Source organism: Pseudomonas sp. MWU13-2105 (genome assembly GCF_023242315.1).
In the GTDB taxonomy this organism is placed as follows: Bacteria; Pseudomonadota; Gammaproteobacteria; order Pseudomonadales; family Pseudomonadaceae; genus Aquipseudomonas.
In genome coordinates, this window is sequence record NZ_JALLIY010000003.1 from 225,693 (window position 1) to 341,035 (window position 115,343).

Sequence of the window (115,343 nt, forward strand, 5' to 3'; positions counted from 1 at the left end):
CAAACGGCCCGGCGCCTCGGCCAGGGACAACTGAGCGAACGCACGAATATTCCGCCACGCTCCAATATCGGCGAACTGGCGGCGGTGTTCGATACCATGGCCGACGACATCGAATGCCTGCTCAACCAGCAACGTGACCTGCTCAACGCGGTGTCCCATGAACTGCGCACGCCCTTGACTCGACTCGACTTCGGCCTGGCCCTGGCCTTGTCCGAGGACCTGCCGCCGGCCTCCCGCGACCGTCTGCAAGGATTGGTCGCGCATATCCGCGAGCTGGACGAGCTGGTGTTGGAGTTGTTGTCCTATAGCCGTTTGCAGAACCCGGCCCGGTTGCCGGAACGGGTCATGGTCTCGCTGGACGAGTTCGTCGACAGCATCCTCGGCAGTTTCGATGAAGAGCTGGAGGCTCCGGACACCGTGCTGGATGTATTGATGCACGGTTCGCTGGATCGCTTTGTGCTGGACCCGCGCCTGACCGCACGGGCGGTACAGAACCTCTTGCGCAACGCCATGCGTTATTGCGAGCGCCGGATCCAGATTGGCGTCAGGGTCAATCCGGAAGGCTGTGAGTTGTGGGTCGATGACGATGGCATCGGCATTCCCGAGCCGGATCGGGAGCGGATCTTCGAGCCGTTCTATCGCCTGGACCGCAGTCGCGATCGCGCCACCGGCGGTTTTGGCCTGGGTTTGGCCATCAGCCGGCGGGCGCTGGAAGCCCAGGGTGGCACCCTGACCGCCGAGCCGTCGCCGCTGGGTGGCGCGCGTTTCCGCTTGTGGCTGCCGACCGTGGCCTGCTAGAGAGGCTTCGGTGCGCTGTTGACGCGGCGCCTCCCCGCGGCGATCAGCGTCGCTGCGCCAGCACCCGCTTCACCCCTTCCAGCACCAACACCGCCACCGCCAGCCAGATCGGCAGGTAGGTCAGCCATTCTCCCGGGCCGATGCTTTCCCCCAGCAACAGCGCGACGATCACCAGCAGCACCGGCTCGACATAACCGAGCAAACCGAACAGCCCGAAGGCCAGCATCTTGCTTGCCAGCAGGTAACAGATCAGCGCCGCGGCACTGATCAGTCCGAGCAACGGAATCAGCCCGTACAGCGCCGGCCGCTGGTTGACCACGGCAAAGCCCTGTTCGCCGTGTTGCACAAACCACCAGGCCACCGGCAGCAGCAAGGCCATGTCGAGCCACAGGCCGCCGAGGTTGTCGGTGCCGTTGCGGCGACGCAGCACGAAGTAGATCGGATAACCGATGGCCACCAGCAAGGTGGTCCAGGAAAAGCTGCCGACCCGATACAACTCGTTGAGCGCGCCACAGAGGGCGAGCAGGGCGGCAAGGGTCTGCAGTCGCGACAGACGTTCGCCATAGACGATGCGTCCGGTGAGGACCATGGTCAGCGGCAAGAGGAAGTAACCCAGGGACACATCCAGGCTGTGGCCGTTCAGCGGTGCCCAGAGGAACACCCACAACTGCAGGCCGAGCATCGCCGATGAGACCAGCAACTTGAGCAGCAACAGTGGCTGCTGGCGTATTCGTACAAAGATCGCGGGGACCAGCCTCCAGTCTCCGGACACCAGCATGAACACGGTCATGCAGGGCACGGTCAGGAGCATTCGCCAACCGAAGATATCTTCGCCGTTGAGGGGCGCGAGCAGAGACGTGTAGAAATACATGATGGCGAACAGGCAGGACGCCAACACCGAGAAAACGATACCTCTGGACACAACAGCCTCACGAAACGCTGGGTTCGATTTTTTCCGGGAGGATAGCACCCCGCTTGAACAACAAGGCCTTCAATCCGCTTTCCGCGTCGATATCGGGAAACTCGGGGGGATTGTCCAGCCGACGTTCGAACAGCATGCCGGGGGCCTCGCGGGTCACGCCCTCGATCAGGAAGTCCGACCCCACGGCCGGATCGTTCATGCAGGCCAGTACCTCACCCTCGGCACTGAGCAATTCCGGCAGGCGGCGCAGGACCCGCTGGTAATCCTTGCTCAACAGGAAACTGCCTTTCTGGAAGGACGGCGGGTCGATGATCACCAGGTCGAAAGGACCGCTGCCGATGACCTTGCCCCAGGACTTGAACAGGTCGTGGCCGAGAAAGCCGACCTTGCCCAGGTCATGCCCGTTCAGCCGATGATTGTCACGCCCACGGCTCAGGGCCGCGCGGGACATATCCAGGTTGAGCACATGGGCGGCACCACCGGCAATCGCCGCCACGGAAAAGCCGCAGGTGTAGGCGAACAGGTTCAATACCCGCTTGCCCCGGGCGTTGGCCCGCACCCAGTCACGGCCGTAGCGCATATCGAGAAACAGTCCGTTGTTCTGTTTTTTTCCCAGGTCGACCTGATAGCGCAGGCCGCCTTCGGTGATCACCCACTCCTCGATGGCCTGGCCGACCAGCCATTCGGCGGGACTGAGGGGCAAGTAACGATGGTGCAGCAGCAAGGTCCGGGCGCCGCTGGCCAGCCAGGCGGGTGACTGGCTGATTTCCATCAGCAGGTCCTTGAGGGCTTGCAGTTGCCCGGGCTCCGGCTCCTTGAACAGGGACACCAGCAGTACGCCTTGCAGCCAGTCGACGGTCAGTTGCTCCAGCCCCGGCCAGCAGCGGCCCCGGCCGTGGAACAGGCGCCGGGTTTCCGTGGGGGCGCTGGCCAGGGCCGTGAGCAGGTGAGTGTGGAGGAGGGACAGGGCGTCGGGGTTCATCTGGTGGGGCCGGCAAGGAAAAGGGCCGGCATTCTAACCCTATCCGTTCACTCCGCTGTGGGTTGTACCGCCACGCATTTGATTTCCACCAGCAGCCCCGGGTGGGCCAACTCTGTCACGCCGACGCAGGTCCAGGCGCACAGGCCCTTGGGGAACAGCCGGTTCTTGATCTCGCGGAACACCGCCATGTGTTGGGACATGTGCACATGGTAGGTGGTCATCTCGACCACGTCATTGAACGTGCAACCGCCGGCTGCCAGCACCTGGCGCAGATTTTCCCAGGCTGCCGCGAACTGTTGGGCGGGATCCTCGATGACTTCCAGCTGCGCCGTGCGACCCACCTGACCGGCACAGTAGAGCGTGGCGCCGACCTTCACGGCAGGTGCATAACCCGCGCGTTCGGCAATCAGGGCCATGGACTCGGGAATAATGATTTCACGGTCGGTCATTGCGTGCTCCGCCACCTGTAGAGAAGAGCGGCCGAGGTTAGCAGTATCGTTGCGCGGGTGGGCGGCGCAGCGACACTCTGCCGCACTGCCCGCAGGCGCTAGTGCTGGGCTCCCGCGCGCTTGAGCAGGCGCCTGCAGCGTTCGGACAAGTGAAACACATGCAACTGCTTGCCGGCCTTCTCGTAGCGCTCGCGCAAGGTCTTCAAGGCGGCAATGGCCGAGTAGTCGACGAAGTTCAGATGACGGCAGTCGAGGGTCACCTGGGCGGGATCGTTGGCCGGATCGAACTGATTGAGAAAGGGCGCCGTCGAGGCAAAGAACAGGGTACCGTGCAGGCGATACAGCTTGCTGCCGTCGGCCTCCACATGGCTGTCGGCGTACAGCTCGCGGGCCTGCTGCCAGGCGAAGTTGAGCGCGGCGATGATAATTCCGCAGAGCACGGCGGTGGCGAGGTCGGTGAACACGGTAATACCGGTCACTGCGACGATCACCAGCACGTCATTCAACGGCACCTTGTTCAGTACGCGCAACGAGGCCCAGGCGAAGGTCTGCTGCGCGACCACGAACATGACCCCGACCAGTGCCGCCAACGGGATGTGTTCTATAAAGGGTGAGAGGAACAAGATGAACAGCAGGATCATCACCCCGGCAACCACCCCGGACAGCCGACCGCGGCCGCCGGAACTGAGATTGATCACGGTCTGGCCGATCATGGCGCAGCCGCCCATGCCGCCGAACAGGCCGGAAACCATATTGGCCACGCCCAGTGCCGCGCATTCGCGGTCCGGGTAGCCGCGGCTTTCAGTGATTTCGTCGGTCAGGCTGAGGGTCAGCAGGGTTTCCAGCAGGCCGACCATGGCCATCAGGAACGCGTAAGGGCCGACGATCCGCAGGGTTTCCAGGTTCCATGGTAATTGCGGCCAGGCCAGCACCGGCAGGCCGCCGGCAATATGCGCCATATCACCGAGGGTGCGGGTCGGCAGGTCGAGCAGGTACACCGCCAGGCCTACGCCGAGGATCGCCACCAGTGCCGGCGGCACGTTGCGGGTCACGCACGGTAGCAGGTAGACGATGGCCATGGTCAGCAGCACCAGTCCGCTCATCAGGTAAAGCGGCGTGCCGCTCAGCCAGGTTTCGCCGTTCTTGAAGTGTTCCAGCTGGGCCAGGGCAATAATGATTGCCAGGCCGTTGACGAAACCCAGCATCACCGGATGCGGCACCATGCGCACCAGCTTGCCCAGGCGCAGCAGGCCGAAGGTGAGCATTATCAGCCCGCCCAAGAGCACGCTGGCGAGCAGGTACTGCACCCCGTGTTGCACCACAAGGGCGACGATCACCACCGCCATGGACCCGGCGGCACCGGAGATCATGCCCGGGCGGCCGCCCAGCAAGGCGGTCAGGGTGCAGATGATAAAGGCGCCGTACAGGCCCATCAGTGGATTGAGGTGGGCGACCAGGGCGAAGGCGATGCATTCGGGGAGCAAGGCAAAGGCGGTGGTCAGTCCGGCCAGGGCGTCGGCGCGCAGGCGTTGGGGGTTCATGGTGTACCTGAAAAGCAAGCCGGCAGGGCCGGCGGCGAAAAGAAGGGGGCGGATGGTACGCAATTGAATGCGTGGCGGCCAGTCAGCGCAGCTCGGCGAGGCCGGCCTGGATCAACTCGGACAGTTGCCGCACCGCCGCTGTCGGCGTCGCCACGGCCTGGTGCAGCACATAGCCGAGCATGGGCAGCGCGGGCAGGCTGTCGATCACCGCGAGCTCCGGGGGCAATCCGATACGGGTGCGTAAAGTGACGCCGAGCCCCGCCGAGACGGCGGCCCAGATGCCACTGACACTCGGGCTGGTGAGGGCCACGCGCCAGGGGATGCGCGCACGGTCCAGGGCATTGGTTGCCGCGCTGCGCAAGATGCACGGTGCGTCGAACACCACCAGGGGCAGCGGCAGATTGTCGGTTGGAGAGGGTGTCGGCAACTCGCGTGAGCCGATCCAGTACATCTGCGTTTCACCGAGGCGTGTGGCGTGTGGTGTGCTTGCAGCGGTTTCCCAGGCCAGCGCCAGATCCAGGCGGCCATTCTCGATCATCGCCAGCAGCTCGGCATTGCGGGCGATGCTGACCTCAAGGCTCACCAACGGGTGGAACCTGGAAAAACGTCGCAGCACGTCGCTGAGCAGGTGCTCGGCGAAATCGTCCTGCAAACCGATGCGCACCCTGCCTTCGATGTGGGCGCCTCGCAAGCTGCTGAAAATTTCGTCGTTCAGTTCCAGCAGGCGTCGGGCCTGACTGAGCAGGGATTCGCCCGCCGCCGACAGGATCAAACCGCGCCCCGACTTCACCAGCACGGCGCTGCCGACCTGGCTTTCGAGCTTCTTCAGTTGAGCGCTGACCGCCGAGGTCGAACGGCCAAGACGCTCGGCGGCCTTGGCAAAGCTACCGAGCTCGACACCGGCGACAAAGGTGCGCAGTACATCAAGGTCGAAAGTGGGGTGGCGCATGGTGGATCATCCACTTATTCGGGATTGTGGGTTCGATCTAATCTGATATTCGGAACTATCGTGGCTGGTTAACCTCCCGCCGTCAAATCAACGGTTTTGTTGGAGGTTACATGCCTTTCGCCCGTATTTCCCTGCATCGGGGCAAGTCCCCCGAGTACCTTCGGCAGTTGTCCGAAGAATTGCATGAGGCTCTGGTGGAGACCTTCGAGGTGCCGGCTAGCGATCGCTTTCAGGTGATCCATCAGCACGAGGTGGGTGAGCTGATCTTCGATCGCGACTACCTGGGCGGGCCGCGCAGCGAGGACTTTGTGCTGATTGCGATTACGGCCGGTCGCATCCGGGATACCGAGACCAAACAGCGCTTTTATCGGCGGCTGGTGGAGCGGCTGAGCGTGGCGCCGGGGATTGATCCGGAGGATGTGATGGTGGTGATCACCACCACCCAGGCGCAGGAGTGGTCCTTTGCCGGGGGGCGGGGCAACTGACGCGGCGACCGGCGCCAACCCCACCTTGTGGGAGCCAGGCCGCTAAAAGCTTCGCGGGCAAGCACCGCTCCCACAGGCATTCACTCGACTGTTATGGAACAATTGCTCCCGGCTGTTCCTGATGCTGGGCGCGCAGTCACGTTAAGGTGGGGGTCTTCCTTGGCGAGTGGATTGAACATGATCGACCTTTCTACCCTGGCGGTGTTCGCTGCCGCCGTGATGATGTTGTTGGTGATTCCCGGGCCGAACATGGCCTTTGTCACGACCCATGCCGTGGCCCACGGCTGGAAAGGTGGGGTGGCGGCAGCGTTGGGGATCAGCCTGGCGGACCTGCTGATGACCGTCGCGGTCAGTGCCGGGATCGGCGGATTGGTGATGAGCTGGGCTCCGGCATTCGAACTGATCCGCTGGGCTGGGGCGGCGTATCTGCTGTGGCTGGCCTGGATGGCGTTAAAGATCCCGGCGCCGGCGGCGGAAGGTCAGATGCCCCTGGCGTCAATGCGTTCGATTTTTGTCCGAGCCACGTTGAACAGCCTGCTCAATCCCAAGGCCTTGCTGTTTTTCATGGTCTTCCTGCCCCAGTTTGTCAGCCTCGAACGCGGCAGCATCACTCTGCAGTTGGTTGTCCTGGGAGTCCTGCTGGCGGTGATTGCCCTGGTGTTTCACGGCTTGTTGGCGGTCTGTGCCAGCCTGGTGCACGGCAAGTTGCCGGCTGGCGGTCTGTCCCGGCGCTTCGGTAGCTATGGTTTTGCCGCTGTCATGGTGGGGCTGGCGGCGCGGCTGGTGCTGCTCAACCGCCCGACCTAGGCAAGACCGGTTATCATGCCGGGCCCTTTGCTGCCGATTGCCGAGGGTGCGCCTCAACCCTTGGAGCCTGATGTTCGATGTCCATGATCACCTTGTTTGAAACCCCGCCCCCGGAGTCGATCCACAGCCAGATCCAGCAGATGGTCGTCGATTACGTCACCGACGTGAGCCATGTGGCCATCGCACCGAGCAATCCTCTCTACCCGCTGTATCAGTACGGCGTCGGTTATGAGGTGCATCTCTATATGCAGGCGATGGATGGCTCCAAGGGCCTGGCCGTCGAATTGGTCGTGGCAACCGATGCGCGGGACCCCGAGAAGGTCGTGGGCTTCCTGCTGTATCTGCCGGTCAAGGACGATCCACAGGCCTGCTCGGTGGCCTATATGGCGGTGCGCGAAGGCTATCGGCGCCAGGGCGTGGCGCGGGAGATGCTGGACCGGATGCTGGAGCGTTATCCCCAAGCGGAGCTGGCCTGCGTCGTCGGCAAGGTACCGGTGTTCGAGGCCCTGGGTTTCCAGGTGCTGGCCGCGCGCGGACCGCAGGTATTGATGAATACCCGTGACCACGGCACGGACGGGCTGGTCGCGGTGCTGGATATCGCACCGATCTATCGTTCGCTGGAGGTGCGCCAGATTCATGCCTATCTGCTGCAACAGCATGGCAAGCGCGCGATGGTCGATGCGGAGAAGCAACGTGACCGCCAGCTCGACCAGATGACCCGCAACGCCAGGGTTTTTGTCCTGGAGCGGCTGGGCGAGGCTGGGTGATCGCCGTCAAGACGACGGGATCCGGACTCCGCCACAATACCCAACGTAGATCCTGGCTTGTGTGGGAGCGGAGCCTGCCCGCGAAGCTTCTGGCGGCTTCAAGGGCCCCATCGCCAGCAAGCCGGCTCCTACAGGAGAGGTGTCCGGTCAGTTACGGGGTGCCGAACATCGCGGTCCAGTAGATCCCCGAATCGCTCTTCGGGTCCACCACATAGGCGGCGCCCAGCTCGCGGAACTGTGGATTCATCAGGTTGGCGCAGTGGCCGGGACTGGCCAGCCAGCCGTCCACCACCTTGCGCACGGTGTCTTGCCCGGCAGCGATGTTCTCGCCGATCAGCCGGCCGTTGTAGCCTGCCAGCTCCGCCCGATCCCCCGGCATGCGCCCGTCGCGGTCCTTGTGATCGAAGAAATTGTTGTTGGCCATATTCCGGCTATGGCCTTCAGCGGCGCTCGCCAGCACGGCGTTCCAGGCCAGGGGTGTTGTCGCGGCAAATACCTGGCCGCCACATTGGTGCGCTTGCTTACGGGCGCTGTTGATCTGTTCGAGCAGTTTCTGGCCTTCGGCCTGCCAGTCACCCAGGCGCGCGCTCAGCAGCGGTCGCGCCAGGACGATGCGCCATTCGCGCTCCTCGCGGTTGACGCCGATATCGACGAACTGCGGGTTCAGCACCACCTGGCAGAAACTTTCCTGCACTGCTTTCATTGCCGCCGCCGCATCACGCGGCCCGGACAGACTGATGGCCTGCACGGTGACCATCGGATAGGCCTTGGCGGCGAGCGTCTGCTGCAGGTCACCCGGGCTGTTGATGGGCAACACCAGGCGAGGGTCGGCGACCAGGGGCGGCAACTCCAGCGACACCTGGCTCGCGCAACGCTGCGCCTGGCTGCGGTAGTGGTTGATCGAGTCGATCAGTTGCGCCTGATCGTCAGCGGCGGCGTTGGCCGCGAACAGCGGGCCCAGCGCCAATGTGGCCAGGCCGAAAAGCGATGATATGAAACGCATGGACATCTCCCTGGGGCGGACTGTGCCCATGATGCCGGATTTCCCACGGCAGGAGCACTTGAACGTCGGTCGGCTTATCCTACAATTCTGGTAGGTTTTTCTGTGTAAAGGCGAAGCGTTTTCATCAACACATGTAGCTGAGGTATTATGTCGCAGCATGGAAGTGTCTAGCGTGCCTATCCGAGGTGACCGGACGTCGAAGGAATCGCGAAAAAGCCTCACGGGCTTGGTTGAATGAGCCGACTGATCGTGCGCATCGACCGAGGCCGGACAAAGGCAAACAAAATGAGTGTCACCCAACGTAGCTGAAGCCAATGACTAATAAAAAGTCAGCGCAGGAGGGACATGAACGTGAGGCCGGTGCTTGTCATGGGCCTTGTATGTCTACCTATCCTAGGTATTACCGAATGTTGAAAAAACTGAACACAGCGCTGCTGGGGCTGGCGGTGTCGATGGGCGCGATGTCCGTGCACGCAGCCGAGACAAAGAAAGTCGATGTGCTGCTCATCGGCGGCGGCATCATGAGTTCGACCCTGGGGATCTGGCTCAATGAGCTGCAGCCGGACTGGTCGATGGAAATGGTCGAGCGCCTCGATGGTGTCGCCGAAGAAAGCTCAAACGGCTGGAACAATGCCGGTACCGGTCACTCCGCCCTGGCCGAGTCGAACTACACACCGTACGACAAGAACGGCAAGATCGATATCTCCAAGGCGATCGAGATCAACGAGTCGTTCCAGATCACCCGTCAGTTCCTGTCCTGGCAGGTTCGCCAGGGCGTGCTGAAGAACCCGCACTCGTTCATCAACTCGACGCCGCACATGAGCTTCATGTGGGGTGACGACAACGTCAAGTTCCTCAAGGATCGCTACGCGGCGCTGCAGACCAGCCCGCTGTTCAGCGGCATGCAGTACAGCGAAGATCAGGAGCAGATCAGGAAGTGGGTCCCGCTGATGATGGAAGGACGTGATCCGAAGCAGAAGATCGCGGCCACCTGGACCCCTATCGGCACCGACGTGAACTTCGGCGAGATCACCCGCCAGTACGTTGCCCACCTGCAAGCCCAGCCGAACTTCAAGTTGCAGCTGTCCAGCGAAGTGCAGGACATCAAGCGCAATGACGACGGCACCTGGCGCGTCAGCTACAAGAACCTGAAGGACGGCAGCGAAACCGCGGCCGACGCCAAGTTCGTCTTCATCGGTGCCGGTGGCGGTGCGCTGCACCTGCTGCAGAAGTCCGGTATCCCTGAAGCCAACGACTACGCGGCGTTCCCGGTCGGCGGTTCGTTCCTGGTCACCGATAACCAGGACATCGCCCTCAAGCATATGGCCAAGGCCTACGGTATTGCTTCGACCGGCGCGCCACCCATGTCGGTTCCGCACCTGGACACCCGTGTGCTGGACGGCAAGCGCGTGATCCTGTTCGGGCCATTCGCGACCTTCTCCACCAAGTTCCTGAAGAACGGTTCGTACTTCGACCTGCTGACCAGCACCACCACCCACAACGTCTGGCCGATGACCCGCGTCGGAATCGAGCAGTACCCGCTGGTGGAGTACCTGGCCGGCCAGTTGATGATGTCGGATGACGACCGCTTCAACGCCCTGAAGGAATACTTCCCCGAGGCGAAGAAAGAAGACTGGCGCCTGTGGCAAGCCGGTCAGCGCGTGCAGATCATCAAGCGTGACGATGAGAAGGGTGGGGTGCTGAAGCTCGGCACCGAGGTTGTGACCTCCAAGGACAACAGCATCGCCGGCCTGCTGGGCGCATCGCCAGGTGCTTCGACCGCCGCGCCGATCATGCTGACCATTCTGGAACGGGTCTTCAAGGACCAGGTCGCGACGCCTGCCTGGCAGGAAAAGATGCACCAGATCGTGCCAAGCTACGGCACCAAGCTCAACAGCAGCCCGGCAGCGGTCCAGAAGGAATGGGACTACACCGCTGAAATCCTGCAACTGACCAAGCCTCCGGTGATCGGCCAGACCGCCGTCGCGCCAGCCGCACCGGCTGCGACTGACAAGCCGAAGGCTGACAGTCCAGCGGCTGACATGGCGCTGTAAGGACCTGGCCGCGCTTCGGCGCGCCGTGATCCGCAGAACACCCACTGCCCGCTCTTGCGACCGGCCAGTGGGTTTTTTTATGCCCGGGCCAAAGATAACTCCTGGGCGCCGGTCCTCGACACCGGCTCGCCGTCACTGGCCGCCCCGAATACCTGCTCCCTTCGGAGGTGCCGCGGGAAGGACCCGCGCGGGTTCAGCTCGGGTGCTATCGAGCAGGTGGCCGGGGCGGAGCCCATTTCGTATTGGGCTCCGCGGGCAAGCATCCCCATGAACTGGTGCTGGGCAACTACTCGGTGCATAGTAATGCGGAGGCACTGGCTCAGGGCGAGGCCGAGATCCTGCGAATTGCTCGCCGTCCGCACGAAGCAGATTGTCTGTAACCCTGTAGCAGCGGCTTGCCGGCGATGAAGCCAGTGAGTTACCGCCATCATTGCTGGCAAGCCGGCTCCCACAGGGGCCTGTGCGCTCTGTCAGACGTTGGTCGCATTTCTCTGGATATTATCCGGTGCCCGCGTAATGATTGGAGGCAAAAGGCCATCTTTGTTGGCCGACTGGACGATTCGGATGGACGACAACGGGTACTGATGAAAAAACTCACGACAGTTGAGCAGATGTTGTTGCGCGATCGCGAAGAAGAGGAGCGGTTGGCCGTCCTGCATGCCTTCGACCTGATGGATGTTGCCCGCGAGGAGTGTTTCGCGCGGATCTGCCGTTTGGTCGCCTCGCGCTTTCAGGCACCGGTGGCGATCGTCAGCCTGATCGACCAGGACCGGCAATGGTTCCTGGCGAGCACGGGGTTTTCCGGGCAGGAAGCGCCTGGATTGGAACTCTCGTTCGGCGCCCACACGATCCGTCAACGTGGCGTGCTCGTGGTGGATAATGCCCATCTGGACCCGCGGTTTGCGGATTTCCCGCAGGTCCAGGGGGAAGCCGGCCTGCGGTTCTATGCCGGTGCGCCCCTGCGCACGGAGGGTGGCTACGCCATCGGTAGCGTCTGCATCCAGGATACGGTGTCACACACGCTGACGCCGGCCGACCACGCCGCCCTTGAAGATTTCGCCGCGCTGATCATGCAGTTGATCGAGCGCCAGCACCTGCTCAAGCGCGTGGATGCCGTCAGCGGCTTGCCCAATCGCACGCAGTTTCTCTCCGACCTGCAGGGCTTGCTCCAGGCCGGCGATGCGCGCAAGCGCGTGCTGGTGACGGTCGATGCCCTGGACACCGATTGGGCGCACCGTTTGACCGTAGCGGAGGGCATGGTGCCCTTCGAAGCGGTCCTGCGGGATATGGCCTCGCGGATCCAGGCATTTATCGGCACGGGGATCAAGATCTATCACGTGATGGTCAAGGGGTTTGCCTTCACGATGCAGATGGATGCCGAAGAGGCGCGCGGCTTTTTGCCCCGTCTGGTGGATTGGCTGCGGCGCGCGCCCATCAGCGAGAATCTGCCGATGGTGCCCACGGTTTGCGCGGGGTTGCTGGAGTTCGAGAACGACTCGGAAACGGCCCGGGAATTACTGCGCAAGGGCCTGTTCGCGCTGGAGACCGCGCGGCAGAAGGGCCTGCCCTATGCCTATTACAACCCGCACGACGATGCGGTCTTTCGGCGCCTGTTCAGCCTGCTGCCGGACATTACACCGGCCTTGAAGTCCGATGATGTATTCCTGGTCTATCAGCCGCGCTTCTTGTTGAGCGACGGTGCCCATGTCAGTGCCGAGGCGCTGATTCGCTGGAATCATCGCCAGCATGGCTTTATCTCGCCGGCGGAGTTCATTCCGATTGTCGAGAAAAGTTCGTTGATCCATTCGGTGACGGATTGGGTGATCGAGCGGGTGGTGACGCTGATCGCCAGCACCGGCTATGCCCGGGACAAGAAAATCTCGCTCAACCTGTCATCCCGGGATTTCTATGGGCGCAATGTCGCGGATGTGATTGCCTTGCGCTGTGCCGCCCATGGGGTCGACCCGACGATGATCGAGGTGGAAATCACCGAGGGCGAGTGGCTGCGTTCCAGCGCCGGGGTGATCGAACAGCTTCAGCAACTGAGAAACATGGGCGTCGACGTGGCCATCGACGACTTCGGTACCGGCTACAGCAACTTCTCCTACCTGCACAAGATCCCGGCCAATATCCTCAAGCTCGACCAGTCGATGATCTTCGACCTCGAGCACAGCGCCCAGCATCAGCGGGTGGCCAAGTCGATCATCGGCGTGGCCCGGGACCTGGGCTATCGCACGGTGGCCGAGGGGGTGGAAAGCTTCGGCTGCCTGGAAATACTCAAGCACTTCGGCTGTGACGAAGCGCAAGGCTACTTTCTTTCCAGGCCGATCGAAGAGCGGCTCTATTTCCAGCAGGCGGCTTTGGATCGTTTCCCGCTGAAGACGGGCTGAGGCCCTTTGCTGGCGCCGGCTTGCCGGCGATAGCGGTGCATCAGGCACACCGCCTGTCGTGCATCGCCGGCCCACGGGGATCGCCTTGATCCGAGGTCAGAGGGCGCGTGGCACGCGCCCGGAGACAAAGTGGCTGACATCGTTGAAGCCCGGGGTGGACGCATGCCCCGGGGTCACCAGGGAGTCGACGAAGGCTTCGTCCTCGGCGCTGATCTTCACCGTCAGGGCCTTGGTGTAGCTGTCCCATTGTTCTTCGGTGCGCGGGCCGACAATCGCCGAACTGACCGCCGTATTGTTCAGCACCCAGGCAATCGCGAATTCCACCAGGCCGACTCCCCGTTGCCGGGTGTACGCCTGCAATTGCTGGGCGATGCGCAATGACTCCACCCGCCATTCGGTCTCGAGGATGCGCTTGTCCTGGCGTCCGGCCCGGCTGTTGGCATCCGGTGCGACATCCGGGGCGTATTTGCCGCTGAGCACGCCACGGGCCAACGGGCTGTAGGGCACCACGCCGAGGCCATAGGCGGCAGCGGCGGTGATCTGCTCGGTCTCGGCCTGGCGGTTGACGATGTTGTACAGCGGCTGGCTGATCACCGGTTTGTCCACCCCCAGGCGCTCGGCCACGCGGATCACTTCGGCTATGCGCCAGCCGCGATAGTTGGACAGGCCCCAATGGCGGATCTTGCCCTGGCGCAGCAGGTCGCCGATGGCCGAGATCGTGACTTCCAGCGGGGTGCTGTGGTCTTCGCGGTGCAGGTAGTAGATGTCCAGGTAATCGGTGCCCAGGCGCCCAAGGCTGGCCTCGATGGCATTGAACAGGTGTTTGCGGTTCAGGCCGCTGCGGTTCGGCTTGCCGTCCACCGGGCCGAAGCCGGCCTTGGTCGCGAGGATCCATTCATGCCGATGGCGGGCAATCGCTTCGCCGACGATTTCCTCGGAGCGCCCGCCAGTATAGACGTCCGCGGTGTCGATAAAGTTGATGCCCTGGTCCCAGGCTTTGTCGATGATGCGCAGGGAGGTTTCGGTATCGGTCTGCTCACCGAACATCATGCTGCCCAATGTCAGTGTGCTGACTTGCAGTCCGGAATGGCCGAGGGTGCGATAGCTCATGAACAACATCCTTTTGCACGAAAGAGAAGGTGCTCATCAAATACCAGAACGTCGTCGTTGAGCAATCCCTCAATCGGCTCGCGGATTTCCGACAGCCTTGCCAGGGAAACCGACGCAATGTCTTCATGTGTTCCGGTGCTGGCCAGGGAGATGGTGCAATAGCGGCAATGCTTTGACCGTTCGTCGGAACTGTCAATTATGACAGGTTGTTACGACGGCTCCGGCTAGAGTCATATATAGCCAAGAGACCTGCTTGTCCGGCGGGTACGGTTGTAAAGGCCATCAGGACATAATCCCGTTCAGTATGGAGAGACATGATGCTTAATTCGAAACGTCTTAAGGCGCTGGCCATGGCGATCGTTGTTGCCCAGGCGGGTGTGGTCCCGATGGTGATGGCGCAGGCGCAGGTGGCGCCTGTGACGCAGACCCAGAAGGTCACTTCCGAGAAGGCCGACATGCAGCTGGCGGCGAAGAAAAAACACCACAAGAAACACAAGAAAGCCAAGAGCGCCGCGATTCAAAGCGTGAGCGCGAACGCCACCGCCTGATTTTATTTATTGGGGGGCGACGAGCCCGAGGGCGACAGCGATGTCGACCCTCGGGCTTTTTATTGCCGTCGTTTCACTTCGCCCGCAGGGTGCGGGTCATGCGCAGGGCCAGCAGACTGCCGGCAACGATCACCGCGGCCAGTACATACAGGGCGGCGTCGGTGGAGCCGCTGGCATCCTTGACCCAACCCACCAGGTACGGGCTGAGGAAACCGGCCATCTGGCCCATGGAGTTGATCAGCGCCAGGCCACCGGCGGCCGCGCCGGCACTGAGCAGGGCGGTGGGCACCGGCCAGAACATCGGCAGGCCGGTGAGGGCGCCCATGGTGGCAATCGTCAGGCCGAGAATCGCGATGGCCGGCGAGGTGGCGAAATTCACCGCGATCAACAGGCCGATCGCGCCCATCAGCATCGGCACCACCAGGTGCCAGCGGCGTTCCTTGCGCAGGTCGGCGGAGCGGCCCACCAGCAGCATGAACAGCGCCGCCAGCAGGTAGGGAATCGCACTGAGCCAGCCAATCACCAGGTTGTCGCTGAAGCCGAGATTCTTGATGATCGACGGTAGCCAGAAGTTGATGGCGTAGACGCCACTCTGGATGCAGAAGTAGATCAGGCCAAAGGCCCAGATGGCCGGATTCTTGAACACTTCACCCAGCGAGTCGCTGACCGCCTTGGGTTTGTTGGCGGCATCGACGGCCTGGTCGGCTTCCAGTACCGCGCGCTCCTCGGCGGTCAGCCATTTGGCGTTGGCAAATTTGTCCGCCAGCAGGAAGAACGCGGCAATGCCCAGGGCGATGGTCGGGATGCCCTGCAACAGGAACATCCACTGCCAGCCGGCCAGGCCGCCCTGGCCGGCGGCAAAGTGATTGAGGATCCAGCCGGAGAACGGGCTGCCGAGCAGGCCCGAGACCGGGATCGCCGACATGAACAGGGCCATGATCCGTCCGCGCCGGAAGCTCGGGAACCACTGCGAGAGGTACAGCACCACGCCAGGGAAGAAGCCGGCTTCGGCGGCCCCGGTGAACAGGCGCAGGGTGTAGAACTGGGTCGGTGTACTGACGAACAGCAGGCAGGTGGACAACACTCCCCAGGTGATCATCATCAGGGCGATCCAGCGTCGTGGGCCGAAGCGGCTCAGCGCCAGGTTGCTCGGCACGCCGCAGAGCACGTAGCCGATAAAGAATATCCCGGCGCCGAGGCCGTAGATGGTTTCGCTGAATTTCAAGGCGTCGAGCATCTGCAGCTTGGCAAATCCAACATTGACCCGGTCGAGGTAGTTGAACAGGTAGCAGATGAAGATGAAGGGGATCAGGCGCAGGGTGATGCGCTTGTATACGGCGTTTTTCAAGTCAGCGGTGGCCTGGGATAACGCGGCGCTCTGTGACATGGCGGTCTCTCTTTATTATGATTTTTTGCGAGGCAAGGGTAACTTGATCGCCCTGTGAGTCTCGGTCACCCCAGCCTTGCTGTCTTTGTGCCAGTGCACAGGCTTTGCCGGTGTACCCTGTGCTGCTGAACAAACCTCGCCCCACCTGAACCAAGGACCCTACCGCTATGTTCGAACTGGACCATGACCTTGCGCAGGATATCGTCGATCGTACGATGGCCATTCTGCCCTACAACGTCAATGTCATGGACAGCCAGGGCCTGATCCTGGGCAGTGGCGAGCCGGAGCGGATCAATACCCGCCACGAAGGCGCGCAACTGGTGCTGGCGAACGGCCGGGTGGTGGTCATCGACGAGCAGGCGGCCAAGTGCCTGAAGGGCGTGCAGCCGGGGATCAACCTGCCGCTGATGCATGACGAACGGCTGATCGGTGTACTGGGCATTACCGGTGAACCGGAGCAACTGCGCACCTACGCCGAACTGGTGCGCATGACCGCCGAAATGCTTGTCGGCCAGCGTCATCAGCAGGCCGAGCAGCAGTGGCGGCGCCAGCGCTGCGACGACCTGCTGGCCTTGTTGCTCAGTGACCAGGGCGATTCGCCACGGCTGATCGACGAGGCCCGGCAGATGGGGCTCAAGCCGCAGTTGCCACGGATTCCCTACCTGTTCGAGCTGGACCCGGGGCAGAGCGCCGAAGCGTTGCTGGCCTGGTTGCAGTCGCGTTATCCCGACAGTTGGTGCGTGAGCGGCTCGACCGCCTCGCTGCTCTGGTGTCGGCCAGCGACGCTGATCCTCGACGATCAGCGCCTGCTGGAGAAGCTCGACAGCCTGGGCTGGAAGATCGCCCGCGTGGCGGTGGGCGGGCCGGCCGACGGCTTGCAGGGCCTGCGTCGTTGCTATCGGCGGGTCGGCGATCTGCTCGCTTATGGCCGGGATGTCTTGCCCCACAGCCGCCTGTTGCCGCTCAATCGTTATCGTTTGCCGGTGATGCTCTGGCGGCATCGCGGCGACGATGCGCTGGAAGAGTTGCTCAAGCCGTTGCGCAAGGTGCTTGCCAAGGACAGCAACGGCCAGTTGCTCGCCACCTTGCGCAGCTGGTGCGAGCATGACGGCCAGAGCCAGGCCTGTGCCGAGGCGCTGGGGATTCACCGCAACAGCCTGCGCTACCGGATGGAGCGGATCGCCGAAATCAGTGGTGTCGATCCGCTGCGCCTGGACGGGATGCTGGCGTTGTACCTGGGGGTGCAACTGTTGCCCCACGGCGAGGTGCCAACCTAGATAGCGTCGCTGCGTTCAACGCGATCCCTGTAGGAACCGGTTTGCCGGCGATGAGGCCCTAGAGTCTTGTATCGTTCTTGTCGCCGCCGTCGCCGGCAAGCCGGCTCCCGCGCGGGATTGGACGAACTACCAGAGATCGTTTGTAGGAATGAACAATAAAGCCCGCCCGGACTTGTGCAGCAGACTGGCGTCATTCCCTGTTTCAACTGGCAGCATGGACGTCACAAGAACTGGAGATCGCCCCCATGAAAATCATCATCGCCCCCGACTCGTTCAAGGACAGCCTCAGCGCCGAAGGCGTGGCCCGGGCGATTGCCGAAGGCCTGGCGCGGGTGCTGCCCGAGGCGCAGTTGATTGAATGCCCGATGGCGGATGGCGGCGAGGGGACGGTGGCCTCGGTGTTGGCGGCGTGCAATGGCGAGTTGCGCCAGCAGCGCGTGCGCGGTCCCCTGGGGGCAGCGGTAGATGCGCATTGGGGCTGGTTGCCGAGCAGCGCCACGGCGATTATCGAGATGGCCGAGGCCAGTGGTTTGCAACTGGTGCCGCATGCGCAGCGCGATGCCTGCATCACCAGTACTTTCGGCACCGGTGAGTTGATCCGCGCGGCCCTGGATGCCGGTGCGCAACGGATCATCCTGGCGATCGGTGGCAGCGCTACCAACGATGCCGGTGCTGGTGCCTTACAGGCCCTGGGTGTGGGCCTGTTCGATGGCCGCGGCGAGGTCGTGCCGGCAGGCGGCCTGGCCTTGGCCGCAGTGGCGCGGGTGGCCCTTGAGGGGATCGACCCGCGCATTGGCCGGGTGCGTTTCGAGATCGCCGCCGACGTGAACAATCCCCTGTGCGGCGAGCAGGGCGCTTCGGCGATCTTCGGTCCGCAGAAAGGCGCGACCCCGGCCCAGGTGCGTGAACTGGATGCGGCCCTCGGGCATTTCGCCGATCTGTGTGCCCGGGTGCTGGGCCAGGACGTGCGTGACCAGCCGGGCAGCGGTGCGGCGGGCGGCCTGGGCTTCGCCGCCAAGGCTTTCCTCGGCGCGCGCTTTCGGCCCGGTGTGGAGGTGGTGGCGGAACTGGTGGGGCTGGCCGCGGCGGTGCGCGGTGCCGACCTGGTGATTACCGGCGAAGGCCGCTTCGATGCCCAGACCTTGCGCGGCAAGACCCCCTTCGGCGTAGCGCGGATCGCCCGGGAACAGGGTGTGCCGGTAATCGTGCTGGCGGGCACCCTCGGTGAAGGGTATGAGCAGATGTACGCCCACGGGGTCGACGCGGCTTTTGCCTTGGCGTCCGGGCCCATGAGCCTGGAACAGGCCTGTCGCGAGGCGCCGCGCCTGCTGAGTGCGCGGGCCGGGGACATTGCCCGGGTCTGGAAGCTGGCGGCCGGTTCACGGGGCTGTGGTATTGCCGGGAAATCGTCCCGTCCGTGAAGAATGACAATGTCCGGTGTCTCCTCGGGCCATTCAGGGCTAAGCTTGCGATCAGTCCAAGGTTTCGGACTTGTCTGCCCGGAGATGTTCCATGGCTCGTGCCCGCCCGCAACTGATCAGCGCAAAACTTGCAAAATTGCACCCCACCCAAGTCACCGTCGGCCTGCAAGAGGTCGCCCTCAAGCAAGCCCAATGGCAAACCCTCAAGCGCAAGGAGCGCGAAGCCGCCCTCGATAACCACTGGTTTCCCTGCGTGCTCGGGCCGGAAGGCCGGCACTACATCGTCGATCACCATCACTTCGGCCTGGCGCTGATGCAGGAAGAGGTGAAGAAGGTCTCATTGGTGGTGCTCAAGGACCTCTCGTTCGTCGAACCCGCGAGCTTCTGGACCATCATGGACTTCCACCAGTGGGTCCATCCCTACGACGCCAAGGGTATTCGCCGCGGTTACGACAAAGTCCCCGGGTGTATCAGCGAGCTACAGGACGATCCCTATCGCAGCCTGGCCGGTGCCTTGCGCCGGGCCGGTGGCTTTGCCAAGGATGTCACGCCCTTCAGCGAGTTTCTCTGGGCCGACTTCTTCCGCACGCGCATAACCGCCGCCGAACTCGGTTCGTCGAGCGAGCAGTTGCAGGCGATCGCCCTCAAGCTGGCCCGTAGTCAGGCCGCACGTTACCTGCCGGGTTGGAGTGGTCCGATCGATGCCTGAGCCGTCCGTATCGCCCACCCCGATGCCCGCCGAGGAAACCACACGCGGTTGGGCGGATCTGATTGCCGGGCTGTCTATTGCCGGCTTGCTATTACCCGAAGCGGTCGCCTATTCCAGTATCGCCAACGTACCGCCCCAGGCCGGGGTCATCGCACTCTTCGCCGGGCTGCTGTGCTACGGCCTGTTCGGCACCAGCCGTTATGCGATTGTGTCCGCCACCTCATCGTCGGCGGCGGTGCTGGCGGCGGCCACGGTCTCGGTGGCCGGTCCCGACATGGCGCTGCGCCTGACCATGGCCATCGGCCTGGTGATGATCACCGGCCTGATGTTCCTGCTCGCCGGCCTGTTCAAGCTGGGCAGCGTCACATCCTTCATTGCCAAGCCGGTGTTGCGTGGCTTTGCCTTCGGCCTGGCGGTGACCATCATCCTCAAGCAGTTCGCGAGTATCGTCCATGTCAACCCCGCCCACGGCGATCTGATCCGCTTCGTGCCCGAATTGCTCAGCCAGTTGCCACTCTGGAACTGGGCCGGTGTGGTGGTGGCGGTCGTCGCCCTGATGCTGCTTTCGGTGCTCGGCCGCTACCGGCGCTTGCCGGGTGGGTTGCTGGTGGTGATGCTCGGCGTCGCGGCTGGCAAGTGGCTGGATCTGCCTGGCTACGGCGTCAACCTGATCGGCGTGATCGACCTGCAACTGGCGGTGCCGTCGCTGCCACGTCTGGGCTTCTCCGAGTGGCTGAAGCTGGTGGAGCTGGGCTTTGCCATGGTGATGATTCTCTACGCCGAGTCCTATGGCTCGATCAGCGCCTTTGCCCTCAAGCACGGTGACCGGGTCCACTCCAACCGCGACCTGCTGGTACTGGGTGGCGCCAACCTGTTGTCCGGCCTGTTCCATGGCATGCCCGCCGGTGCCGGCTACTCGGCGACCTCGGCGAATGACGCCGCCGGTGCCACTTCAAGGTTTGCCGGGGTGGTGGCGGCGCTGGTAGTGCTGGTGATCGTACTGACCTTGCTGCCGCTGATCGCCCTGACGCCGGAGCCGGTACTGGCGGCCATTGTCATTCACGCCTTGACCCGGGCCCTGAGCCTGGAGCCCTTGCATCGTTACTTCATCTGGCGGCGGGATCGCTTCCTGGCGATCTGTGCGGTGGCCGCGGTGTTGCTGCTCGGGGTGCTGGATGGCCTGCTGGCGGCGGTGGCGATCAGCCTGATGCTGATGTTGCGGCAAATGTCCTCGGCGTCCATCCAGGTACTGGGGCATATCGCCGACGGCCATGATTTTGTCGACTGTCAATTGCATCCCCAGGCCCGCGAAGTGCCCGGGCTGTTGATCGTGCGACCGGGCGAGCCGCTGTTCTTCGCCAACGCGGAACGGATCCTGGGCAGTGTCTCGCGGCAGGTTCGCCTGCAAGGTCCGCAGGTGCATTCGGTGATTCTCAGCCTGGAAGAGTCGCCGGATCTCGATGGCACCAGCCTGGAAGCCTTGCAGGACTTTATCCTGCGGTTCCAGGTCGAGGGCAAGCGGTTGTTGTTCGCGCGCTTGAAGCACGCTGCGCATCAGGCCCTGCTGGCAATGCCCGGCGAGACGCTGGCGCAGGTGACGCTCAGTGATTTGAGCGTGTATGCGGTGGTGCAGCAGGTCAATCAGCCGAGCGACACGGGCAACCCGAGCTGACCTTCGCCGGGCTGCCGGCCCCCCCGCGCCAAGGCGCGGGGGGCGTCACTGTGTTCAGGTCGGCAGCGCCATCGAGTCGATGAGCTTCACCCCGGCACTTTCCATCTCGCCCAGCGCGCGCTGTAGTGAGCCGTCGAGGTCAATGGCCCGGCAGGCGTCGACGATCAGTGCGGTGCTGAAACCCGCCGCCCGGGCATCAAGGGCTGACCAGGCGACGCAATAGTCCAGTGCCAGGCCGACCAGGTAGACGCTGTCGATACCGCGCTCCTTCAGATAGCCGGCCAGGCCGGTGGGCGTGCGCCGGTCGGCTTCGACGAAGGCCGAATAGCTGTCGATGTCGCGGTTGCAGCCCTTGCGCACGATCAGTTGCGCATGGGGCAGGTCCAGATCGGCATGCAACCGTGCGCCGTGGCTGCCTTGCACGCAGTGGTCCGGCCAGAGGGTTTGCGCGCCATAGGGCAGTTGCACGCTATCGAAGGGGGCGCGGCCCGGATGGCTGCTGGCGAACGAGACGTGGCCGGCGGGATGCCAGTCCTGGGCGATGACCACATTGCGAAAGCGGGCGCCCAGGCGGTTGATCAGCGGCACGATCTCGTCACCGCCCTGGACCGCCAGTTGGCCACCGGGGATGAAGTCATTCTGCATATCGATCACCACCAGGGCACAGCGCCGATCGTTCAGGGGCGGCAGGTTGTGGGACGGGGACATAAGACCTCCTTGGAAATGGGATTCGACCTGGAAGATTCTAGTCGTTGCGTCTGCGCCAGGCAGCAGCCCTGACCGTCGGCGATGGCGTCGGTGAGACAGGGATCGCCATCGCTGTTACACCCATTCCGGACTCAACTGGCGAAACGCTGCCTGAGCAGGTCGGCCATGCCGTTCAGCTCAGTCAGCGGGTTGTGTCCGATCAACATATAGGCATAGGTCGGCCCGGACCAGAACACCACGTTCATGCCATGGCGTACTTCCTGCGCCAGGGCCCGGGTCCCGGTTTTCGAGTGGGTGATACACAACGCCAGCGGCCCGTGTTGTGGGTCCAGGTAGTTGATCTGGGCAATCGGTGTATGTTCATACTCCAACATCTGCGCGCGCTTGAGTTGTGCGGCCGGCAGTTGGACCTGGGCCGGCTCAAGCGCCAAGCCCAGGTGCTGCTCGACACTGTGCAACTGGGCCCGATGATCGGCATCGTCGCCGGGCAGGTTCTCCAGTGTCTGCGCCGTGTAGAGCACCATGTAGTCGGCCACCAGTCCACGCCAGCTGATTTCGCTCGACGGCGCGGGTGTCTGCCAGGCCTGGAACAATCGGTCCGCGGCAATTCCCGCGACCATGAAGCTGGCGGCCACGGCGAGAAAACCGCGCCGGCTCATCGGCGCCGCGGCTTCCCTTTCTGTCGGCAGGGCGTGCAGCATGGCCTCCAGGCGGGCCCGGGGCGCCTGTTCGAGCAGTTCGCCATAGGCATCCTGGAACGGCAGGTCGCTGCGCATCAGCCACTCAAGACGCTCGGCCAGCGCTTCGTCATGGGCCAGGGCCGCCTCAATCCGGTTGCGCTCCTCGGCGCCCAGTTCGTCGTCGAGAAAGGCCACCAGTTGTTCATCCGTGGGGGTGTAGTGCGAACGCTGGTCAGTCATCGCCGTTCTCCGCTGTTTGTGCTGGGCACGGCACGCAACGGCGGATGTTCCGCCAGTTTCACGCGTGCGGCGGCCAGCCGGCTCATGACCGTACCGATGGGCACTTCGAGCACCTGGGCCACTTCCTTGTAGGACAGGCCTTCGACGTAGGCGAGAAACACCGTTTCGCGCTGGGCATCGGGCAGGGCATCGACGCGCTTGATCACCTGGGCAGCCAGTACGTGGGTCTGTACCACTTGCTCGCCGTCGAAGCTCAAGGCTTCGTCGGCATCGACCAGGCCCTGGCCACGGCGAACCCGCTGGGAGCGCACCTCATTGAGCCAGATCGAGTGCAGGATGCTCAGCAGCCAGCGGTCCATGCGCGTGCCCGAGACGAACTGCTCGCCGCGCTCCAGGGCGCGGACACAGGTAGCCTGCACCAGGTCCTCGGCGATATGGCGTTGGCGAGACAGCACCAGCGCGTAACGCCACAGGCGCGGCAGGTGCTCCCCCATCTCGGTGCGTATTTCCTTGTCGCTGGCGATGACAGCCTCCGTCTTTAACGGTGATCAGCTTGGGATCGGGTGCGCGATGGCATTGGCCAGGTCTTCGTATTCTTCGCAACCGGTGCCGCAGAGCGACTTGATGCTCTGCAACTGGACCTGGGCCAGGTCGATGCGGCCTTTGATCACGTAGGCTTCGCCGAGGTATTCGCGGACCTGGGCGTAGTTCGGGTCCAGTTCCAGAGCCTGCAGATAGTAGCCGATGCCTTCGTCGGTGCGACCCAGTTTACGCGTGGCATAGCCGCGATAGTTCAGGGCCTTGGCGGTGTTGGGTTGCTTGAGGGTGTCGAGCAGGTCCAGGGCCGCCTGGTACTCGCCGTTCTTGGCCAGGCGGTAGGCATAGTCGGTGCGGTCTTCATCAGGCGTCAGGCTGCTGACAAACGGGACGCAAGCCTTTTTCGCCTTGTTCCATACTTGCCCCTTGGGGCAGGTCGGTGGCATGGACTCCGGCTTTTCGCCCGAAGCCAATGCCGGCGTGCTCGACAGCGCCCCGGCCAGGCAACTGGCGAGCAGGAAGGGAACCGCGAAGGTGGCTTTACGAATGCTCATCGGTAATGCTCCGGTATCTGTTGGCTGGTAAACGCTGTTGCGTCGGGTTTTATTCGCTGCTGCTGGAATTTATTGACCAAGGCCTGTCGCCAGGCGGTCGTGACAGTTGTTATCGAGTGAACACCTGGTGTTGCGGATTTATTCATTGCAGCAGAAAAAAATCGCCCAGCGGGCGATTTTTGCTGAAGGCGCTCATTCCCAGCCAAGGCGGGAATGAGCGGGGCAGGAGTTACAGGCCCAGATCCGAGAGCCCTGGATGATCGTCCGGACGCCGGCCCAGCGGCCAATGGAACTTGCGCTCCTCAGCCTTGATCGGCATGTCGTTGATACAGGCGTAACGGTTGGACATCAGGCCGTTCTGGTCGAATTCCCAGTTTTCGTTGCCGTAGGAGCGGAACCAGTTGCCCGAGTCGTCATGCCACTCATAGGCGTAGCGCACGGCGATACGGTTGTCGGTAAAGGCCCAGAGCTCCTTGATCAGGCGGTACTCCAGTTCCTTGGCCCATTTACGGCTCAGGAAAGCCTTGGCTTCCTCGCGGTTGTGGGCAAACTCGGCCCGGTTGCGCCATTGGGTGTCCAGGGTATAGGCCAGGGACACGCGCTCCGGGTCGCGGGAATTCCAGCCGTCTTCGGCCAGGCGGACCTTCTGGATCGCCGATTCACGGGAGAAGGGAGGAAGTGGCGGGCGAACGTCAGCGTCAGATGACATGGCAATGTCTCCAATTGAGTAGGGTTCAGGCTAGTTGTGTCGCGCTTGGCTCAAGCGGTCGCGGGCCCGTCGGCCACTCGCTCATCCAGAGCGTAGTGGCGATCCGGGACGCGACTCAGAGCGCCAATAACGTTCGCGCCATGCATTGCGCATTATCGGCTGCACCGGGGTCACCCATGACAAGTGCAACGGTAATGGCGCCGTCGATCAGGATCAGCAACTGTTTGCCGGTTGCCTGGGGATCGGCGATGCCATGTGCTTCACAGAGCTCGACCACATAGTCGAGCAACTTCTGTTTGTGTTCCTTGGCCAGTTGACGCACCGGGTCCCGCGGATCGCCGGTTTCGCCGGCGGTGTTGATAAAGGCGCAGCCGCGAAAGCCCTCGCTGGCGAACCAGTCGCCCAGCACGCTGAACAGGGCGAGCAGGCGCTCGCCGGAACTGGCGGCCCGCTCGACTTCGCCGCGATACCACTGCATCCAGCGGATATCCCGACGGCGCAAGGCTTCCAGGGTCAGATCGTCCTTGGTGCCGAAGTACTTGTAGAGGCTTTTGCGCGCTACGCCTGAGGTGCGCACCAGCAGATCGATGCCGGTGGCATGGATGCCACTTTGATAGATCAACTGCTCGGCGGTATCCAGCAGGGTTTCGCGGGTCTGGTTCGGAGTGATTTCGTTCATGGGAAAGAGAGTAGAACGATCGTTCTCCGTGGTCAATCGTCTTTTCGAAATAAACTTCGAAGGGTGAGAGGGGGCAGTCGGCGAGCGCTTGCTCGAACCACTTCAGGTTGGCGGCAAAGCCCTCTTCGAAGGCGCGTCCGCGGGCGGCGCATGGTGTAGACTTACCGATCCTTCGCATTCGACCCTAGCGAGCCCTATGCCGTCGCTCTTCAAACGCTCCCTGTTGCCCAAGCTGCGCAGCTTCCCCCTGGCTGCCGAGGCCTTGACCATCCTGCCGTCGGCCGCCGAGTTCCGGCGTTGCCTGCTGGAGAAGATCGCCGGTGCCCGGCAGCGCATCACGCTGGTGGCGTTGTACCTGCAGGAAGACGAAGCCGGCCAGGAAATCCTCGATGCCCTGCATGCGGCCAAGGCGGCCCGTCCGGAGCTGGATATCGTCGTGGTGGTGGACTGGCTGCGGGCCCAGCGTGGCCTGATCGGGGCCGGCAAGCAGCCGGGCAACAGCGCCTGGTACCAGGCGCAAACCCGCGACCACGCGACGCAAGTGCCGATCTATGGGGTGCCGGTGCAAACCCGCGAACTGTTCGGCGTGCTGCATCTCAAGGGTTTCGTGATCGACGATTGCGTGATCTACAGCGGTGCCAGCCTGAACAACGTCTACCTGCACAAGTTCGACAAATACCGCTTCGATCGTTACCACCTGCTGCACAACGCCGCCCTGGCCGACTCCATGCAGGGGTTGGTGCGCAACGAGTTGCTGGCCTCCCGGGCGGTACGCCGTCTCGACGTTCCGGAGCTGCCGACCACCCGTAGCCTGCGCGGCGATATCGGTGATTTGCGCAGCCGCCTGAAGAAGGCCGGCTATGACACCTCGGCCGGCGGTGAGCCGACCTTCGGCCTGTCGGTCAGCCCGATCGTGGGCTTGGGCAAGAACAACCCGTTGAACCGTCTGGTCTGCGAACTGATCGCCTCCAGCCAGCAGCAACTGAGCATCTGCACGCCGTATTTCAACCTGCCGCTGGCGGTGACCCGGGAAATCAACCGGGCTCTGGAGCGCGGGGTGAAGATCGACATCATCGTCGGCGACAAGACCGCCAACGACTTCTATATCCCGCCGAGCCAGCCGTTCAAGGTGATTGCCGCCTTGCCCTATCTCTATGAGATCAGCCTGCGGCGCTTCGCCAAGCGTCACCAGGCGGTGATCGACAGCGGGCAACTGAACCTGCACCTGTGGCGTGACGGCGACAACACCTATCATCTCAAGGGCATGTGGGTCGACGAGCGTTACACCTTGTTGACCGGGAACAATCTCAATCCGCGGGCGTTCCGGCTGGACCTGGAGAATGCCTTGCTGATCGACGATCCGCGGCGCGAGTTGCTGCAGATGCGCGAGAAGGAGTTGGCCCAGATCATGGAGAATACCCGGCGGATCGACAGCTTCAAGGATCTGGAAACCCTGATGGACTATCCGGAAGCGGTGGGCAAGTTCCTGCGGCGGGTCAGTCGGGTGCGGATCGAGCGGTTGTTGTATCGGATGTTGTAAGGCAGGGGGAAGACAGGGGGAAGACAGGGGTACCGCGTTATCGTTCATCGCGAGCAAGCTTGCTCCTACGGTATCGGGTCGTTCGCGATAGCGAGTTCAACCGAACCATTGTAGGAGCCAGCTTGGCGATGGGGCCATCCCAGGCGATATCAATCCCCCGGGATGAATACCGGCCTCAGTTCAGGCCCAGCTTGCCACGCAGGGTCGACAGGTCTTCGGCCAGGGTCGTGACCGGCCCCACCAGGGCCTTGCGGTCGGCTTCCTTGACCTTGTCATAGGTTTCGAAACCGCCGTCCTTGGTCTTGTACTTGGCCAGGATCTTGTCCACGGCGGCAAAGTTCTTGTCCACCTTGGCGGCGAAGGCCTTGTCCTGCTTCTCGATCTGCGGACGGAACAGGTCGACAATTTTCTTCGCGCCGTCGATGTTGCCCTGGAAGTCATACAGGTCGGTGTGGCTGTAACGGTCTTCTTCACCGGAGATCTTGGTCGCGGCCACTTCCTCCAGCAGCGCCGCGGCACCGCCGACGACCTTCTCGGGTGGGAAGGTCAGGCCGGCGACGCGGGTCTGCAGGTCCTTGACGTCCTTGTTCAGGCCATCAGCCAGGGCGCCGAGGCCGTCGGTGGTGTTTTCCGAGAACAGGCTGTATTCGATACGATGGAAACCGGTGAAGTCTTCAGCTTTCACACCTTTTTCATGGTCGTTGACGCGGGAGTCGATGGCGCCGTCCAGGTCATTGAACAGCTCGGCGATCGGCTCGATCTTCTCGTAGTGCACGCGAGTCGGGGCATAGAGCTTCTTGGCGGTGGCCAGGTCGCCTTTCTTCACGGCGTCGGTGAATTGCTGGGTCTTGCTGGCCAGCTCATCGAGTTCGGCGGTCACGTAGATCTTGTAGTCGGACACCGGGCCCACCAGATCCAGCGGTGCGGTGGCCGCGAAAGCCGAAAGCGGCGTGTGGAGCAAGCCAAGGGCCAACAACAAAGCAAGAGGCGACTTCTTCATGGGACGTTTCCTGGTGAGTTAAGGGTCAAGCAGTGGTTTTTTGTTTTGCAGCTGAAAGCAACGAGCGACCGATAAAGTCCTGATCGCCAGTGACGCCCGGCAGGGTGAAGAAGTAGCCGCCGCCGATAGGCTTGAGGTATTCCTCCAGGGGCTCGCCGTTGAGCCGGGTTTGTACGGCGATAAAGCCTTGCGCCAGATCCGCCTGGTAACAGATGAACAGCAGGCCCATTTCCAGCTGGCCGTTCTTGCTCACGCCATTGGAGTAGTTGAAAGGCCGCCGCAGGATCAGGTTGCGTTGGGTTTCGGCGGTGCGCGGGTTGGCCAGGCGGATATGCGCATCGAGCTTGGTCAGCTTGCCTTCCGGGTCCTTGCTGTAGTCGGGGACCTGGGTTTCCTTCTCGCCATCCATGGGCGCGCCAGTGGTCTTGATTCGGCCGATGATGCTTTGCTGTTCCTGCAGCGGCGTGCGGTCCCAGCGTTCCACCAGGTTGCGGATGATCCGCACCGCCTGGTAGCTGCCGGCCACGGCCCAGGCCGGTTCGTTGGCCCCGGGCTGGACCCATACGATGCGGTCCATGGCGCTGCTATCGTTGGAGTCGGGGTTGGCCGAGCCGTCGCGGAAGCCGAGGAAGTTGCGCGCGCTCTGGGCCGGTTCGCCGGCCTTGAGCGGTGCCTGGGCCGGTACCGTGCCTTCCTGTTTCCAACGCACCAGCAGCAGGTCCGGGGTGTTCTTGACGATATCGCGCAGGGCGTGGATGTTGGTGTCCGGGGTGTTCGAGCAGAACTGGATGCTCAGGTCGCCGTGGCACAGCTCCGGCTGCAGTGCGTCGTTGGGAAAACCGACCATGCGGATCAACTGCTTGGGCTTGACGCCGGCCAGGCCGTAGCGCTCGTCGAACAGCGACTCGCCCACCGCCACGGTGATGGTCAGGTTGTCCGGGGTGACCACCGGGCCGAGAATCCCGGAGTCCAGCGGCGGCAGCTTCTCATCGACCTGTTTCACCGCACCGCCGCTCATCAGGAAGGCGATTCGCTTGTTCAGGGTGCGGAACAGGCGTTCGAGTTCATCACTGTCGCTGGCCAGGACGTCGAAGGAGACGATCATGCCGGCGGCCGGACGCGGGGTGACGATCCCGGTCTGGTGCTTGCCATGGAAGTCGTGGCGGTCCTGGGTCTTGTCGCTGCTTGGCGCTTCGGTGACCTGGGCTGGCGCCTGGCTGGCGGCCATCGCCGGGCAGCTCAGGGCGCTACCGGCCAGGGCGGCACCGGCCACCCCCATGCCCAGCAGGACACGACGGCGTTGGGCGGAAAATTCGGCGTTGTGCTGTTCTGAATCGCTCATGTTCGTATCGTCTGCTTGGTTACAGGCCGGAAAGGCCTAGGGCGGGATCGATTCCATCGAGTGCATCGGCCAGGGCCTTGGCCTTGTCGCTGATCTGCTGGCGTTGCGCGGCACTCACGGTGTCGTAGGTGACATAGTCGTTGGCGTCGCGCAGGCCGTTGAATTCGGCGTCCAGGGCCGTGGCGGCGCTGTCGATCTTCACCAGCAGCTCGCCGGATGACTTGACCAGCAGCGGCCGCATCAGGTCGATGACCTTTTGCGCGGCTTGCAGGTTGGCGGCGAAGCCGTTCAGGTCGACATGGCTATAGCGCTCTTCTTCACCGCCGCTGGCACGGGTATCGGCCATGCTGCGCAGATTGCGCACGACAATGCTGACCAGTTGTTCCGGCGGCAGCGACTGCGCCAGCAATTGTTGCTTGAGGCTGGCGACATCGGCTTGCAGGCGCTGGACGACCGGCACCAGGCCGTCGACGCTGCGTTGTTGGAACAGGCCGTACTCGATGCGGTGGAAGCCGCCGAAGCCCGGGTCCTGCTCGCGTTTTTCGTAATAGTCGGCGCGGGCGTTGATCGTGTTGTCCAGCTCGGCGAGACGCTGGGCGGCCGGGGCCAGACGCTGATAGGCGGCACGGGCCGGGGCATAGAGCGCCTGGGCCTGGGTCAGGTCGCCGGCGGCGATCGCCTGCTCCAGGGCGTCGACCGCCTTGATCAGCGCGATGCCCTGGCTGCTCAGGTAGACCCGGAACTCCGACAGTGGACCGATAAAGGCGGTCATCGACGGACGTGCCTTGGCCGCGGCCTCGGAAGCGGCGGTAGGGCTGACGTGCAAGGTCCCGCGCGGATTGCTCAGCAGCCCACAGGTAATCACGTAATCGCCGGGTTGCAGGTTGGCATTGATCACCTGGCTGAGGCCCGGGGCGATGTTCTCGCGCTCTTCGAGCACCAGCACACCGTCGAGGATTTCCCACTCGACCGCGCGTTGCGAGCTGTTGAGGATACGGAAGCTGTTTGGCCCAGCCGCCACGCTCAGGGCATTCGGCTCGCAGCCGTGGGCCTGGATGGTCACGCTGATTTCGTTGTGATGGGCCTGACGCTTGCCCGCGGCCAGTTGCGAGGCGTAATAGAACAGCCCGCCGGCCGCGATCATCACGATCACCGAGCCGGCTACCGCCCAGCGCAAGGCCTGGGGCGGTTTGCCAGTTGCAGGGTTGGACATGGGGAACCTTACTGGTTGGGAACGGAAGAAGTGTGCGTGGGCGCCGGTGCCGCGGCCGGGATGAAGAACAGCAGCAGGGTGAGCGCCAGGTACAGCAGGTAGGCGCCGAGGACACTGACCGTCGGCGCGTCCTGGTAACCGAACATGCCGGCCAGGACCGAGCCCGCCGGACCGTCCATCGGCAGCGTGGCGCTGATGTCGAAGACCACGCCTTGCAGATGGTTCCACAGGCCGGCTTCATGCAGGGCCTGGACCGAGTTGGCGAGAATGCCGGCGGCGACCACCAGGATGAACAGGCCGGTCCAGCGGAAAAACCGGCCGAGGTTCAGGCGCATGCTGCCGCTGTAGATGGCGAAACCGATGAAAATCGCCAGGATCAGGCCGAGCAGGGCACCGACGGGCGCGCCCGGACCCTCGCTCTGCTGGAACACCGCCAGGAGGAAAAATACGGTTTCCAGGCCTTCGCGAGCCACGGCGAAAAACACCATGGCAATCAGCGCCCAGACCTGATGCCTGGAGCCGGCGAGTGCCTGGTCGAGGGATTCATGCAGGGCGTGCTTGATGGACCGGGCGACCTTGCGCATCCAGAACACCATCGAGCTGAGGATACCGACCGCGACCAGTCCGACCACGCCCTCGAAGAGTTCCTGCTGTTTTTGCGGGAACTCGGCACTGACCAGCTCCAGGCCACCGCCGACCAGCAGGGCGAGGGCGGCGGCGAGAAATACGCCGATCCACACCGCCGGCATCCACTGGCCCCGGCCGGTCTGCTTGAGGTAGCTGGCGATAATGCCAACGATAAGCGCGGCTTCAATGCCTTCGCGCAGCATGATCAGGAAGGGAACCAGCATTCGGTAACGCACCAGTGTTAGAGAGGATGCTAATTTGTAACATAATGATACTCATTACTAAACAGTTTTGATTGCTAATTGCTGAATGGTGGCTGAACGAGCGGGGTAGAGGTGGGAATGCCGTGTATGCGGCAAGTGATTGCTGTCGAGGGAACATGCGCTATGTCAGAGCAGGAGTCGTCGCGATTCCGTGGGTCGGGATTGTCTGCGAAAGCGATCTCATGGCGCCGCAATCTATGGTGGATGGCCGCTTGCAGCGGTTCGCGGGCAAGCCCTGCTCCTACAGGCTTATGTCGGACACAAGATTTGTATTCGACGTCGCACTGTAGGAGCAGGGCCTGCCCGCGAAGCTTCTGATGCCTTCAAGGCCGCCTTCACAGGCGGAATCAGTTATTGAAGTTGCAGGCGTCCGAGAGCTTGAGGTAGCTGACGTTCTCGGGCTTGCCGGCGGTATCGATGAATTTCATATCGGCGGTAACCACTTTGCAGTCCTGGCTCGGTTGCTCGGTCATCGAGGTGACCTTGGCGATGTGCAGGGGCATGCCGTAGTGATAAGGCACGGGTTGGCTGGTGCTGGAGGTGTCGGCCTGGGCCAGGCCGGCAAAGATCGTGAGCGCCAGGGCGCCAGTCACCAGCAGGCTAGGTAGTTTCATGGTGTTTCTCCTAAGCGGCTTGAGCATTCATCCCGGCACCACGAGTGGCGCTGGGTAGGCCGCGGAGGGCGTCAGGGCAAGCCTGCGCGAGCGCGGTCGACTTCACTTTCGGTCCGCAGGATTAACGCTGAATTAAGTACGGGGCTTTTTATTAGGTTGCTAACGGATTGGCTGAAGGCTGCCCGGAAATCACCCACTCCCGCACTGCTTTGGGGCCTTCACACCCACACCTCCGTGGCCTTCCGTAGCACGTTGCGCTGCTAGCGCGTGTGATATTGTTTTTTCAATAAAATCTATCTCATTGATTTATATATATTTTTCTCTCTTTGTTTCAACGCGCTGAATCTGCTGGCACAGTTTCTGCTGTCTATTCCGTTGTTACATACCAAGTTCCGTTATAGCGGAATACACATCATCGGAGTGCAACGTCATGCAGCGTGGACTTTCCTTGTTTAAAGCCTGTGTTTTTCTTCTGGCGGCTTCGGCGGCGGTGGCTGCGCAAGCAGCCGACAGCAAGCTCGATAGCGTGCTCAAGCGCGGTCACCTGATTGTAGGCACTGGCAGCACCAACGCGCCGTGGCACTTCCAGGGCGCAGACGGCAAGTTGCAGGGGTTCGATATCGATATCGGCGGCATGATCGCCAAGGGCCTGTTCAACGACCCGAGCAAGGTCGAGTACGTGGTGCAGTCTTCCGATGCGCGGATTCCCAACCTGCTGACCGACAAGGTCGATATCAGCTGCCAGTTCATCACCGTGACCGCCAGCCGCGCCCAGCAGGTCGCCTTCACCTTGCCGTACTACCGCGAAGGGGTCGCGCTGCTGCTGCCGGCCAATAGCAAATACAAGGAAATCGACAGCCTGCGCGCCGCCGGCGACGGCGTCACCGTGGCCGTGTTGCAGAACGTCTATGCCGAGGAACTGGTGCACCAGGCGCTGCCCAAGGCCAAGGTCGACCAGTACGACAGTGTCGACCTGATGTACCAGGCCATGAGCACCGGCCGGGCCGACGCCGCCGCCACTGACCAGTCCTCGGTCAAGTACCTGATGGTGCAGAAGCCCGGCATGTACCGCAGCCCGGCTTTTGCCTGGAGCCCGCAAACCTATGCCTGCGCGGTCAAGCGCGGCGACCAGGACTGGCTGAACTTCGTCAACACCACGCTGCATGAAGCCATGACCGGTGTCGAGTTCCCAACCTACGCGGCGTCCTTCAAAAAATGGTTCGGTGTCGATCTTCCTTCGCCAGAAATCGGTTTCCCTGTCGAATTCAAGTGATCCGTTAAGGGCAGGGCGCCGAGTGCGGCGCCCCGTCGAAGGTACTGCGAACCATGAACTATCAGTTGAACTTTGCCGCCGTCTGGCGCGATTTCGACACTTTGCTGGCGGGACTGGGCCTGGGCCTGGAACTGGCCCTGGTGTCCATCGCCATCGGTTGTGTGATCGGCCTGATGATGGCATTTGCCTTGCTCAGCAAGCATCGCGCATTGCGGGCGCTGGCCTCGGTGTATGTGACGGTGATCCGTAACACGCCGATCCTGGTGTTGATCCTGTTGATCTACTTCGCCATGCCGAGCCTGGGCATCCGGCTGGACAAGATCCCCTCGTTTATCGTCACGCTGTCGCTGTATGCCGGGGCTTACCTGACCGAGGTCTTCCGTGCCGGCCTGCTGAGTATTCCCAAGGGCCAGCGTGAAGCCGGGCTGGCCATCGGCCTCGGTGAATGGCAGGTACGCGCCTATGTCACCGTGCCGGTGATGTTGCGCAACGTGCTGCCGGCGCTGTCCAACAACTTCATTTCCCTGTTCAAGGACACCTCCCTGGCAGCGGCCATCGCCGTGCCGGAGCTGACCTATCACGCCCGCAAGATCAACGTGGAAAGCTACCGGGTGATCGAAACCTGGATGGTCACCACGGCGCTCTATGTGGTCGCCTGTTACCTCATTGCCCTGATGCTGCGTTACCTCGAGCAGCGTCTGGCGATCCGCCGATAGGAGGCACTCATGTACGAAGCGCAAAGTTGGTGGCATGAGTTGTGGATTGCCCGGGAAACGCTCTGGGAGGGCTTTCAGACCAGTGTCGCGGTGTCGCTCCTGGCGATTATCTGCGGCACCCTGATCGGCATTGTCGCCGGCCTGGTGCTGACCTACGGCAAGTTCTGGATGCGCCTGCCGTTTCGCCTGTATGTCGACCTGATCCGCGGTACCCCGGTGTTCGTCCTGGTCCTGGCCTGTTTCTACATGGCCCCGGCCCTGGGTTGGCAGATCAGCGCCTTCCAGGCCGGGGCCCTGGGGTTGACGCTGTTCTGTGGTTCCCACGTGGCGGAGATCGTGCGTGGCTCGATGCAGTCCATCCCAAGTGGCCAGATGGAAGCGAGCAAGGCCATCGGCCTGACCTTCCACCAGGCCCTCGGTTATGTGCTGTTGCCCCAGGCGCTGCGGCAGATCCTGCCGACCTGGGTCAACTCGTCCACCGAGATCGTCAAGGCCTCGACCCTGCTCTCGGTGATCGGTGTCGCCGAACTGCTGCTCAGCACCCAGCAGGTGATCGCCCGGACCTTCATGACCCTGGAGTTCTACCTGTTCGCCGGTTTCTTGTTCTTCATCATCAACTACTCGATCGAGCTGCTCGGTCGGCATATTGAAAAGCGGGTGGCCTTGCCATGACGACTGATTCCCAAGCACTGCTCAGCATTCGCGGGCTGCACAAACAATACGGCAAGCTCGAAGTGCTCAAGGGCGTCGACCTGGATATGCAGCGCGGCAACGTGGTCACGCTGATCGGCTCCAGCGGCTCGGGCAAGACCACGCTGCTGCGCTGCGTGAACCTGCTGGAAGAGTTCCAGGGCGGCCAGATCACCCTGGACGGCGAGTCCATCGGCTACAGCGAAGTGAACGGCAAGCGCGTCCGTCATCCGGAAAAAGTCATCGCCCAGCATCGGGCCATGACTGGCATGGCGTTCCAGCAGTTCAACCTGTTTCCGCATCTCACGGCCTTGCAGAACGTGACCCTGGGCTTGCTCAAGGTCAAGAAGCTGCCCAAGGACCAGGCCGTGGCGCTGGCGGAGAAGTGGCTGGAGCGGGTCGGCCTGCTGGAGCGGCGCAATCACTTTCCCGGGCAGTTGTCCGGCGGCCAGCAGCAACGGGTCGCGATTGCCCGGGCGATCGCGATGAACCCGAGCCTGATGCTGTTCGACGAAGTCACCTCGGCCCTCGACCCGGAACTGGTCGGGGAGGTGCTGGCGGTGATCAAGGGCCTGGCGGAAGAGGGCATGACCATGCTGCTGGTCACCCACGAGATGCGCTTTGCCTTTGAGGTTTCCGACAAGATTGTATTCATGAACCAGGGGCGTATTGAAGAGCAGGGGCCACCCAAAGAACTGTTCGAGCGTCCGCAGTCGCCGCGTCTCGCGGAATTTCTGAAAAACACCCGTTTTTGACTTTTCATTCAAGGAGAACAGTATGAGCATTACTCGTTATGGCACCGGCAGCACCGCGGGTGGCGGTCAGCCGCGTCCTTTTGCCCGCGCCGTCGAAGCCGATGGCTGGCTGCATGTGTCCGGCCAGGTGCCGGCGCTGAATGGTGAAATCATTGTTGGTGGCATCGTCGAGCAGACGCACCAGACCATGAAGAACCTGATCGCGATTCTCGAGGAGGCCGGTTATGGCCTGGAAGATGTGGTGCGCGCCGGGGTCTGGCTGGAAGACCCGCGGGATTTCTGGAGTTTCAACAAGGTGTTTTCCGAGTACTTCACCCCTGAGCACGCTCCGGCACGAGCCTGTGTCCAGGCGAACATGATGGTCGACTGCAAGGTCGAGATCGATTGCATCGCGTACAAGAAGAAGTGATGAAACCCTGATGGCCTATATCGCGGGCAAGCTCCGCTCCCACAAAGCCAGGGGCGGGCCGCTGTATTGCTTACAACCGAAAATTTGTGGGAGCGGAGCTTGTCGGGACGCCGCACCGCCGCGAAAGCGATCTAACAGTCGCCCCGGGACTCTGGGTACACTCCCCGGCAATTTTTCCAATGGGATGGCACTGACATGACCGAAGACACCATCAAGCGCCGGGCCAAAGGGTTGGACCGGGCGTTCGATATCCTCGATTACCTCAAGGAAGTCGGCCAGCCGCTGCGTCCCAACGACATCGCCAGCGGTATCGGCAGCCCGAAATCCACGATCTACGAGCTGGTGGCGTCGCTGCTTGAGCGGCGCATCCTCGAGTCGGTCGGCAAGGAAGGCCATGTCTACCTGGGCCGCCAGCTGTATTTTCTCGGCCAGGCACACTTGCGCCATTTCGACCTGAGCCGCGAAGCCGACCATGCCTTGCAGGAAATCGTCAGCCAGACCCGGGAAACCGCACAGATGTGCCTGCTCAACGGGCGCAAGTACACGGTGGCGCTGATGAAGGAAGGTGAGCGGCATTTCCGGATTTCCTCGGACATCGGTGAAAACGCGCCGATCCCCTGGACCGCGTCCGGTCGCCTGCTGCTGGCGCACCTGAGCGACCAGCAGATCATCGACCTGATCGACCACGACGACTTCATCCTGCCGGACGGCCAGCGCCTGCCGCTGGAGGTGTTTCTCAAGGAGATTCGCCAGGCCGGGATCGACGGGTTCTTTTCCTTCGATAGCGTTGCCGACACCTTTACCCATTGCTTCGCCGCGCCGGTCAAGGACGAGCGGGGCATTTGCATCGCCACCCTGTGCATCGTCGCCCCGCGCGCCGATGCCAAGACCAACTACAACGACTATCGCCGGGTCCTGATCGAGAGCGCGAACAACCTGGCCCGTCGCATCAACGACTAGCGCGGCCGCCAAGGGCGCCGCCGATAAGGAGTTTGGAATGTCTACTGCCGTGAACTTCGCCGCCGTGGAAAAAGGCGCCGCCGGCGTCGGCGCGCAACTGGTGCGCGATGTCAGCCTGCCGGCCCTGGTGCTTCACCGCGACGCCCTGGAGCACAATATCCGTTGGATGCAGGACTTCGTCAGCCGTAGCGGCGCCGAACTGGCACCGCATGGCAAGACCAGCATGGTCCCGGCGCTGTTCCGGCGCCAGCTGGCCGCCGGGGCCTGGGGGATGACCCTGGCGACCGCCGTGCAGACCCGTGCCGCCTACGTGGCGGGCGTGCGGCGGGTGTTGATGGCCAACCAACTGGTGGGCGCGCCGAATATGGCATTGATCGCCGATTTGCTGGCCGATGCGCAGTTCGAGTTTCACTGCATGGTCGACCACCCGGACAACGTCGCGGCCCTGGGGGCTTTCTTCGCCGAGCGCGGCCTGCGCTTGAACGTGATGATCGAGTACGGCGTGGTCGGTGGTCGTTGCGGTTGTCGTAGCGAGCAGGAGGTGCTGGACCTGGCCCAGGCCATCAAGGCCCAGCCGGCACTGGCCCTGACCGGTATCGAAGGTTATGAAGGAGTGATTCACGGCGATCAGGCCGAGAGCGGGATTCGCGCCTTCGCCGGCTCCCTGGTGCGGTTGGCGGTGGACCTGCGCAACAGCGGCGCGTTTGCCATCGACAAGCCGATCATCACGGCTTCGGGTTCGGCCTGGTACGACCTGATCGCCGAGGAGTTTGAAGCCCAGGACGCCGATGGGCGTTTTCTCAGTGTGCTGCGCCCGGGCAGTTATGTCGCCCACGACCATGGCATCTACAAGGACGCGCAGTGCTGCGTGCTGCATCGCCGGGGTGACCTGAGCGAAGGCTTGCGTCCGGCGCTGGAGGTCTGGGCCCATGTGCAGTCGATGCCGGAGCCGGGCTTCGCGGTGATTGCCCTGGGCAAGCGCGATGTGGCCTTTGATGCCGGCTTGCCGGTGCCTTTGCTGCGTTATCAGCCGGGGGTGCTGCCGGCAATGGGCGAGGATGTCAGTGCCTGCAAGGTGACGGCGGTGATGGACCAGCACGCATTCATGACGGTGGCGCCGGGCTGCGAGTTGAAGGTTGGGGATATTGTGTCGTTTGGCACCTCGCATCCGTGCCTGACGTTTGACAAGTGGCGGGTCGGTTGCATTGTCGATGAGCGGATGAGTGTGATCGAAACCTTCGAGACTTGCTTCTAAGCGGATATCGCCTTCGCGGGCAAGCTCCGCTCCCACAGTGTCGGTGTCGACCCCGAACAGTGTGATCGACACAGAACCAGTGGGAGCGGAGCTTGTCGGGACGCCGCACCGCCGCGAGAAAGCCGTATCGGACACTATGAGACCAGCACAATGACCACCCTGAACCTGCCCCCGCCGCGCATCGCCCTGATCGGCGAATGCATGATCGAATTGCAACAACACGCCGACGGCAGCCTGCACCAGAGCTTCGGCGGCGACACCCTGAACAGCGCCGTCTACCTGTCCCGCGAACTGGGTGGACGGGCCTCGGTGGACTATGTCACGGCGCTCGGCGATGACAGCTTCAGCGACAGCATGTGCCGGATCTGGCGCGAGGAAGGCATCGGCCTGGACCTGGTGCAACGCCTGCCGGGGCGCTTGCCCGGCTTGTACTGCATCCAGACCGATGCCAAGGGCGAGCGCCGGTTTCTCTACTGGCGCAACGAAGCGGCGGTGCGCGACTGTTTCACCGCACCGACATCGGCTCCGGTGTTGGCGGCTTTGCCGGATTACGATGTGCTGTATTTCAGCGGCATCACCCTGGCGGTGCTGGGCGAACTCGGTCGGGAAAAACTGGTTGCGGTGCTGCAAGAGGCCCGTCGGGGCGATACCCGGGTGGTTTTCGACAATAACTACCGGCCGCGTCTCTGGGCGAATGTCGAGCAGGCGCGTGAGGCGTATCGCTCGGTATTGCCCTATGTCGACCTGGCCATGTTGACCCTGGAAGATGAGCTGGCGCTGTTCGATTATGTCGATGGCGAGGCGGTGTTTCGTGCCTATGAGGATATCGGCATCCCGGAAGTGGTGATCAAGCGGGGGGCGGAGAGTTGCCTGATTCACTGCGAGGGCGCGGTGTTCGAGGTGCCTGCGCAGAAAATCGAGACGGTGGTCGATACCACGGCGGCGGGGGATTCGTTCAGTGCGGCGTACCTGGCCAGTCGCCTGACGGGCGGTGATCCGCAAGAAGCGGCGTTGGCCGGGCATCGGCTGGCGAGTCGGGTGATTCAGGTGCGTGGGGCGCTGATTCCACGAGGCTGACGGTTCAGGCCTGAGTGTGTGGAGGTGCTATTTTTGTGGCGAGGGGGCTTGTCGGGACGCCGCACCGCCCCGTTCGGCTGCGAAGCAGTCGTGAAGCCAGTCACTGCATTCGACCTGATGCACCCGGATCACAGGTTTTAGGGTCGCTTCGCGCCCCAACGCGGGCAAGCCCGCTCACCACAAGTGATACGTGCCTTAATCGCGGTAAAAGACCTGCACCAGATGATACCCAAACTTGCTCTTGATCGGGCCATGCACGGTACGTAGCGGCTTCTTGAAAATTACCTGGTCGATAGCCCCGACCATCTGCCCCGGACGGACTTCCCCCAGATCCCCACCGCGCTTGCCGGACGGGCAGGTGGAGTACTTCTTGGCCAGCACATCAAAGGCTTCGCCCTTGACGATACGTAGCCTCAGTTGTTCGGCTTCCTCGGCGGTCTTCACCAGGATATGGCGGGCTTGGGCTTTCATCGATTCGTTACCTTGAAACGTTGGGGCATGCGGCGGGCGCGGGATTATGCCTGAAGATCAGGACGCTTGCCCGATCATGTCGCGTACCCGATTGGCCAGCGCATCGAGGGTGAAGGGCTTGGCGATCAGGTCCATGCCCGGCTCGAGGAAGCCCTGGCGCTCGGCGGCCTTCTCGGCGTAGCCGGTCATGAACAGCACCTTGAGCCCCGGGCGGTGCTGGCGGGCGGCTTCCGCCAATTGCCGGCCGTTCATCCCCGGCAGGCCGACATCGGTGACCAGCAGGTCGATGCGCAGGCTCGACTCCAGCAGCGGCAAGGCGGTCCGCGCATCCGCCGCCGGGTGCACGGTATAACCCAACTCGTCGAGGACATTGAGCACCAGCATCCGCACCGCCGGATCGTCCTCCACCACCATCACCGACTCGTCGACCTCGGCCAGCGGTGACTCCGCGGGTTGCCGTGGGGCTCGCGGCGCCTCGGCTTGCGCCGCGTGATAGCGCGGCAGGTACAAGCGCACGCAGGTGCCTTTGCCCGGCTCGCTTTCGAGGGTGACGTGACCGCCGGACTGCTGGGCAAAACCATAGATCATCGACAGGCCCAGGCCGGTGCCCTGGCCGATGGGCTTGGTGGTGAAGAACGGGTCGAAGGCCTTGGCCAGGATCAGCGGGCTCATGCCGGTACCGTTGTCGCTGACGCCGATCATCACATAGTCGCCGGCCTTGACCGGTTCCAGGGTGCTGATGTCGCCGCCGTCGAGGTAGCTGTTGGCGGTCTCGATGCGCAGTTCGCCGCCGTCGGGCATGGCGTCGCGGGCGTTGATCACCAGGTTGAGCAGGGCGCTTTCCAGCTGCCCGGTGTCGGTGTTGACCGGCCACACGTCCCGGCCCAGTTCGACTTTCAGGCTGATATGGGCGCCCTTGGTACGGCTGAACAGCTCTTCCAGCGATTGCACCAATTGATTGGGCTCGATGCGTTTGCGGTCGAGCGATTGTCGCCGGGAAAAGGCCAGCAACCGGTGGGTGAGGGCGGCGGCCCGTTGTGCCGAGCTGACGGCGGCGTCGGCAAAACGGCCGATCTCGTCGCTGCGTCCGGCGGCGATATAGCGTTGCACCAGGTCCAGGCTGCCGATGATGCCGGTGAGCATGTTGTTGAAGTCATGGGCGATGCCACCGGTGAGTTGACCCACCGCTTCCATTTTTTGCGCATGGCGCAACGCCTCTTCGGCCCGCTCGCGTTCGAGCATTTCATTCTGCAGGCGCTGGTTGGCCTCGGCCAGCGCCCGGGTCCGCTGGGCGACGCGTTCCTCCAGGGTCTCGTTGAGATTGCGCAGGGCTTCTTCGGTGCGTTTGTGCTCGGTGATATCCAGTGCCGCGCCGACAAAGCGCTGGGCCCGACCATGGGGGCCGAGGTGGCAGCGGCCGCGGGCGAAAACCCAACGCACCTGGCCGTCGGCTTGCAATACCCGGTATTCTTCGGCGTGCTCGTTGTGTTGCTCCAGGCACAGTTTGATGCCCTGGGCCACCTGTGCGCGGTCCTCTGGGTGCACACTGTCCATGTAGACGCTGATGGGGGTCTGGCTGGCCCGCGCCGGGTCAACGCCATGCAATTGGGCGAAGTGGGCGTCAGCGACAAATAGGTCCTGGTCGATATCCCAGTCCCAGGTACCGAGTCGGGTGGCGGTGTCGCCTGGAGATCCGTTCATAAACCTGCCTTGAAGGTGAAGCTTTGGGTTGCGCCGCGGCTTATTATCCCGCCAAGCTGTAGACATCGGTCATATCTAAATGACACAAGCTTAATCGCACAAACCTCTTTTCGACTGTATTGCGGACAACTTTGCCATGGATATCCACGCATTGCTGAAAACCCTGGCCGCCCAGGACGGTTCGGACCTGTACCTGTCCACCGGCGCGCCGCCCTGTGCCAAATTCAACGGCGTGCTCAAGCCGTTGGGCACGGACTCGCTGAAGCTGGGTGAAGTGGCGGCCATTGCCGACGGTATCATGGATGCCGAGCAACGCCTGCAGTTCGAGCGCGAACTGGAAATGAACCTGGCGTTGTCCTTGCCCGGTGTCGGCCGCTTCCGGATCAATATCTTCAAGCAGCGCAACGAAGTATCCATCGTCGCGCGCAATATCAAGCTGGAAATCCCTCGCTTCGAAGACCTCAAGCTGCCGCCGATCCTGCTCGAAACCATCATGGAAAAGCGTGGCCTGGTGCTGTTTGTCGGCGCCACCGGTTCGGGTAAGTCGACTTCCCTGGCGGCCTTGATCGACTACCGCAACCGCCACAGCAGCGGGCATATCATCACCATCGAAGACCCGGTGGAGTACATCCATCGACACAAGAAGTCGATTATCAACCAGCGCGAAGTCGGGGTCGATACCCGCAGTTTCCACGCGGCGCTGAAGAACACCCTGCGCCAGGCGCCGGACGTGATCCTGATCGGCGAGATCCGCGACCGCGAAACCATGGAGCATGCCCTGGCGTTCGCCGATACCGGGCACTTGGCGATCTCCACCCTGCACGCCAACAACGCCAACCAGGCGCTGGACCGCATTATCAACTTCTTCCCGGAGGATCGGCGGCCGCAATTGCTCAACGACCTGGGTAACAACCTCAAGGCGTTCGTTTCCCAGCGTCTGGTCAATACCCTGGACGGCAAGCGTCGGGCGGCGGTGGAAGTGATGCTGGGCACGCCGACGGTGCGTGACTTCATCAAGCGCAACGAGTTCTCCGAGCTCAAGGGCATCATGGAGAAGTCCGAGATCATTGGCATGCGTACCTTCGATACGGCGCTGTTCGAGTTGGTGGTGGAGGGGGCGATCGACGAGGAAGAGGCGCTGAAGAACGCCGACTCGGTGAACAACCTGCGCCTGCGCCTGAAGCTGCATCAGGATACGGCGGCCCTGACCGTGCAGAAGAGCCCTCCCGCGCCGCCGATCGCGGCGAAGGAGCTGGATGCCAAGGACTGGGGCCTGGTGGAGGATGGTAACGCTCCGCGCGGTTGATCCAGCGCCGCCTGTCACATCACTGGACGGCGCTTTTCTCCTGTGGCGGGGATAAATCGCGCTGCTCAGTCCAACTGATGTCGATACGGCAAGTCCGGGCCGTTACGGCTACAGGTAATTGCCGCGGCGCCCACGGCGAAGTTCAGCATCGCCTCGATCTGGGCCTTGTCCAGTTGTTCCAGGCCCTCCACTGAATCAAGCTGTTGTTCGGTCAACCAAGTGATCAGGGCGGCCTGGAAGGTGTCGCCGGCGCCGACGGTATCGGCGGTGAGCACTTCGCGAGCCGGTACCGACCAGTGGCCATGCCGACGACTGTAGACGCTGGCGCCCTGGGTGCCACGGGTCAGGAACACCAGCTGGCAGCGCTGGGCCAACCACTCCTGGGCGATGCTCTGGGGATCGCGCCCCGGGTAGAGCAGTCCGAGGTCTTCGTCGCTGACCTTGATCATGTCGGCGTGTTCGGCCAGGGCCGCGATCCGTTGGCGCCAGAGCTCGATATTCGGTTCCGGATTGAGTCGTACGTTAGGGTCGAGGGTGATCAGCCGCCGGCCGCTTTCCCGTCGCACCAGGGTCAGCAGGGTATCGGCAATCGGCTGCACCACCAGGGAAAACGAACCGATATGCAGGCCACGGACCTCGTCGCCGAGTTTCGGCAGGTGCCCGGGCAGCAACTGGCGGTCGGCGCAGCCTTCGCCTCGGAAACTGTAATGCGGCGAGCCATCGGCAGCCACGGCGACCATCGCCAGGGTGGTGGGCGCGTCGAAGTCCAGCAGGTAATCCGCGCGTACTCCTTCTTCCAGCAGGACCTGCTGCAAACGGCGCCCGAGGTAGTCGGTGGACAATCCGGCAAACAATGCCACGTCGACGCCCAGGCGGCGCAGGCCGACCGCGACGTTGAACGGCGAACCGCCGGCAATCGCGGTGAAATTCACTTTCGAGGTCTGCCCGCTCGCATCCTCACTGAAAAAATCGAACAGCGCTTCACCACAGACCAGATACATGGGAACTCACTCTTGAAGGGCGGCTACCTGTTGACGGTAGCGCTGGTAAACGGATTGGTAGGCGGCGACATTGGTCGCGATCGGCCGGGTTTCACTTGCCAGGTCGAGGCTGACACAACGTTCGCATAATTCAGCCAGGCTTTGCTCGCCAGCGGACTCGCACCAGGCGGCCTGGATCGCCGCCCCGAGGGCCGCGGCTTCGCTCTGGCGGGTGCAGACCACCGGGGTATCCATGATATCGGCGACGATCTGCCGCCACACCGGGCTTTTCGAACCGCCCCCGGTCAGGCGGATGCCGTGGCTGCGCAGGCCGGCTTCGCGCAGCAGATCCAGGCCATAACGCAAGCCGAAAGTGGTGCCCTCGACCACGGCCCGACACAGATTGGCCTGGGTCAGGTTGGTCAGGGTCAAGCCTGAGAGGCTGCCGCTGGCCTGGGGCAGGGCGGGCACCCGTTCGCCGTTGAGAAACGGCAGCATGCTGACGCCCTCGGCGCCGATTGGCGCCTGCTCGACCCGGGCATTGAACTCGTCGAGCCCGAGCTTGAACAGCTCGCGTACGGCGCCGCTGGCGTTGGTCAGGTTCATGGTGCAGATCAGCGGCAACCAGCCGCCGCTGGAAGAGCAGAAGGCCGCGACCGAGGCATGCGGGCTGACCAGTGGCTGGTCGGCATAGGCATAGACCGTACCGGACGAGCCCAGGCTCATGGTGATGATCCCGGCCTGGATATTGCCGGTGCCGATGGCGCCCATCATGTTGTCGCCACCGCCACTGGCAACCAGGGCGTTGGGGTTGATGCCCAGCAGTCCGGCGATCTCGGGAAGAACCCGACCGACTGGCTGGTGGGCTTCGATCAGTTCCGGCAAGGCGGCTTGCAGGCGCCCGCTGGGGTCGATCTCGTGCAGCAGCGGCAGGTCCCAGCAGCGCTTGCGCACATCGAAATAGCCGCTACCCGAGGCATCGCCGTATTCCGCGCAACTGCGGCCGGTAAGCCAGTAGTTGAGGTAATCGTGGGGCAGCAGGATATGGGCGATCCGGGCGAACAGCTCGGGATGCTGCTCTTTGCTCCAGAGCAACTTGGACACGGTATAGCCGGGCGCGATCACCAGGCCGAGGCGTTCGAGCGAGCCCTGTTCGCCGCCCAATTGTTCCAGCAGACGCTGGTTTTCCGGGGTGGTTTCGGTGTCGCACCAGAGCTTGGCCGGACGCAGGACCTGGCCTTGCTGATCAAGCAGGACCAGTCCGTGTTGCTGGCCGGAGACGCCGATACCGAGGATCGCCTGACCGTCGACAGCGGCCGCGGCCAATGCTTGTCGGGTGGCCTGGACGAAAGCGTCCAGCCATTGCCCGGTGTCCTGCTCGCGACGACCGTTGGCGCCGCTGATCATCGTATGGGGCGCCGCGCCCTGGCCCAGCACCTGGCCGCTGACGGTGTCGAGGACGATGGCCTTGGTGCCTTGGGTGCCGCAGTCGATGCCTAGATAGAGTTTTTGCTTCATGGTTGGCCTGCTTGAGTAAGGCGATCCCTTTGTGGAGCGCGGACCTGTGGCGATCGGGCTTGCCCGCGCCGGGGCGCGAAGCGGCCCTGAAACCGGCGAATGCGGTCTATCAGGTAAACCGAGATGACCGATTTCACGACTGCTTCGCAGTCGAGCGCGGGCAAGCCCGCTCGCCACAAAGGTTAGTCACACATTCAATCGGTTTTCGCCAGCAAACGCTCCAGTGTCTTGCTCACGCCTACTTCGCGCAAGCTGTTGAAGCAGCGTTCGAAAGCCGCGATAAACTCGGCGGAGCGGGGAATCGCGCTGCCGAAAATCTCTTCCACGGCGAACAGCCGTTGCACGATCAAGGTGTCATCCGCCACCAGCGCCTGGCAGAACTCGGCCCGTGGGTCCGGAATGCTGTAGCTCGTGCCGTTTTCGTCGACGCCCTTGAGGTACAGGGCCCATGCCGCCACCACCAGCGCCGCGCGTTCGGTCTCGCGACCGTCGGCAATCAGCCGGTTGAGGGTCGGGATGGTGAACTTGGGAAACTTCGACGAGCCATCGGAACAGACCCGCGCCAACTGGTCGGCAATCGCCTGGTTGGAGAAACGCTGCACCAGGGTGTCCTTGTACTCGCCCAGGTCGATACCCGGCACCGGCGCCAGTTGCGGGGTGACGTCCAGGTCCATGTAGGCGCGCATGTACTTCACGAACAACGGGTCGTTCATGGTTTCGTGGACGAACCGGTAACCCTTGAGGAACCCCAGGTAGGTCAGGGCCAGGTGGCTGCCGTTGAGCAGCTTGATCTTCATCTCTTCATAGGGCGTGACGTCGTCGGTGAACTGCACGCCGACCTTTTCCCAGGCCGGGCGGCCGTTGACGAACTTGTCTTCCAGGACCCATTGCACAAAGGGTTCGCAGACCACCGGCCAGGCATCGTCGATGCCGTGTTCGTCATGCAGTTGCAGGCGATGGGCGGTGCTGGTCATCGGCGTGATGCGGTCGACCATGGCATTGGGAAAGCTCACGTGGGCGGCGATCCAGTCATGCAGGTCGGTGTCGCGCAAGGCGGCGAAGGCCAGTAGCGCCTTGCGGGCCACCGCGCCGTTGTGCGGCAGGTTATCGCAGGACATCAGGGTAAAGGCCGGGATACCGGCGGCCCGGCGCTTGGCCAGGGCCGCGCAGAGAAAGCCGAAGACGGTCTGTGGGGCCTCGGGGTGGCTGAGGTCGTGCTGGATCTGCGGCAGATGGGTCATGAACTCGCCGTTGCTGTCGTCGATGCAGTAGCCACCTTCGGTGATGGTCAGCGAGACGATGCGGATCTGCGGCGAGGCGAGCTTGTCGATCAGGGCCTGGCGATCGTCCTGGGCCAGCAGCATATCGCTGATGGCGCCGATCACCCGGATTTCGGTGTCGTCGCTGTCGCCCAGCTCGTACAAGGTAAAGAGGTAGTCTTGCCCGGCCAGGTCGTCCCGGGCGCGGCGGTCTTCGTCGCGCAGGCCGGCTCCGCAGATGGCCCAGTCCAGGCCCTCGCCGGTGTTCATCAGGGCGTCGGTGTAGTACGCCTGGTGGGCGCGATGGAAACCGCCGACGCCGATATGAACGATGCCCTGGCGGGTATCGGCCAGGTTGTAGAGGGGCAGGCGGACTTCAGGCGCCAGCCGGTGCAGATTCTGTTTGTTCAGTTTCATGGCTAAGGCTCTCGGCAATCAGGCGGCAGCGCGCAGCGGACGGGCGACCGCCAGACCGTTGGCATCGAACAAATGGCAGTGGCTGCTATCCAGGTGCAGATTGAGGGTTTCACCGTACTGGCTGGCCATATCGCCACGGATGCGCATGGTCAGGGCTTCGCCGGAAGCGGTGCGGACATGGCAGAAGGTATCGCTGCCCAGGCGTTCGCCGACGTCGGCGGTGACTTTCAGGGTGCAGTCGCCGGGTTTGGCGAGCTCCAGGTGTTCCGGGCGGATGCCCAGGGTTACCGGGCTGCCGGCGCTGAGGCCGGCATCGCTCAAGGGCAGGCTGATACGGGTGCCGGCATCCAGTTCGACCTCACAGCCCTGGCCGTCGAGGCGGCTGACCTTGCCCTTGAGAAAGCCCATTTTCGGCGTACCGAGGAAGCCGGCGACGAACAGGTTGGCCGGTGCGTGGTAGAGCTCCAGGGGCGAACCGACCTGCTCGACGCGTCCGCCATTGAGTACCACCACCTTGTCGGCCAGGGTCATGGCTTCGACCTGGTCGTGGGTCACGTAGATCATGGTGGCCTGCAACTCCTTGTGCAGGCGCGCCAGTTCCAGGCGCATCTGTACCCGCAGGGCGGCGTCGAGGTTGGACAGCGGTTCGTCGAACAGGAAGATCTTCGGATTGCGCACAATGGCGCGGCCGATGGCGACTCGCTGGCGCTGGCCGCCGGACAGTTGCTTGGGTTTGCGTTCCAGCAGCGGGCCGAGTTCGAGGATCCGTGCGGCCTCATTGACCTTGCGCTCGACCTCGGTCTTGGCCTCGCCGGCCAGATCGAGGGCGAAGGACATGTTCTTGCGTACGCTCATGTGCGGGTACAGGGCGTAGGTCTGGAAGACCATGGCCAGGTCGCGTTTGGCCGGGCTGACTTCGGTGATATCGCGACCGTCCAGTTCGATGGTGCCGGAGGTGACTTCCTCGAGGCCGGCGATCAGTCGCAACAGGGTCGACTTGCCGCAGCCGGACGGCCCGACGAAGACCACGAACTCGCGGTCGTTCACCTGCAGGTCGATGCCCTTGATGATGGACAGGCCTTCGAAGCCTTTTTGCAGATTCTTGATTTTCAGGTTGGCCATGGTGAGGCTCCTTTTAAAGTTCGCTACGAACCCTGTGGGAGCCGGCTTGCCGGCGATGGCGTCCGAATGGTCGCCGCAAGGCTTGAGGGCCTTATCGCTGGCAAGCCAGCTCCTACAGGTTCTGTTGTGTTCAAAAAAACGCTGATCTATTTCACGGCGCCGAAGGACAGGCCGCGGACCAACTGCTTCTGGCTGATCCAGCCGAAGATCAGGATCGGTGCGCAGGCCAGGGTCGAGACGGCCGACAACTTGGCCCAGAACAGACCCTCGGGGCTTGAGTAGGAGGCGATCAGCGCGGTCAGCGGCGCGGCATGCGAGGAGGTCAGGTTCAGCGACCAGAACGCCTCGTTCCAGCACAGGATCAGCGACAGCAGCAGGGTCGAGGCCAACCCGCCCTTGCTGATCGGCAGCAGCACCCGGACCATCTCCTGCCAGAGGGTCGCGCCGTCGAGACGGGCGGCCTCGAGGATGTCCTTGGGAATGTCCTTGAAGTAGGTGTAAATCATCCAGACCACGATCGGCAGGTTGATCAGGGTGTAGATCACGATCAGCGCCAGGCGCGTGTCCAGCAGTCCGAAGGACTTGGCCAGCAGGTAGATCGGCATCAGCACGCCCACCGGCGGCAGCATCTTGGTGGAGAGCATCCACAGCAGGGTGCGTTTGGTCCTTTGGGTTTCATAGAACGCCATGGAGTAAGCCGCCGGCACCGCGATCAGCATGCACAGCAAGGTGGCGCTGAAGGAGATCACCACCGAGTTCCAGGCGAAGTGGAAGTAGTCGCTGCGCTCCTGGATATGCAGGTAGTTCTCCAGCGTCGGGGTGAAGAAGAACTGCGGCGGCGTGGCGAACGCGTCGATCTCGGTCTTGAAGCTGGTCAGCACCATCCAGAAGATCGGGAAGAAGATCAGGATCGCGATGGCCCAGGCCAGGGTGCCGAGCAGAACGCTTTGCAGGCGCCGGGATTGTTTGAGTGTGAGGGTCATGGCGCGGGCCTCAAGGCTTGTCTGTCAGGTTTTTGCCGATCATCCGGACCAGGATGAGCGCGGCGATATTGGCGATGACCACGGCGATCAGGCCGCCGGCCGAAGCCATGCCGACATCGAACTGCACCAGGGCCTGGTTGTAGATCAGGTAGGCCAGGTTGGTCGAGGCGTAGCCCGGCCCACCGTTGGTGGTGGTGAAGATTTCCGCGAACACCGAGAGCAGGAAGATGGTTTCGATCATCACCACCACGGCAATCGGCCGGGCCAGGTGCGGCAGGGTCAGGTGCCAGAAGATCGCCACCGGACCGGCGCCGTCGAGGCGCGCGGCTTCTTTCTGTTCCTGGTCGAGGGACTGCATGGCGGTCATCAGGATCAGGATGGCGAAGGGCAGCCACTGCCAGGAGACGATGATGATGATCGACAGCAGCGGGTAATGGGCCAGCCAGTCCACCGGTTGCGCGCCGAATACTCGCCACAGCGCGGCGAGAATCCCCGAGACCGGGTGGAAAATCAGGTTTTTCCAGATCAGCGCACCGACGGTGGGCATGATGAAGAAGGGCGAAATCAACAGGACCCGGACGATGCCTCGACCGAAGAACTCACTGGCTTCCAGCAGCGCCGAGATCAGCACGCCGAACACCACGCTGATCAGCAGCACGCTGCCCACCAGCAACAGGGTGTTGGTGGCGCCGGGGAGAAAACCCGAGTCGGTCAGGAAGTAGGTGTAGTTTTCCAGGCCGACGAACTGGTTTTCGCCCGGGTAGAGCAGGTTGTAGCGGATCAGCGAAAAGTAAACGGTCATGCCCAGGGGCACGATCATCCACAGCAGCAACAGGCCGACTGATGGTGAGACCAGGAACCAGCCGGGGTTGCGCAGACGGCTTTTGCGCAACGGCTGGGGGATATCCATATGGGCTTTGGCAGTGGAGGTATTCATGGTGTTCAAAACCGATTAAGTGCAAGGAGCGGGCAATCTCAGTCCTTTGGGGGCGGAGCTTGTGTGGGAGCGGAGCTTGTCGGGACGCCGCACCGCCGCGAAGCTTTTAGCGATCTTGAAGTCGCCTTCGCGAGCAAGCTCTGCTCCTACAAGGGACGGTGCATGCCCCAGGACAGGGCTACTTCGGATAACCCGCGCGTTTCATTTCCCGCTCGGTGAAGGTCTGCGCGTCGGCCAGGGCCTTGTCGACCGTGGTCTGGCCGGTCAGGGCGGCGGAGAACTGCTTGCCGACCTGGGTGCCGATGGCCTGGAACTCGGGAATGGTCACCAACTGGATCCCGACATAAGGCACGGGCTTGGCGCTCGGGTCTTTCGGGTTGGCGGCCTTGAGCGATTCCAGGGTGATCCTGGCGAACGGCGCGGCCTTCATGTAGGCATCGCTGTAGGTCGAGGCGCGAGTGCCTGGCGGTACGTTGGCAATGCCGTCTTCCTTGGCGACCAGGGCCCCGTATTCCTTGGAGGTGGCCCAACTGCTGAAGACCTTCGCCGCGTCTTTGGCCTTGGAGCTGGTGGGGATCGCCAACGCCCAGGAGTAGAGCCAGGCCGAGCCTTTCTCGGTGACCTGGTGCGGTGCGTAGGTAAAGCCGACGTGGTCGCTGACCTTGCTCTGGGTCTTGTCGGTGACGAAGGAGCCGGCCACGCTGGCATCGACCCACATGGCGCACTTGCCGCTGTTGAACAGCGCCAGGTTTTCGTTGAAACCGTTACTCGAGGCGCCCGGCGGGCCGGCCTTTTTCATGGTCTCGACGTAGAAGTTCAGGGCGTTCTTCCACTCCGGGCCGTTGAATTCCGGCTGCCACTTCTCATCGAACCAGCGCGCGCCATAGGCATTGGCCACGGTGGTGATCAGGGCCATGTTCTCGCCCCAGCCGGCCTTGCCCCGCAGGCAGATACCGTATTGCTCCTTGTCGGGGTGGTTGAGCTTGCTGGCGAACTCGCCGATCTGTTCCCAGGTTGGGCGCTCGGGCATGCTCAGGCCGGCGTCCTTGAACAGGTCGGTGCGGTAGTAGGTCATGGAGCTTTCGGCGTAGAACGGCAGGGCGAACAGGGTGCCCTTGACGGAAAGGCCGTCACGCACCGACGGGAACACGTCGTCGATATCGTAGGCGGCGGGCAGGTTGTTCATCGGTTCCAGCCAGCCCTTGGCACCCCAGAGTGCGGCTTCGTACATGCCGATGGTCAGCACGTCGAACTGGCCGCCCTGGGTGGCAATGTCGGTGGTCAGGCGTTGGCGCAGGACGTTTTCTTCCAGCACCACCCAGTTCAGCTTGATGTCCGGGTGCTCGGTTTCGAAGCTTTTCGACAGCTTCTGCATGCGGATCATGTCGCTGTTGTTGACGGTGGCGATGGTCAAGGTCTGGGCGGCGAGGCTGACGCCGCTGAGGCTGAGGCCGGTGGTGACAAGCAGTGCGGTGGCAATGGCTTTCATCGAACACTCCTCTTCATGGCGCACGGAGGCGCTTGAAGGTCAGTTTATTGTTGTTGTGTCTTCCGGTGTCCAGGAAGAATCTGGCACTGATTACAGCCTTCAAACGTGTTCCTGACAAATCCTTGACGACACTTCGTTCGGTACTTTTTTGCACTGGGGCAGAATGTCGCAGGTCGGTGAAATGGCTGATCGAGATAGGGGGATGTGGATTTTCGGGGGGAGTAGGGGGTGAATCCGTACAGATTCAGAGGGGCACGGCCTCTTGCGGCGGCGCAATGATGGCGGTGAAGGTGAGATCGCAATCGCTGGCAAGGCAGCGCCTGCAGGTCGGTGCTCCAACACAAAAATATCGCCGACCCGGTCTTCTGTGGGATCCGGCTTTTCGGCGATGCTGTCTGCAAGATCAATGCAAGGCTGGCTGGCCTTGTCACTCCTGGGGCTGCTCGGGCAGTTGAAGCGCTTTCAGTGCTGTTTCGGTTTCAGCCAGCTTGAGTTCCAGCGTTTGAACGAGCTCCTGCTGGTGCGTGACCCTGAGCTTGAGCAACCCGGCATTCTCCTGCGCCACCCGCAGGCGCTCCTCAAGCAAGGTGCTCGCATTCTCCAGCGTTCGCGCCTGTTGAATCTGCTGCTCGACACGTAGCCGCTCTTTATCCAGCTGCTCCTGCGCCAGCTTGAGCGCCTTCGCGGTTCCCCGGCTCTCCGCCAGCAGCCGCTCATTGTCACGATGCAACTGGGTGATCTCATCCTGACGCACCAGCGCACTCTGCTGGGCCTGGCGTAACTCCATCTGGACCTGCTGGATCTGCGCCTCATGCCGGCACTGTTCCTGATCGCGCTGGTCGCGGGCGGCACTGCGGAAGTGTTCCAGCGCCTCGCGGGCATGCTGATGCTTGTCCTCCAGAGAGCGGATCTGCTGGTCCTTGTCCTTGAGGCGCAATTCGTAGTCGCTGCAGGCCTGGCTCAGCCCGGCGTTGCGCGTCTGTTCGGTCTGCAGCATCGAGCGGGTGGCGAGCAGGTTGCGCGATTCATCGGCCAGGGCCACGCCCTGGATCTCGAACTGGCGCCGCTGCTGCTCCAACTGCTGGGTCAGCTCGACCAGTTGCGCCTGCCATTCGGCTTTTTCCGCCGCCAGTTGTGCCCGGGCTTGCTCGACAGGCTCACGAGCCTGCTCCTGGAGACGTTGCGCCAGCCGCGAGACCAGCTCCGCCAGCTCTTCGTCGAGTGCTTCACTTGGTGCCCCGCGTCGCAGGTCGCTGTCGTCCAGCTCCTTGAGATAGCGATGAATGGTGGTCTTGGAGCCGGTATTGCCCATCTCGATACGTACCGCATCGATGCTCGGGTGCTCGCCACGGGCGAGGATTGCCAAGCGTGCCGTTTGCACCACCGCCTTGTTTACGCCGCCGCGAGCCATATTCTCTCCTACGATTTCATACTGTGGTACGTACTATGTATTTACGTAGCATATAGATAAATACAACAAGTTGATATTTGAAATTATTAACACGGGATATACTGGTATTACCCCGTGTGATGGGTCACTTTCGCGGTTTGCTCCGCGGAATCAGTACGAATGCCGGGAATCGAGGCGATGAACGAGCTGGACCGTTACCTGCAAGCGGCGACGCGGGACAACACCCGTCGCAGCTATCAGGCCGCCATAGAACATTTCGAAGTGACCTGGGGCGGCTTCCTGCCGGCCACCAGCGACAGCGTGGTGCGCTACCTGATGGCACATGCCGGCGCACTCTCGATCAACACGCTGAAGCTGCGGTTGTCAGCCTTGGCGCAATGGCACAACAGCCAGGGTTTCGCCGACCCGACCAAGGCGCCGCTGGTGCGCAAGGTGTTCAAGGGTATTCGTGCCCTGCACCCGGCGCGGGAGAAGCAGGCCGAACCGCTGCAGTTGCAGCACCTTGAGCAGGTTGTCGTCAGTCTCGATGCGCAAGCGAGCCTGGCTTTGGCCGGCGATGATCGGCCGGCGCTGCTGCGTGCCCGGCGCGACAAGGCGCTGATCCTGCTGGGCTTCTGGCGCGGCTTTCGCAGCGACGAGCTCTGTCGCCTGGAGATCGAGCATGTCCGTGCCGTCGCGGGGTCCGGCATGACGCTGTACTTACCGCGCAGCAAAAGCGACCGCGACAACCTCGGCCAGACCTACCAGGCCCCGGCTTTGCAACGCCTGTGCCCGGTGCAGGCCTATATCGACTGGATCAACAGCGCCGCGCTGGTGCGTGGCCCGGTGTTTCGCGCCATTGATCGCTGGGGGCATCTGCGCGAGGGGGGCTTGCACGCCAACAGCATCATCCCCTTGCTGCGCCAGGCGCTGGAGCGCGCCGGGATTGCCGCCGAACACTACACCAGTCATTCCTTGCGCCGCGGCTTCGCCACCTGGGCCCACCGGAGTGGCTGGGACCTGAAGTCGCTGATGAGTTATGTCGGCTGGAAGGACATGAAATCGGCCATGCGTTATATCGAGGCCAGCCCTTTTCCAGGCATGGGCCTGATCGTCGAAAAGCCGGTGGATCAGGGCGAATAAGATTTCTTCTATTAATACTGCCTGTTCATAGCGAAAACCAATCGCGAGCATCAGCTTTGCCAATGAGCCAGGCTGCAAAAGAATGGCTAGGATTCTCCCATCAACTTCTCAACCCCTGACGGAGAGTCAACGATGCCTATCATCAACAGCCAAGTTAAACCGTTCAAAGCAACCGCTTTCAAAAACGGCGAGTTCATCGACGTTTCGGACGCTGACCTGAAAGGCAAATGGTCGGTCGTGTTCTTCTACCCAGCCGACTTCACCTTCGTTTGCCCGACCGAACTGGAAGACCTGGCTGACAACTACGCCACGTTCCAGAAGCTCGGCGTTGAAATCTACAGCGTGTCGACCGACACCCACTTTGCCCACGCGGCCTGGCACAACACTTCGCCAGCCATCGGCAAGATCCAGTACACCATGATCGGCGACCCGACCCTGACCATCTCGCGCAACTTCGACGTACTGATCGAAGAAGCCGGCCTGGCCGACCGCGGTACTTTCGTGATCAACCCGCAAGGCCAGATCAAGATCGTTGAACTCAACGATGGCGGCGTAGGCCGTGATGCTTCCGAGTTGCTGCGCAAGATCAAGGCTGCCCAGTACGTTGCCGCGCACCCGGGTGAAGTCTGCCCGGCCAAGTGGAAAGAAGGCGAGGCCACCCTGGCTCCGTCCCTGGACCTGGTTGGCAAGATCTAAGTTCATGAGTGATTCAAGGGCGGTCATCCGCACCTCATAAGTCAGCCGCACCGCCCAATAACGCCCGGGTGGTAATCACCTGGGCGTTGTTATTTCTAAAGTACTGAAAAAGGGAAATCGCCCGCATGTTGGACGCCAATCTTAAAGCCCAGTTGAAGTCGTACCTGGAACGGGTTACACAACCGATCGAGATCGTCGCCTCCCTTGATGACGGCGCGAAATCTCAGGAAATGCTCGCACTGCTCCAGGAAGTCGCCAGCCTTTCCACCCAGATCACCTTGTTGGACAACGGCACTGATGCGCGCAAGCCATCGTTCTCGTTGAATCGCCCGGGAGCCGAGATCAGCCTGCGTTTCGCCGGTATCCCCATGGGCCACGAATTCACTTCGCTGGTGCTGGCCCTGCTGCAAGTCGGCGGCCACCCTTCGAAGGCCAGTGTTGAAGTAATCGAACAGGTCCGCTCGCTCAAGGGTGAGTTCAACTTCGAGACTTATTTCTCGCTGTCTTGCCAGAATTGCCCGGACGTGGTCCAGGCGCTGAACCTGATGGCGGTACTGAACCCGAACATCCGCCACGTCGCCATCGACGGCGCGTTGTTCCAGGACGAAGTCAACGATCGCAAGATCATGGCCGTGCCAAGCGTCTACCTCAACGGTGTGAACTTCGGCCAGGGCCGCATGGGCCTCGAGGAAATCCTCGGCAAGCTCGACACCGGCGCGATTGAGAAGCAAGCGGAAAAGATCAGCGCCAAGGACGCCTTCGATGTCCTGGTGGTCGGCGGTGGTCCAGCCGGTGCGGCGGCGGCGATCTACGCTGCGCGCAAAGGCATTCGTACCGGTGTCGCGGCGGAGCGTTTCGGCGGCCAGGTGCTCGATACCATGGCGATCGAGAACTTTATCTCGGTCCAGGAAACCGAAGGGCCGAAACTGGCCAGCGCCCTGGAAGAACATGTTCGCCAGTACGATGTCGATATCATGAACCTGCAACGCGCCAGTGCCCTGGTGCCGGCGAAGAATGCCGGCGGGTTGCATGAGGTGCGCTTTGAAAGCGGTGCCAGCCTCAAGGCCAAGACTGTGATCCTCGCCACCGGTGCCCGCTGGCGTGAAATGGGCGTGCCGGGCGAGCAGGAATACAAGGCCAAGGGCGTGTGCTTTTGCCCGCACTGTGACGGCCCGCTGTTCAAGGGCAAGCGTGTGGCGGTGATCGGTGGCGGCAACTCCGGTGTCGAGGCGGCTATCGACCTGGCCGGTATCGTCAGTCACGTGACACTGCTGGAGTTCGACAGCAAGCTGCGCGCCGACGCTGTGCTGCAGCGCAAGCTGTACAGCTTGGCCAACGTCAATGTCGTGACCAGCGCGCTGACCAGTGAAGTCAAGGGTGACGGACAGAAGGTCAGCGGCCTGGTCTACAAGGATCGTGATTCGGGTGAGTTCCACACCGTCGACCTGGAGGGCATCTTTGTGCAGATCGGCCTGTTGCCGAACACCGACTGGCTCAAGGGCAGCGTCGAGCTGTCGCCACGTGGCGAGATCATCGTCGATGCTCGTGGCGAGACCTCGTTGCCTGGTATTTTCGCCGCCGGTGACGTGACTACCGTGCCGTACAAGCAGATCGTGATCGCGGTGGGCGAGGGTGCCAAGGCCTCCCTGAGTGCCTTCGACCATCTGATCCGCACATCCGCCCCGGCCTGACCTGTGGAGCGGAGCTTGTCCGCGAAGCTTCTAGCGGCCTCAAGGGCCTCTTCGCGGGCAAGCTCCGCTCCCACAGGTTCGGTAGTGCTTGAAGTTTGTATGGAAAAAGCCCCATGAATCGAGGACTCATGGGGCTTTTTCTTTACAGGACGCTATCAGGCTTCCTGCAGCGGCGCCGGCTGGATGATTTCAACCCAGTAGGCGTCCGGGTCCTTGACGAAGGCCAGGCTTTTCATGCGACCGTCGGTCAAGCGTTTCTGGAATTCGACGCCCAGCTCTTCGAAACGCGCGCAGGCGGCACGAATGTCCGGCACCGAGATGCAGATGTGGCCGAAGCCCCGCGGGTCGGTGTTGCCGTTGTGGTAGGCAAAATCCGGGTCGTTTTCAGTGCCGTGGTTGTGGGTCAGCTCCAGGATGCCCGGAATCGACTTCATCCACTGGGTCCGTTCGGCTGCATCGGCCGGGATCTGCGCCTTGTCCACCAGGGCGAGGAAATACAGGCTGAATTCCGCTTCCGGAAAATCCCGTTTCTCCACCAGGGAAAAACCCAGTACGCGGGTGTAGAAGTCCAGGGACTTGCTGGCATCCTTGACCCGCAGCATGGTGTGGTTGAACACGAAGCCCTGGGTGGCGGTGTCGGGTTGGGCGGTAACGCCGGGAAAGGTGTTCAGGTCTTGCAAGCTCATGGGCTCTCCGCACGGCAGGTGAAAAAAAGCGGGCGATCATGGACGCGGCAGGCAGGCTCGCCGGTTCCGATCCTGTGGGCTGGATCATACTGAAGCAGGGCGCGGGCGCCAAATTCGGACGAGCGGATTTTAGCCCCGGGCGCAGACGTGCCGGGTAATAGCGGGCTACTTCGATTTTTTCAGGAAGTTATAGCGAAGTGTATAAAACTTGTCGAAGAGGCATAAAGAAGCCCGCCGAAGCGGGCATTGGGGCGCTAATCCTTTAGCAGCCTTCATCCTGTAAGAATGCATGTGAAAAATCTGTGAAGAGCTTGAGCGGGTTTTTTTTCATCCGACAGACGTAATAGGCATAGGGCATTATCTCGGCTGACTGTGAGAAATTTTTTACATGCACTAAAAGCTGTCGAGGCTCCCAGGTTACGCTTAGTAACGGGTGCTGTGTCGGTTTGAGTTCTATATTCCCGACGTTCGTCGCCGAGCGGGAACTCTTGCCTGAAAGACTTGTCGTCGACATACGCGTTATTGTCGCCGTCGAGACGCCGTCCAGTATGATCTTGGACGAGCAGAAAAAAGCCCCGCATGGGCAGGGCTTTTGCGTTCAGGTGTAAAGTCAGCCGCGTAACCAGCTGTCAACGGTCGCGGCACCGTATTGTTCTTTCCAGGCTTTCAGGCCGCGGTGATTGCCGCCCTTGGTCTCGATCAGTTCACCGGTGTGGGGGTTCTGGTAAACCTTGACCACGCGGGCACGCCGCGGTTTGGGCGCGGCGGCGGGGAGTCGGTTCGGGTTCGGGTCGAGGATCGCGATGATGTCGCGCAGGCTCTTGTCGTAGGCTTTCATCAGGCCCTTGAGTTTTTCCTCGAACTCGATCTCCTTTTTGAGTCCGGCATCGTTCTTCAGGGCTTCCAGTTGGGCGAGTTGCGCTTTAAGGGCCAGTTCTGCGGCACGAAATTCGGCGAGTTTTGACAAGATGTTTATCTCCACGAGTTGTATTCGGCTGCCATCTACCTAAAACAAAACGACAAGCCAATGCTTGCAACGGCTTTCGTCACGCGTATGCACCTGGGTGTGGCAGTGCGGAAAGTTACTTATAAGCTTGAGGGCTTCCTATCAATTTACTGCTGACATGAAAAAGTGTAGTAGTTATCAGACCAAGAGTAAATAACGCGCGTTAGACGCTGAAGAAATACCGATAGACAAGTGTCGCTGACTTATTCTGATAGCGTGATTTTATCTTCTTGCCCGCCGACCTGCCGTTTGAAATTGTTAAGAAAGTCTTCTGCCGGCAACGGTTTGCCAAACAAGTAGCCCTGGAGAAACGCAACGCCCCGGGATGTCAGGTAGTCGCGCTGTACTGGCGTTTCGACACCTTCGGCAACGATGCCTAGTTCAAGCTTGGCGCTCAATTCGATGATGCTGTCGAGGATATGCCCGGACAAGGCGTCGGCGCCGATCATGGCGACGAAGCTCTGGTCGATTTTCAGGTAATCGACATTGAACTGGCGCAAATAACTGAGGCTTGAATGCCCGGTGCCGAAGTCGTCAATGGCAATCATCACGCCCATCTCGCGCAATTGGGCGAATAGTTGCTGGGCAACGGCGCTCGGTTCGATCAATTCCCGTTCCGTCAACTCCAGCACCAGGCGCATCTGGCCCGGGGCAAAGGCGGCAAGAAAGTCACGGCAGTCGTCCAGCAGTGCGAGATCCTGACAATGTCGGGCGGTGATATTCACGCCGACGTGAAAGCCGGGTTCAAAGGCCGCCGCGTGCGGGGCGAGGAGGGTGGCGGTCTGTTGCAGCAATGAACGGGTCATCGGCACGATCAGGCCGGAGTCTTCGGCCAGGGGAATGAACAGGTCCGGGCGCACCAACCCCTCACGGGGATGCTGCCAGCGCATCAGTACTTCCGCCCCGGCCCATTGGCGGCTATCGCTGCGCACCACCGGCTGGAAATAAGGAATGAATTCGCGGGCTTCGAGGGCTCGCCGCAGCTCGTGGGTCGGTGCGTTGGAGCGCTTTTGCAACCAGCGCGCGGTGGCCCCGGCGAGCACGCCGAGCACCAGGAGCAGTGCCATCGGGGCCGGATACTCCTTGCCGACGTAACGCCAGGTTTCTCCCGCGGGGAAACCGGCGCTGACGCTGAAGGGGAAGCGGCTGGAGGACACACGTATTTGTGCGACGGCAAACCCGGGGGCCGCGCCTTCGCGCACCTGGCCCTGGCCGGAGGTCCAGACATTGCCGACTTGCAGGTACAAGCCGGCTTCATGGCCGATCAGACGCAGGATATTAGCCAGGTGATACCCATCGATACTGACCATGGCCGCGCCCTTGCCGTCCTGCAGGCGGTAGACCAGCAGCGAGGACTTGGGGGTGACCGGGTTGCCGTTCATCAGCCAGAGTGTGCCGTCGACATAGTCGGCCGGGTCGACCGCCTCCTGATAAGGCCCGAACAAGGAGGTGCAATACAGGTTGTTGTTCCAGGCCAGGTTCGCGGCCCGGACGAAGGGGCGCCGGGTGACCTGCTCGCGCAAGGCCAGCTTGACGTCGTCGCAAGGCTGGCCGGCCAGGGGCAGGATGACATTGGCGGATTCGGCGGCACTGTCGAGCATCAGGTCGAACTGCTTCAGGGCTTCGCCGGCGGTTTCTCCGGCATTCTGGCTCAGGGTCCGGCCTGCTTGCCAATGCAGGATGGCGATCCCGGAGAGGATCGGCAGCAGGCCGATCAACAGGCTCAAGGCGTAACGGGCAATCCGGCGGCGAGAACCTTTAGCGGTCAATGGCATTGAAGTGAACCTATAAGGGCAATGGCGCCTGGAAACGCGATGCTTCGTAGGAGTGGTGCTTGTCGGATCGCCGCACCGCCGCGAAGCTTTTAGCGGTCTCACCGGTTTCTTCGCGGATAAATCCGGCTCCCACAAGGTAGGTGTCCAGCCTCAAGTGAGCAATATTGTGCCTGGGAACACGGCTGTTGCCATGATAGCCGGGCTGGCAGCGTTCGTACGCTCAGCGATAGTCGAATCGACTGGCCAGGTCGATAAAGGCCTGGGTCGCCGGGGAGACCTGGCGCCGGTCGAGCACAGCGATACCGATCTGGCGTATGACCGGTGGCGACAATGGCCGGCTGACGTAACCGGGGGCCGGGTGCTCCGGCAGGGATTGTTCGGCCACCACGCTTACGCCTTCGCCACGGGCCACGGTGGCCAGGGTGCTGAGCAGTTGCGCGGTACGGTAGCGGATGTCCGGCACCAGTCGCCGGGCCGCGAACAGTTGCGACACCAGTTCCCCGGAACCGGCTCCGGTGAGGATGAACGGGTCCTGGCACAGTGCCTTGAGTTCAATGGCCGACTGCTCACACAACGGGTGGCCGACAGGGAGCAGGGCGACCATCTGGTCTTCCACCAGGGCAAAGGTGTCGAAGCGCTCCTGCGGCAGCACCACAAACCCTACATCGATCCGCCGCTCTTCCAGCCATTGCAGCACCTGGCGGTCAGGGCCTTCGTCGACTTGCACCTGGATTCCCGGATGTGCCTGCCGGTAGCGGGCCAGCAGCGTCGGCAGCAGCTTGGTCGAGGAGGTCGGCCCGAACGAGCCGATGCGCAGGGTGCCGCGTTTCATGCCGCGGGCATCGGCGGCTTCCTGGCGCAAGGTGTCGGCCAGGCCGAGCATGGCCCGCGCCCGTTGCAGCAATTGTGCGCCGATATCCGTCAGTTCAACCTGGCCCTGGTGCCGGCGCAGCAACTCGACACCGAGCTCCTGCTCCAACCCCTTGAGGGCATGGGAAACCGCCGACTGGCTGATCCCCAGGCGCAGGGCCGCGCTGGTAAAGCCGCGCAGTTCGGCCACCAGGGAAAACACTTCCAGTTGGGTCAGGGTCATGAGCTTTTACTCATTTTACGATGAGTCGACATAAATAAAATAATGCGGGCAGTTTGACAACCGTCCTTCTCGATCCGTAGGAGAAACCATGCATACACAGGTATCCACCTTCACCGCCGGCAGCGACCTGCGGATCTATTTCAAGCTCGCCGGGGTTTCGATGATCTGGGGTGGGACTTTTGTCGCCGGGCGCCTCCTGTCCAGCGATCTCGCGCCGCTGCTGTTGGCCGGCCTGCGCTTCCTGCTGGCGAGCGTGATCCTGCTGGTGTTTATCGGAGTGATGCGCGTCCCACTGGTACTGCCGGACAAGAAGCAATTCGCGCAATTGCTGTTATTGGGCTTTTTCGGCATCTTCTTCTATAACCTCTGCTTCTTTTATGGCCTGCACTACATCAATGCCTCGCGGGCATCACTGATCGTCGTGCTGAACCCGGCGGTGCTCGGGTTGGCGTCGTGGTTGTTTTTCAAGGAGCGGCTGGGCACCGCGAAAGTCCTCGGCATAGTAGTTTGCATGGGCGGCGCGGGGCTGGTCGTCATCAGTGGCAACCGCACAGTGCTGGAAGGCGCGGCCCAGACCTGGATCGGCGACCTGCTGATCTTCGGCTGCGTACTGTCCTGGGCGGTCTACTCGCTGTTCTCGCGTAACCTGACCCGGGTGCTGGGCCCGCTGACCACCGTGACCTATTCGATCTGGCTCGGTACGGCGATGCTCTGGCTGGCAACCTGGATGCGCGGGGAGGCGAGTCTTGCGCTGGTTGAAAGCTTGAATCCTCAGCAACTGCTGAGCCTGGTCTACCTCGGTGGCCTGGGTTCGGCGCTGGCCTACATCTGGTATTACGATGGCATCCAGCATATCGGCGCGACGCGGGCTGGCGTGTTTATCGGCCTCAATCCATTGACCGCGGTAATCTGCGGCGCGCTATTGCTGGGCGAGCAATTGACATTGAGCATGTGCCTGGGCGGCGGGCTGATCCTGGCGGGGATCTACCTGTGCAACCGGCCGGCCTTTCAGTTACCCGGGAGGAAATGAAAAGGGATACGGACAAACCGGGTTACGCCATGTAGAATCTGGTTACGCATATAAGAATAACGTCTTCTGGCAGCAGAAGCCTCGCCCTGAGAGACTGGGTCGACATGAAGATACTTGGGTTCCAACTGATCTACGGCGATTTCCTTGCCCGCAGTGTGCGGGGAATTTCCTGTGCGCCACCCGCCAACGTCCGCATTGATAGCAACTAACTGACCGTTACTTGATAAAAATGATGAGGCGTCACCATGACCGATATCTTCGAAAACCCGATGGGCCTGATGGGCTTCGAGTTCATTGAATTCGCATCGCCGACCCCGAACACCCTGGAGCCGATCTTCGAGATCATGGGCTTCAGCAAGGTCGCGACCCACCGTTCCAAGGACGTGCACCTGTATCGCCAGGGCGCGATCAACCTGATCCTCAACAACGAGCCCCACAGCGTGGCATCGTACTTTGCCGCCGAGCACGGTCCGTCGGTGTGTGGCATGGCTTTCCGCGTGAAAAACGCCCAGCAAGCCTATGCCCGTGCCCTGGAACTGGGTGCCCAGCCGATCCATATCGCCACCGGCCCGATGGAACTGAACCTGCCGGCGATCAAGGGCATCGGCGGTGCGCCGCTGTACCTGATCGACCGTTACGGCGAAGGCAGCTCGATCTATGACATCGACTTCGTCTTCCTCGACGGCGTCGACCGCAATCCCCCGGGCGCGGGCCTGAAGATCATCGACCACCTGACCCACAACGTCTATCGCGGGCGCATGGCCTACTGGGCGAATTTCTACGAGAAGCTGTTCAACTTCCGCGAGATTCGTTACTTCGACATCAAGGGCGAATACACCGGCCTGACCTCCAAGGCCATGACCGCGCCGGACGGCATGATCCGCATCCCGCTGAACGAAGAGTCGTCCAAGGGCGCGGGGCAGATCGAAGAGTTCCTGATGCAGTTCAACGGCGAGGGCATCCAGCACGTGGCCTTCCTCACCGACGACCTGGTCAAGACCTGGGACCGCTTGAAGACGATCGGCATGCGTTTCATGACCGCGCCGCCGGAGACTTACTACGAAATGCTCGAAGGCCGCCTGCCGAACCATGGCGAACCGGTCGACGAACTCAAATCACGCGGGATCCTGCTCGATGGTTCCTCGCAAGAGGGCGACAAGCGCCTGCTGCTGCAGATCTTCTCGGAAACCCTGATGGGCCCGGTGTTCTTCGAATTCATCCAGCGTAAAGGCGACGATGGTTTCGGCGAGGGCAACTTCAAGGCGCTGTTCGAGTCGATCGAGCGAGACCAGGTTCGCCGTGGTGTACTCGCGACCGAGTAACGCCCCGTTTTCTAAAGGCATACGCAACCCCTGTAGGAGCTGGGCTTGCCCGCGAAGGCGTTCTCAAGGACGCTAAAAGCTTCGCGTGCAAGCCCAGCTCCTACAGGACGGTGTGCTCTGGCTCAGCCAAACAACCCCGCCGCAATATTGATCGAAAACCCCAGAATCGCCGTATTGAACAGAAAACCGATCAACGATTGCGCCAGCACCACCTTGCGCAATGCCTTGGTGGCTACGCCCACGTCCGAAGTTTGCACGGCCACGCTAATGGTGAAAGAGAAGTACAGGAAGTCCCAATAGTCCGGATGTTTCTCGCCATCGGCAAAGCGCAGGGGCGACTCTTCAGGATCGCCCAGATAAAACTGCCGCGCATAGTGCACGCTGAAGATCACTCCGATCAGCAACCACGAGCCCATCACCGTCAGCCCGGTAAAGCCGTAATGCAGCAGGCGAGTGTGCATCTCCAGGTCCTTGCTGCCCGCCAGTTCGACGGTGATCGCGGCCAGGCTGGCAATCGCCGCAATCGACACGATCAACAGCACCGTCCCGGCATTTTCATCCTCGCGCTCGACGAAGCGTTGCACGTCTTCGGGGCGCGAGCGCACGGTCAGCCAGAGCATCATGGCCAGGTAGGACCAGACACCGATATTCCAGCCGACGAGGATCTTGGTCAGTGCCGGACTCGCCGGAGCCAGCGCTCCGACGGCCAGGCCGAGGAGGGCGGCGATGGTCAGGCGTGGATGGGTTCGGGCGAGATGGGGCATTGGCGCTCTCTGTTTTCAAGTATCCGCGCACCTTAACATGGACCTCGCCCTACATAATCTCCGCGCACCCGTGCAGCGAATCCGATGAACTCGGGTTCCTCGTTCTGTCATATCCCGCCCGCCCCGTCCCGTGTCTCGCCGCCTGCAGCGCAAGGCGCTTTGCCACTCCCGTGAAAGCCCGGCCATCAGGTGGTGAAATTGCCGCGAACACCCGAGAATTTATTTAAAAATCAATAAGATTCACCCGAGGATTTTTCCTTTATCTGTCACCGGAACTTGAGAAGTTCTCATTCATGGCCTCACCCCACAAGTCGTCTGGAACTAAGGCGACGCCTTGAGAGCCATGACGTCAAGAACGAGCAAGTCACTCAACGTACGAACACGACGAAAGGAGATTCTTCATGTTTAAGCGCAATGTTCTCGCAGTTTCCCTGACCCTCGCTGCCCTGTGCTCCGCACAAGCGGCCATGGCCGCTGTCAACGGCGGTGGCGGTACTCTCGCGGCTCCGTTCTACAACACTTCCGGTGTTCTGCCTTCTGGTTTTGCCGCTTACATCGGTGTTGGTAGTGGCGCGGGTAAACTCGCGTTTCTGAACAACGATGCAACCCAGTTCGGCCTGCCCGCCACCACCAACGTGCACTGGGCTGGTAGCGACTCGAAACTCGCGACTACCGATATCTCCACTTACAACACCAACCACGGCGCGGCCTGGGGCCCACTGATTCAGGTGCCTGCAATGGCGACTGCGGTGACGATTCCGTTCAACAAGGCCGGTGGCAACCTGAACCTGACCACTGACCAACTGTGCGGTATTTTCTCTGGTCGTCTGGCGGACTGGAGCAACGTTACAGGTTCTGGTCGTACCGGCACCATCACCGTGGCCTATCGCAGTGACAGCAGTGGTACCACTGAACTGTTCACCCGTTACCTGAACGCCAAGTGCACCAATCCGCTTGATGGTTCTTTCGCAATCACCACGACCTTTGCTGGCAGCCACACCGCCGCCAAAGGCGTCAACCCTCCAACCGTCATCACCGCCAAGGGCAGCCCGGCTGTCATGTCCCTGGTAAACAGCACCGATGGCGCCATTACTTACATGAGCCCAGACGTTGCAGTGACCACCACGGCCGGTCTGGACGATGCGACCAAAATCGCCACCATCAACAGCGTTGCCCCCAACCTCGCCAACGTCGGTACCGCCGTCTCCGGTGTCACTCCACCTCCTTCGGCCAACCGTGCCGATCCTAACGCTTGGGCACCGATTTTCGCTGCAACGACCAACCCTAGCGATCCAAGCGTTTTTGCTTTCCCTGCGACCGGCTACCCGATCATCGGCTTCACCAACATGATCTTCAGCCAGTGCTATGCCGATCCAACCCAGACTGCCCTGGTGCGTTCGTTCCTGACTCAGCAATACACCACGACCAACGACGCGGCAGTGACAGCCAACCGTTTCGTTCCGCTCTCAAGCGCGTTCAAATCCGCCGTGCGCGGCAGCTTCCTGGCCTCCGCCAGCCCTCAGTACGTCGGTAACACCAGCGTCTGCAACGCCATCGGTCGTCCGCTGTAACCCTCGCGTCAACGTAGCGCAATACCCGGTCAGCAACGGTGCAAGCCGTTGCTGATTTTTTGCGTATGCCTACAACTCGATATCGCTCATATGAATATTCGATGACAAAGGTTCGGTCCCGATCCCTGGTATCCGCCTTAGTCATATAAGCGACACCGGCCTGCGACAGGCTGGCGTGGCAGCCCACTGTGCAACAGACTAAGGAAGGGTAGTGATGCTCCGCTGCAAACCTCCGGCAAAACTCAATGCTCAAGTACGTCTCGGTGAACCGCCGATATGGGCGCTCAAGCCCGTGGCCCAGGCGATTGCCCTGTTGCTGGTGGCCGGCAGTGCCCAGGCGCAGACTGCATTCAGTGCCAGTTGGTTTGCCGACAAGGGCGCCGCCCAGGCGGCAAACGCTGGCCAGCCGGGTGTGCAGTTGCCGGGCATGCCGCCGCCGCTGGCGCAACAGCAGCAGGCCAATCAGCAGTTGCAACAATCGCTGGCCAACTTCAATAACAGCGTTGCGGCGATTGCCGCACAACAGGCCGCGCAGGCGGCCGGGCGCCAAGCTGCCTTGGCTCGGCTGCCAACGGTGCCGGACGGCCTGGGCGAGGGTGGCCTGAAGGTCGACACCAGCCTGACCCAGGGCTGGCTCAATGCCAAGGCGCCGGTGCAGACCCAGGCCGATGGCAAGACCACCGTGACCATCACCCAGACTGCCGACAAGGCCATTCTCAACTGGGAAACCTTCAACGTCGGGCGCAATACCACCGTCGATTTCTCCCAGCAGTCGAACTGGGCCGTGCTCAACCGGATCAATGACCCCCAGGCCCGACCGAGCCAGATCCAGGGCCAGATCCAGGGCAATGGCACGGTCATGCTGGTCAACCGCAACGGGGTAATCTTCAGCGGTACCAGCCAGGTCAACGTGCGTAACCTGGTGGCCGCCGCCGCAAACATCAGCGACTCCCAGTTCAGCAAGGGGTTGTATGTCGACAGCACCGGCACACAACCGACCTTTACCGATGCCGTGGGGCAGATCCAGGTAGAGCGCGGGGCGCAGATCCAGACCTTGAATCCCGCGACATCCACCGACTCGGGCGGTTATGCCTTGCTGCTGGGCAGCGAGGTGCTCAACGACGGCAGCCTGGTTACCCCGAACGGCCAGGTCACCCTGGCAGCGGGCGACAATTTCTATATTCGCCAAGGGCTATCCACTGCCGGCAACCCGCGTTCGACCACCCGTGGAAACGAGGTGGTCAGCACCCTGAACAGCGGCAGCCGTTCCGGGACGGTGATCAACAGCGGTTTGATCACTGCGTCCACCGGCGATATCACCTTGACCGGCCACCAGGTGCTGCAAAACGGCGTGATCGCCAGCAGCACCTCGACCAATACCCGTGGCACGGTGCACTTGCTCAACTCGGCGGGCGACAGTACCGGCAGCATCACCCTGGGCACGGGCAGCACCACCGCTATCCTGCTCGATGCCAGCACGACCGGCCTGGACAGCCAGCGCGCCGCCGCACTGGCCGCACTCAACGGTAGCCCGAGCAACCTGATCACCGGCAAGTTCGATAACCTGAGCAGCGTGGTCGACCGCATCGAGCAGTCTCGGGTGGAGATCGTCAGCGGCGGTACCGTGGATTTCCAGAACGGTTCGCTGACCCTTGCCACCGGCGGCCAGGTTGCGGTCAGCGCCGGGCAACGCAGCCTGGTGCGCGACGGCTCGATCATCGATGTATCCGGTGCGGTCGGAGTCAAGGTGGCCATGGAGGCCAACTCGATCAAGGTCAACGTGCAGGGCAACGAACTGCGTGACGCTTCTGGCAACCGTGATGCAGGCAAGCTGAGCAGCAGCGATGTCTGGGTCGATGTGCGTGACCTGGTCTATGTACCGGCCGGCACTGACGGTTACCCCACGGCGCGTTGGTACACCGCCGGCGGCTTGTTGGAAGTCAGCGGTTACCTGGGCACGCAAGGGCATGGCGTCGGTGAGTGGATGGCCCAGGGCGGTACCCTGACGTTTACCGGCAAGGATGTGGTCACCCAGAAGGGCGCCCAGATCAATCTGTCCGGTGGCACCCTGGATGTGCAGAGTGGCTATATCAAACAGACCTGGCTGACGGGCTCCGACGGGCGTCTGTATGAGTTGTCCAGCGCCCCGGGCGACCTGCTCTACACCGGGGTCTACAAGGGGTTCGCCGATACGAGCCTGCGCTGGGGGCAGACGGATTATTACTACAATCCGTTGATCGCTCCGCGCCAGCGTTACGAACTGGGTTACACCGTGGGCCGCGATGCCGGCAGCCTGGTGATTTCGACTGGCAGCGCGGTGCTTGAAGGCCAGGTGATCGGCGAGGTGTATCGTGGGCCACAGCAGAACCAGGCCGCCAATCCGACCCTCTATGGTTATCAGCAATCGCAGACGGCGGTGGCTCGCCGCGCGCAATTGATCGCCGGCACCTACACACCGATCTACGACCCGATCGCGGGGGTGGTCAATTACAACCTTGGCGCCAGCCTGAATCAGGTCAGCTTCGCGGCCAACCCGACTGCCATCGCTGCGGGCGTGGACCTCAGTTCAGTGATCCCGGTTAGCCGGCAGGGCACGCTGGTGCTGGACACCAACCAGCTCAACGGTTTCCAGCTGGGCGCAATCAAGGTCGCCGCCAAACAACAGATCGAGGTCGATAACAACCTGAGTGTCACCAATGGCGGCACCATCACCCTGTATGGCCCGCAAGTCGCGGTGAATGCCGACCTGACGGCCCGTGGCGGTACGCTGCAATTGGGCAACGTGTTGAATCAGATCGACCCTAATCAGTCGTTCAAGCTGCAAGACACGCTGATCGCCGCCCCCGGCAGTTCAGTGGCCAGTACCACCGTGGCCGCGGGTGTAACGCTCAACACTGCAGGCCTGTGGACCAACCAGCTTCTGGACTCGACCGACAACCAGGGCCTGCCCTATGTCAACGGCGGCCTGGTTTCTCTGCGCAGCAGCGGCAATCTGAGCCTGCAGGCCGGAAGCCTGATCGATGTGTCGTCCGGCGCGGCGTTGCAGGCCAATGGCAAGCTCCTCGGCGGCAAGGGGGGCAGCCTGATCCTGGCGGCCAATGCCGGGGGCTTCGGAGTGGGCGGTGTACTGAGCCTGGGCGGCGATATTCGTGCCGTGGGTGTCAACGGCGGCGGCACCTTGACCCTGCAAAGCAGCCAGGTGGTGATCGGTACGCCGACAACACCGGTAAGCGGTGCGGTCGAACTGGGCGGTGACTTCTTCAAGCAAGGTTTCTCGGCCTACGACATCACGGGTAACGAGGGGCTGACCGTCGCCGACGGTACCCAGGTGGACGTGAGCCAACCGGTTTATCGCCTGGGCGACAATGCCACCACCGTCGCTTCCGGTAGCGACCCGGCGCAGGCGCTGCAAGTCTGGACACCTGACCTCTATCAACAGGATCCGCTCAAGGGCGTGCTGACTCAGCGGCGCGGCGCCGGCTTGAGCCTGAAGGCCGGTACGCTCAACCCCACGGATGCACAGCGGGCGACCACTGTACTGACCGTGGGTAGCGGCGCGGTCATCACTGTCGATCCAGGTCAGGCCATCAGCCTGGGCAGTATTGGCCAGTTGACCGTGAACGGCACGCTGAATGCCTGGGGCGGGAAAGTCAGCCTCAACAATATCGGCGCCGTTGATCCCACGTTGCCGGTTAACGGCACGGGTAACAGCCGCTCTATCTTGCTGGGCGATGAGGCGTTGATCGACGTCGCTGCAAGGGCGGTGACGGCAGTTGACATGCGCGGTCAGATCTACGGCCAGGTGGTTGGCGGCGGCTCCATTGTCATTGGCGGTGGTGCAATCGACGCGGCGGCCGGCACGGCCACGGCCGCCGATCTTTTTATCGTGGTGAGCAAAGGTGCGCGCCTGGATGCCTCGGGTACCCAAGCCAGCCTGGATATCGCTGGTCAGGGCCGCACGCTGGTGGCCAGCAACGGCGGCGGCATTTCCCTGGGGTCCAACAATGGCCTTTATCTGCTGGGCAGCTTCGCCGCCCATGCCGGCGGCCAGGGTGCGGCAGGCGGTAGTCTGTCGGTGGTACTGCAGACACCACTTTACGCGCTCGGCGGAGCCGGGGCAGCGACTGACCGCGTGATGCAGGTTCGGGAGATGGTGCTGGGGCAAATAACTGACTCCGGCCCGACCCCGGACCTCAATGCCCTGATCTACGGCCATGGGCAACTGGCCGCCGATCAGGTCCAGTCGGGTGGATTTGGCAATCTGGCGGTTTACAGTAACGGCTTCCTATCTTTCAACGGCAACCTGAACCTCAACCTGAGTCAGAGTCTGCAGCTTTATGCTGGCGCCTTTACCTTGCCGCCAAATGCGCCGGATACCATCCATGTCAACGTTTCGGCGCCTTCCTTGCTGCTGGCCGGCGTCCAGCCTCCGGATATTAGTGGGATCGTGCTTTCCCCCGTGTCCACAACGACAGGCCAGAGTTCGCTATTGCCGAGCCAGGCTGATTTTTCCGCAGAAGGAAATGTGATCGATGTGCGCAACAATGTGCTATTCGGTTCCAAAGGCTCCTTTAACAGTGGTATCGGCACGGATGTACAGGTTGAACGACGCGGTTTCGATCAGGTGAACCTGACCAGCCAGGGTGACTTGCGCTTTCTGGCGGGTATACCAACAGGTACCGCGACTCCATCGACGCAACTGATCACGGCTGGCGATCTGCTTCTGAGCGCCGCGCAGTTGTATCCCGGCACGGGTAGCATCGCGAGGGTGATTGCAGGGGCAGGGGATACTCTGGGGACGCGCCTCCTGACCATCGGTCGTACCACCCAGTCTATTCCTGAAATGCCGTATTCGGCGTTTGGCAGCCTGACCCTGCTTGCCCCCGATATTGAGCAAGGCGGTGTGGTGCGTGCGCCGCTGGGGTTGATTCAGCTTGGCAATGGCAGCACCAAACGCGTGGAGTTGCTGCCCGACAGTCTCACTTCCGTCAGCGGCAACGGCCTGATCATGCCTTACGGCGGCACCTCGGACGGGCAGACTTATCTGTACAACGGTCAGAACGTCACCTTGTATGGGCAGACTGGCTTGAGTGGTGGCAGCGGGATCGGCGTGGTCATGGGCGGCCAATCGGTCGTGGTTTCGGCCGGTGCCATTTTGGACCTCTCCGGTGGTGGCGACCTGCTTGGCGCCGGATTCGTTTCCGGCCGTGGCGGCTCCACCGACGCGCGCTACAACCCGCTGGTGCAAGTCAACCCCAACGGCACCTTCGTCTTGCCGGGCCTGGCGACCAACCCGGTGTATGCCATCGTGCCTGGCGTGCAGCAGGTGTATGCGCCGTCGGCGGGCAAGTCCGGCGCGCAGGATCCGGTGCTCGGCCAGCAAATCACCATTGGCGCCGGGGTACCGGGGTTGGCGCCGGGTACCTATACGCTGTTGCCTTCCACCTATGCACTGCTGCCCGGCGCTTTCAGGGTTGAATTGAACGGTCTGGCGGGTGTTGGCACGGGGGCTGGTGCACAGGCCATGCGCAACGGTTCCTGGAGCACTGCCGGGCAACTGTCGATCGCCAATACTGGCATTCGCAACAGCGTTGCCAGCCAAGTCATCCTGACATCGGCGAATGTATTGCGCACCTATTCGCAATATAACGAAACCAGCTACGACCAGTTTGCTATCGCCGATGCCGCCAGATTGGGCGTACCGCGCCCGATGATCGAAGCAGATGCGAAAAGCCTGCAACTGAACCTGGTGCAAGGTGCGACTGGCAGCGCCTTTTCGTTCGACGGTATCGGGCGCTTCGGTGCCGCCGAAGGCGGCCATGCCGGGACGGTCGGGGTGATCAGTTCGGGAGGCGCAATTGAGGTGGTATCAGTAGGAACACTTGCTCCGACAGCCTTTGTCGGTGTTACGGTAGATGATCGTAGTCTGAATGCCTTAGGTGCCGCGAGCCTGATGATTGGGGGCATGCCGACGATCGCCTATGGACAGGGAGGAAATTATATCGGCTTGGGTTCCAACCTCAGCAGCAGCGTGGTGTTGCGCAGCGGCGCGAAACTGGCGACTCCAGAGGTGCTGTTGGTGTCCAGCGGCGGAGCGATCACGGTCGAGCAGGGCGCCTCGATCAATACTCTAGGTATGGGGCCTACGGCATATGATGCCAGTCAGGGTTATATCTACGACCTGACGACGGTCGGCTTCCCCAGTACCACCCGCTACAACTTCCTCGGGATCTCCAATGGCTTGCTCCAGGTTCTGGCACCTTCGTTGCCAGGTGACGCGGGCATTCATGTCGGTGTCTGCAACTCGACACCTTGCACGGGCCAGAGCGAGTTGTATTCCTCGGGCTCTATCGTCGTGGGCACGGGCAATGATTTCGTGCTTGCCGATAACGTGCGTTATGGCACGCGCCATCTGACCCTGGCCCTGAGCGCCATCAACCTCGGTAGCGATCAGGCCCTGGCCGATGCCGCCAGCCGCAACCTGTTGCCGGCCGGTCTGAGCTTGAATCAGAGCGTGCTGACGCGCTTGCTCAAGGGCGATACCCAATACGGCGCTCCGGCCCTGGAAACCCTTGAACTGGCTGCTCATGACGGTTTGAATATGTATGGCAGCGCAACTCTCGACACTTATGACGCGCTGACCGGCAAATCGCTGCTCAACAATCTGATCCTAAGTACCCCGGCCATTTATGGCGCCGGCGGTGCGGCTGATGTGGCGACCATCCACACCGCCGACCTGATCTGGAACGGCGCTGCCAACCCCGCTGGCAATGTGGTCGCCGGCGGTGCTGGCACAGGCAGCGGACGCTTGAATCTGCAGACCGAAACCCTGGAGTTCGGCTATGGTCCGTACGCACAACCCAATTCGGTCGCCAGCCTGGACCGGTTGCTCCTTGGCTTTTCCCAGGTCGATATCAGCGCCAGCCAACGGGTGACCGCCAACCACAAGGGCAGTCTGTCGGTGTACCAGAGCCAGGGCGCTTATCAGGCGAGCTCGGGCTTTGCCTATAGCGGTGGCAATCTGAATATCTCCACGCCCTTGTTGACGGGCGAAGCCGGCTCGGTGAACACCATCACCGTCGGTGGCGCGCTCAATGTCACGGCACTGTCCGGCACCCAGACCCGCACTGGCGGCCAGGGTGCAAAACTTTCGTTGAACGCCAACAGCCTGGCCCTGGACACCGCCGTGGTGTTGTCCAGCGGTCAATTGAACCTGACCGCTACGCAAGACCTGACGCTGGGCGACGGCGCGCAGATCGATATGGCCGGGCGGGCAATCCTATTCAACGATGTGACGCAATACAGCTGGGGCGGCGATGTCACCCTCAAAAGCATCACCGGCAATATCTACCAGGCCGCAGGTTCGCATATCGACCTGTCGGCGCAGAACAACCGTGCCGGTCAATTCACCGCTCAGGCCGTGGACCCGGCCGAAGGCTTGGTCGACCTGCAGGGCAGCATCCTTGGCAGCAGCAGCGGCTTCTACGATGCCGGTGGTACCTATCTGCCTTACCTGGGCGGTTTTGCCAATATCCAGGCGCAGCGTCTGGGGGCCAGTGGCGCCGAAGATGCTTCATTCGCCGCCCTCAACCAACGCCTGAACGCCGGGCAGGTCTATGGCGCCCGTACCTTCCAGATCAAGCAGGGCAACCTGACCATCGGAAATGACCTCAAGGCCAATGCCATTGTGATTTCGCTGGATAACGGCAGCCTGCTGGTCAACGGCAAGGTCGATGCCAGCGGCGTTCAGGTGGGCAGTATCAATCTGTCGGCCAGCCAGGGTCTGACTCTGGCCGGTAACGCGGTTCTGGATGCCCACGGCAGCGGTTTGCAAGTCGACAGCCAAGGCAAGATCATCGATTCGCCGAACCGCGCCATGGTCGAGCTGAATTCCGGCCAGGGCCTGTTGACCTTGGCCAGTGGCGCCACCATCGACCTAAGGGCCGGCACTGGCGTGACGTTGGGCAGCGGGCCGGGCCAGAACGATGGCCGGGCACGCGGCACCCTGGAGCTCGATGCACCGCGCCTGGGCGGGGTCTCGGCCGGCGATATCGCCATCGATGCCAGCGGTAACCTGGCGATTCGCGGGGCGCGCTCCATCGCGGTCAATGGCACCTGGCAGTATAGCGATGCGCCGCTGGGCACGGACCCTGCGGCCAGCGGCCGACCTTACCAGGTGATCACCCAGTCTTACCTGGATGGCATCGACCGGCAAAACAGCGCGTTTGTCGATGCGGCGCTGCTTAACAACAATCTGCTGCAGAACAAACTAGCGGGTTTGTATAACGCCACTTATGGTGATGTTCTGCACCTGCGCCCTGCAGTAGAGATTGTCAGTGCCACGCCGGGTGGCGACCTGGTGGTCCAGGGTGACATCGATCTGTCGGGTTATCGTTACGCCAGTCTCAACCCTTTCACCCAGAAAACCGGGGTGTACGGCTCTGGCGAAGTGGGCAAGCTGGCCTTGCGCGCCGGCGGTGACCTTAATATCTACGGCAGTATCACCGACGGCTTTGCGCCGCCACCGAAGACCGATGACGATACAGGCTGGTTGCTGTTGTCCGGGATCGACTTCTCGGGTGGCAATATCGTGGTACCCGGGGCGGGAGTGACCCTGGCCGACGGTACCCGCTTCCCGGCGGGCTCGACCCTGAACTACGATGTGCCGCTCAGGGCCGTGACCCTGGTGTCGGGCACGCGTTTGCCCGTCAGCGCTACCCTGGACCAGCCACTGTTGCTGCCCGCCGGCACCGTGCTGGCTGCCGCTGTACGCGACAGCAACGGTAACCTGTTGTTCGCCGCCGGTACGCTGTTGACCCAAGCACAAAACCTGCCGGCCGGCACACAACTGGATGCCGGCACGCTACTCACCGCCGATACGGCTCTGCGTGCATTCAGTTGGCCCAAAGGCGTGGCACTGCCGAGTATTGCCGGTGGTTACATGGCATCGAACAACCTTCTCACCCTCAATGGCGACTTGGCGTTGGCCCGTGGCGCGCTGATCCCTTCGGGGACCAATGTGCTGCTGCCGGGCGGCGTGGATTCAGTGCAATTGCGCCCTGAAGTTGGTGGACGTCAAGGCGAACTCTGGGGTGTCGCGCCGATGCTCGCCGAAGGTTCCCAGTCATGGTCATTACGCTTGGTGGCAGGCGCGGACACCTCTGCGGCGGACAATCGCGTTGTACAGGTCAGTCCTGCCCATGGCGATATACACCTTGCCGACAGCCACTATGGGATGTATGGCGTCGGGGCATTGGTCTATACCGCACAAGGATCTTTTGACGCGTTCTTCGACTACAGCATGGTTGGCCAACCTGTTGATTTCGTAGCCATAGGTTGGCCAACGTTCTGTACCGATATGCCTGGGGACTGCACGACAATTCCAGGTTCAGCCTACACCGTAAAGCCGGCTGGCTCGCGCTTCAGTGTCATCCGTACGGGGGCCGCTGATCTTGAACTGGTGTCCGGCGGCAATCTGAGCATGGATTCTTTGTTTGGCGTCTACACGGCCGGTACATCTTCCACCGTGACCTCGGCCAATGATCCTTATAATCAACCACGGGCCGTGGTTGCAGGAGGAACCGTTCTCAATGCCTTGTTCGGTGGCAATGAGAGTTTGGTCAATGGCGGCACCGACAGTGTATATCGTGCCTGGTATCCCGAGGGCGGCGGCAACCTGACGCTTAAGGTCGGCGGTGATTTGAGCGGGAATATTGTCTTGCCCACTAGTAACGGGATAAATAAACCCAACGGCGATACCGACCATGATTCGGCCAATATCGCCGACTGGCTCTGGCGCCAGGGCAGCGGCACGGTCAACACGGGAACCTCGCCGCAGCCCACGGCCTGGTGGATCAATTTCGGAACCTATGCCGCATCGATGACCTCCGGTGCCGATCAGATGCTGGGCTTCACCGGGTTCGGTACCCTTGGCGGTGGCAACCTGAACGTGCAGGTCACTGGCAATGCGGGGGTATTGGAAAGCTTGGCTGGTAATGCCATCGGCGCCAGCAGCGTCAATCCACGTACTCAGGGGCTGGTTTTGGCTGTAGGCAGCACCGGACGGGTCGCGGCCGACGGCAGCTTGCAGGTGACCGGGGGCGGAAACCTGACCTTGCGGGTGGGCGGGGATCTGAACCCGGCAGCGACTGCCATCGTCAACAATCAGGACACCGATGATCGGAATGGCGTAATCACCAACTTGCGCGGTCACGTCGTATTGGACAGCACCACCGTCGGCGTATTGACACTCTTGTATGGCGCTTCCGACCAAGATCAGGCGCCTGGAGAAACCCGTGGCTACACAGCCTTCAATTCAACGCGAAGCCTTGCGGGCGGGGGGATGACCCTGGTACCGGGAGACGCGACCTTTGACCTGTCGACGTTGGGCGATCTGGTTGTGCAAACGGTCAGTGACCCAGGGCGCGTCGCTGAGCTGAATGCGTCGCCTTACCTAGCCAGCGATGGCAGCCATGGTAATGGCCTGAGCTGGTTCTCGCTGTGGACCGACCACACGGCCATCAACCTGTTCTCAGCGGGCGGCAACCTAACGCCAGTGTTCGCAGGGACGGCCTCCGACAATGCCGTGGTCTATCCTTCTATCCTGAATGCCATTGCCGCGAACGGCAGTATTTATTACGGTGATGCGGCCAACAGAAACTCTGCTGCTACCGTTGCCGCCGCGCTAACCCTGGCGCCCTCGAACAAAGGGCAGTTGCAGCTTCTGGCCGCCAATGCGATCTATGGCGGTAATCTGACCATCAGCCAATCCAGCGCCAACCCGGAGGCGTTGGCCACGCCTGAGCGGCCTGCATTCGTGGCAATGTCCAACGGTATTCAAATTAATGGCAGTAGCAACCTATCGGCGGACGGTAACAGGCCCTTCATCAGTGGCAGCGTCGGTCCTCTGTTCGCCTTCGGTCCCGATAGTGCTTCTGGACAGTGGAACGCGGATGCCGAGCCTGCACGCTTCTATGCGCTGACCGGAGACCTGATCGGGGTAAGAAGTGGCCGTACCGTCACCTATACCAATCAGGTCGACTCCCGTAGCGGGCAAACCTGGTATGAAGGCGGAGGTCCGGTCTGGATGGAAGCGGGTCGGGATATTGTCAGCAGTGGCAGTTCACCTGCCGGGGAAGCACAACAGCCTTCCAATGGTGACTACCTGACCGTCGGCAACCTCTTCATCCAGAACAACCCCACCGACATCTCCCTGGTCTCGGCCGGTCGCGACATCCTCTACAGCAACTTCAATGTCGCCGGTCCCGGCACCCTGGTGGTCAGTGCGGGGCGCAATGTCCTGATGGCGGACAAGACCAGCATTACCAGCCTCGGCGCCGTGGTACCTGGCGACTCCCGCCCGGGCGCCAGCATCGTCATGCAGGCCGGCGTCGGCCCCAACGGTCCTGACTACCAGGCCTTTATCGCCCCCTACCTGGACCCGTCGAATCAGGCCCAGGCCGGAACGCCGCTGGCCAGCCAGCCGGGCAAGGTGGCCAAGACCTACGACACCGAACTGGTGGCCTGGCTCGGCGAGCGTTATGGCTTTACCGGCAGCGTCGACGAAGCACGAGCCTATTACGCCGCGCTACCGCCCCAGCAGCAGGACATCTTCGCCCGCAGCGTCTACTTCGCCGAACTCAAGGCCGCCGGCCGCGAATACAACCTGGTCGGTGGTATCCGCCAGGGCAGCTACCTGCGCGGTCGAGATGCGATTGCCGCGCTGTTCCCGGAGAAGGACGTCGCCGGCAACCCGATCCTCTACCAGGGCGCGATCACCCTCTATGGTCCATCGGGCGTACACACGAACTTCGGCGGCGATATCCAGATGCTTGCCCCCGGTGGCGGCCTGGTGTTCGGTATCGAAGGCGCCGCACCGCCGTCCACGGCGGGGATCATCACCCAGGGCCAGGGCGACATCCAGTTGTTTGCCCAGGACAACATCCTGCTGGGCCAGAGCCGGGTCATGACCACCTTCGGCGGTTCGATCACCGCCTGGTCGGCCGCAGGCGACATCAACGCCGGTCGCGGCTCCAAGACCACCGTGGTCTACACCCCGCCCAAGCGGGTCTATGACGCCTGGGGCAACGTGAGCCTGTCGCCGGCGGTGCCGAGCACCGGGGCCGGTATTGCCACTCTGAACCCGATTCCGGAGGTGCTGCCGGGGGATATCGACCTGATCGCGCCACTGGGCACCATCGATGCGGGGGAGGCGGGGATCCGCGTCTCGGGCAACGTCAACATCGCCGCCTTGCAGGTGGTGAATGCGGCGAACATCCAGGTGCAGGGCAAGTCTTCGGGCGTGCCGGTGGTGGCCTCGGTCAATACCGGGGCGATCACCTCGGCCAGCGCGGCGGCCACTTCGGCGGTCCAGGCTGCCGACAACGTTGCACGGCAGCAGCAGGCCAGCGCGCGACAGAACCAACCCTCGGTGTTCAGCGTGCAGGTCCTGAGTTTCGGCCAGGAACGCCTGGAGCCTTCGCGCGACGGTGCCAGCCGTGGCACGCCGGGCTACAACCCGGACAGCCCGGTGCAGGTGCTGGGGGCCGGGCCGTTGAGCGAGCAGGCCCGGGCGCGCCTGACCGAGGAGGAGCGGGGCAACCTGACCTTGTAATCAACCGATGTTTCTCCTCAGTGGCGGCCGTAATGGCCAATGCTGGCACATTTAACGAAGTGTGCAGTCGGGTGCAGGTTTGTGGCGAGCGGGCTTGCCCGCGCTGGGCTGCGGAGCAGCCCTGAACCTGTGCCTGCGTTCTGCCTGAAACAATGAGATCGCTGATTTCAGGGCCGCTTCGCGCCCCAGCGCGGGCAAGCCCGCTCGCCACAAAACCGCGCTTGGCGTCAACCCTCCTTAACTGACAGGCATTGGCCGCAATGGCCACTTTTTTTGCCTGCGAAAACCTCCTCTACACACCGCCAACGCCGTCGCGGAATGAAGCTTTTATGACAAAAGTTCGGTAGCACAAGGCCAGCCCGGTCATGGATATGTGAAGCGGTCAAGGGCACGCAAGGGGACCTGTCCCCACGCCATGGCAAGGCCGGGAGAGAGACGAGGAGAACTATGGAACGTTACTCGAAAGTGGGCATGCAGGAACTGGATCAGCGTTTGTCGAAGATCGTCGAGGCCGCACGCAAGAAGCCCGTCTCGGTCTATCGCTACGGCGCGCCCTGGGTCTGGATCGTGTCCCAGGACGACTGGCAGGGCGCCCTGAAGGAAGTCTCCAGCTATATCCCGCCGGGCCATTCGCTGGTGTTGTTGCGTCCGCAGATCGATGACCTGCTCGACGACGATCGTGAATTCCTGCGCTCACTGCATGCCGACTCCGACATGCAGATCGCACCCCAGACCGTCATGCACATCCTCTTGCTGCAACTGCTGTATTCGGTACCCAGCGAGCAGCAACTCTACGAGCAGCTCAATTACAACCTGCTGTTCCGCTGGTTCGTCGGCCTCGACCTGAACCAGAAGGTCTGGGGCTTCAACGTGCTGAGCAGGGACATCGCCACGCTGCTGGACCACCCGCAAGCAGTGCTGCTGATCCAGAAAATCATCGGGGAAGTGTTCTGCGGCGCCTTGCTGCAGATGCCGGAGTTCTCCCTGAACTTCGCCCAGTTGCATACCTGGCTGGCCCGGCACCCGTCGATATCGAACGTGAACAACTAAAAGCGTCCGGGGCATTGACCCGGGCCCATACGGCCTCGACTGCGTTCGAGGCCATTTTGAATCAAGGGGGCGGTGTGGAGCATTTGTTCTTCAAAAGAGCGCGACGGAGGCTGGCCGGGCACTGGCTGCCGGTGTGCGGCGGGCTGGTCCTGGCGGTGCTGGGGCGTCCGCTGCTGGCCGACGAGGCGCCGGCCAAGCTGGTCGACGTCAACGAATACGTTGTGCGTGGCAACACCGTGCTGCAGGCGCGGGATATCGAGGAAGCGGTGTACCCGTTCCTCGGTCCGCAAAAGGCCCTGAGCGATATCGAGGGCGCCCGCGAGGCCTTGCAGAAAAGCTACCAGGCCAAGGGTTACCAGTCGGTGTATGTCGAGTTGCCGGAGCAGAAAGTCGAAGGCGGCATCGTTTACCTGCAAATCAGTGAAACCAAGGTCGGCCGGGTCCGCGTGGTCGGCGCCCAGCACTATTCGCCGGTGGAGATCCGTGACGATGTCCCGGCCCTGAAGGAAGGCGCTGTGCCGAACTTCGCCCAGGTCCAGAGTGAGCTGGCGGCGCTGAACAAGAGCCCCGGTCGCCAGGTCATGCCGCTGGTCCGCGAAGGCCAGCGTCCGGGGACCATGGACGTCGACCTGCAGGTCGACGACAAGAATCCCTGGCATGCCAGTGTCGGCCTGAACAACGACCACAGCGCCGACACCAAGGACCTGCGCGCCGTGACCTCGATCGGCTACGACAACCTCTGGCAGCTGGGCCACAGCATCTCCCTGACCTATTTCACCGCACCCGAGGAGCAGAGCAACGCCAAGGTCTGGTCCGGTTCCTACAGCGCCCCGTTGAACGAGCGCTGGGCGGTGCAGTTTTCCGGTTACCAGTCCGACAGCAACGTCGCCACCATCGGCGGCAGCAACGTACTGGGCAAGGGCCATTCCTATGGTGTCTCGGGCATCTACACGGTGCCGGGGGGCAGCATCTGGTCCAACTCGTTGTCACTGGGGGTGGACTTCAAGGACTTCGAGGAACAGCTCAAGTTCGGCGGCAGTAGCGACAAGGTGCCGCTCAAGTACGCACCGTTCACGTTCGGCTACAACGGCTACCGCTATACCGAAAAATCCCAGTTGGGCCTCGGCCTGAGCCTGGTGGTCGGCACCCGGGCCTTCTTCGGCTACGGCAGCAACGACCAGGACTTCGACAACAAGCGTTATCGCGCCAGCCCCAGTTTCGCCCTGCTCAAAGGCGACCTGAGTTACACCCAGGACATTTTCGGCGAGTGGCAGAGCGCGTCCAAGACTTCGTTCCAACTGGCCTCCGGCCCGCTGATTTCCAACGAGCAGATGTCCGCCGGCGGTGCTACCTCGGTACGCGGCTACCTCGCCGCCGAGGTGACCGGCGACCAAGGCGTGCTGTTTTCCCAGGAACTGCGAACGCCGTCCCTGGCCAAGTACCTGGGCAGCTATGTCCAGGAATGGCGCTTGTATGCCTTCGCCGAGGGCGCCCAGTTGTACCTGCGCGAGCCGCTGCCTGAACAGAAAGCCGACTACAGCCTGGCCAGCGTCGGTCTCGGCACTCGGGCCAGCTTGAGCAAATGGCTGTCCGGCAGCCTCGACTGGGGCTATCCGCTGGTCAATGGACCGAACACGCAGAAGCAGGACTCGCGTTTGCATTTCAGCCTGCAAGCGACTTTCTGAACCTTATTACGGAGCAATTTTCATGCAGCGCCTGATGATATCCCTGTTGATCTGCCTGGGCCTCGTGCTCCCGGCGACCGCCAATGCCTGGTGGCAGGACGACTGGCACTACCGCAAGCAGATTACCGTCGACACCACCGCGCAAGGCGCGGCGATCAACGACGCCCCCGGTCGCAGCAGCCTGCTGGTGCGCCTGCACACCGGCAACTTCAGCTTCGACGGGGTCAAGGAGGACGGTTCGGACCTGCGCTTCGTCGCGGCGGACGACAAGACCCTGCTCAACTACCAGATCGAAAGCTTCGACCCGCTGATGGGCATGGCGCTGATCTGGGTCGATGTACCGAAGGTCGAAGGTGCCCAGCGCCAGGATCTGTGGATGTACTACGGCAATGCCAAGGCCCCGGCGGTAAGCAACGGTCAACTGGCCTTTGATCCCAACTACACCGCGGTCTATCACTTCGACGGTACGCCGGGCACGCCACCCAAGGACGCCACGGCTTTCGCCAACAATGCGCAGAACGCCAGCGGCAGCCGTATCGACGGCGTGATCGGCGGCGCCTTGCAGTTGGCCGGCCAGGCCTTGTCGCTGCCGGCCAGCCCGTCGCTGCAATACAGCGCCGGCGGTGCTCTGACCCTGAGCGCCTGGGTGCGCCTGGACCAGGCCACGGGCGAGCAGTTGCTGGTGGCTAGGCGTGAAGGCGGCCACGCCTTTGTGCTGGGGGTCAGCCAGGGCACGCCGTTCGTTGAGGTCAACGGCCAGCGCGGGGTGTCGACCCAGGCGCTGAACCCGGGGCAATGGCAGCATCTCGCAGTCACCGTGCAGGGTGGCAAGGTGACGCTGTTCGTCAACGGTCGAGAGAGCGCGAACCTGGCCCAGGAAGTCCCGGCGTTCAACTCGCCGATCGCGGTCGGCGCCGAGCTGCCGGCCGCAGTCGATCCGGCGGCTCCGGCCGCCACGCTCTACCAACCGTTCCAGGGTGCCATCGACGAACTGCGGCTGTCCAAGGTCGTGCGTCCGGCCGCCGCGCTGCTGGCCGATGCCATGTCCCAGGGCGCCGAATCGAAGCTGGTGCTCTACGGCGTCGATGAAGAACAGTCGGGCTTCGGCTTCGGCAGCCTGGGCTTCCTGCTCAAGGCCGTGCCGGCGGATGCCTGGGTGATCATCGCGGTCCTGGTGCTGATGATGTTCCAGTCGTGGTTCATCATGATCCGCAAGAACAGTGCCCTGGGCCGCGTCAGCCGGGCCAACGAGCTGTTCCGCGAGCAGTTCGCGCAGATCGGCACCCGCCTGGAAATGTTCGCCGACGACCAGGACCTGGCCCGACGCCTGGTGCATTCCTCGCTGTGGCGCCTGTACCTGGTGGCGGTCAAGGAAATCCGCACCCGTCGTGCCCAGGGCGCCGACACCTCGTCGGTCTCGGCGGCGACCATCGAAGCCATCCGCTGCTCCATGGACGGCGTGCGTACCCGGGAGAACCAGCAACTGGGTTCGAAGCTCTCGACCCTGTCCAACGCCATCGCCGGCGGCCCCTATATCGGCCTGCTCGGCACCGTGCTGGGGATCATGGTGGTGTTCCTCGGCACGGCCATGGCCGGTGACGTCAATATCAACGCCATCGCCCCGGGCATGGCGGCGGCCTTGCTGGCCACGGCCATGGGCCTGTTCGTCGCGATCCCGGCGCTGTTCGGCTACAACCGCCTGATCACCCGCAACAAGGAAGTCAGCGCCGACATGCGCGTGTTCGTCGACGAGTTCATCACCCGCCTGGCCGAGATGCACGGCGAAAGCCACTCCCACGAAAACGCCCAGCGCCGCGGCCTGCATGCCGATCAACACACCACGTCGATTCCGGCCTGAGGGGAACAGCCATGGCTAGCGTAAATGCCTCCCACGACGATGACGATGATGCCCCAGTCGACAGCATCAACATCACGCCCCTGGTGGACGTGCTGATGGTGGTGCTGGTGATGTTCATCCTCACCGCCACCGCCCAGGTCTCGGGCATCCAGATTCACCTGCCCAAGGCCAGCGCCTCGGTGTCGCTGTCCCAGGCCAAGACCAAGGCCATTTCGGTCAACGACGGCGGCCAGGTGTTCCTCGACGCCTATCCGGTGACGTTGCCGGAACTGGAAGAGCGCCTGCGCATCGAGAAGGCCCAGAGTCCGGACTTTCCGATCATCGTGCGCGGCGACGCCACGGTGCAGTACCAGAAAGTCATTGAAGTGCTCGACCTGCTGCGGCGCCTGGAGTTGTCCCAGGTCGGGCTGGTCACCGGCAAACCGACCCAGGGCTGACCATGACCGCGAAATTACCGATCAGCCCCGATCCCGTGAAGAAGTCGCCGTTGCGCCCGTTGAAGTGGGGTGCGGGACTGCTGCTGGGGGCCGTTGCAGCCTGGTTCCTGTGGCAGTGGGCCCATGACATGAGTGGTGTGCGCCGGGAAGCGCCGAAGGTGCCGATGCTGATTCCGTTGCCGCCTCCGCCGCCCCCACCGCCGGAGCCGGAAAAACCCAAGGAACCGGAAACCCCGGTGGAAGAGAAGATTCCCGAACCGACCCCGGAACCGGAACAGGTCAAGCCCCAGGACGAAGCGCCGCCGTCACCGGTCAACGACCTGGAAAACCCGATGCAGATCGACGGCGACGCCCAGGCTGGCGGCGATGCCTTCAACATCGGCGCGGGCAAGGGCGGCGGCATGGCCGGGGCCGGCGGAGGGCGCCTGGGTAACGGCACCTATAGCCAGTTCCTGGCGTATTCCTTCCAGCGTTTGCTCAAGGAAGACCCGCAACTGCGCAACCTGGCTTTTTCACTGCAGACCGATATCTGGTTGAGCGCGGCCGGGGAGATCACCCGGGTCGAGCTGGTCAAGTCCAGCGGTGATTCACAGCTCGATGCCCAGGTACTGGCCGCCCTGCGCGCCGTGCCGCGTTTGAGCGAGCGGCCGCCGGCGTCGATCACGCTGCCGGTGCGTATTGCCTTGCAAGGCCGGCGTCCCGGCTAGTTCAACCCATTCGCAGTCTTGTCATAGGAGTTGTGTGCAAATGATTTCCAATGTGAATCGATTGAGCCTGGCGGTCGGCCTGGTCATCGCGACCCTGGTTGGCCAGGCGGCAGCGGCAACGCCCGCGGCGCCGTCGGAAAACGCCACGATCAACCTGATCCGCCTGCTGGTGCAGCAGGGTGTGCTCAAGCAGGAACAGGCCGACGGGCTGATCGCCCAGGCCGAGAAAGAAGCGCTGCAGGCGCGCCAGGCCAGCGCGGTCGCCGCCAGCGGGCCGCCCGCGACCCCGGGTGAGGTGCGGGTGCAGTACGTCCCGGCCATCGTCCGCGATCAGATCCGTGACCAGGTCAAGGCCGAAGTCATGGCCACCGCCAAGCAGGAAAACTGGGCGCAACCCAACACCTTCCCGGATTGGGTCTCGCGCATCAGCTTCGACGGCGACCTGCGCCTGCGCGACGAGTCGCGTTATTACTCCAGCGGCAACAGCAACCAGATCGTCGACTTCGCCAAGCTCAATGCCAGCGGCCCCTACGACGTCAACCCGAAAAGCAGCACCAGCCTGCCGCCATTGCTCAACACCCGCGAAGATCGCGGCGACTCTCTGCGCATCCGCGCCCGGCTGGGCATGAAAGCGGTTATCGCACCGGACTGGACGGCGGGTATCCGCATCGGCACCGGCACCGACAACAACCCGGTCTCGACCACCCAGGCCCTCGGCGGCGGTTTCGCCAAGAAAGACCTCTGGCTCGACCAGGGCTACCTGACCTGGAAATACTCCGATCGCCTGAGCCTGACCGGCGGGCGCATCGCCAACCCGTTCTTCTCCACCGATATGCTCTATTCCTCTGATCTGAACTTCGACGGCGTGGCGGCGATCTTCAACCAGAAACTCAACGCCGACTGGGGGGTGTTCGGCACCGTCGGCGCCTTCCCCATCGAGTACAGCTCCGACACCGCCAGCAGCAATGGCTACGACAAGCAGAAAAGCGCCGACAAGTGGCTGTACGGCCTGCAGGCCGGGGCGACGTGGCAATTCAACCCGCACAACAACCTCAAAGGCGCACTGGCCTATTACCGTTTCGACAGCATCGAGGGCCAGCGCTCCGACGTCTGCCAACCCTGGGCCGGGGACCCGGGCTGCAGCTCCGACGGCACCCGTGCGTCGTTCATGCAGAAGGGCAACACGGTGTTCCTGCTGCGCAACATTGCCCCCAACCCCGCGGCGCCGACCACCACGCCACAACCGCAGTTTGTCGGCCTGGCCTCGCAGTTCAACCTGCTGGACCTGAACCTGGTGCTCGACAGCGACCTGCCGGAAGACTTCAAGCTGCGTAGCCAGGCCGACCTCGTGCATAACCTGGGCTACAACGAAGCTGAAATGAACCGGCGTGCCGAAGGCCAGATCGTCAACAACCTGGACAACAACGGCAATATCCAGAGCGGCGCCAACGCGATGATGGTCCAGTTCACCCTCGGCAATGCCCTGGAACTCAAGCGCCAGGGCGACTGGAACGTGTTCGGCGGCTACAAGTACATCCAGCCGGATGCCTTGCCCGACGGCTTCAACGATTCGTCTTTCCACCTGGGTGGGACCAATGCCAAGGGCTTCTTCCTCGGTGCCAACTACGGCGTGGAGAAGAACGTGATCGCCACCGCGCGCTGGCTCAACTCGGAGGCGGTGTATGGCGCGCCGTTCGATATCGATGTCATGCAGCTTGAAATCAACACGCGCTTCTAAGCGCGAGGGAGAACCCATGAACATGCGAGCCCAGGTGCGTTGGTCGACGCTGTTGCTATTGGTTGGCGTCGTGCTGGCCGATGGCGCGTGCGCCGAAGGCATGGAGGAGCGCCTGCGCACCCAGTTGCGCAGCACCACCCAGCAACTGCAAGCGCTGCAGAGCGAACAGGCCCAGGCTGGCGCGGCGCGGATTGCCGCCGAGAACCAGACCAAGGCGGCCCAGGCGCAAATCAAGCAGCTGGAAGCCGAGCTGGCCAAGGCCAAGGGCTTGAGCGAGCAATTGGCCGGCCAGCAGCAGAACCTGCAGAACCAGGCCCAGGCGTTTGCCGCGGCCAGCAACGAACAGTTGGGCAAGTTCAAGAAGGCCTATGACGAACTGCTGGTCATGGCCAAGGCCAAGGAGGCCGAGCGCGCGCGCTTGCAGGTGCAACTGAGCGAGCGTGACACACAAGTGCAGCAATGTTCGGTCAAGAATCAACAGATGTACGCGGTCGCCAAGGAGATCCTCGCCGCCTACGAAAAAATCGATGTGGCCGAGGTGATGAAAATTCGCCAGCCGTTTGCCGGCGGCGCCCGGGTCAAGTTCGAGGAAATGGCCCAGGTGTTTGGCGACAACCTCTACAAGAACCAGTTCGATGCGACCCACGCATCCCTCAATCAATGACCCACAAGGAAGAACAACTCATGAGCGAACAACTGATCGAGCACGTGACCCCGGACAGCCTGACCGAGCTACTGCAAGGTGCCGGCTATCGGGTCAATCGCACCGAGCAGAACGGCATAGTGCAACTGCTCAGCGCCAGCCAGGGCATCGGCTATGCCGTGCGTTTCGGCAATCCGGCGGCCGGCGAGGGCGGTTATGTCGACTTCACCTACAGCTGTGCCCTGCGAGTACAGGGCGAACTGCCGGCCGGCCTGGCCGAATTGTGGAACGCCTCGCGACGTTTTGCCCGGCTGTCGGTACAGGGCGAGTTCCTGGTGATGGAAATGGACGTGGTGGTGGCCGCCGGTGTCAGCGCCAACTACCTGCGTGGCAACCTGGAACTCTGGGATCGCCTGCTGCAGGAATTCATTGTCTACCTGCGTGACTACAGCCAGCAGGCGGCCCGGCTGAGCACGGCTCCGGCGGCGAATGAAGCCGTTGCCGGCACGGAGGAGGCGGCCCTGTGAAAAAGAGCACTTTCCTGGCCAGCGCCGGGGCGCTGGCCTTGCTCACCGGGGCGGTCGCCCTGGTCATGCGCCCGGGTAACGACCCGGTGGCCGCGGTGCAGCCGGTGCCGGCCGTGGCGCATGCCACGGCCAACGCAACGGCGGTGGCCCGCCTGGGCAACCAGCAAGTCGACGCCGAGGAACTGAAAGCGGTGTTTGCGGCCCTGCCGGCGGATGCCCGTGAGCAACTGCGCGGTAATCGTGCGGCCCTGGAAAGCTGGCTGCGCACTCGCCTGGCGGAAAAGGCGCTGATCGAACAGGCCGATGCCCAGGGCTGGCCGCAGCGCCCGGATATCGAGCAGCAGACCCGCGCCGCCGCCGAGCAGATCGTCTTTCGCAGTTACCTGGCCTCGGTCAGCCAGGTGCCGGCGGATTACCCCAGCGCCGAGGAACTGCAGCAGGCCTATGACAGCGGCAAGTCTGCCTGGCAGACGCCGCCGCTGTACCGGGTCAGCCAGATTTTCCTCGCGGTGCCGGATCAGCAGTCGCTGGAAAGCGTGCGCAAACAGGCGCTGGAGTTGAGCCGTCGGGCCCAGGCCGCACCGGGCGAGTTTGCCGCCCTGGCGGGGCAGTACTCGCAGGATCGCGACAGCGCCAAGCGCGGCGGTGATGCCGGCCTGCAACCCCTGCAGCAACTGCTGCCGGAGGTGCGTGGCGCGGTGTCCCGGCTCAAGACCGGCGCGGTGGCGGACCCGGTCCAGAGCCCGGCGGGTTTTCATATCGTCAAGCTCAACGAAATGCAGCCGGCACGCACCGCGACCCTGGACGAACTACGTGAGCGTCTGCGTGAAGCCTTGCGCAGCCAGCGTCAGGAACAGATTGCCAAGGCTTACCTGGCCGGCATGCTCAACACCGCGACCTTGAGTATCGACGGTGCCGCCTTGAACCAGGTGCTGGAAGAAAAACCCTAACAAGAAAGAAATTGCCATTGGATGGTTGGGTGTCCCCGGATGCCGACAGGGAGTCAGTATTATGTCATTGAATGAACACGCCCCGCGCGCGGGCAGCATGGAGTACCGCAGTTCGGGCGAGCCGAACGAACCCTGGCTGGCCTTGGCCAGGCTGATCGAACCGCAGATGGCCCAGGCCTTTCTGACCAGCGCCCGCTGCGGCTGCTTCATGCAGGCGGCACGCAGCCTGAATATCAAGGCAACCCAACTGCGCAAGCAGCTGGCGTTGCTCGAAGCGCGCATCAATCGACCGCTGTTCATGTACGAGGGCAGCGCCCTGATCCTCAGTCGCGACGGCCAGCAGTTGCAGGCGCAACTGATCGCCCTGGCCCATGAGCGGCGCCTGCCGATCATGGAGCAACCGCTGGTACGCCTGGCGATAGCCGAGTCGATCCTGCACGACATTCTCGGGCGCGACCTGATTGCGTTGCTGCGCCGCAATGCCAGTATCCGTTTGGAAATCATCCCGGTGGACAGTGTGATGTCCTTGCAGGCCTTGAGCGCCGACGTGGTGGTCTGGCTGTGTGGCCCGGACTCGCCGGTCTCGGCACCGAGCTTCGCCATCAGCCCGCCGCGCGCCCTGGCGCGGCTGGATTACCTGCCGCATATCGCCAAGCGCTATTCGCGGGTGGCGGCGCGCCCGGACACCCTTGCCGACCTCGAAGACTACATGCTGGTGCAATGGCAGCACGACCGCCAGATCGACGACTTCCGGCAGTGGAACCATCTGGTGGAGCAGCGCCTGGCGGGAGTGGTCCAGGTGCACGCCTATGAGCTGATGCTGGAAATGATCCGTTGCAGCGCCTGCATCGGCTTGTTGCCTTGCTATATCACCCGTTTCGATCGTGGGCTGGTGGCGCTGCCGGGCTTGTTCGAGGAACCCATGCAGCGTCGGGCCTGGCTGGCGACCCGCCGTGAGGCCGAGGGCAGGGAAGAGGTGCAGCTGATCGTCGATCTGGTGTTGGGCACGTTCAGGGAGCGGCGGGAGTGGTTTGAGTAGCGACGATACCGGCTCATATGTTTGAGACTTGGAATGAATAGCCAAAATATTGGCTTTTTTGATGGCGTGGTTAAAAAATATAAAATTCATCGACATATTCTTGACGATGTCAGCTTGATATCCCACTATGGCGTCCTTGAGTGATTGACTTTACTCATGTTTTTTTGACGCCAGCGTTCTGAAGGCTCTCCATGAAAAGGCGACACAGTCCTTAAAAGAGAGCGGGTGGGGCAGGAAAGATCGGTCATCAAGGCGAATTGCCGTGGCTCCTTTCCAGCACTGCCAGCTTCAGGCGATGAAGATTGCGCCACATTTTCTCTTGGGATGATTTATGTCTACCGAACGGATACTGGTAACAGGGGGCGCTGGCTTCATTGGCTCTCATCTTGTGGATGCGTTATTGGCCAAAGGCCATACCGTTCGGGTCCTGGACGATCTGTCCAGCGGTAAGGTGAGTAACCTGCCGATGAATAATGCCTCCCTGAAGCTGGTGGTGGGGGATGTCGCCGATGCCGTCATCCTGGCTGAAGCCATGCAAGGTTGCAGCGCGGTGGTGCATCTGGCCGCCGTGGCCTCGGTCCAGGCCTCGGTCGAAGACCCGGTGCGCACCCACCAGAGCAATTTCATCGGCACCCTGCGGGTCTGCGAGGCGATGCTCGCCGCCGGTATCCGGCGTGTGGTGTTTGCCTCCAGCGCGGCGGTGTATGGCAATAACGGGGAGGGCACCGCGATTGCCGAAGACACACCCAAATCCCCCCTGACGCCCTATGCGGCGGACAAGCTCGCCAGCGAGCACTACCTGGATTTCTATCGCCGCCAGCATGGGCTGGAACCGGTGATCCTGCGCTTCTTCAATATCTTCGGGCCGCGCCAGGACCCGTCCTCGCCGTACTCCGGGGTCATCAGCATTTTCAGCGAGCGGGCGAAAACCGCGCGGCCGATCACAGTGTTCGGTGACGGTGGGCAAACCCGCGATTTCGTCTATGTCGAGGACCTGGTGAAGATCCTTGTCCAGGGCCTCGAACGTGCGCAGCCTACCGCCGATGCCACTAATGTCGGGCTCGGTGGCGTGACCACGCTCAATGACCTGATTGCCGCCCTGGAGCAGATCAGCGGCAAGCCCCTGAACCTGAGCCATGGCCCGGCCCGCTCCGGAGACATCCGGCATTCCAAGGCGGACAACCGCCGTTTATGCGAGCGCTTTGAGCTAGGGGCGTCGATCCCCATTGCCGAAGGTTTGGCCCGCCTCTATCACAGTCTTTAGTTCCATCGCCTTGCAGGCGCCACGCATGCGTGGCGCCGGTAGTCTAATGTTGCACGAATTGATCTACTAAAGAGTGAGTTATGCAAATCGAGTTTCCCAGGGCGCGCGTCTACAGAATGGTACGGCGTCTGTTTACCGCGTTGGCATTGTGTGTAACGAATTCAGCGGTACAGGCTGCTCCGGCGGCTCCCGCCAGCGTCGGATTCTGGTACGCCGAGCGGCCGCCGTTGCAGGAGTTGGCGCAGTTCGAATGGGCCGTGGTCGAACCCGGCCATATGACCAGCGCCGATGTCGTCACCTTGCGCAAACTCGGTAGCCAGCCATTCGCCTACTTGTCGGTGGGTGAGTTCGACGGCGACCGTGCCGCCCTGGACAAGGAAGCCCTGACACCGGGCGCGAGCGCCATCCGTAACAAGGCCTGGGACAGCCAGGTCATGGACATCGCCACGCCGGCCTGGCGCGAACATCTGTTCAGGCGCGCCAAGGCGTTGCAGGAACAGGGTTATGCCGGCCTGTTCCTCGATACCCTCGACAGCTTTCAATTACTTCCCGAAGCCAACCGCGAACCGCAGCGCAAGGCGCTGGCAGCGTTTCTGCGCGAGCTGCATCGTCGCCAGCCGGACCTCAAGCTGTTCTTCAATCGTGGCTTCGAGGTACTGGCCGAGCTCGATGACGTAGCCGCGGCCGTGGCCGTCGAATCGATCCATGCCGGCTGGGATGCTTCGGCCAAGCGTTATCGCCCGGTGTCCGAGTCCGACCGCAACTGGCTTGAAGGTGAACTCAAACCGCTGCGGGCGCGGAATATCCCGCTGGTGGCCATCGACTACCTGCCGCCCACGCGGCGTGAAGAAGCCCGCAAACTGGTCCGTCAGTTGAGCCAGGAAGGCTTTATCCCGGTGGTCACGACCCCGGACCTCAACGCCATCAGCATGAGCCGCGTGGAAGTGCAGCCACGACGTATCGCCATGCTCTATGACCCGCGTGAAGGTGAACTCTATGATCATGCCGGCCACCGGATGCTCGGTGGCCTGCTGGAATACCTGGGTTATCGGGTGGATTACCTGCCGGTCGACGACAGCTTGCCGTCCTACAGCTTCGCCGGTTTGTACGCCGGGGTGGTGGTGTGGATGACCAGCGGCCCGCCGCAAGACAGCCGTGCCTTTTATAGCTGGATCGGCAAGCGCCTGGACGAACAGGTCCCCCTGGCGATCATGGCCGGCCTGCCGATCGAAGATCGCGCGCTGCTCAAGCGCCTGGGCCTGAACCTCGCCGCTCCGGGGGCTCGCGATAGCTTGCAGGTGCTCAGCCAGGACAAGGCGCTGCTCGGCGCCTTTGAAGCGCCAGTGGTCCCGCGCAGCCGCGAGTTGACCCGGGTGACGCTGCTGCCCGGCGGACCGCAACCGGCCTTGTTGCTGGGTGACGGCAAGGGCGGCAAGTTCGCCCCCGTGGTCACCGGCGACTGGGGCGGCATGGCCCTGGCACCCTATGTCGTGGAAGCCAACGTCGAACGGACCCGCTGGATTCTCGATCCGTTCGCGTTCATCCAGAAAGCCCTGCGCCTGCCGGCCCAGCCACGTCCGGACAGCACCACCGAAAACGGTCGGCGGATCGCCACGGTACATATCGATGGCGACGGCTTCCCGTCCCACGCCGAAGTGCGCGGCACGCCGTATTCCGGGCGCCAGGTGCTGGCCGACTACATTCGTCCCAACCCGTTCCTGACCTCCGTGTCGATCATCGAAGGCGAGATCGGGCCCAAGGGCATGTCGCCCTTCCTGGCCCGGGAGCTGGAGCCGATTGCCCAGGAGATCTTTGCCGATCCCAAGGTCGAAGTGGCTACCCACACCTACAGCCATCCGTTCTATATGCAGCCGGACAAGGCCAAGCAGGACGAAGATTTTCATGCCGAATACGGCCTGCGCCTGAATATCCCGGGCTACAAGACCCTCGACTACCAGCGCGAGATCGTCGGCTCGCGGGACTACATCAATAGCCGCCTGACCACGGCGAAAAAGCCGGTGAAGATGATCTTCTGGCCGGGTGATGCGTTGCCAAGCGCGGAAACCATCAAGCTGGCCTATGACGCCGGGCTGAAGAACGTCAACGGCGGCCAGACCATCCTGACCAAGACCAATCCGTCGCTGACCGGCCTGTATCCGCTGTTGCGGCCCACCGCCGGCGGCTTGCAGTACTACGCGCCGGTGATCAACGAGAATATGTACACCAACCTGTGGAAGGGCCCGTATTACGGTTTTCGCGATGTGATTGATACTTTCGAGTTGACCGACAGCCCACGGCGCCTGCGCGGCATTCATTTGTATTACCACTTCTATTCGGGGACCAAGCAGGCATCGATCAAGGCCATGACCGAGATCTACCAGTTCATGCGCGGCCAGCAGCCGATGTCGTTATGGATGAGCGATTACCTGGATCGGCTTCACGGTCTGTACCAGGCCAGCCTGGCCCGCACCGACGCGGGTGACTGGCAGGTGCGCGGGATGGATGGCTTGCGCACCCTGCGCCTGGATCCGGCCCTCGGTTGGCCGGACCTCGGCCGCTCCCAGGGCGTGGCCGGTGTCCGTGACCTGCCCCAGGGCCGTTATGTGGCGCTGAGTAGCGACCGCGCGCTGCTGGCCCTGCGCCCGGAGCGTGATCCGCGCCCGGCGCTGGAGTTGGCGAATATCCCCTTGCTTGACTGGCGGTATGTGAATGACCGGCAGGTGACCTTCGCCTTCGCTGGCGAATTCAACCTGGAGTTTTCGGTACGCGCGGCCGGCGCCTGCCGGGTCGAGGTTGCCGGGCAGCGTTACGCGGGCCGGGCCGAACAAGGCCTGTGGCATTTCCAACTTCCGCTGAAGCAGGTGAGTGATGCCCAACTCCTCTGCAACTAAGGCTAAAAGCACGCGGCTGCTCAATCCCTGGGCGCTGCTGCTGGTGGCGATCGCCGTCGGCGTGCTGCTGTGGGCGACCTTTCATAATGAAGAAGCCTTTCGTCCCAAGGGTGGCGCGCCGGACGAGGTCTCGGCCAGCTACGCCGAGGTGTTGCTGGCGGCGCACCCGGAGAACAGCGAGCTGCGCACCCAACTGCTCGACCTGCTGATCCAGTTGGGCGAATACCCACGCGCGGAAAAGCATCTGGCTGATTGGCCGCAAGCCGATTCGACGCTGAAAACCTATTATCGGTTGCAACTCGATGCCCTGGCATTGAACAACAGCAGCGATAGCCCGGCATTGCAGGCGCTGGCCGAACGCTTCAAGGCCTTCGACTACAAGTCGTTGCCAACACCGCAACTCGAACACCTCGCGCCGTTGGCCCTGAGCGCCCAGGCGCCGGGCCTGGCCGCGGATAGCTATGCCGAACTGGCGCGCCGCGACCCACAACAGCGTGAGCAATGGCTGGCCGAAGCGGCGAAATGGTACCTGGCCAGCGAACAGCCCGGGCGGGCGGCGGACCTCTATATACAGTTGCTTGATAACAGCCAGAAACCGCAACAGCGTCGCCAGTACCTCCAGCAAGCTTTCAACGGCCTGGTGGCGGCGGACCGTGGCGATCAGGCCGTCGAGTTGCTCGCCAGGCAACTGGCCGCGCAACCTGACGTCGACGCCACCCAGGGATGGCTCGATCCGGGCCTGCTTGACCAGGGTGTCGATGTCGCGGTGGCCCATGACCGCGCGGACCTGGCCGAGCAGTTTTTTAGCGAATGGCGCAAGTTGCAGCCTGACAGCCCGCAAGTGCTGGCCAAGGAGTTCAAGCAGCGCTTGGCCTTCGGCGACCTGCAGGGGGCGCACACGGTAGGCCTGCAACTGCTCGAACAGCAGCCGGACGATCCGCTGTTGCTGGAGCAGATGGCGCATATCGCCGAATGGCAGGACGACTCGGCCGCAGCACTGGGCTACTGGATCCGCCTGAGCGAGCTGCGTGACAACCCGGCTGAACTCGAGCACACCTGGCGCCTGGCGATGCAGACCTATGATTTCGATCGCGGCATCCCGGTGCTGGCGGGGATCATGCACAAGCGCGCGCTGAGCAACATCGAGCTCGATGCCCTGGTCTACGCCGAAGAGTCGCGCGGTACGCCGGAGCAGGCTGAAACCTGGTTGCGCGCTTATGTCGGCCGGTATCCGAAACACCGCCTGGCCTGGGTCCGCCTGTTGCAGAACCTGGAAAACACCGAGCAGTACCCGGCACGCCTGGCGGTCTGGCAGAACTTCGCCAAAGGTTTCCCGCTGAGCAGTACCGAGCGCGTGGACTGGGCCAACAACCACCTCAAGCTGTTTGACAGCCAGTCGGCCTGGAAGGTGATCACGGCGGTCGATGGTAACAAGATCAACGATCTCAACTATTGGCAATCCCGCGCGGCGCTGGCCTGGGACCTGGAACTGGACGACGAGCTGCGGCTCGCGCTGGAGAAGATGCTCGCCATCAAGGGCTCGCTCAATAGCGGCGACGAGAGTGAGCTGATTGCCCTCTATCGAACCCGCGATCCACGCAAGGCCTTGCAGTTGACCGTCGACAGCTGGAAGCAGGGCCACGCCCCGCAGCGCCTGGTGGCTGCCTTGCAACTGGCCCAGGAACTTCAGGACTGGCCGCTGGTGATCGATCTGCTCAAGGATGCCGAGCAGTACCCGGACGCATCCGACCGCTCCCAGGTGCTGGCGGCCCGTGGCGCGCTGGCGGTGCAACAAGGGCAGAACGAGGAGGCCTTGCGTTTGTATCGCCTGGGGTTGAGCCGTTTCCCGGATGACAATACCTTCCGTGAGCGCCTGCTGTGGCTGTACGTCGACCTGGGCCGTAGCGGCGAAATCAAGCCGTTGTTGCAGCAATGGCGCGCCCTGGCCCGCAGCGACAGCAGCTTGTGGCTGCCGTTTGCCGCCGCCAGCCAGTTGGTCGGGCGCAACACCGAGGCACTGGCCTGGTATCGCCTCTATCTGCAAGCCAACGCCGGCGACTGGATGGTCCAGGCGGCCTATGCCGATGCGCTGGAAGGCGCCGGTTACGCCGAGTCGGCCCAGCGCTTGCGGCTCAAGCTCAACCGCGAGGTGACGCCGGAGCAGATTCGCGCCACCCCGCAGGGCTACAGCACCTGGTTACGCCTGCTGGCCAGCAGCTACTCGTCGCGCAAGGCGCAGAACCAGGCAATGCAATGGCGGGATGGCTCCAAACCGATGCTGCAACTGTGGTTCGACCAGTTGCTGGCACGCCTGGATAACCTCAATCAGTCGGCGCAGAAAGACGACTGGCTGGCCTGGGCCCGTAGCCGTGGTCTGAAGATCAATGGTTACGAGCAGATCCAGGAAGCCCTGCGTGGCAGCAATCGTGCCGCATTGGAACACCTGGTGAGCAGCGGCGAGCTGGATCCGGCGCAGCAGGTCGAGGCGCTCAATAGCCTGGGCCGTGGGGCTGAAGCCCTGGGCGTGGACCTGTCGGCGCTAGGCGACGATCAGCCGCCGACGATCCGTGAGCAATTGCGCCGCCAGGCCATTGAAATGACCGAGCGTACCCCGCAGGGGGTGCTGCTCGCCTGGGAGCATCAGGACTACGGTGGACTGGTATTCAACGGCCCACGGCTGACCACCGCGGGTTATCTGAACGACAACTGGTACGCCAAGCTGGTACTGGAGCAGGGGCAATACGGTGGCGAGACCCTGGAGCCGTCGCGCCTGGGCAGCGAGACCAATACCGAACTGACCTTGCAGCGGCAACTGGAGAATGGCAACTACAAGCTGATCTTCGACAGCAGCCTGCGCAAAGACGATGACCGCAACGGCCTCGGCGTCAGCCGGAGCTGGCAGGTGGACAGCGGCAACGAGCTGGATGCCGGCGCCGACTGGCACCGCAAGAACGAGGACAGCGGGTTGATGCGCGCGTTCGGTCGCCAGGATGATCTCTGGGCGGGTGGACGGCATCGCTACTCGGCCCGTGACCAACTGTCCTGGAACCTGGCCCAGCGCTGGTTCGCGACCCGCGGCGGCGAGGACCTGGGCAATGGCCAGGCACTGAAGATCGAGTTTGACCACACCTTGCAGTTCGAAGGGCCGAACTGGGAACTGCGCAGCGGCATCGACTACCAGCAGAACAGCTTGAACAACCACTCGCTGGCCAATCTGGCCAATACCCTGGGCGGCGGCATCGACCTGGCCGGGCTCGAACTCGACGATCCGAGCCAGATCACCAGCCAGACCCTGCTGCAGAAACAGTACGGCCAGTGGTTCTTCGGCAGTTCCTGGCGGCGCGGTTTCCCCGGCGCACTGAACCGCACACGCGGGCAGTACACCTGGCTGGTGGATCTCAGTACGGGTTGGCAGTGGACCGATAACACCATCAACTACGCCATCAGTACCGGTGTCGGCACCGAGGTGTTGGGCAATGACGAATTGGCAGTGACCTTCGGCTACCAGTCGGCGCCGCAAGGCGGCACAGGCAAGTCCGGCGGTACCGCGGGTGTCAGTTACAGCGTGCGTTTCGGACGCTGATCATGGAATTCAAAGAGGAGTTAACCTTATGCAATCGATTCGTTGCGTGAGTCTGGCGATGGTCGCCGTGTTGATGGCCGGTTGCAGCAGCTTTACCGGCCAAAACAGTCCGGAGCTGTCGAGCAAGGCCCGTTGGGGGGTGTTACCGCTGGTCAACTATTCCCAGACGCCACAAGCCGGTGAGCGCGGCGAGCAGATCCTGCTCAGCGTGCTGAGCAGCCGTGGCCTGCAACCGCAGGTCTATGCCGGCGCGCCAGGGCAGGGCGAGCAGGCCCTGCTCGACGATAACGAGCGCCTTGCCGGGGCGATGGACTGGGCCCGTGAGCAGAAGCTCGACTATGTGGTCTCCGGCAGCGTCGAGGAGTGGCAGTACAAGAACGGCCTGGATGGCGAACCGGCGGTGGGCATCAGCCTACGGGTGGTCGAAGCCGGCACCGGCAAGGTCCTCTGGAGCAATAGCGGTGCCCGCGCCGGCTGGTCCCGCGAAAGCCTGGCCGGTGCGGCCCAGAAGGTCCTCGACAAACTTGTCGGCGGCCTGCGGATCGAGTGACGGCGATGAACTCTCCACACATGGACTACGCGCTGGCACCGCGCGCCAGCGGTTCGGCGTCATGGCTGGAAACCTTCCTGGTGACCGCACTGGTCATCGGCTTCGGTCTCTGGCTGACGCCTGAGGACCCGTTGCAGGTACACGGCGGGTTTCCCTGGTCGCTATTGGCGCCGCTGTTGCTGGGGGTCCGCTACGGCTTTGTCCGTGGCCTGATCAGTGCCAGTCTGTTGGTGGCGACGTTCTTCGTCCTGCGCCAGTCGGGACTGCCAGGCTACGCGCAGATCGCGCCGTCCTACATCGTCGGCGTGCTGGTCTGCGGGATGCTGGTGGGCGAGGTGCGGGATCTGTGGGAACGGCGCCTGTTGCGCTTGCAGATGGCCAACGAGTATCGCCAGTACCGGCTCGACGACTTCACCCGCGCGCACCAGATATTGCGGGTCTCCCACGATCGCCTGGAGCAGCGCCTGGCGGGCAGCGACCAGAGCCTGCGCAGCTCGTTGCTGGGCCTGCGTGAGCGCCTGCGCGCCGCGCCCAACGGTGAAGATTCGCTGTCGTTGCTGGCCGAGCCGGTGCTGACCTTGCTCGGCCAGTACGGTTCGTTGCGAGTGGCCGGGCTGTACCGCCTGGAACAGCCGCGCAACGCCGCACCGAGCTTGACCCTGTTGGCCGCCACCGGGGTCATGGGGCCGCTGGACAGCCAGGACCTGCTGGTCAAGTTATGCCTGGAACGCGGAGAGCTGGTGAGCGTGCGCGAAGAACTGATCGACGCCGGCGGCCAAGCCACGGTGTCGTCGTTGCAGGCGTGTATTCCGCTGGTGGATACCGAGGGCCGGATGCTGGCAATCCTCGCGGTCCGGCAGATGCCGTTCTTTGCCTTCCAGGAACGGACCCTCAGTCTGCTGGCGTTGCTGGCCGGGCATATTGCCGATCTGCTGGACCACGATCCGCAGGTAGTGCAACTGGCGGACGCCGACGCCCAGCACTTCACCCGCCAGCTCAAGCGGTCGTTGGTGGATGTCGAGCGGCACGGGTTGTCCGGCTACCTCTATGCCTTCGAGCTGACCCGGAGCAACGATGAGCTGGCCCGGCTGTTCGAACGCAGCCAGCGCGGACTGGACTTGCACCTGACCCTGGCCAACAACCGCGGGCACGCGTTGTTGCTGGTGCTGCTGCCGCTGACCAGCGCCGAGGGCGCCCAAGGTTATCTGATGCGCCTGGGCAAGCTGATCCACGAACACTTCGGCATGAGCGTGGAGCTGTCCGGCCTTGGGGTCAATGTCTTGCCTTACGATCTGGAGTCGGCCCGGCAACGGGACGGGCTGCGTAACTTCCTGCATAACGAGTGTGGCCTGAATGTTCAGCAAGTGGCTGTTTAGCGGGGCGCTGTTTTTCGAAGCCGGGAGCTGGGCCAGTCTGACGACACGCCTGCCCGACCCGCAGATCGCGCTCCTGTACACCATGACCCATGGCATCGCCTGCGGCCTGTTGACCGCGGCGGTGTGGCTGTTGCTGCCGCCGCGTTATCGCGCGCCGCTGCCGTGGAGCCCGTTGTTTATCTTCAGCCTGGCGTTTTTTGTGCCGCTGATCGGTGCCGTGGGAGTGATCGCGGCGATCTTTCCGGCGTTGTACCTGCCGCGCAAGCGCGAGACGCAGATGTGGCAGGCGGTGGGTATTCCCGAGCTGCCGTTTCGGGCGCAGACCCAGCTGCATTCGCCGACCTTCGGCGACAGTGGCCTGCAGGATGTGTTGCGCCATGCCTCGGACCCGGACCAGCGCCTCGCGGCACTGCTCGCCACGCGACGGATGCCGGGCAAGGAAGCGGTGCCGATTCTCAAGCTGGCCCTGGGCGATCCGAGTGACGATGTCCGACTACTGGCGTATTCGATGCTCGACAAGCAGGAAAGCGACATCAACCTGCGTATCCAGTCTTCCCTCGCGCAGTTGCCTGGCGCGTCCGCACAGAAGGCCGCGGCCTTGCACGCCACGCTGGCCCGCTGGTACTGGGAGCTGGCCTACCTGGGCCTGGCCCAGGGCAGTGTCCAGCAGCACGTCCTCGGCCAAGCCGGCGAGCATGCCGAGCTGGCGCTGAAAGCGGGCGAGGGCGGTGAGTTGCTGCTGCTGGCCGGGCGCATTGCCCTTGAGCGCGGCGATATCGATAAGGCGCGGCTGCATATGCGCCAGGCCGAGCAGGCGGGCATGGACCCGGCCAAGGTCCTGCCGTTCAGTGCTGAAATCGCCTTTGAAAGCGGACGCTATCGCGAGATTCCCGGGCTATTGAAGAGCCTGCCGCCGGAGTTGCAACAACGTCCGCCCTTTGCCGGGCTGGTAAGGACCTGGACATGAAAAAGCCCGCCAACCCAACGCCAATCGCCGATGTCTGCCTGTTGCTCGAAGGTACCTGGCCCTATGTGCGGGGTGGTGTGTCCGGCTGGATTCACCAACTGATCCTCGGGCTGCCGCAACTGACCTTTTCGGTGCTATTCATCGGTGGCCAGCGTGAAGCCTATGGTCAGCGGCGCTATGAGATCCCGGCGAACGTGGTGCATATCGAAGAGGTGTACCTGGAGGAAGCCTGGCGCAATCCGCAGCGCAAGCGGGTCGCGCACAGCGCGTCCCTCGAAGAGCTGAGCAATCTCTACCGCTATCTGCACAACCCCGAGAAGCCCGCCGCCGAGCTGGGCTTTGGCGTGCTCGACGCCCTCGCCCAGGGGCGGATTACCCTGGACGACGTGCTCTATAGCCGTCCCAGCTGGGAGGCGCTGACCGAAGGTTACGAGCAGCATTGCGCCGATCCGTCCTTCGTCAACTATTTCTGGACCCTGCGCACCATGCAGTCGCCACTGTTGATGCTGGCCGATGCCGCCCGACGGATGCCGCGAGCACGGGTCCTGCACTCGATTTCCACCGGTTATGCCGGCCTTGTGGGCTGCATCCTCAAGCAATTGTGGGGTTGCCAGTTGCTGTTGAGCGAGCACGGGATCTACACCAAGGAACGCAAGATCGACCTGGCCCAGGCCAGTTGGATCGCCGAAAGCAACAACCAGGCGCTCAACGACAGCATGGCTACCGGGACCGGTTATATCCGCATGCTCTGGGTGCGCTTCTTCGAACGCATTGGCCACCTGGTGTACGAGAGCTCCGACCAGATCATTGCCTTGTACGATGGCAACCGCCAGCGGCAGATCAAGGACGGCGCGCCGCCGGCGCGTACCCAGGTGATCCCCAACGGCATCAACCTGGAACTCTGGACCCAGGCCCTAAACGCCCGCGCCGCGGGGATCGCACCGGTGGTCGGGCTGATCGGCCGGGTCGTGCCGATCAAGGATGTGAAGACCTTCCTGCGCGCCATGCGCGGGGTGGTCAGCGTGATGCCGCAGGTCGAGGGCTGGATCGTCGGGCCGGAAGAGGAAGACCCCGAATACGTCGCCGAGTGTCGCAGCCTGGTGGCCAGTCTGGGGCTGGAAAAACAGGTGCTGTTCCTCGGCTTCCAGAAAATCCAGGAGATCCTGCCGCAACTGGGCCTGATGGTCCTGACCTCGATCAGCGAGGCGCAGCCGCTGGTGATTCTCGAAGCCTGGGCCGCCGGCACGCCGGTGGTGAGCAGCGACGTCGGCTCCTGCCGCGAGCTGATCGAGGGCGGCGTAGCGGCGGATCGTGATCTCGGGCTGGCCGGGGAGGTGGTGGCGATCGCCGATCCGCAGGCCACGTCCCAGGCGATCACCGACCTGCTGCGCAGCCCAGAGCGCTGGAAATCGGCCCAGGCCGCCGGTTTGCTGCGGGTTCACCGTTACTACAGCGAGACCTTGATGATCGACCGTTATCGCACGCTTTATCACGCTGCCATGGGGGGAGTGTAAATGGCCGGCATCGGTTTCGAACTGCGCAAGATTCTCTCGCGCGACTCCTACACGGCGACGCTGCACGCCTATGTCTACGCGGGCCTGATCAGTTCCGGCCCCTGGGTCCTGTCGATTCTCAGCGTGATGCTGGTGGGGGTCATCAGCCTTGGGCTGGTGATCCCGGAGGTGTTGATCCGCCAGTTCCTGATCACCGTGACCTACCTGATGGCCACGTCGCTGATCCTCACCGGCGGGTTGCAGCTGTTTTTCACCCGTTTCGTCTCCGACCGCCTGTTCGAGCGCAAGTACGAGCAGATCCTGCCGAACCTGGTCGGCGTGCTGCTGCTGGTGACCCTGGGCTCCGGGCTGCTGGGCATCATCCTGTTGGCCACGCTGTTCGACCAGCCGCTGGTCTACCGGCTGCTGACGCTGGCCAACTTCGTGGTGCTCTGCAACCTGTGGCTGGTGATCATCTTCCTCTCCGGGATGAAGGCCTATAACCGCATCCTGCTGGTGATGCTGGCGGGTTATGCGCTGATGGTCGGCAGCGCGTTCTTCCTGCGTTACCTGGGGATGGAAGGCTTGCTGCTGGCATTGTTGCTCGGCCACAGCACACTGCTGTTCCTGTTTCTCTATGACATCCTGCGTGAGTACCGCGCCGAGAAACTGGTGGCCTTCGACTTCCTTGATCGGCGCCAGGTATTTGTCAGCCTGCTGCTCACCGGGCTTTGCTACAACCTGGGGATCTGGATCGACAAGTTGATCTTCTGGTTCAACCCGGACACCTCGAGCCAGGTGATCGGACCGATGCGTGCCTCGATTCTCTATGACTTGCCGATCTTCCTCGCCTACCTGGCGATCATTCCCGGGATGGCGGTGTTCCTGGTGCGGATCGAAACCGACTTTGCCGAATGGTACGACCGCCTGTTCCGCGCGGTGCGTGATGGCGAGACCTTGCGGCATATTGGTTCGTTGAAAGCCGAAATGACCTTCTCGATTCGCCAGGGCCTGCTGGAAATCTGCAAGGTCCAGGGGCTGACGGTGGTCCTGCTGTTCCTGTTCGGCCCGCGCCTGCTGGAGTGGCTGGGCATGTCCAGCTACTACTTGCCGCTGTTCTACATCGACCTGATCGGGGTGAGCATCCAGGTGGTGTTCATGGCGATTCTCAACGTGTTTTTCTACCTCGACAAACGGGCGATCGTGTTGGAACTGTGCCTGTTGTTCGTCGTGCTCAATGCCGCGTTGACCTTGCTCAGCCTCTACCTGGGGCCGAGTTTCTTCGGTTACGGGTTCACCTTTTCGCTGCTGGCGTGCGTGCTGCTGGGATTGGCGCGCTTGTCGACCGCGCTGGATGACCTGGAGTACGAGACCTTCATGCTGTCGCGCTGAGGAGCGAGGCGCTCTTGCGCTAGCACAAGCCTGGCTTCCGGAGCGGGCTTTGCCAGCTTGCCGCGAATCACCCTACACTGGTCGGCCTGGTTATTTTTATGGATGAAAAAACGATGCCTGCCGAAACCCCCGCTATCGTCATCGAGCGTTTCCGCGAAGCCCATGTCGACGGCATAACCGCGCTCTACAACGAACCCGCCGTGTGCCGCCAGGTGCTGCAGATGCCGTTTCAGTCCAGCGAAGTCTGGCGTCAGCGGCTGATCCAGCGCCAGGACAACGAACGCCTGGTCTCACTGGTGGCACTGCATCAGGGCGTGGTCATCGGCAGTTGCTCGCTGGAGCAGTACGCCCGGGTACGCCGTAGCCATGCGGGCAGCATCGGCATGGGGGTGGCGACGGCCTGGCAGGGCAAAGGCGTCGGTTCGCAACTGCTGGCCGCGGTGCTGGACGTAGCGGACAACTGGATGAACCTGCGGCGTGTCGAACTGACGGTGTATGTCGACAACGCCGCCGCCCGGGGGCTGTACCGCAAGTTCGGTTTCGTGGACGAAGGGGTGATGCGTGACTATGCGATTCGCGACGGTGCCCTGGTGGACACTCTGAACATGGCGCGGCTGCGCCGATCTGCCTGAGCCTCCAGACGGGCCTCCGGATCAGATGACCGACCAGGGGCCCATTCGAGTTAATCGCACGCCCAGCGGTGCGATCTGCCATGATCAAGCCTTCGATTCAGGTTTACCCACGGAGCGCTCCAATGAATGGTGTACAGCAACTGGGGGAAATGCTTCGGCACTACGCCGATACTGAAGCACACAAGAAGCAACTGTTCGAAAAACAATCGGCGCACTGGGCCGCGCGCATCGCCGAGTTGTTCGACCGCATGGAACAGTGGCTGGAACCGGTAAAAAGCCCGAACCTGCTGGAGACGCAGCGCGAAGCCTATGTGGCTTTTGGCCCTAACCTGGCGGTGGAGGCATCGACCTTCAAGACCCAGAAACTGACGATCCACATCGCCGGGAAAATGATGGAGTTCGTCCCGGAGGTAATGGGCAGCGGCGGCACGATTTCCCTGGCGGTCATGGGGCATATGGCGGCACGGCATGGCAGCGTTTCGCTGGTGGGCGTGCCGGGTACTGGCGATTGGCAATGGCGCAAGACCAACGGTCTCAAGGATCCGGACGTCGATGTGTTCGATGCCGACTTTCTTGCCTTGCAGTTGCAGAGCCTGATTCCCCGCGAATACCACTGAAGCGTCCGGCATGGACAGGAGCGGATTCCCACGACAAAAAAATCCCGGGAGGGGTTTGCCGGGCTGCAAATCCTGTGACACTTTGTCTTCCCCATAGGTCGGGTGGCGTTCTCGTGCTTAACTCCGGCCTCTTCACCGAAACCATCTAGAAGGATTCAGCTCATGGCTCAAGTCACCCTCAAAGGCAACCCGGTTACTGTCAACGGTCAACTGCCGCAGGCCGGCGACAAGGCTCCAGCATTCTCCCTGGTCGGCGCGGGCCTGGCTGATGTCACGCTGGGCAGTTATGCCGGCAAGCGCAAAGTGCTGAATATTTTCCCAAGTGTCGATACCCCGACCTGCGCGACTTCGGTGCGCAAGTTCAACGCCCAGGCCAACGAACTGGCCAACACCGTGGTGCTGTGCATTTCCGCTGACCTGCCGTTCGCCCAGGCGCGTTTCTGCGGCGCCGAAGGCCTGGAAAACGTCCTGAACCTGTCCACCCTGCGTGGTCGCGAGTTCATTCATGACTATGGCGTTGAAATCGCCGACGGCCCGCTGGCCGGCCTGACCGCCCGTGCCGTCGTGGTGCTGGACGAGAATGACAAGGTGCTGCACAGCGAGCTGGTCAAGGAAATTGCCGAAGAGCCTAACTACGAAGCGGCCCTGGCTGTCCTGAAGTAAGGGCAGGGCGCCGGTTTGCGCTGAAGGCGACACTGCCATCGCCGGCAAGCCGGCTCCCCAAACGTGATTTCGCGTTTACAAGGAGGCCAGCACATGGCTCAAGTTACCCGCCGGGGCGTAACGGTTCAGATCAACGGACAGTTACCGCTTCCCGGCTCCCAGGCCCCGGCCTTTTCCCTGGTGGCCAGGGACCTCTCCGATATCAGCCTGGACAGCCTCGGCGGCCGGCGCAAGGTATTGAATATCTTCCCCAGTGTCGACACGCCGACCTGCGCCAAGTCCGTGCGCCAGTTCAATGAGCGCGCCAACCAGCTGGAAAACACGTTGGTGCTGTGTATCTCGGCTGACCTGCCATTCGCCCAGGCGCGCTTTTGCGCTGCCGAAGGCCTGGACAATGTCGTCAATCTGTCGACCCTGCGCGGTCGCGAGTTTATGCGCGACTACGGCGTGGAAATCGCCGACGGCCCCCTCGCGGGCCTGACCACCCGCGCCGTGGTGGTACTCGATGCCCACGACAAGGTGCTGCACAGCGAGCTGGTGGCCGATATCGGCCAGGAACCGGATTACAAGGCAGCACTCGCGGCTCTGAAATAAACGGCTCTGAAACAAGTGGTTTACAATTATTCACGGCCTGGCTCTGTCCAGGCCGTTTTTATTTGTGCTTCAGTGTCTTACCGAGACCCTGACGAAGGTCATCCGAAGGTAAATTGCCGGTAAAGGCGCTTTGCCTGAAACAATTCAGTGCTTATCTTGCAGCCTCCCCAAAAAGAAGTTCTCGCGCACAATGGTTGATCACTCCATGCAATCTTCTGTTTCCCACTCTTCCCGTCGCTGGCTGTTCGGCCTGCTGATCCTGCTGGTTATCGGTGTATTGTGCTGGCATTTCTGGCCGTCAGGCGCGCAACACAAGCCTGCGCACACGGGCAAGTCGGGCATGGCGCGTCCGGGCTTCGGGGCGTCCACCGGCCCCGTGCCGGTACGGGTGGCGCCGGCAACGGCGGGGGACTTCCCGGTGTACTACAAAGCCTTGGGGACGGTGACCGCGCTCAACACGGTCAATGTGCGTACACAGGTAGCCGGGCAACTGGTCAAGATCCATTTCCAGGAAGGCCAGATGGTCAAGGTCGGTGACGTACTGGCCGAGATCGATCCGCGCAACTACGAAAGCGCCCTGCTCCAGGCCCAGGGCACGCTCCTGCAAAGCCAGGCGCAGTTGAAGAACGCCCAGGTTGATTTACAGCGCTATCGCGGGCTGTTCGCCGAAGACAGCATCGCCAAGCAAACCCTGGACACCGCCGAGGCCCTGGTGCAGCAATACCAGGGCACGGTCAAGACCAACCAGGGCGCGGTCGATGCGGCCAAGCTCAATCTGGAATTCACCAAGATCCGTGCACCACTGTCCGGACGCCTGGGCCTGCGACAACTGGACGTCGGCAACCTGCTGGCGGCGAACGACAGCCAGGCGCTGGTGGTGATCACCCAGACCCAGCCGATCAGCGTGGCCTTCACCTTGCCGGAAAACAACCTCGACACCGTGCTCACGCGTTTTCGCAGCGGGGCAAAACTGCCCGCCGAAGCCTGGGACCGTGGCGACCTGAAACAACAGGCCAGCGGTGTACTGCAGAGCATCGACAACCAGATCGACATCACCACCGGCACCCTCAAGTTCAAGGCGCTTTACGAGAACCGCGAACAGAGCCTGTTCCCCAACCAGTTCGTCAATGTGCACCTGCTCGCCGACACCCTGAAAAACGTGGTGCTGGCGCCGAGCGCGGCGATTCAGTTCGGCAATGACGGTACCTTTGTCTATGTCATGGATGGCGACAAGAAGGTCAAGATCCGCGCGCTGAAAGTCGGCGCCAGCGACGGCAATGTCACGGTGATCAAGGACGGCCTGGCCGTCGGCGACCGTGTGGTCCTGGAAGGTACCGACCGTTTGAAGGATGGCGGCGAGGTGGAAGTGGTCAATGACGCCCAGGACGTGCCCAAGGCGCCCGCCGGGCAGTTGAAGGACGGCTCGACGGCCAAGGCACCGGCTGAAACCGGCAAGGCGAAAAAGGTCGGCGCATGAATCTCTCGCGGCTGTTCATTCTCCGCCCGGTAGCGACCACCTTGAGCATGCTGGCCATTATCCTGGTCGGCATCATCGCCTATCGCTTGTTGCCGGTATCGGCGTTGCCACAGGTCGACTATCCGACCATTCGGGTGATGACCCTCTATCCGGGCGCGAGTCCCGATGTGATGACCAGCGCGGTCACCGCGCCGCTGGAGCGCCAGTTCGGGCAGATGCCCGGCCTGACCCAGATGGCCTCCACCAGTTCCGGCGGCGCCTCGATCCTGACCCTGCGCTTCAACCTCGACATCAATATGGATGTCGCCGAGCAACAGGTCCAGGCGGCGATCAATGCCGCGACCAACCTGTTGCCCAAGGATTTGCCGGCGCCACCGGTATACAACAAGGTCAACCCGGCGGACACCCCGGTGCTGACCCTGGCGATCACCTCGAAAACCATGCTGCTGCCCAAGCTCAACGACCTGGTCGATACCCGCATGGCGCAGAAGATCGCCCAGATCAGCGGCGTCGGCATGGTCAGCATCGCCGGCGGTCAGCGCCAGGCGGTGCGGATCAAGGTCAATCCCGAGGCCCTGGCGGCCAATAGCCTGAACCTGGCGGATGTGCGCACCCTGATCGGCGCCTCGAACGTCAACCAGCCCAAGGGCAACTTCGACGGTCCGACCCGGGTGTCGATGCTCGACGCCAACGACCAGTTGCGTTCGCCCAAGGAATACGCCGAACTGATCCTGGCCTACAAGAACGGCGCGCCGCTGCGGCTCAAGGACGTCGCGCAGATCGTCGACGGCGCCGAGAACGAACGTCTCGCCGCCTGGGCCAACGAAAACCAGGCCGTGCTGCTGAATATCCAGCGCCAACCCGGGGCCAACGTCATCGAGGTGGTGGATCGGATCAAGGCGCTGTTGCCTTCGATCACCGACAACCTGCCGGCGGGTATTGAGATCAAGGTGCTGACCGACCGCACCCAGACCATCCGTGCGTCGGTCACGGATGTGCAGCACGAGCTGTTGATCGCCATCGGCCTGGTAGTGATGGTGACATTCCTGTTCCTGCGCCGGGCCAGTGCCACCATTATTCCGTCGGTCGCCGTGCCGCTGTCGCTGATCGGCACCTTCGGCGTGATGTACCTGGCGGGCTTTTCGGTGAACAACCTGACCCTGATGGCCCTGACCATCGCCACCGGCTTCGTGGTCGACGATGCCATCGTCATGCTGGAAAACATTTCGCGCTTCATCGAGGAGGGCGACAGCCCGATGCAGGCGGCGCTCAAGGGTGCCAAGCAGATCGGTTTCACCCTGATTTCCCTGACGCTGTCGCTGATCGCGGTACTGATCCCGCTGTTGTTCATGGCTGATGTGGTCGGCCGGCTGTTCCGCGAGTTCGCCATCACCCTGGCCGTGGCCATCCTGATTTCCCTGGTGGTGTCCCTGACCCTGACACCGATGATGTGCGCGCGGCTGCTCAAGCGCGAGCCCAAGCCTGAAGAGCAGGGCCGCTTCTACCGGGCCAGCGGTGCCTGGATCGACTGGTTGATCGACGCCTATGCGCGCAAGTTGCGCTGGGTACTCAACCACCAGCCGCTGACCTTGCTGGTCGCGGTCGCGACCCTCGCGCTGACGGTGTTCCTCTACATGATGGTGCCCAAGGGTTTCTTCCCGGTACAGGATACCGGGGTGATCCAGGGGATTTCCGAAGCGCCGCAGTCGGTGTCCTTTGCTTCCATGAGTCAACGACAACAGGCACTGGCCAAGGTCATCCTGGCCGACCCGGATGTGGAAAGCCTGTCGTCCTACATCGGCGTGGATGGCGACAATGCCACGCTCAACAGCGGCCGCCTGCTGATCAACCTCAAGCCCCGCCACCAGCGCAGCCTGACCGCCACCCAGGTGATCAACCGCCTGCAGCCGCAAGTCGACAAGCTGTCGGGCATCCGCCTGTACATGCAACCGGTGCAGGACCTGACCATCGAAGACCGGGTCAGCCGCACCCAGTACCAGTTCAGCATGTCCTCGCCGGACGCCAACCTGTTGGCGGAATGGAGCGGTAAGCTGGTGGACGCGCTGGCCCAGCGCGCGGAACTGACGGATGTGGCCAGCGACCTGCAGGACAAGGGCTTGCAGGTTTACCTGGTGATCGACCGCGACGCCGCTTCGCGCCTCGGCGTGGCGGTGTCGGATATCACCGACGCGCTGTATGACGGTTTTGGCCAGCGGCAGATTTCCACCATCTACACCCAGGCCAGCCAGTACCGAGTGGTGCTGCAGGCCCAGGCCGGGGAGAGGATCGGGCCGCAGGCGCTTGAGCAGATTCACGTCAAGACCAGCGGCGGCGGGCAGGTGCGCCTGTCCAGCCTGGCCCGTGTCGAGGAGCGCCAGGCGCAGTTGGCCATCTCCCATATCGGCCAGTTCCCGGCGGTGATGATGTCGTTCAACCTGGCACCCGGCGTGGCGTTGGGGCAGGCAGTGCAGGCCATCGACCAGGTGAAGCAGGAAATCGGCATGCCGATTGGCGTGCAGACCCAGTTCCAGGGCGCGGCCGAAGCCTTCCAGGCATCGCTGTCGAGTACCTTGTTGCTGATCCTGGCGGCGGTGGTGACCATGTACATCGTGCTGGGGGTGCTCTATGAGAGTTATATCCACCCGGTGACCATTCTCTCGACCTTGCCCTCGGCGGCGGTCGGCGCCTTGCTGGCGTTGATCCTCAGCGGCAACGACCTGGGCATGATCGCCATTATCGGTATCATCCTGCTGATAGGCATCGTCAAGAAAAACGCGATCATGATGATCGACTTCGCCCTCGATGCCGAGCGTAACCAGGGCATGGCCCCGGAACAGGCGATCTACCAGGCGGCGCTGTTGCGTTTCCGGCCGATCCTGATGACCACCCTGGCGGCGTTGTTCGGCGCCATTCCGTTGATGCTCGCCACCGGCTCCGGTGCCGAACTGCGGCAACCCCTGGGCCTGGTGATGGTCGGCGGCTTGCTGGTCAGCCAGGTGCTGACGTTGTTCACCACGCCGGTGATCTACCTGTACTTCGACCGCCTGGGACGGCGCTGGGGGCGGCATTCGAGCCTGCTTGAGCAGGTGGACACATGAACCTGTCGGGACCGTTCATTCGCCGGCCAGTCGCCACCATGCTGCTGAGCCTGGCGATTGTCCTGCTGGGCGGCGTGAGTTTCGGCCTGCTGCCGGTTTCACCGCTGCCACAGATGGACTTCCCGGTGATCGTGGTCCAGGCCAGCCTGCCCGGCGCGAGCCCGGAGGTCATGGCCTCCACCGTCGCCACGCCGCTGGAACGCTCCTTCGGGGTGATTCCCGGCATCAACACCATGAGCAGCCGCTCCAGCCAGGGCTCGACGCGGGTGATCCTGCAGTTCGACCTGAACCGCGATATCAACGGCGCGGCGCGGGAAGTCCAGGCGGCGATCAATGCCTCGCGCAACCTGCTGCCCAGCGGCATGCGCAGCATGCCCACCTACAAGAAGGTCAATCCGTCGCAGGCGCCGATCATGGTGCTGTCGCTGACCTCCGAGGTGTTGCAGAAGGGCCAGCTCTACGACCTGGCCTCGACCATCCTGTCCCAGAGCCTGTCCCAGGTCCCGGGCGTGGGCGAGGTACAGATCGGCGGCAGCTCGCTGCCGGCGGTGCGGATCGAGCTCGAACCGCAGTCGCTCAACCAGTACGGCGTGGCCCTGGACGAAGTGCGCACGACCATTGCCAACGCCAACGTGCGCCGGCCCAAGGGTTCGCTGGAGGATGCCGGGCGCAACTGGCAGGTGCAGGCCAACGACCAGTTGGAAAAAGCCAAGGACTACGAGCCGCTGATCATCCATTACCAGAACGGTTCGGCCTTGCGCCTGGGGGATGTGGCCAAGATCAGCGACAGCGTCGAGGACCGTTACAACGCCGGTTTCTTCAACAATGACGAGGCGGTCCTGCTGGTGATCAACCGCCAGGCTGGCGCCAACATCATCGAGACGGTGAACGAGATCAAGGCGCAACTGCCGGCCTTGCAGGCGGTGTTGCCGACCAGCGTCAAGCTGAACCTGGCCATGGACCGTTCACCGGTGATCAAGGCTACGCTCCACGAAGCCGAGATGACCCTGCTGATCGCCGTGGCCCTGGTGGTACTGGTGGTGTACCTGTTCCTCGGCAACTTCCGCGCCTCGCTGATCCCGACCCTGGCGGTGCCGGTGTCGCTGGTCGGCACCTTTGCCGTGATGTACCTCTATGGTTTCTCGCTGAACAACCTCTCGCTGATGGCCCTGATCCTCGCCACCGGGCTGGTGGTGGACGACGCCATCGTGGTGCTGGAGAACATTTCCCGGCATATCGACGCTGGCATCCCGCCGATGAAGGCCGCCTACCTGGGGGCCAAGGAAGTCGGCTTCACCTTGCTGTCGATGAACCTGTCGCTGGTGGTGGTGTTCCTCTCGATCCTGTTCATCGGTGGGATCATCGGCAGCCTGTTCCGCGAGTTCTCCATCACCCTGGCGGCCTCGATCCTGGTCTCGCTGCTGGTGTCCCTGACCCTGACGCCGATGCTCTGCGCGCGCTGGCTCAAGCCGCACCAGCAGGGCACGCCGAGTCGCCTGCAACGCTGGAGCGAAACGGCCAACGAACGGATGATCGCGGCCTACGCCGTCAGCCTCGACTGGGTCCTGCGGCACAAGCGCCTGACCTTGCTCAGCCTGTTCGTCACCATCGGGGTGAACGTTGCCCTGTACGTGGTGGTGCCGAAAACCTTCCTGCCACAGCAGGACACCGGGCAACTGATAGGTTTCGTGCGCGGCGACGACGGCATGTCGTTCGGCAATATGCAGCCGAAGATGGAAATCTTCCGCAAGGCGGTACTGGCCGACCCGGCGGTGCAGAGCGTGGCCGGCTTTATCGGCGGTAACAACGGCACCAACAACGCTTTCATGCTGGTGCGCCTCAAGCCGATCAAGGAACGCAATGTCTCGGCGCAGAACGTCATCGAGCGCCTGCGCACGGAAATGCCCAAGGTACCCGGGGCCCGACTGATGCTGATGGCCGACCAGGACCTGCAATTCGGTGGCGGTCGCGAGCAACAGACCGCACAGTATTCCTACATCCTGCAAAGCGACGACCTGGGCGCCTTGCGCGAGTGGTACCCGAAAGTGGTCGTGGCGCTCAAGGCCCTGCCGGAGCTGACCGCCATCGATGCCCGCGAAGGGCGCGGGGCGCCGCAAACCACCCTGGTAGTCGACCGTGATACCGCCAAGCGCCTGGGCGTGGACATGAACACCGTCACCACGGTGCTCAACAACGCCTACAGCCAGCGGCAGATCTCGACCATCTATGACAGCCTGAACCAGTATCAGGTGGTGATGGAGATCAATCCGAAATATGCCCAGTCGCCGGAAACCCTCGATCAGGTCAAGGTGATCGGTTCAAGCGGACAACGCATTCCGTTGTCGGCCATCGCCCATTATGAAAACAGCCTGCAGGACGACCGGGTCGATCACGAGGGCCAATTCGCCTCCGAAAGCCTGTCGTTCGACATGGCTCCCGGGGTCACCGTGGAGCAGGGCACCGCCGCCATCGAGCGGGCGATCGCCAAGCTCGGCTTGCCGGAAATGGTGATCGCCAAGATGGCCGGCACCAGCGACGCCTTCGCCGCCACCCAGAAAAGCCAGCCGTTCATGATCCTCGGCGCGCTGGTGGCGGTGTATCTGGTACTGGGGATTCTCTACGAGAGCTATATCCACCCGCTGACCATCCTCTCGACACTGCCGTCGGCCGGGGTCGGCGCCTTGCTCAGCATCTACCTGCTGGGCGGCGAGTTCAGCCTGATCTCGCTGCTCGGCCTGTTCCTGCTGATCGGCGTGGTGAAAAAGAACGCGATCCTGATGATCGACCTGGCGCTGCAACTGGAACGCCATTCGGACCTCGACCCGCTGGAATCGATTCGCCAAGCCTGCCTGCTGCGCCTGCGACCGATCCTGATGACCACCCTGGCGGCGATCCTCGGCGCCTTGCCGCTGCTGCTGAGCAGTGCCGAAGGCGCGGAAATGCGCCAGCCCCTGGGCCTGACCATTATCGGCGGGCTGATCTTCAGCCAGGTCCTGACGCTTTACACCACCCCGGTGGTTTACCTTTATCTCGACCGTTTGCGCCACCGTTTCAACAAATGGCGTGGCGTACGCACTGATGGTGCTCTGGAAACTCCGCTATGACTGACCGATCGCAATGCCAAGTACCGCTGGCCGCCCAACGCCTGGAGACCGCCCGTGGTTCACGCCTGCTGAGCCTGGCCTTGTGCGGGCTGATGCTCAGTGCCTGCGCCGTGGGCCCGGACTACAAGCGCCCGGACGCCGCCGCGCCGGCGCAATACAAGGAAGCCGCCGGTTGGCGTCAGGCCCAGCCCAGCGACTCGCTGGCCCGTGGCGCCTGGTGGGAGCTGTATGGCGACCCGACGCTCAACGGCCTGGTGGAAAAACTCAACAGTGCCAACCAGACCGTGGCGCAGTCCGAGGCCCAGTACCGCCAGGCCCTGGCGCTGGTCAAGAGCTCCCGTGGGGCGTTCTTTCCGAGCGTTGACCTGAGTGCCGGGAAAACCCGCTCCAGCCAGGGCACCGGCAGCAGCAACTCGAGCTTGAGCCGTTCATCCAGCGGGATTGTCGACACCTATAACACCCAACTCGGGGTGAGTTGGGAAGCGGATATCTGGGGCAAGCTGCGCCGTGGCCTGGAAGCCAATGACGCCAGTGCCCAGGCGAGCTTTGCCGACCTCGCGGCCATGCGCCTGAGCCAGCAATCGAGCCTGGTGCAGAACTACCTGCAACTGCGGGTGATCGACGAACAGAAGCGCCTGCTTGAATCGACGGTGCAGGCCTATGAACGTTCGTTGAAGAACACCGAAAGCCAATACCGCTTTGGTGTCTCCGGAAAGTCGGCGATTGCCCAGGCGCAGACCCAGCTCAAGAGTGCCCAGGGCGACCTGATCGACCTGATCTGGCAACGAGCCCAGTTTGAAAACGCCATTGCCGTGTTGATCGGACAACCGCCGGCGCAATTCCAGCTGGCGGCGAGCAGCAGTGTTCCGGCCTTGCCATCGATTCCGTTGGGCGTGCCGTCGCAACTGCTGGAGCGACGCCCGGACATCGCTTCGGCGGAACGTTCGGTGATCGCGGCCAACGCCAATATCGGCGTGGCGAAGGCGGCGTACTACCCGGACTTCACCTTGAGCCTCTCCGGCGGCTACAGCAGCAGCACCTATGCCAACTGGATCAGCCTGCCGAACCGTTTCTGGTCGGTGGGCCCGAAACTGGCCACCACGCTGTTCGACGGTGGCCAGCGCTCGGCGGAAGTGGATCGTACCGAGGCGGTGTACGACCAGACCGTGGCCAAGTATCGCCAGACCGTGCTGGATGGTTTCCGTGAAGTAGAAAACTACATGGTCCAGCTCAAGGTCATGGAGGACGAGGCGACGGTGCGGGCCCAGGCGCTGGACGCGGCCCGGGAATCCCTGCGCCTGACAGAGAACCAGTACAAGGCTGGCCTGATCACTTACCTGGATGTGGTCACGGTGCAGACCACGGCGCTGACCAACGAGCGTAGCGTGTTGAGCCTGCTGCAGAGCCGGTTGATCGCCAGCGTCCAGTTGATTGCGGCGATGGGCGGCGGTTGGGATGGCAATACCGATCTGAGCGCCAAGCGCTGATCGATAGTTGGCTTGGCTTTGATGTTGGGCTCACCGACGCCTTCGCGGGCAAGCACCGCTTCCACAGTACCCGGGGCGTTCCGCAGCTTTGTGGCTATCCCGGACTGTGGGAGCGGAGCTTGCCCGCGAAGAGGCCCTCAAGAGCACCAAGAAACCTACCCGCCCCCCCCTTGTTTCTGTAACGAAGTCACCCTGCGGCCGGCCAGAAAACACAGGCTGCCGCCAAGCGCGGTGAGGCCGCTCAAGGCATAGAACATCGTCCCCGGCGCGGTATGGATCAGCAGGTAACCGCAGATCACCGGACTCAACGCACCGCCCAGGGCCGCCAGGTTCTGCGCCCCCAGGTAACTGCCGCGCAGCTCCTCCGGGGCGATGGTGTCGACGAACAGGTATTCGGACGGGTAAATGATCATCTCCCCGAGGGTGAAGATGAACATCGCCACGCACCAGCTCAGCAGGTTCTGCGCAAAACTGAAACCGATCAACCCGACGATAAACAGGCTGGTGCCGATGGCGATCCAGTAGCGCAATTGCTCGCGTTTGAGAAAACGACCGATCTGGTATTGCAGCAGGATCACGCTGATGGCGTTGCAAGCCAGGATCGCTGACAACGTGGTCAGCGCGTCCTGGTTGCTGTGGGTCACCAGCAGGTATTGCGACAGATACAAGGTGTAGCGGCCATGGACAATGGTACTGAGCAAGCTACCGCCGGTGAACAGGATCAGGGTCCGATCGTTGCGCAACGTCACCAGGGTCTTGATGAAGCTTTGTGGCTTGCCGAGCAACGCCTGGGCACTCGGCGCAATACCGAGCATCAGGAACACGCTGCAAAAGGCGATGCCGGAGGCGATGAGGAACGGCGCCAAGGGTTGCACCCCGGCGATCACTACGCCGAGCATCGGACCGGTGGCGTAGCCGACGTTGGTCAGGGTGTAGCGCAGGGAGAAGACCCTGGCCCGCTGGTCGATGGGCAGGTTCTCGCTGATGATGGCCTTGGAGCCGATGAGAAACAGCGCCGAAGCGGTTTCGGTGATCACCAGGGTCAGGGTGGTCAGGTACAGGTCATGGGCGAACGTCAGCAGGGTGAAGCCGATGCCGCTGGAAAGCATGGCCAGGATCATCAGCCGGCGTTTTTCCAGGCGGTCAATGATGTAGCCGCCGTACAACGAGAGCAAGGTGGCGATAAATACCGCGATCCCCAGCAGCAGACCGACGTCCTGCTGGTTCAGCCCGAGTTTCTTGCTGAGGAACAGGGTCAGCAGCGGGCTGGTAATGGCACGGCTGACGACGATGGTCACGGAGCAGATCATCAGCCGACGGATAACGAGGGAGTAGGTGGCCACGGTGGTGCTTATATCCTTGTTTTAGAAACGTCTCGGTCTTTCACCGCACGAACTCAAGATCGCTAAAAGCTTGCCCGCGAAGAGGCCCTCAAGAACGCTGCAA

Annotated in this window: 88 protein-coding genes and 2 pseudogenes (1 of these 90 only partly in view); 55 read left to right on the plus strand and 35 right to left on the minus strand. The window is 62.5% G+C overall.

All coding sequences use genetic code 11. The features are described from left to right. Positions 1 to 798, plus strand: partial view of an ATP-binding protein gene (locus M5B96_RS05855; RefSeq protein WP_248795745.1) — the 3' portion only. The gene continues 507 nt to the left of window position 1, outside the view; 798 of the gene's 1,305 nt are visible here — the last part of the coding sequence; its start codon lies off the left edge, out of view; it ends in the stop codon at positions 796 to 798. 43 nt (positions 799 to 841) lie between these two features. Here M5B96_RS05855 and rarD read toward each other — a convergent pair whose 3' ends face one another. From rarD to M5B96_RS05880, 5 genes are all read right to left on the minus strand, one after another. Beyond that, positions 842 to 1,720, minus strand: coding sequence for an EamA family transporter RarD (gene rarD, locus M5B96_RS05860; RefSeq protein ID WP_248795748.1), 879 nt, complete (start codon positions 1,718 to 1,720; stop codon positions 842 to 844). A gap of 7 nt (positions 1,721 to 1,727) precedes the next feature. Then, on the minus strand, positions 1,728 to 2,702 hold the full coding sequence (locus M5B96_RS05865; protein ID WP_248795750.1) for a class I SAM-dependent methyltransferase: 975 nt from the start codon (positions 2,700 to 2,702) through the stop codon (positions 1,728 to 1,730). Positions 2,703 to 2,749: 47 nt separating this feature from the next. After that, positions 2,750 to 3,151: a RidA family protein gene (locus M5B96_RS05870; RefSeq protein ID WP_248795752.1), complete on the minus strand. Its 402-nt coding sequence runs from the start codon at positions 3,149 to 3,151 to the stop codon at positions 2,750 to 2,752. Between the two features lie 98 nt (positions 3,152 to 3,249). Next, positions 3,250 to 4,692: a SulP family inorganic anion transporter gene (locus tag M5B96_RS05875; protein WP_248795753.1), complete on the minus strand. Its 1,443-nt coding sequence runs from the start codon at positions 4,690 to 4,692 to the stop codon at positions 3,250 to 3,252. An 82-nt stretch (positions 4,693 to 4,774) separates the two neighbouring features. After that, positions 4,775 to 5,641 carry a LysR substrate-binding domain-containing protein gene (locus M5B96_RS05880; protein ID WP_248795754.1) on the minus strand — a complete coding sequence of 289 codons (867 nt, stop codon included), beginning with the start codon at positions 5,639 to 5,641 and terminating at the stop codon, positions 4,775 to 4,777. Positions 5,642 to 5,751: 110 nt separating this feature from the next. On the opposite strand from M5B96_RS05880, the gene M5B96_RS05885 reads away from it, so the two are divergent. From M5B96_RS05885 to M5B96_RS05895, 3 genes are all read left to right on the plus strand, one after another. Then, entirely contained in the window at positions 5,752 to 6,126 is a 375-nt protein-coding gene (locus M5B96_RS05885) for a tautomerase family protein (protein ID WP_248795755.1), read from the plus strand. A 177-nt stretch (positions 6,127 to 6,303) separates the two neighbouring features. Beyond that, on the plus strand, positions 6,304 to 6,933 hold the full coding sequence (locus M5B96_RS05890) for a LysE family translocator (protein WP_248795756.1): 630 nt from the start codon (positions 6,304 to 6,306) through the stop codon (positions 6,931 to 6,933). Positions 6,934 to 7,010: 77 nt separating this feature from the next. Beyond that, positions 7,011 to 7,700 (plus strand): GNAT family N-acetyltransferase, encoded by a 690-nt coding sequence (locus tag M5B96_RS05895; RefSeq protein WP_248795757.1) that lies wholly within the window; start codon positions 7,011 to 7,013, stop codon positions 7,698 to 7,700. Positions 7,701 to 7,851: 151 nt separating this feature from the next. Here the strand turns inward: M5B96_RS05895 and M5B96_RS05900 are convergent, their stop codons facing one another. Further along, positions 7,852 to 8,703 (minus strand): CAP domain-containing protein, encoded by an 852-nt coding sequence (locus M5B96_RS05900; RefSeq protein ID WP_248795759.1) that lies wholly within the window; start codon positions 8,701 to 8,703, stop codon positions 7,852 to 7,854. A gap of 407 nt (positions 8,704 to 9,110) precedes the next feature. Between M5B96_RS05900 and mqo the strand changes: the two genes are divergently transcribed. The 3 genes and pseudogenes from mqo to M5B96_RS05910 all read left to right on the plus strand — a co-directional run bounded on the left by mqo (position 9,111) and on the right by M5B96_RS05910 (position 13,147). Beyond that, positions 9,111 to 10,757 carry a malate dehydrogenase (quinone) gene (gene mqo, locus M5B96_RS05905; protein WP_248795761.1) on the plus strand — a complete coding sequence of 549 codons (1,647 nt, stop codon included), beginning with the start codon at positions 9,111 to 9,113 and terminating at the stop codon, positions 10,755 to 10,757. A gap of 149 nt (positions 10,758 to 10,906) precedes the next feature. After that, positions 10,907 to 11,137: pseudogene (locus M5B96_RS32680) on the plus strand (hypothetical protein); the annotation flags it as partial. Positions 11,138 to 11,341: 204 nt separating this feature from the next. After that, positions 11,342 to 13,147, plus strand: coding sequence for a sensor domain-containing phosphodiesterase (locus M5B96_RS05910; protein ID WP_248795763.1), 1,806 nt, complete (start codon positions 11,342 to 11,344; stop codon positions 13,145 to 13,147). A 96-nt stretch (positions 13,148 to 13,243) separates the two neighbouring features. Here M5B96_RS05910 and M5B96_RS05915 read toward each other — a convergent pair whose 3' ends face one another. Then, a complete protein-coding gene (locus M5B96_RS05915) occupies positions 13,244 to 14,257 on the minus strand; it encodes an aldo/keto reductase (protein ID WP_248795765.1) in 1,014 nt (337 codons plus the stop codon). A gap of 350 nt (positions 14,258 to 14,607) precedes the next feature. Here M5B96_RS05915 and M5B96_RS05920 point away from each other — a divergent pair, with 350 nt between their 5' ends. After that, positions 14,608 to 14,805, plus strand: coding sequence for a hypothetical protein (locus M5B96_RS05920; protein ID WP_248795767.1), 198 nt, complete (start codon positions 14,608 to 14,610; stop codon positions 14,803 to 14,805). A 73-nt stretch (positions 14,806 to 14,878) separates the two neighbouring features. Here M5B96_RS05920 and M5B96_RS05925 read toward each other — a convergent pair whose 3' ends face one another. Next, the gene (locus M5B96_RS05925; protein WP_248795769.1) at positions 14,879 to 16,192 is read right to left on the minus strand and encodes an MFS transporter; all 1,314 of its coding nucleotides are present in this window, start codon (positions 16,190 to 16,192) and stop codon (positions 14,879 to 14,881) included. A 167-nt stretch (positions 16,193 to 16,359) separates the two neighbouring features. Here M5B96_RS05925 and M5B96_RS05930 point away from each other — a divergent pair, with 167 nt between their 5' ends. The 4 genes from M5B96_RS05930 (at position 16,360) to M5B96_RS05945 (ending at position 21,271) form a co-directional block, all read left to right on the plus strand. Continuing rightward, positions 16,360 to 17,469, plus strand: a complete 1,110-nt coding sequence (locus tag M5B96_RS05930) for a sugar diacid recognition domain-containing protein (protein ID WP_248795771.1) — start codon at positions 16,360 to 16,362, stop codon at positions 17,467 to 17,469. Between the two features lie 245 nt (positions 17,470 to 17,714). Beyond that, positions 17,715 to 18,890 carry a glycerate kinase gene (locus M5B96_RS05935; protein ID WP_248795773.1) on the plus strand — a complete coding sequence of 392 codons (1,176 nt, stop codon included), beginning with the start codon at positions 17,715 to 17,717 and terminating at the stop codon, positions 18,888 to 18,890. 91 nt (positions 18,891 to 18,981) lie between these two features. After that, positions 18,982 to 19,599 (plus strand): ParB-like protein, encoded by a 618-nt coding sequence (locus tag M5B96_RS05940; protein ID WP_248795775.1) that lies wholly within the window; start codon positions 18,982 to 18,984, stop codon positions 19,597 to 19,599. Next, positions 19,592 to 21,271, plus strand: coding sequence for a SulP family inorganic anion transporter (locus M5B96_RS05945; protein WP_412548583.1), 1,680 nt, complete (start codon positions 19,592 to 19,594; stop codon positions 21,269 to 21,271). Before M5B96_RS05940 ends, M5B96_RS05945 begins: the two co-directional genes overlap by 8 nt. Positions 21,272 to 21,325: 54 nt before the next feature. On the opposite strand, the gene pncA is transcribed toward M5B96_RS05945, so the two are convergent. The 6 genes from pncA to M5B96_RS05975 all read right to left on the minus strand — a co-directional run bounded on the left by pncA (position 21,326) and on the right by M5B96_RS05975 (position 25,378). Then, positions 21,326 to 21,979 (minus strand): bifunctional nicotinamidase/pyrazinamidase, encoded by a 654-nt coding sequence (pncA, locus tag M5B96_RS05950; protein ID WP_248795778.1) that lies wholly within the window; start codon positions 21,977 to 21,979, stop codon positions 21,326 to 21,328. 131 nt (positions 21,980 to 22,110) lie between these two features. Continuing rightward, the gene (locus M5B96_RS05955; RefSeq protein ID WP_248795779.1) at positions 22,111 to 22,899 is read right to left on the minus strand and encodes an anti-sigma factor family protein; all 789 of its coding nucleotides are present in this window, start codon (positions 22,897 to 22,899) and stop codon (positions 22,111 to 22,113) included. Then, a complete protein-coding gene (locus M5B96_RS05960; RefSeq protein ID WP_248795780.1) occupies positions 22,896 to 23,393 on the minus strand; it encodes an RNA polymerase sigma factor in 498 nt (165 codons plus the stop codon). The genes M5B96_RS05955 and M5B96_RS05960 overlap by 4 nt, the downstream gene beginning before the upstream one ends. 54 nt (positions 23,394 to 23,447) lie before the next feature. Further along, complete coding sequence (locus tag M5B96_RS05965; RefSeq protein ID WP_248795781.1) at positions 23,448 to 23,990, minus strand: tetratricopeptide repeat protein; 543 nt, start codon at positions 23,988 to 23,990, stop codon at positions 23,448 to 23,450. Between the two features lie 229 nt (positions 23,991 to 24,219). After that, positions 24,220 to 24,699, minus strand: a complete 480-nt coding sequence (locus M5B96_RS05970; RefSeq protein WP_248795783.1) for a DUF1348 family protein — start codon at positions 24,697 to 24,699, stop codon at positions 24,220 to 24,222. Between the two features lie 115 nt (positions 24,700 to 24,814). Continuing rightward, the gene (locus tag M5B96_RS05975) at positions 24,815 to 25,378 is read right to left on the minus strand and encodes a TetR/AcrR family transcriptional regulator (RefSeq protein WP_248795786.1); all 564 of its coding nucleotides are present in this window, start codon (positions 25,376 to 25,378) and stop codon (positions 24,815 to 24,817) included. A gap of 196 nt (positions 25,379 to 25,574) precedes the next feature. On the opposite strand from M5B96_RS05975, the gene pssA reads away from it, so the two are divergent. Further along, positions 25,575 to 26,918 (plus strand): CDP-diacylglycerol--serine O-phosphatidyltransferase, encoded by a 1,344-nt coding sequence (pssA, locus tag M5B96_RS05980; RefSeq protein ID WP_248795788.1) that lies wholly within the window; start codon positions 25,575 to 25,577, stop codon positions 26,916 to 26,918. 175 nt (positions 26,919 to 27,093) lie between these two features. Here pssA and efeO (M5B96_RS05985) read toward each other — a convergent pair whose 3' ends face one another. The 5 genes from efeO (M5B96_RS05985) to M5B96_RS06005 form a co-directional block, all read right to left on the minus strand. Continuing rightward, positions 27,094 to 27,918: an iron uptake system protein EfeO gene (efeO, locus tag M5B96_RS05985; RefSeq protein WP_248795789.1), complete on the minus strand. Its 825-nt coding sequence runs from the start codon at positions 27,916 to 27,918 to the stop codon at positions 27,094 to 27,096. Between the two features lie 25 nt (positions 27,919 to 27,943). Continuing rightward, positions 27,944 to 29,260 (minus strand): iron uptake transporter deferrochelatase/peroxidase subunit, encoded by a 1,317-nt coding sequence (gene efeB / locus M5B96_RS05990; protein WP_248795790.1) that lies wholly within the window; start codon positions 29,258 to 29,260, stop codon positions 27,944 to 27,946. Between the two features lie 19 nt (positions 29,261 to 29,279). Continuing rightward, on the minus strand, positions 29,280 to 30,473 hold the full coding sequence (gene efeO / locus M5B96_RS05995; protein ID WP_248795791.1) for an iron uptake system protein EfeO: 1,194 nt from the start codon (positions 30,471 to 30,473) through the stop codon (positions 29,280 to 29,282). 8 nt (positions 30,474 to 30,481) lie between these two features. Next, a complete protein-coding gene (efeU, locus tag M5B96_RS06000; protein WP_248795792.1) occupies positions 30,482 to 31,324 on the minus strand; it encodes an iron uptake transporter permease EfeU in 843 nt (280 codons plus the stop codon). 386 nt (positions 31,325 to 31,710) lie between these two features. Beyond that, on the minus strand, positions 31,711 to 31,977 hold the full coding sequence (locus tag M5B96_RS06005; RefSeq protein ID WP_248795793.1) for a DUF2790 domain-containing protein: 267 nt from the start codon (positions 31,975 to 31,977) through the stop codon (positions 31,711 to 31,713). A gap of 430 nt (positions 31,978 to 32,407) precedes the next feature. Here M5B96_RS06005 and M5B96_RS06010 point away from each other — a divergent pair, with 430 nt between their 5' ends. The 8 genes from M5B96_RS06010 to M5B96_RS06045 all read left to right on the plus strand — a co-directional run bounded on the left by M5B96_RS06010 (position 32,408) and on the right by M5B96_RS06045 (position 39,112). Further along, positions 32,408 to 33,250: a transporter substrate-binding domain-containing protein gene (locus M5B96_RS06010; protein ID WP_191488431.1), complete on the plus strand. Its 843-nt coding sequence runs from the start codon at positions 32,408 to 32,410 to the stop codon at positions 33,248 to 33,250. Positions 33,251 to 33,303: 53 nt separating this feature from the next. After that, on the plus strand, positions 33,304 to 33,966 hold the full coding sequence (locus M5B96_RS06015) for an amino acid ABC transporter permease (protein WP_152738858.1): 663 nt from the start codon (positions 33,304 to 33,306) through the stop codon (positions 33,964 to 33,966). A 9-nt stretch (positions 33,967 to 33,975) separates the two neighbouring features. Further along, positions 33,976 to 34,638 carry an amino acid ABC transporter permease gene (locus M5B96_RS06020; protein ID WP_248795794.1) on the plus strand — a complete coding sequence of 221 codons (663 nt, stop codon included), beginning with the start codon at positions 33,976 to 33,978 and terminating at the stop codon, positions 34,636 to 34,638. Then, complete coding sequence (locus M5B96_RS06025) at positions 34,635 to 35,411, plus strand: amino acid ABC transporter ATP-binding protein (protein ID WP_100941152.1); 777 nt, start codon at positions 34,635 to 34,637, stop codon at positions 35,409 to 35,411. Before M5B96_RS06020 ends, M5B96_RS06025 begins: the two co-directional genes overlap by 4 nt. 22 nt (positions 35,412 to 35,433) lie before the next feature. Further along, on the plus strand, positions 35,434 to 35,820 hold the full coding sequence (locus tag M5B96_RS06030) for a RidA family protein (RefSeq protein ID WP_177056810.1): 387 nt from the start codon (positions 35,434 to 35,436) through the stop codon (positions 35,818 to 35,820). Positions 35,821 to 36,015: 195 nt separating this feature from the next. Next, positions 36,016 to 36,780, plus strand: coding sequence for an IclR family transcriptional regulator (locus tag M5B96_RS06035; RefSeq protein ID WP_248795795.1), 765 nt, complete (start codon positions 36,016 to 36,018; stop codon positions 36,778 to 36,780). A gap of 37 nt (positions 36,781 to 36,817) precedes the next feature. Beyond that, on the plus strand, positions 36,818 to 38,035 hold the full coding sequence (locus M5B96_RS06040) for an amino acid deaminase (protein WP_248795796.1): 1,218 nt from the start codon (positions 36,818 to 36,820) through the stop codon (positions 38,033 to 38,035). 150 nt (positions 38,036 to 38,185) lie between these two features. Beyond that, positions 38,186 to 39,112 carry a sugar kinase gene (locus M5B96_RS06045; RefSeq protein WP_248795797.1) on the plus strand — a complete coding sequence of 309 codons (927 nt, stop codon included), beginning with the start codon at positions 38,186 to 38,188 and terminating at the stop codon, positions 39,110 to 39,112. 195 nt (positions 39,113 to 39,307) lie between these two features. Here the strand turns inward: M5B96_RS06045 and M5B96_RS06050 are convergent, their stop codons facing one another. Continuing rightward, the gene (locus tag M5B96_RS06050) at positions 39,308 to 39,583 is read right to left on the minus strand and encodes a peptidylprolyl isomerase (RefSeq protein WP_103499111.1); all 276 of its coding nucleotides are present in this window, start codon (positions 39,581 to 39,583) and stop codon (positions 39,308 to 39,310) included. A gap of 57 nt (positions 39,584 to 39,640) precedes the next feature. Then, positions 39,641 to 41,251: pseudogene (locus M5B96_RS06055) on the minus strand (ATP-binding protein); the annotation flags it as partial. A gap of 169 nt (positions 41,252 to 41,420) precedes the next feature. Between M5B96_RS06055 and M5B96_RS06060 the strand changes: the two are divergent. Further along, positions 41,421 to 42,590, plus strand: coding sequence for a PilT/PilU family type 4a pilus ATPase (locus M5B96_RS06060; protein WP_248795798.1), 1,170 nt, complete (start codon positions 41,421 to 41,423; stop codon positions 42,588 to 42,590). Between the two features lie 65 nt (positions 42,591 to 42,655). Here M5B96_RS06060 and M5B96_RS06065 read toward each other — a convergent pair whose 3' ends face one another. From M5B96_RS06065 to M5B96_RS06100, 8 genes are all read right to left on the minus strand, one after another. Then, a complete protein-coding gene (locus M5B96_RS06065) occupies positions 42,656 to 43,591 on the minus strand; it encodes a carbohydrate kinase family protein (protein WP_248795799.1) in 936 nt (311 codons plus the stop codon). A 6-nt stretch (positions 43,592 to 43,597) separates the two neighbouring features. After that, on the minus strand, positions 43,598 to 45,088 hold the full coding sequence (xylB, locus tag M5B96_RS06070; protein ID WP_248795800.1) for a xylulokinase: 1,491 nt from the start codon (positions 45,086 to 45,088) through the stop codon (positions 43,598 to 43,600). A 194-nt stretch (positions 45,089 to 45,282) separates the two neighbouring features. Further along, on the minus strand, positions 45,283 to 46,764 hold the full coding sequence (locus M5B96_RS06075) for a mannitol dehydrogenase family protein (RefSeq protein ID WP_248795801.1): 1,482 nt from the start codon (positions 46,762 to 46,764) through the stop codon (positions 45,283 to 45,285). Between the two features lie 18 nt (positions 46,765 to 46,782). Next, positions 46,783 to 47,886 carry an ABC transporter ATP-binding protein gene (locus tag M5B96_RS06080; RefSeq protein ID WP_248795802.1) on the minus strand — a complete coding sequence of 368 codons (1,104 nt, stop codon included), beginning with the start codon at positions 47,884 to 47,886 and terminating at the stop codon, positions 46,783 to 46,785. A gap of 146 nt (positions 47,887 to 48,032) precedes the next feature. Further along, positions 48,033 to 48,869, minus strand: coding sequence for a carbohydrate ABC transporter permease (locus M5B96_RS06085; RefSeq protein WP_248795803.1), 837 nt, complete (start codon positions 48,867 to 48,869; stop codon positions 48,033 to 48,035). Positions 48,870 to 48,879: 10 nt separating this feature from the next. Continuing rightward, positions 48,880 to 49,806, minus strand: coding sequence for a carbohydrate ABC transporter permease (locus tag M5B96_RS06090; RefSeq protein WP_412548584.1), 927 nt, complete (start codon positions 49,804 to 49,806; stop codon positions 48,880 to 48,882). Between the two features lie 178 nt (positions 49,807 to 49,984). Continuing rightward, complete coding sequence (locus M5B96_RS06095) at positions 49,985 to 51,295, minus strand: ABC transporter substrate-binding protein (RefSeq protein ID WP_248795804.1); 1,311 nt, start codon at positions 51,293 to 51,295, stop codon at positions 49,985 to 49,987. A gap of 427 nt (positions 51,296 to 51,722) precedes the next feature. Further along, positions 51,723 to 52,706: a DNA-binding protein gene (locus M5B96_RS06100; RefSeq protein ID WP_248795805.1), complete on the minus strand. Its 984-nt coding sequence runs from the start codon at positions 52,704 to 52,706 to the stop codon at positions 51,723 to 51,725. 177 nt (positions 52,707 to 52,883) lie between these two features. Between M5B96_RS06100 and M5B96_RS06105 the strand changes: the two genes are divergently transcribed. The 3 genes from M5B96_RS06105 (at position 52,884) to ahpF (ending at position 56,215) form a co-directional block, all read left to right on the plus strand. Then, positions 52,884 to 53,828 carry a site-specific integrase gene (locus M5B96_RS06105; protein WP_248795806.1) on the plus strand — a complete coding sequence of 315 codons (945 nt, stop codon included), beginning with the start codon at positions 52,884 to 52,886 and terminating at the stop codon, positions 53,826 to 53,828. A gap of 132 nt (positions 53,829 to 53,960) precedes the next feature. Then, positions 53,961 to 54,524, plus strand: coding sequence for an alkyl hydroperoxide reductase subunit C (gene ahpC / locus M5B96_RS06110; protein ID WP_248795807.1), 564 nt, complete (start codon positions 53,961 to 53,963; stop codon positions 54,522 to 54,524). Between the two features lie 125 nt (positions 54,525 to 54,649). After that, entirely contained in the window at positions 54,650 to 56,215 is a 1,566-nt protein-coding gene (gene ahpF, locus M5B96_RS06115; protein ID WP_248795808.1) for an alkyl hydroperoxide reductase subunit F, read from the plus strand. A gap of 155 nt (positions 56,216 to 56,370) precedes the next feature. On the opposite strand, the gene gloA is transcribed toward ahpF, so the two are convergent. From gloA to M5B96_RS06135, 4 genes are all read right to left on the minus strand, one after another. After that, entirely contained in the window at positions 56,371 to 56,901 is a 531-nt protein-coding gene (gene gloA, locus M5B96_RS06120) for a lactoylglutathione lyase (RefSeq protein WP_248795809.1), read from the minus strand. Positions 56,902 to 57,511: 610 nt separating this feature from the next. Next, on the minus strand, positions 57,512 to 57,868 hold the full coding sequence (locus tag M5B96_RS06125) for a histone-like nucleoid-structuring protein, MvaT/MvaU family (RefSeq protein ID WP_248795810.1): 357 nt from the start codon (positions 57,866 to 57,868) through the stop codon (positions 57,512 to 57,514). Positions 57,869 to 58,110: 242 nt separating this feature from the next. Then, positions 58,111 to 59,682, minus strand: a complete 1,572-nt coding sequence (locus M5B96_RS06130) for an EAL domain-containing protein (protein WP_248795811.1) — start codon at positions 59,680 to 59,682, stop codon at positions 58,111 to 58,113. A gap of 220 nt (positions 59,683 to 59,902) precedes the next feature. Continuing rightward, positions 59,903 to 60,775: a LysR family transcriptional regulator gene (locus M5B96_RS06135; protein ID WP_248795812.1), complete on the minus strand. Its 873-nt coding sequence runs from the start codon at positions 60,773 to 60,775 to the stop codon at positions 59,903 to 59,905. Between the two features lie 88 nt (positions 60,776 to 60,863). On the opposite strand from M5B96_RS06135, the gene M5B96_RS06140 reads away from it, so the two are divergent. Both M5B96_RS06140 and hppD read left to right on the plus strand, forming a co-directional pair. Continuing rightward, positions 60,864 to 61,805, plus strand: a complete 942-nt coding sequence (locus M5B96_RS06140; protein ID WP_248795813.1) for a DMT family transporter — start codon at positions 60,864 to 60,866, stop codon at positions 61,803 to 61,805. 245 nt (positions 61,806 to 62,050) lie between these two features. After that, a complete protein-coding gene (gene hppD / locus M5B96_RS06145) occupies positions 62,051 to 63,127 on the plus strand; it encodes a 4-hydroxyphenylpyruvate dioxygenase (RefSeq protein WP_248795814.1) in 1,077 nt (358 codons plus the stop codon). 122 nt (positions 63,128 to 63,249) lie between these two features. Here hppD and M5B96_RS06150 read toward each other — a convergent pair whose 3' ends face one another. Further along, a complete protein-coding gene (locus M5B96_RS06150; protein ID WP_248795815.1) occupies positions 63,250 to 63,891 on the minus strand; it encodes a DUF1345 domain-containing protein in 642 nt (213 codons plus the stop codon). A gap of 401 nt (positions 63,892 to 64,292) precedes the next feature. Between M5B96_RS06150 and M5B96_RS06155 the strand changes: the two genes are divergently transcribed. The 28 genes from M5B96_RS06155 to M5B96_RS06290 all read left to right on the plus strand — a co-directional run bounded on the left by M5B96_RS06155 (position 64,293) and on the right by M5B96_RS06290 (position 113,897). Then, on the plus strand, positions 64,293 to 65,462 hold the full coding sequence (locus tag M5B96_RS06155) for a substrate-binding domain-containing protein (RefSeq protein WP_248795816.1): 1,170 nt from the start codon (positions 64,293 to 64,295) through the stop codon (positions 65,460 to 65,462). 214 nt (positions 65,463 to 65,676) lie between these two features. Then, on the plus strand, positions 65,677 to 78,075 hold the full coding sequence (locus M5B96_RS06160; RefSeq protein WP_248795817.1) for a filamentous haemagglutinin family protein: 12,399 nt from the start codon (positions 65,677 to 65,679) through the stop codon (positions 78,073 to 78,075). A gap of 447 nt (positions 78,076 to 78,522) precedes the next feature. After that, positions 78,523 to 79,125 (plus strand): transposase, encoded by a 603-nt coding sequence (locus M5B96_RS06165; protein WP_248795818.1) that lies wholly within the window; start codon positions 78,523 to 78,525, stop codon positions 79,123 to 79,125. Positions 79,126 to 79,199: 74 nt separating this feature from the next. Continuing rightward, a complete protein-coding gene (locus tag M5B96_RS06170) occupies positions 79,200 to 80,810 on the plus strand; it encodes a ShlB/FhaC/HecB family hemolysin secretion/activation protein (protein WP_412548585.1) in 1,611 nt (536 codons plus the stop codon). Between the two features lie 22 nt (positions 80,811 to 80,832). Beyond that, positions 80,833 to 82,668, plus strand: a complete 1,836-nt coding sequence (locus M5B96_RS06175; protein ID WP_248795820.1) for a DUF2341 domain-containing protein — start codon at positions 80,833 to 80,835, stop codon at positions 82,666 to 82,668. 11 nt (positions 82,669 to 82,679) lie between these two features. Further along, entirely contained in the window at positions 82,680 to 83,105 is a 426-nt protein-coding gene (locus M5B96_RS06180; protein ID WP_103495630.1) for an ExbD/TolR family protein, read from the plus strand. 2 nt (positions 83,106 to 83,107) lie between these two features. After that, positions 83,108 to 83,812: an energy transducer TonB gene (locus tag M5B96_RS06185; RefSeq protein ID WP_248795821.1), complete on the plus strand. Its 705-nt coding sequence runs from the start codon at positions 83,108 to 83,110 to the stop codon at positions 83,810 to 83,812. A 40-nt stretch (positions 83,813 to 83,852) separates the two neighbouring features. Further along, positions 83,853 to 85,550, plus strand: coding sequence for a putative porin (locus M5B96_RS06190; protein WP_248795822.1), 1,698 nt, complete (start codon positions 83,853 to 83,855; stop codon positions 85,548 to 85,550). Between the two features lie 16 nt (positions 85,551 to 85,566). Continuing rightward, the gene (locus tag M5B96_RS06195; protein WP_248795823.1) at positions 85,567 to 86,214 is read left to right on the plus strand and encodes a DNA repair protein; all 648 of its coding nucleotides are present in this window, start codon (positions 85,567 to 85,569) and stop codon (positions 86,212 to 86,214) included. Positions 86,215 to 86,234: 20 nt separating this feature from the next. Next, positions 86,235 to 86,720, plus strand: a complete 486-nt coding sequence (locus M5B96_RS06200) for a YbjN domain-containing protein (protein WP_248795824.1) — start codon at positions 86,235 to 86,237, stop codon at positions 86,718 to 86,720. 65 nt (positions 86,721 to 86,785) lie between these two features. Next, positions 86,786 to 87,670 (plus strand): peptidylprolyl isomerase, encoded by an 885-nt coding sequence (locus tag M5B96_RS06205; RefSeq protein WP_412548586.1) that lies wholly within the window; start codon positions 86,786 to 86,788, stop codon positions 87,668 to 87,670. Between the two features lie 61 nt (positions 87,671 to 87,731). Continuing rightward, positions 87,732 to 88,709 (plus strand): LysR family transcriptional regulator, encoded by a 978-nt coding sequence (locus M5B96_RS06210; protein WP_248795826.1) that lies wholly within the window; start codon positions 87,732 to 87,734, stop codon positions 88,707 to 88,709. A 331-nt stretch (positions 88,710 to 89,040) separates the two neighbouring features. Further along, positions 89,041 to 89,973, plus strand: coding sequence for an NAD-dependent epimerase/dehydratase family protein (locus M5B96_RS06215; protein ID WP_248795827.1), 933 nt, complete (start codon positions 89,041 to 89,043; stop codon positions 89,971 to 89,973). An 80-nt stretch (positions 89,974 to 90,053) separates the two neighbouring features. Then, positions 90,054 to 92,864, plus strand: coding sequence for a bifunctional glycoside hydrolase 114/ polysaccharide deacetylase family protein (locus M5B96_RS06220; protein ID WP_248795828.1), 2,811 nt, complete (start codon positions 90,054 to 90,056; stop codon positions 92,862 to 92,864). Continuing rightward, a complete protein-coding gene (locus M5B96_RS06225) occupies positions 92,842 to 96,447 on the plus strand; it encodes a tetratricopeptide repeat protein (RefSeq protein ID WP_248795829.1) in 3,606 nt (1,201 codons plus the stop codon). The genes M5B96_RS06220 and M5B96_RS06225 overlap by 23 nt, the downstream gene beginning before the upstream one ends. 28 nt (positions 96,448 to 96,475) lie before the next feature. After that, positions 96,476 to 96,997 carry a penicillin-binding protein activator LpoB gene (locus M5B96_RS06230; RefSeq protein WP_248795830.1) on the plus strand — a complete coding sequence of 174 codons (522 nt, stop codon included), beginning with the start codon at positions 96,476 to 96,478 and terminating at the stop codon, positions 96,995 to 96,997. Positions 96,998 to 97,002: 5 nt separating this feature from the next. Continuing rightward, a complete protein-coding gene (locus tag M5B96_RS06235; RefSeq protein ID WP_248795831.1) occupies positions 97,003 to 98,373 on the plus strand; it encodes a PelD GGDEF domain-containing protein in 1,371 nt (456 codons plus the stop codon). Further along, positions 98,351 to 99,340, plus strand: coding sequence for a tetratricopeptide repeat protein (locus M5B96_RS06240; RefSeq protein ID WP_248795832.1), 990 nt, complete (start codon positions 98,351 to 98,353; stop codon positions 99,338 to 99,340). Before M5B96_RS06235 ends, M5B96_RS06240 begins: the two co-directional genes overlap by 23 nt. Then, positions 99,337 to 100,854 (plus strand): GT4 family glycosyltransferase PelF, encoded by a 1,518-nt coding sequence (pelF, locus tag M5B96_RS06245; protein ID WP_248795833.1) that lies wholly within the window; start codon positions 99,337 to 99,339, stop codon positions 100,852 to 100,854. The genes M5B96_RS06240 and pelF overlap by 4 nt, the downstream gene beginning before the upstream one ends. Continuing rightward, on the plus strand, positions 100,855 to 102,225 hold the full coding sequence (gene pelG / locus M5B96_RS06250; RefSeq protein WP_248795834.1) for an exopolysaccharide Pel transporter PelG: 1,371 nt from the start codon (positions 100,855 to 100,857) through the stop codon (positions 102,223 to 102,225). 113 nt (positions 102,226 to 102,338) lie between these two features. Continuing rightward, the gene (locus M5B96_RS06255; protein WP_248795835.1) at positions 102,339 to 102,857 is read left to right on the plus strand and encodes a GNAT family N-acetyltransferase; all 519 of its coding nucleotides are present in this window, start codon (positions 102,339 to 102,341) and stop codon (positions 102,855 to 102,857) included. Positions 102,858 to 102,979: 122 nt separating this feature from the next. After that, positions 102,980 to 103,474, plus strand: coding sequence for a hypothetical protein (locus M5B96_RS06260; protein WP_248795836.1), 495 nt, complete (start codon positions 102,980 to 102,982; stop codon positions 103,472 to 103,474). A gap of 162 nt (positions 103,475 to 103,636) precedes the next feature. Then, on the plus strand, positions 103,637 to 104,137 hold the full coding sequence (gene tpx / locus M5B96_RS06265) for a thiol peroxidase (RefSeq protein ID WP_248795837.1): 501 nt from the start codon (positions 103,637 to 103,639) through the stop codon (positions 104,135 to 104,137). A gap of 93 nt (positions 104,138 to 104,230) precedes the next feature. Next, positions 104,231 to 104,731 carry a thiol peroxidase gene (gene tpx / locus M5B96_RS06270; RefSeq protein ID WP_248795838.1) on the plus strand — a complete coding sequence of 167 codons (501 nt, stop codon included), beginning with the start codon at positions 104,231 to 104,233 and terminating at the stop codon, positions 104,729 to 104,731. 190 nt (positions 104,732 to 104,921) lie between these two features. Continuing rightward, on the plus strand, positions 104,922 to 106,208 hold the full coding sequence (locus M5B96_RS06275; protein WP_248795839.1) for an MdtA/MuxA family multidrug efflux RND transporter periplasmic adaptor subunit: 1,287 nt from the start codon (positions 104,922 to 104,924) through the stop codon (positions 106,206 to 106,208). Further along, positions 106,205 to 109,306 (plus strand): MdtB/MuxB family multidrug efflux RND transporter permease subunit, encoded by a 3,102-nt coding sequence (locus tag M5B96_RS06280; protein ID WP_248795840.1) that lies wholly within the window; start codon positions 106,205 to 106,207, stop codon positions 109,304 to 109,306. The genes M5B96_RS06275 and M5B96_RS06280 overlap by 4 nt, the downstream gene beginning before the upstream one ends. Then, complete coding sequence (locus tag M5B96_RS06285) at positions 109,303 to 112,410, plus strand: efflux RND transporter permease subunit (RefSeq protein ID WP_248795841.1); 3,108 nt, start codon at positions 109,303 to 109,305, stop codon at positions 112,408 to 112,410. Before M5B96_RS06280 ends, M5B96_RS06285 begins: the two co-directional genes overlap by 4 nt. Further along, on the plus strand, positions 112,407 to 113,897 hold the full coding sequence (locus tag M5B96_RS06290; protein ID WP_248795842.1) for an efflux transporter outer membrane subunit: 1,491 nt from the start codon (positions 112,407 to 112,409) through the stop codon (positions 113,895 to 113,897). Before M5B96_RS06285 ends, M5B96_RS06290 begins: the two co-directional genes overlap by 4 nt. Before the next feature lie 155 nt (positions 113,898 to 114,052). Here the strand turns inward: M5B96_RS06290 and M5B96_RS06295 are convergent, their stop codons facing one another. Further along, positions 114,053 to 115,240, minus strand: a complete 1,188-nt coding sequence (locus M5B96_RS06295) for an MFS transporter (protein WP_248795843.1) — start codon at positions 115,238 to 115,240, stop codon at positions 114,053 to 114,055. Positions 115,241 to 115,343: the final 103 nt, after the last annotated feature.

Coding starts and splice junctions, on each gene's coding strand:
- M5B96_RS05865 (WP_248795750.1), bottom strand. CDS start 2,702: ATGAACCCCGACGCCCTGTCCCTCCTCCACACTCACCTGCTCACGGCC.
- M5B96_RS05870 (WP_248795752.1), bottom strand. CDS start 3,151: ATGACCGACCGTGAAATCATTATTCCCGAGTCCATGGCCCTGATTGCC.
- M5B96_RS05875 (WP_248795753.1), bottom strand. CDS start 4,692: ATGAACCCCCAACGCCTGCGCGCCGACGCCCTGGCCGGACTGACCACC.
- M5B96_RS05880 (WP_248795754.1), bottom strand. CDS start 5,641: ATGCGCCACCCCACTTTCGACCTTGATGTACTGCGCACCTTTGTCGCC.
- M5B96_RS05885 (WP_248795755.1), top strand. CDS start 5,752: ATGCCTTTCGCCCGTATTTCCCTGCATCGGGGCAAGTCCCCCGAGTAC.
- M5B96_RS05890 (WP_248795756.1), top strand. CDS start 6,304: ATGATCGACCTTTCTACCCTGGCGGTGTTCGCTGCCGCCGTGATGATG.
- M5B96_RS05895 (WP_248795757.1), top strand. CDS start 7,011: ATGTCCATGATCACCTTGTTTGAAACCCCGCCCCCGGAGTCGATCCAC.
- M5B96_RS05900 (WP_248795759.1), bottom strand. CDS start 8,703: ATGCGTTTCATATCATCGCTTTTCGGCCTGGCCACATTGGCGCTGGGC.
- mqo (WP_248795761.1), top strand. CDS start 9,111: ATGTTGAAAAAACTGAACACAGCGCTGCTGGGGCTGGCGGTGTCGATG.
- M5B96_RS05910 (WP_248795763.1), top strand. CDS start 11,342: ATGAAAAAACTCACGACAGTTGAGCAGATGTTGTTGCGCGATCGCGAA.
- M5B96_RS05915 (WP_248795765.1), bottom strand. CDS start 14,257: ATGAGCTATCGCACCCTCGGCCATTCCGGACTGCAAGTCAGCACACTG.
- M5B96_RS05920 (WP_248795767.1), top strand. CDS start 14,608: ATGGCGATCGTTGTTGCCCAGGCGGGTGTGGTCCCGATGGTGATGGCG.
- M5B96_RS05925 (WP_248795769.1), bottom strand. CDS start 16,192: ATGTCACAGAGCGCCGCGTTATCCCAGGCCACCGCTGACTTGAAAAAC.
- M5B96_RS05930 (WP_248795771.1), top strand. CDS start 16,360: ATGTTCGAACTGGACCATGACCTTGCGCAGGATATCGTCGATCGTACG.
- M5B96_RS05935 (WP_248795773.1), top strand. CDS start 17,715: ATGAAAATCATCATCGCCCCCGACTCGTTCAAGGACAGCCTCAGCGCC.
- M5B96_RS05940 (WP_248795775.1), top strand. CDS start 18,982: ATGGCTCGTGCCCGCCCGCAACTGATCAGCGCAAAACTTGCAAAATTG.
- M5B96_RS05945 (WP_412548583.1), top strand. CDS start 19,592: ATGCCTGAGCCGTCCGTATCGCCCACCCCGATGCCCGCCGAGGAAACC.
- pncA (WP_248795778.1), bottom strand. CDS start 21,979: ATGTCCCCGTCCCACAACCTGCCGCCCCTGAACGATCGGCGCTGTGCC.
- M5B96_RS05955 (WP_248795779.1), bottom strand. CDS start 22,899: ATGACTGACCAGCGTTCGCACTACACCCCCACGGATGAACAACTGGTG.
- M5B96_RS05960 (WP_248795780.1), bottom strand. CDS start 23,393: ATGGGGGAGCACCTGCCGCGCCTGTGGCGTTACGCGCTGGTGCTGTCT.
- M5B96_RS05965 (WP_248795781.1), bottom strand. CDS start 23,990: ATGAGCATTCGTAAAGCCACCTTCGCGGTTCCCTTCCTGCTCGCCAGT.
- M5B96_RS05970 (WP_248795783.1), bottom strand. CDS start 24,699: ATGTCATCTGACGCTGACGTTCGCCCGCCACTTCCTCCCTTCTCCCGT.
- M5B96_RS05975 (WP_248795786.1), bottom strand. CDS start 25,378: ATGAACGAAATCACTCCGAACCAGACCCGCGAAACCCTGCTGGATACC.
- pssA (WP_248795788.1), top strand. CDS start 25,575: ATGCCGTCGCTCTTCAAACGCTCCCTGTTGCCCAAGCTGCGCAGCTTC.
- efeO (WP_248795789.1), bottom strand. CDS start 27,918: ATGAAGAAGTCGCCTCTTGCTTTGTTGTTGGCCCTTGGCTTGCTCCAC.
- efeB (WP_248795790.1), bottom strand. CDS start 29,260: ATGAGCGATTCAGAACAGCACAACGCCGAATTTTCCGCCCAACGCCGT.
- efeO (WP_248795791.1), bottom strand. CDS start 30,473: ATGTCCAACCCTGCAACTGGCAAACCGCCCCAGGCCTTGCGCTGGGCG.
- efeU (WP_248795792.1), bottom strand. CDS start 31,324: ATGCTGGTTCCCTTCCTGATCATGCTGCGCGAAGGCATTGAAGCCGCG.
- M5B96_RS06005 (WP_248795793.1), bottom strand. CDS start 31,977: ATGAAACTACCTAGCCTGCTGGTGACTGGCGCCCTGGCGCTCACGATC.
- M5B96_RS06010 (WP_191488431.1), top strand. CDS start 32,408: ATGCAGCGTGGACTTTCCTTGTTTAAAGCCTGTGTTTTTCTTCTGGCG.
- M5B96_RS06015 (WP_152738858.1), top strand. CDS start 33,304: ATGAACTATCAGTTGAACTTTGCCGCCGTCTGGCGCGATTTCGACACT.
- M5B96_RS06020 (WP_248795794.1), top strand. CDS start 33,976: ATGTACGAAGCGCAAAGTTGGTGGCATGAGTTGTGGATTGCCCGGGAA.
- M5B96_RS06025 (WP_100941152.1), top strand. CDS start 34,635: ATGACGACTGATTCCCAAGCACTGCTCAGCATTCGCGGGCTGCACAAA.
- M5B96_RS06030 (WP_177056810.1), top strand. CDS start 35,434: ATGAGCATTACTCGTTATGGCACCGGCAGCACCGCGGGTGGCGGTCAG.
- M5B96_RS06035 (WP_248795795.1), top strand. CDS start 36,016: ATGACCGAAGACACCATCAAGCGCCGGGCCAAAGGGTTGGACCGGGCG.
- M5B96_RS06040 (WP_248795796.1), top strand. CDS start 36,818: ATGTCTACTGCCGTGAACTTCGCCGCCGTGGAAAAAGGCGCCGCCGGC.
- M5B96_RS06045 (WP_248795797.1), top strand. CDS start 38,186: ATGACCACCCTGAACCTGCCCCCGCCGCGCATCGCCCTGATCGGCGAA.
- M5B96_RS06050 (WP_103499111.1), bottom strand. CDS start 39,583: ATGAAAGCCCAAGCCCGCCATATCCTGGTGAAGACCGCCGAGGAAGCC.
- M5B96_RS06060 (WP_248795798.1), top strand. CDS start 41,421: ATGGATATCCACGCATTGCTGAAAACCCTGGCCGCCCAGGACGGTTCG.
- M5B96_RS06065 (WP_248795799.1), bottom strand. CDS start 43,591: ATGTATCTGGTCTGTGGTGAAGCGCTGTTCGATTTTTTCAGTGAGGAT.
- xylB (WP_248795800.1), bottom strand. CDS start 45,088: ATGAAGCAAAAACTCTATCTAGGCATCGACTGCGGCACCCAAGGCACC.
- M5B96_RS06075 (WP_248795801.1), bottom strand. CDS start 46,764: ATGAAACTGAACAAACAGAATCTGCACCGGCTGGCGCCTGAAGTCCGC.
- M5B96_RS06080 (WP_248795802.1), bottom strand. CDS start 47,886: ATGGCCAACCTGAAAATCAAGAATCTGCAAAAAGGCTTCGAAGGCCTG.
- M5B96_RS06085 (WP_248795803.1), bottom strand. CDS start 48,869: ATGACCCTCACACTCAAACAATCCCGGCGCCTGCAAAGCGTTCTGCTC.
- M5B96_RS06090 (WP_412548584.1), bottom strand. CDS start 49,806: ATGAATACCTCCACTGCCAAAGCCCATATGGATATCCCCCAGCCGTTG.
- M5B96_RS06095 (WP_248795804.1), bottom strand. CDS start 51,295: ATGAAAGCCATTGCCACCGCACTGCTTGTCACCACCGGCCTCAGCCTC.
- M5B96_RS06100 (WP_248795805.1), bottom strand. CDS start 52,706: ATGGCTCGCGGCGGCGTAAACAAGGCGGTGGTGCAAACGGCACGCTTG.
- M5B96_RS06105 (WP_248795806.1), top strand. CDS start 52,884: ATGAACGAGCTGGACCGTTACCTGCAAGCGGCGACGCGGGACAACACC.
- ahpC (WP_248795807.1), top strand. CDS start 53,961: ATGCCTATCATCAACAGCCAAGTTAAACCGTTCAAAGCAACCGCTTTC.
- ahpF (WP_248795808.1), top strand. CDS start 54,650: ATGTTGGACGCCAATCTTAAAGCCCAGTTGAAGTCGTACCTGGAACGG.
- gloA (WP_248795809.1), bottom strand. CDS start 56,901: ATGAGCTTGCAAGACCTGAACACCTTTCCCGGCGTTACCGCCCAACCC.
- M5B96_RS06130 (WP_248795811.1), bottom strand. CDS start 59,682: ATGCCATTGACCGCTAAAGGTTCTCGCCGCCGGATTGCCCGTTACGCC.
- M5B96_RS06135 (WP_248795812.1), bottom strand. CDS start 60,775: ATGACCCTGACCCAACTGGAAGTGTTTTCCCTGGTGGCCGAACTGCGC.
- M5B96_RS06140 (WP_248795813.1), top strand. CDS start 60,864: ATGCATACACAGGTATCCACCTTCACCGCCGGCAGCGACCTGCGGATC.
- hppD (WP_248795814.1), top strand. CDS start 62,051: ATGACCGATATCTTCGAAAACCCGATGGGCCTGATGGGCTTCGAGTTC.
- M5B96_RS06150 (WP_248795815.1), bottom strand. CDS start 63,891: ATGCCCCATCTCGCCCGAACCCATCCACGCCTGACCATCGCCGCCCTC.
- M5B96_RS06155 (WP_248795816.1), top strand. CDS start 64,293: ATGTTTAAGCGCAATGTTCTCGCAGTTTCCCTGACCCTCGCTGCCCTG.
- M5B96_RS06160 (WP_248795817.1), top strand. CDS start 65,677: ATGCTCCGCTGCAAACCTCCGGCAAAACTCAATGCTCAAGTACGTCTC.
- M5B96_RS06165 (WP_248795818.1), top strand. CDS start 78,523: ATGGAACGTTACTCGAAAGTGGGCATGCAGGAACTGGATCAGCGTTTG.
- M5B96_RS06175 (WP_248795820.1), top strand. CDS start 80,833: ATGCAGCGCCTGATGATATCCCTGTTGATCTGCCTGGGCCTCGTGCTC.
- M5B96_RS06180 (WP_103495630.1), top strand. CDS start 82,680: ATGGCTAGCGTAAATGCCTCCCACGACGATGACGATGATGCCCCAGTC.
- M5B96_RS06185 (WP_248795821.1), top strand. CDS start 83,108: ATGACCGCGAAATTACCGATCAGCCCCGATCCCGTGAAGAAGTCGCCG.
- M5B96_RS06190 (WP_248795822.1), top strand. CDS start 83,853: ATGATTTCCAATGTGAATCGATTGAGCCTGGCGGTCGGCCTGGTCATC.
- M5B96_RS06195 (WP_248795823.1), top strand. CDS start 85,567: ATGAACATGCGAGCCCAGGTGCGTTGGTCGACGCTGTTGCTATTGGTT.
- M5B96_RS06200 (WP_248795824.1), top strand. CDS start 86,235: ATGAGCGAACAACTGATCGAGCACGTGACCCCGGACAGCCTGACCGAG.
- M5B96_RS06205 (WP_412548586.1), top strand. CDS start 86,786: ATGCGCCCGGGTAACGACCCGGTGGCCGCGGTGCAGCCGGTGCCGGCC.
- M5B96_RS06210 (WP_248795826.1), top strand. CDS start 87,732: ATGTCATTGAATGAACACGCCCCGCGCGCGGGCAGCATGGAGTACCGC.
- M5B96_RS06215 (WP_248795827.1), top strand. CDS start 89,041: ATGTCTACCGAACGGATACTGGTAACAGGGGGCGCTGGCTTCATTGGC.
- M5B96_RS06220 (WP_248795828.1), top strand. CDS start 90,054: ATGCAAATCGAGTTTCCCAGGGCGCGCGTCTACAGAATGGTACGGCGT.
- M5B96_RS06225 (WP_248795829.1), top strand. CDS start 92,842: ATGCCCAACTCCTCTGCAACTAAGGCTAAAAGCACGCGGCTGCTCAAT.
- M5B96_RS06230 (WP_248795830.1), top strand. CDS start 96,476: ATGCAATCGATTCGTTGCGTGAGTCTGGCGATGGTCGCCGTGTTGATG.
- M5B96_RS06235 (WP_248795831.1), top strand. CDS start 97,003: ATGAACTCTCCACACATGGACTACGCGCTGGCACCGCGCGCCAGCGGT.
- M5B96_RS06240 (WP_248795832.1), top strand. CDS start 98,351: ATGTTCAGCAAGTGGCTGTTTAGCGGGGCGCTGTTTTTCGAAGCCGGG.
- pelF (WP_248795833.1), top strand. CDS start 99,337: ATGAAAAAGCCCGCCAACCCAACGCCAATCGCCGATGTCTGCCTGTTG.
- pelG (WP_248795834.1), top strand. CDS start 100,855: ATGGCCGGCATCGGTTTCGAACTGCGCAAGATTCTCTCGCGCGACTCC.
- M5B96_RS06255 (WP_248795835.1), top strand. CDS start 102,339: ATGCCTGCCGAAACCCCCGCTATCGTCATCGAGCGTTTCCGCGAAGCC.
- M5B96_RS06260 (WP_248795836.1), top strand. CDS start 102,980: ATGAATGGTGTACAGCAACTGGGGGAAATGCTTCGGCACTACGCCGAT.
- tpx (WP_248795837.1), top strand. CDS start 103,637: ATGGCTCAAGTCACCCTCAAAGGCAACCCGGTTACTGTCAACGGTCAA.
- tpx (WP_248795838.1), top strand. CDS start 104,231: ATGGCTCAAGTTACCCGCCGGGGCGTAACGGTTCAGATCAACGGACAG.
- M5B96_RS06275 (WP_248795839.1), top strand. CDS start 104,922: ATGGTTGATCACTCCATGCAATCTTCTGTTTCCCACTCTTCCCGTCGC.
- M5B96_RS06280 (WP_248795840.1), top strand. CDS start 106,205: ATGAATCTCTCGCGGCTGTTCATTCTCCGCCCGGTAGCGACCACCTTG.
- M5B96_RS06285 (WP_248795841.1), top strand. CDS start 109,303: ATGAACCTGTCGGGACCGTTCATTCGCCGGCCAGTCGCCACCATGCTG.
- M5B96_RS06290 (WP_248795842.1), top strand. CDS start 112,407: ATGACTGACCGATCGCAATGCCAAGTACCGCTGGCCGCCCAACGCCTG.